At 64.2% G+C, this 115343-nt stretch carries 94 protein-coding genes and 2 pseudogenes (1 of these 96 cut by a window edge); 51 read left to right on the plus strand and 45 right to left on the minus strand.

What is annotated here, in order from left to right:
- Positions 1–250 precede the first annotated feature (250 nt).
- Together ACV1FX_RS08005 and ACV1FX_RS08010 are read left to right on the plus strand one after the other, a co-directional pair.
- A complete protein-coding gene (locus ACV1FX_RS08005; RefSeq protein WP_473117002.1) occupies positions 251–1339 on the plus strand; it encodes a methyl-accepting chemotaxis protein in 1089 nt (362 codons plus the stop codon).
- 190 nt (positions 1340–1529) lie between these two features.
- Positions 1530–1889: a hypothetical protein gene (locus ACV1FX_RS08010; protein ID WP_473117003.1), complete on the plus strand. Its 360-nt coding sequence runs from the start codon at positions 1530–1532 to the stop codon at positions 1887–1889.
- A gap of 87 nt (positions 1890–1976) precedes the next feature.
- Here the strand turns inward: ACV1FX_RS08010 and ACV1FX_RS08015 are convergent, their stop codons facing one another.
- Complete coding sequence (locus tag ACV1FX_RS08015) at positions 1977–2387, minus strand: ASCH domain-containing protein (RefSeq protein ID WP_473117004.1); 411 nt, start codon at positions 2385–2387, stop codon at positions 1977–1979.
- 254 nt (positions 2388–2641) lie between these two features.
- Here ACV1FX_RS08015 and nirK point away from each other — a divergent pair, with 254 nt between their 5' ends.
- The gene (gene nirK, locus ACV1FX_RS08020; protein ID WP_473117005.1) at positions 2642–4804 is read left to right on the plus strand and encodes a copper-containing nitrite reductase; all 2163 of its coding nucleotides are present in this window, start codon (positions 2642–2644) and stop codon (positions 4802–4804) included.
- Positions 4805–5097: 293 nt separating this feature from the next.
- Here the strand turns inward: nirK and ACV1FX_RS08025 are convergent, their stop codons facing one another.
- The 6 genes from ACV1FX_RS08025 to ACV1FX_RS08050 all read right to left on the minus strand — a co-directional run bounded on the left by ACV1FX_RS08025 (position 5098) and on the right by ACV1FX_RS08050 (position 10817).
- Positions 5098–5484: a hypothetical protein gene (locus tag ACV1FX_RS08025; protein WP_473117006.1), complete on the minus strand. Its 387-nt coding sequence runs from the start codon at positions 5482–5484 to the stop codon at positions 5098–5100.
- A gap of 195 nt (positions 5485–5679) precedes the next feature.
- The gene (locus tag ACV1FX_RS08030) at positions 5680–6399 is read right to left on the minus strand and encodes a haloacid dehalogenase type II (RefSeq protein WP_473117007.1); all 720 of its coding nucleotides are present in this window, start codon (positions 6397–6399) and stop codon (positions 5680–5682) included.
- A gap of 163 nt (positions 6400–6562) precedes the next feature.
- Positions 6563–7564, minus strand: a complete 1002-nt coding sequence (gene glpX / locus ACV1FX_RS08035) for a class II fructose-bisphosphatase (RefSeq protein ID WP_473117008.1) — start codon at positions 7562–7564, stop codon at positions 6563–6565.
- A gap of 165 nt (positions 7565–7729) precedes the next feature.
- On the minus strand, positions 7730–9046 hold the full coding sequence (locus tag ACV1FX_RS08040) for a homoserine dehydrogenase (RefSeq protein WP_473117009.1): 1317 nt from the start codon (positions 9044–9046) through the stop codon (positions 7730–7732).
- Positions 9047–9073: 27 nt separating this feature from the next.
- Positions 9074–10294, minus strand: a complete 1221-nt coding sequence (locus tag ACV1FX_RS08045; RefSeq protein ID WP_473117010.1) for an LL-diaminopimelate aminotransferase — start codon at positions 10292–10294, stop codon at positions 9074–9076.
- Positions 10295–10532: 238 nt separating this feature from the next.
- Positions 10533–10817 carry a hypothetical protein gene (locus ACV1FX_RS08050; protein WP_473117011.1) on the minus strand — a complete coding sequence of 95 codons (285 nt, stop codon included), beginning with the start codon at positions 10815–10817 and terminating at the stop codon, positions 10533–10535.
- Positions 10818–11067: 250 nt separating this feature from the next.
- Between ACV1FX_RS08050 and ACV1FX_RS08055 the strand changes: the two genes are divergently transcribed.
- Both ACV1FX_RS08055 and ACV1FX_RS08060 read left to right on the plus strand, forming a co-directional pair.
- Positions 11068–12906: a PHA/PHB synthase family protein gene (locus tag ACV1FX_RS08055; RefSeq protein ID WP_473117012.1), complete on the plus strand. Its 1839-nt coding sequence runs from the start codon at positions 11068–11070 to the stop codon at positions 12904–12906.
- A 65-nt stretch (positions 12907–12971) separates the two neighbouring features.
- The gene (locus tag ACV1FX_RS08060; protein WP_473117013.1) at positions 12972–13370 is read left to right on the plus strand and encodes an MAPEG family protein; all 399 of its coding nucleotides are present in this window, start codon (positions 12972–12974) and stop codon (positions 13368–13370) included.
- 121 nt (positions 13371–13491) lie between these two features.
- Here the strand turns inward: ACV1FX_RS08060 and argC are convergent, their stop codons facing one another.
- The 3 genes from argC to ACV1FX_RS08075 form a co-directional block, all read right to left on the minus strand.
- Entirely contained in the window at positions 13492–14475 is a 984-nt protein-coding gene (gene argC / locus ACV1FX_RS08065) for an N-acetyl-gamma-glutamyl-phosphate reductase (RefSeq protein ID WP_473117014.1), read from the minus strand.
- Positions 14472–15152, minus strand: coding sequence for an FMN-binding negative transcriptional regulator (locus tag ACV1FX_RS08070; protein WP_473117015.1), 681 nt, complete (start codon positions 15150–15152; stop codon positions 14472–14474). Before ACV1FX_RS08070 ends, argC begins: the two co-directional genes overlap by 4 nt.
- A 228-nt stretch (positions 15153–15380) precedes the next feature.
- Positions 15381–15911 carry a DedA family protein gene (locus tag ACV1FX_RS08075; protein WP_473117016.1) on the minus strand — a complete coding sequence of 177 codons (531 nt, stop codon included), beginning with the start codon at positions 15909–15911 and terminating at the stop codon, positions 15381–15383.
- A 273-nt stretch (positions 15912–16184) separates the two neighbouring features.
- On the opposite strand from ACV1FX_RS08075, the gene parE reads away from it, so the two are divergent.
- The 5 genes from parE to ACV1FX_RS08100 all read left to right on the plus strand — a co-directional run bounded on the left by parE (position 16185) and on the right by ACV1FX_RS08100 (position 21484).
- The gene (gene parE / locus ACV1FX_RS08080) at positions 16185–18230 is read left to right on the plus strand and encodes a DNA topoisomerase IV subunit B (protein ID WP_473117017.1); all 2046 of its coding nucleotides are present in this window, start codon (positions 16185–16187) and stop codon (positions 18228–18230) included.
- A gap of 203 nt (positions 18231–18433) precedes the next feature.
- The gene (locus tag ACV1FX_RS08085; protein ID WP_473117018.1) at positions 18434–19210 is read left to right on the plus strand and encodes an outer membrane protein; all 777 of its coding nucleotides are present in this window, start codon (positions 18434–18436) and stop codon (positions 19208–19210) included.
- Positions 19211–19455: 245 nt separating this feature from the next.
- Complete coding sequence (locus ACV1FX_RS08090) at positions 19456–20253, plus strand: outer membrane protein (RefSeq protein WP_473117019.1); 798 nt, start codon at positions 19456–19458, stop codon at positions 20251–20253.
- A gap of 243 nt (positions 20254–20496) precedes the next feature.
- A complete protein-coding gene (locus tag ACV1FX_RS08095; RefSeq protein WP_449380816.1) occupies positions 20497–20682 on the plus strand; it encodes a hypothetical protein in 186 nt (61 codons plus the stop codon).
- A 31-nt stretch (positions 20683–20713) separates the two neighbouring features.
- On the plus strand, positions 20714–21484 hold the full coding sequence (locus tag ACV1FX_RS08100) for an SDR family NAD(P)-dependent oxidoreductase (protein ID WP_473117020.1): 771 nt from the start codon (positions 20714–20716) through the stop codon (positions 21482–21484).
- 71 nt (positions 21485–21555) lie between these two features.
- On the opposite strand, the gene ACV1FX_RS08105 is transcribed toward ACV1FX_RS08100, so the two are convergent.
- From ACV1FX_RS08105 to ACV1FX_RS08120, 4 genes are all read right to left on the minus strand, one after another.
- Positions 21556–22455 carry an outer membrane protein gene (locus ACV1FX_RS08105; protein ID WP_473117021.1) on the minus strand — a complete coding sequence of 300 codons (900 nt, stop codon included), beginning with the start codon at positions 22453–22455 and terminating at the stop codon, positions 21556–21558.
- Between the two features lie 272 nt (positions 22456–22727).
- Positions 22728–23498 (minus strand): outer membrane protein, encoded by a 771-nt coding sequence (locus ACV1FX_RS08110; RefSeq protein ID WP_473117022.1) that lies wholly within the window; start codon positions 23496–23498, stop codon positions 22728–22730.
- 195 nt (positions 23499–23693) lie between these two features.
- Positions 23694–24953, minus strand: a complete 1260-nt coding sequence (locus ACV1FX_RS08115) for an FAD-dependent oxidoreductase (protein WP_473117023.1) — start codon at positions 24951–24953, stop codon at positions 23694–23696.
- Positions 24954–24991: 38 nt separating this feature from the next.
- Complete coding sequence (locus ACV1FX_RS08120) at positions 24992–25903, minus strand: LysR family transcriptional regulator (protein WP_473117024.1); 912 nt, start codon at positions 25901–25903, stop codon at positions 24992–24994.
- A gap of 102 nt (positions 25904–26005) precedes the next feature.
- Here ACV1FX_RS08120 and ACV1FX_RS08125 point away from each other — a divergent pair, with 102 nt between their 5' ends.
- The 3 genes from ACV1FX_RS08125 (at position 26006) to ACV1FX_RS08135 (ending at position 29855) form a co-directional block, all read left to right on the plus strand.
- Positions 26006–27346, plus strand: a complete 1341-nt coding sequence (locus ACV1FX_RS08125) for an MFS transporter (RefSeq protein WP_473117025.1) — start codon at positions 26006–26008, stop codon at positions 27344–27346.
- A 9-nt stretch (positions 27347–27355) separates the two neighbouring features.
- Positions 27356–28897 (plus strand): M81 family metallopeptidase, encoded by a 1542-nt coding sequence (locus tag ACV1FX_RS08130; protein WP_473117026.1) that lies wholly within the window; start codon positions 27356–27358, stop codon positions 28895–28897.
- Between the two features lie 70 nt (positions 28898–28967).
- Positions 28968–29855 carry a carbon-nitrogen hydrolase family protein gene (locus ACV1FX_RS08135; protein WP_473117027.1) on the plus strand — a complete coding sequence of 296 codons (888 nt, stop codon included), beginning with the start codon at positions 28968–28970 and terminating at the stop codon, positions 29853–29855.
- 43 nt (positions 29856–29898) lie between these two features.
- Here ACV1FX_RS08135 and ACV1FX_RS08140 read toward each other — a convergent pair whose 3' ends face one another.
- A complete protein-coding gene (locus ACV1FX_RS08140) occupies positions 29899–31422 on the minus strand; it encodes a caspase family protein (protein ID WP_473117028.1) in 1524 nt (507 codons plus the stop codon).
- Between the two features lie 193 nt (positions 31423–31615).
- On the opposite strand from ACV1FX_RS08140, the gene ACV1FX_RS08145 reads away from it, so the two are divergent.
- The 3 genes from ACV1FX_RS08145 (at position 31616) to ACV1FX_RS08155 (ending at position 35700) form a co-directional block, all read left to right on the plus strand.
- Positions 31616–32578, plus strand: a complete 963-nt coding sequence (locus ACV1FX_RS08145) for a helix-turn-helix domain-containing protein (protein WP_473117029.1) — start codon at positions 31616–31618, stop codon at positions 32576–32578.
- Positions 32579–32894: 316 nt separating this feature from the next.
- Complete coding sequence (locus tag ACV1FX_RS08150; protein ID WP_473117030.1) at positions 32895–34403, plus strand: DEAD/DEAH box helicase; 1509 nt, start codon at positions 32895–32897, stop codon at positions 34401–34403.
- 229 nt (positions 34404–34632) lie between these two features.
- Positions 34633–35700 (plus strand): GGDEF domain-containing protein, encoded by a 1068-nt coding sequence (locus ACV1FX_RS08155; protein ID WP_473117031.1) that lies wholly within the window; start codon positions 34633–34635, stop codon positions 35698–35700.
- Between the two features lie 61 nt (positions 35701–35761).
- On the opposite strand, the gene ACV1FX_RS08160 is transcribed toward ACV1FX_RS08155, so the two are convergent.
- From ACV1FX_RS08160 to ACV1FX_RS08200, 9 genes are all read right to left on the minus strand, one after another.
- Positions 35762–36217, minus strand: coding sequence for a TfoX/Sxy family protein (locus tag ACV1FX_RS08160; RefSeq protein WP_473117032.1), 456 nt, complete (start codon positions 36215–36217; stop codon positions 35762–35764).
- A gap of 181 nt (positions 36218–36398) precedes the next feature.
- Positions 36399–36797 carry a HesB/IscA family protein gene (locus tag ACV1FX_RS08165; RefSeq protein ID WP_473117033.1) on the minus strand — a complete coding sequence of 133 codons (399 nt, stop codon included), beginning with the start codon at positions 36795–36797 and terminating at the stop codon, positions 36399–36401.
- A gap of 49 nt (positions 36798–36846) precedes the next feature.
- Positions 36847–37218: an SUF system Fe-S cluster assembly protein gene (locus ACV1FX_RS08170; RefSeq protein WP_473117034.1), complete on the minus strand. Its 372-nt coding sequence runs from the start codon at positions 37216–37218 to the stop codon at positions 36847–36849.
- On the minus strand, positions 37215–38462 hold the full coding sequence (locus ACV1FX_RS08175) for a cysteine desulfurase (RefSeq protein ID WP_473117035.1): 1248 nt from the start codon (positions 38460–38462) through the stop codon (positions 37215–37217). The genes ACV1FX_RS08170 and ACV1FX_RS08175 overlap by 4 nt, the downstream gene beginning before the upstream one ends.
- Positions 38459–39766 (minus strand): Fe-S cluster assembly protein SufD, encoded by a 1308-nt coding sequence (gene sufD / locus ACV1FX_RS08180; protein ID WP_473117036.1) that lies wholly within the window; start codon positions 39764–39766, stop codon positions 38459–38461. Before sufD ends, ACV1FX_RS08175 begins: the two co-directional genes overlap by 4 nt.
- 11 nt (positions 39767–39777) lie before the next feature.
- On the minus strand, positions 39778–40530 hold the full coding sequence (gene sufC, locus ACV1FX_RS08185; protein ID WP_473117037.1) for a Fe-S cluster assembly ATPase SufC: 753 nt from the start codon (positions 40528–40530) through the stop codon (positions 39778–39780).
- Positions 40531–40591: 61 nt separating this feature from the next.
- Entirely contained in the window at positions 40592–42088 is a 1497-nt protein-coding gene (gene sufB, locus ACV1FX_RS08190) for a Fe-S cluster assembly protein SufB (protein WP_473117038.1), read from the minus strand.
- Positions 42089–42201: 113 nt separating this feature from the next.
- The gene (locus tag ACV1FX_RS08195) at positions 42202–43341 is read right to left on the minus strand and encodes a cysteine desulfurase family protein (protein WP_473117039.1); all 1140 of its coding nucleotides are present in this window, start codon (positions 43339–43341) and stop codon (positions 42202–42204) included.
- A gap of 51 nt (positions 43342–43392) precedes the next feature.
- Positions 43393–44586, minus strand: coding sequence for an acyltransferase family protein (locus ACV1FX_RS08200; RefSeq protein ID WP_473117040.1), 1194 nt, complete (start codon positions 44584–44586; stop codon positions 43393–43395).
- A 44-nt stretch (positions 44587–44630) separates the two neighbouring features.
- Between ACV1FX_RS08200 and ACV1FX_RS08205 the strand changes: the two genes are divergently transcribed.
- The 3 genes from ACV1FX_RS08205 to ACV1FX_RS08215 all read left to right on the plus strand — a co-directional run bounded on the left by ACV1FX_RS08205 (position 44631) and on the right by ACV1FX_RS08215 (position 47165).
- The gene (locus ACV1FX_RS08205; RefSeq protein WP_473117041.1) at positions 44631–45578 is read left to right on the plus strand and encodes a LytTR family DNA-binding domain-containing protein; all 948 of its coding nucleotides are present in this window, start codon (positions 44631–44633) and stop codon (positions 45576–45578) included.
- Between the two features lie 363 nt (positions 45579–45941).
- Complete coding sequence (locus tag ACV1FX_RS08210) at positions 45942–46589, plus strand: alpha/beta hydrolase (protein ID WP_027524593.1); 648 nt, start codon at positions 45942–45944, stop codon at positions 46587–46589.
- Positions 46590–46652: 63 nt separating this feature from the next.
- Positions 46653–47165, plus strand: a complete 513-nt coding sequence (locus ACV1FX_RS08215) for a DUF1697 domain-containing protein (protein ID WP_473117042.1) — start codon at positions 46653–46655, stop codon at positions 47163–47165.
- Between the two features lie 14 nt (positions 47166–47179).
- On the opposite strand, the gene ACV1FX_RS08220 is transcribed toward ACV1FX_RS08215, so the two are convergent.
- Both ACV1FX_RS08220 and ACV1FX_RS08225 read right to left on the minus strand, forming a co-directional pair.
- Positions 47180–47857 (minus strand): glutathione S-transferase family protein, encoded by a 678-nt coding sequence (locus ACV1FX_RS08220; RefSeq protein ID WP_473117043.1) that lies wholly within the window; start codon positions 47855–47857, stop codon positions 47180–47182.
- A 93-nt stretch (positions 47858–47950) separates the two neighbouring features.
- The gene (locus ACV1FX_RS08225) at positions 47951–49054 is read right to left on the minus strand and encodes an anhydro-N-acetylmuramic acid kinase (protein WP_473117044.1); all 1104 of its coding nucleotides are present in this window, start codon (positions 49052–49054) and stop codon (positions 47951–47953) included.
- 159 nt (positions 49055–49213) lie between these two features.
- Between ACV1FX_RS08225 and tyrS the strand changes: the two genes are divergently transcribed.
- From tyrS to ACV1FX_RS08240, 3 genes and pseudogenes are all read left to right on the plus strand, one after another.
- Positions 49214–50467: a tyrosine--tRNA ligase gene (gene tyrS / locus ACV1FX_RS08230; RefSeq protein ID WP_473117045.1), complete on the plus strand. Its 1254-nt coding sequence runs from the start codon at positions 49214–49216 to the stop codon at positions 50465–50467.
- A 57-nt stretch (positions 50468–50524) separates the two neighbouring features.
- Positions 50525–51783 (plus strand): annotated as a pseudogene (locus ACV1FX_RS08235) (MFS transporter).
- 224 nt (positions 51784–52007) lie between these two features.
- On the plus strand, positions 52008–52439 hold the full coding sequence (locus ACV1FX_RS08240) for a DoxX family protein (RefSeq protein WP_473117046.1): 432 nt from the start codon (positions 52008–52010) through the stop codon (positions 52437–52439).
- 228 nt (positions 52440–52667) lie between these two features.
- Here ACV1FX_RS08240 and ACV1FX_RS08245 read toward each other — a convergent pair whose 3' ends face one another.
- The gene (locus ACV1FX_RS08245; RefSeq protein WP_473117216.1) at positions 52668–56507 is read right to left on the minus strand and encodes a YhdP family protein; all 3840 of its coding nucleotides are present in this window, start codon (positions 56505–56507) and stop codon (positions 52668–52670) included.
- A 195-nt stretch (positions 56508–56702) separates the two neighbouring features.
- On the opposite strand from ACV1FX_RS08245, the gene ACV1FX_RS08250 reads away from it, so the two are divergent.
- Both ACV1FX_RS08250 and ACV1FX_RS08255 read left to right on the plus strand, forming a co-directional pair.
- The gene (locus ACV1FX_RS08250) at positions 56703–57386 is read left to right on the plus strand and encodes a peroxiredoxin (RefSeq protein WP_473117217.1); all 684 of its coding nucleotides are present in this window, start codon (positions 56703–56705) and stop codon (positions 57384–57386) included.
- Between the two features lie 111 nt (positions 57387–57497).
- The gene (locus ACV1FX_RS08255) at positions 57498–58853 is read left to right on the plus strand and encodes a M23 family metallopeptidase (protein WP_473117047.1); all 1356 of its coding nucleotides are present in this window, start codon (positions 57498–57500) and stop codon (positions 58851–58853) included.
- 55 nt (positions 58854–58908) lie between these two features.
- On the opposite strand, the gene ACV1FX_RS08260 is transcribed toward ACV1FX_RS08255, so the two are convergent.
- Positions 58909–60102: a DUF5666 domain-containing protein gene (locus ACV1FX_RS08260; RefSeq protein ID WP_473117048.1), complete on the minus strand. Its 1194-nt coding sequence runs from the start codon at positions 60100–60102 to the stop codon at positions 58909–58911.
- Entirely contained in the window at positions 60099–60983 is an 885-nt protein-coding gene (locus tag ACV1FX_RS08265) for a DUF6502 family protein (RefSeq protein WP_473117049.1), read from the minus strand. Before ACV1FX_RS08265 ends, ACV1FX_RS08260 begins: the two co-directional genes overlap by 4 nt.
- Before the next feature lie 129 nt (positions 60984–61112).
- Here ACV1FX_RS08265 and ACV1FX_RS08270 point away from each other — a divergent pair, with 129 nt between their 5' ends.
- Genes ACV1FX_RS08270 through ACV1FX_RS08290 form a run of 5 tightly spaced genes read left to right on the plus strand, consistent with a single transcriptional unit; the run spans position 61113 to position 66659 of the window.
- On the plus strand, positions 61113–61271 hold the full coding sequence (locus ACV1FX_RS08270) for a hypothetical protein (protein ID WP_473117050.1): 159 nt from the start codon (positions 61113–61115) through the stop codon (positions 61269–61271).
- 19 nt (positions 61272–61290) lie between these two features.
- Positions 61291–63216 carry a glycosyltransferase gene (locus tag ACV1FX_RS08275; protein ID WP_473117051.1) on the plus strand — a complete coding sequence of 642 codons (1926 nt, stop codon included), beginning with the start codon at positions 61291–61293 and terminating at the stop codon, positions 63214–63216.
- A gap of 4 nt (positions 63217–63220) precedes the next feature.
- Positions 63221–63961: an ABC transporter ATP-binding protein gene (locus tag ACV1FX_RS08280; RefSeq protein WP_473117052.1), complete on the plus strand. Its 741-nt coding sequence runs from the start codon at positions 63221–63223 to the stop codon at positions 63959–63961.
- Entirely contained in the window at positions 63958–65340 is a 1383-nt protein-coding gene (locus ACV1FX_RS08285) for a glycosyltransferase family 4 protein (protein ID WP_473117053.1), read from the plus strand. Before ACV1FX_RS08280 ends, ACV1FX_RS08285 begins: the two co-directional genes overlap by 4 nt.
- An 8-nt stretch (positions 65341–65348) precedes the next feature.
- Positions 65349–66659: an O-antigen ligase family protein gene (locus ACV1FX_RS08290; protein WP_473117054.1), complete on the plus strand. Its 1311-nt coding sequence runs from the start codon at positions 65349–65351 to the stop codon at positions 66657–66659.
- Between the two features lie 39 nt (positions 66660–66698).
- Here the strand turns inward: ACV1FX_RS08290 and ACV1FX_RS08295 are convergent.
- The 4 genes and pseudogenes from ACV1FX_RS08295 to ACV1FX_RS08310 form a co-directional block, all read right to left on the minus strand.
- Positions 66699–67589 (minus strand): annotated as a pseudogene (locus tag ACV1FX_RS08295) (NAD(P)-dependent oxidoreductase); the annotation flags it as partial.
- A protein-coding gene (prfB, locus tag ACV1FX_RS08300; protein WP_473117055.1) for a peptide chain release factor 2 occupies positions 67574–68705 on the minus strand; the annotation gives its coding sequence in 2 pieces (ribosomal slippage) (positions 67574–68635 and positions 68637–68705; 1131 coding nt in all). The pseudogene ACV1FX_RS08295 and the gene prfB, both read right to left, overlap by 16 nt.
- Before the next feature lie 111 nt (positions 68706–68816).
- Positions 68817–71315, minus strand: a complete 2499-nt coding sequence (locus ACV1FX_RS08305; protein ID WP_473117056.1) for a penicillin-binding protein 1A — start codon at positions 71313–71315, stop codon at positions 68817–68819.
- A gap of 279 nt (positions 71316–71594) precedes the next feature.
- Positions 71595–72905 (minus strand): N-acetylmuramoyl-L-alanine amidase, encoded by a 1311-nt coding sequence (locus ACV1FX_RS08310; protein ID WP_473117057.1) that lies wholly within the window; start codon positions 72903–72905, stop codon positions 71595–71597.
- Positions 72906–73626: 721 nt separating this feature from the next.
- Between ACV1FX_RS08310 and ACV1FX_RS08315 the strand changes: the two genes are divergently transcribed.
- Positions 73627–76674, plus strand: a complete 3048-nt coding sequence (locus ACV1FX_RS08315; RefSeq protein WP_473117058.1) for an Rne/Rng family ribonuclease — start codon at positions 73627–73629, stop codon at positions 76672–76674.
- Positions 76675–76740: 66 nt separating this feature from the next.
- Here the strand turns inward: ACV1FX_RS08315 and ACV1FX_RS08320 are convergent, their stop codons facing one another.
- The gene (locus ACV1FX_RS08320) at positions 76741–77421 is read right to left on the minus strand and encodes a helix-turn-helix domain-containing protein (protein WP_473117059.1); all 681 of its coding nucleotides are present in this window, start codon (positions 77419–77421) and stop codon (positions 76741–76743) included.
- A gap of 208 nt (positions 77422–77629) precedes the next feature.
- On the opposite strand from ACV1FX_RS08320, the gene ACV1FX_RS08325 reads away from it, so the two are divergent.
- Genes ACV1FX_RS08325 through ACV1FX_RS08335 form a run of 3 tightly spaced genes read left to right on the plus strand, consistent with a single transcriptional unit; the run spans position 77630 to position 81659 of the window.
- A complete protein-coding gene (locus tag ACV1FX_RS08325; RefSeq protein WP_473117060.1) occupies positions 77630–79126 on the plus strand; it encodes an amidase in 1497 nt (498 codons plus the stop codon).
- Positions 79127–79180: 54 nt separating this feature from the next.
- Positions 79181–80413, plus strand: a complete 1233-nt coding sequence (locus tag ACV1FX_RS08330; RefSeq protein WP_473117061.1) for an MFS transporter — start codon at positions 79181–79183, stop codon at positions 80411–80413.
- A 13-nt stretch (positions 80414–80426) separates the two neighbouring features.
- Positions 80427–81659, plus strand: a complete 1233-nt coding sequence (locus ACV1FX_RS08335) for an NAD(P)/FAD-dependent oxidoreductase (RefSeq protein WP_473117218.1) — start codon at positions 80427–80429, stop codon at positions 81657–81659.
- A 124-nt stretch (positions 81660–81783) separates the two neighbouring features.
- On the opposite strand, the gene ACV1FX_RS08340 is transcribed toward ACV1FX_RS08335, so the two are convergent.
- The 4 genes from ACV1FX_RS08340 to ACV1FX_RS08355 all read right to left on the minus strand — a co-directional run bounded on the left by ACV1FX_RS08340 (position 81784) and on the right by ACV1FX_RS08355 (position 87356).
- Positions 81784–83868: a tetratricopeptide repeat protein gene (locus tag ACV1FX_RS08340; RefSeq protein ID WP_473117062.1), complete on the minus strand. Its 2085-nt coding sequence runs from the start codon at positions 83866–83868 to the stop codon at positions 81784–81786.
- 206 nt (positions 83869–84074) lie between these two features.
- The gene (locus ACV1FX_RS08345) at positions 84075–85412 is read right to left on the minus strand and encodes a dicarboxylate/amino acid:cation symporter (protein WP_473117063.1); all 1338 of its coding nucleotides are present in this window, start codon (positions 85410–85412) and stop codon (positions 84075–84077) included.
- A gap of 96 nt (positions 85413–85508) precedes the next feature.
- The gene (locus ACV1FX_RS08350; RefSeq protein ID WP_473117219.1) at positions 85509–86066 is read right to left on the minus strand and encodes a biotin transporter BioY; all 558 of its coding nucleotides are present in this window, start codon (positions 86064–86066) and stop codon (positions 85509–85511) included.
- 102 nt (positions 86067–86168) lie between these two features.
- On the minus strand, positions 86169–87356 hold the full coding sequence (locus tag ACV1FX_RS08355; RefSeq protein ID WP_473117064.1) for a pyridoxal phosphate-dependent aminotransferase: 1188 nt from the start codon (positions 87354–87356) through the stop codon (positions 86169–86171).
- A gap of 163 nt (positions 87357–87519) precedes the next feature.
- Here ACV1FX_RS08355 and ACV1FX_RS08360 point away from each other — a divergent pair, with 163 nt between their 5' ends.
- From ACV1FX_RS08360 to aat, 10 genes are all read left to right on the plus strand, one after another.
- On the plus strand, positions 87520–88923 hold the full coding sequence (locus ACV1FX_RS08360) for a M48 family metalloprotease (protein ID WP_473117065.1): 1404 nt from the start codon (positions 87520–87522) through the stop codon (positions 88921–88923).
- A gap of 97 nt (positions 88924–89020) precedes the next feature.
- Positions 89021–89788, plus strand: a complete 768-nt coding sequence (locus ACV1FX_RS08365; RefSeq protein WP_473117066.1) for a DsbA family protein — start codon at positions 89021–89023, stop codon at positions 89786–89788.
- A 196-nt stretch (positions 89789–89984) separates the two neighbouring features.
- On the plus strand, positions 89985–90800 hold the full coding sequence (locus ACV1FX_RS08370) for a DUF1236 domain-containing protein (RefSeq protein WP_473117067.1): 816 nt from the start codon (positions 89985–89987) through the stop codon (positions 90798–90800).
- A gap of 230 nt (positions 90801–91030) precedes the next feature.
- Positions 91031–91498: a type II 3-dehydroquinate dehydratase gene (gene aroQ, locus ACV1FX_RS08375; protein WP_473117068.1), complete on the plus strand. Its 468-nt coding sequence runs from the start codon at positions 91031–91033 to the stop codon at positions 91496–91498.
- A gap of 36 nt (positions 91499–91534) precedes the next feature.
- A complete protein-coding gene (gene accB, locus ACV1FX_RS08380) occupies positions 91535–92020 on the plus strand; it encodes an acetyl-CoA carboxylase biotin carboxyl carrier protein (RefSeq protein ID WP_473117069.1) in 486 nt (161 codons plus the stop codon).
- Positions 92021–92082: 62 nt separating this feature from the next.
- A complete protein-coding gene (gene accC, locus ACV1FX_RS08385) occupies positions 92083–93432 on the plus strand; it encodes an acetyl-CoA carboxylase biotin carboxylase subunit (RefSeq protein WP_473117070.1) in 1350 nt (449 codons plus the stop codon).
- 80 nt (positions 93433–93512) lie between these two features.
- Complete coding sequence (locus ACV1FX_RS08390) at positions 93513–95066, plus strand: sensor histidine kinase (RefSeq protein WP_473117220.1); 1554 nt, start codon at positions 93513–93515, stop codon at positions 95064–95066.
- Positions 95063–95503: a response regulator gene (locus tag ACV1FX_RS08395; RefSeq protein ID WP_473117071.1), complete on the plus strand. Its 441-nt coding sequence runs from the start codon at positions 95063–95065 to the stop codon at positions 95501–95503. Before ACV1FX_RS08390 ends, ACV1FX_RS08395 begins: the two co-directional genes overlap by 4 nt.
- A complete protein-coding gene (locus ACV1FX_RS08400) occupies positions 95500–96603 on the plus strand; it encodes a sensor histidine kinase (protein WP_473117072.1) in 1104 nt (367 codons plus the stop codon). The genes ACV1FX_RS08395 and ACV1FX_RS08400 overlap by 4 nt, the downstream gene beginning before the upstream one ends.
- Before the next feature lie 62 nt (positions 96604–96665).
- Complete coding sequence (gene aat, locus ACV1FX_RS08405) at positions 96666–97343, plus strand: leucyl/phenylalanyl-tRNA--protein transferase (protein ID WP_473117073.1); 678 nt, start codon at positions 96666–96668, stop codon at positions 97341–97343.
- A gap of 106 nt (positions 97344–97449) precedes the next feature.
- On the opposite strand, the gene ACV1FX_RS08410 is transcribed toward aat, so the two are convergent.
- A complete protein-coding gene (locus ACV1FX_RS08410) occupies positions 97450–98517 on the minus strand; it encodes a DUF2155 domain-containing protein (RefSeq protein ID WP_473117074.1) in 1068 nt (355 codons plus the stop codon).
- A gap of 282 nt (positions 98518–98799) precedes the next feature.
- Between ACV1FX_RS08410 and ACV1FX_RS08415 the strand changes: the two genes are divergently transcribed.
- On the plus strand, positions 98800–99807 hold the full coding sequence (locus tag ACV1FX_RS08415; protein WP_473117075.1) for a Na+-dependent transporter: 1008 nt from the start codon (positions 98800–98802) through the stop codon (positions 99805–99807).
- Here the strand turns inward: ACV1FX_RS08415 and ACV1FX_RS08420 are convergent.
- Positions 99804–100742, minus strand: a complete 939-nt coding sequence (locus ACV1FX_RS08420; RefSeq protein ID WP_473117076.1) for a GlxA family transcriptional regulator — start codon at positions 100740–100742, stop codon at positions 99804–99806. The two genes, ACV1FX_RS08415 and ACV1FX_RS08420, sit on opposite strands and share 4 nt — an antisense overlap.
- Positions 100743–100833: 91 nt before the next feature.
- Here ACV1FX_RS08420 and ACV1FX_RS08425 point away from each other — a divergent pair, with 91 nt between their 5' ends.
- A complete protein-coding gene (locus tag ACV1FX_RS08425) occupies positions 100834–101520 on the plus strand; it encodes a DJ-1/PfpI family protein (protein WP_473117077.1) in 687 nt (228 codons plus the stop codon).
- A gap of 333 nt (positions 101521–101853) precedes the next feature.
- Here the strand turns inward: ACV1FX_RS08425 and ACV1FX_RS08430 are convergent, their stop codons facing one another.
- On the minus strand, positions 101854–102261 hold the full coding sequence (locus tag ACV1FX_RS08430; RefSeq protein WP_027524548.1) for an NADH:ubiquinone oxidoreductase subunit NDUFA12: 408 nt from the start codon (positions 102259–102261) through the stop codon (positions 101854–101856).
- Positions 102262–102497: 236 nt separating this feature from the next.
- Here ACV1FX_RS08430 and ACV1FX_RS08435 point away from each other — a divergent pair, with 236 nt between their 5' ends.
- The 3 genes from ACV1FX_RS08435 to ACV1FX_RS08445 all read left to right on the plus strand — a co-directional run bounded on the left by ACV1FX_RS08435 (position 102498) and on the right by ACV1FX_RS08445 (position 105973).
- On the plus strand, positions 102498–103085 hold the full coding sequence (locus ACV1FX_RS08435) for a BA14K family protein (RefSeq protein ID WP_473117078.1): 588 nt from the start codon (positions 102498–102500) through the stop codon (positions 103083–103085).
- Positions 103086–103313: 228 nt separating this feature from the next.
- Complete coding sequence (locus ACV1FX_RS08440) at positions 103314–103724, plus strand: response regulator (protein ID WP_473117079.1); 411 nt, start codon at positions 103314–103316, stop codon at positions 103722–103724.
- On the plus strand, positions 103721–105973 hold the full coding sequence (locus ACV1FX_RS08445) for a CHASE3 domain-containing protein (protein ID WP_473117080.1): 2253 nt from the start codon (positions 103721–103723) through the stop codon (positions 105971–105973). The genes ACV1FX_RS08440 and ACV1FX_RS08445 overlap by 4 nt, the downstream gene beginning before the upstream one ends.
- A gap of 13 nt (positions 105974–105986) precedes the next feature.
- On the opposite strand, the gene ACV1FX_RS08450 is transcribed toward ACV1FX_RS08445, so the two are convergent.
- Positions 105987–106883, minus strand: coding sequence for a DMT family transporter (locus ACV1FX_RS08450; RefSeq protein ID WP_473117081.1), 897 nt, complete (start codon positions 106881–106883; stop codon positions 105987–105989).
- A 750-nt stretch (positions 106884–107633) separates the two neighbouring features.
- On the opposite strand from ACV1FX_RS08450, the gene ACV1FX_RS08455 reads away from it, so the two are divergent.
- From ACV1FX_RS08455 to ACV1FX_RS08465, 3 genes are all read left to right on the plus strand, one after another.
- Positions 107634–111398: a vitamin B12-dependent ribonucleotide reductase gene (locus ACV1FX_RS08455; RefSeq protein WP_473117082.1), complete on the plus strand. Its 3765-nt coding sequence runs from the start codon at positions 107634–107636 to the stop codon at positions 111396–111398.
- 91 nt (positions 111399–111489) lie between these two features.
- Positions 111490–111690, plus strand: a complete 201-nt coding sequence (locus tag ACV1FX_RS08460; protein ID WP_473117083.1) for a hypothetical protein — start codon at positions 111490–111492, stop codon at positions 111688–111690.
- A 43-nt stretch (positions 111691–111733) separates the two neighbouring features.
- Positions 111734–112099, plus strand: a complete 366-nt coding sequence (locus ACV1FX_RS08465) for a helix-turn-helix domain-containing protein (RefSeq protein ID WP_473117084.1) — start codon at positions 111734–111736, stop codon at positions 112097–112099.
- A 409-nt stretch (positions 112100–112508) separates the two neighbouring features.
- On the opposite strand, the gene ACV1FX_RS08470 is transcribed toward ACV1FX_RS08465, so the two are convergent.
- The 3 genes from ACV1FX_RS08470 to ACV1FX_RS08480 all read right to left on the minus strand — a co-directional run.
- Positions 112509–113372, minus strand: coding sequence for an alpha/beta fold hydrolase (locus ACV1FX_RS08470; RefSeq protein WP_473117085.1), 864 nt, complete (start codon positions 113370–113372; stop codon positions 112509–112511).
- A gap of 278 nt (positions 113373–113650) precedes the next feature.
- The gene (locus ACV1FX_RS08475; protein WP_473117086.1) at positions 113651–113920 is read right to left on the minus strand and encodes a DUF2312 domain-containing protein; all 270 of its coding nucleotides are present in this window, start codon (positions 113918–113920) and stop codon (positions 113651–113653) included.
- 1095 nt (positions 113921–115015) lie between these two features.
- Positions 115016–115343: the end of an acyl-CoA desaturase gene (locus ACV1FX_RS08480; RefSeq protein WP_473117087.1), read on the minus strand. Its footprint extends 704 nt past the window's final position; only the last 328 of its 1032 coding nucleotides appear in the window; its start codon lies off the right edge, out of view — the gene reads right to left on this strand; its stop codon occupies positions 115016–115018.

Raw genomic sequence — 115343 nt, forward strand, 5'->3', positions numbered from 1 at the left:
GGTTCAGATCAGGCTGGTGGCCTCGGGCGGCCTGGATTCCGCCGGGAATCTTGCGGCATTTGCAATGTCCGGACCGAACAAAGCAGTGGATTGCCGACTCCGCAGGCGATCTGACTATCATTTGAGCAGCCCCATAGGCAGCAAATTAAGTGGGCGTTAGGCGGAATCTTCGAAAAAGACCTGTATTCGATCTGTAATTTTTAGTTTCGGGTCATTGCAGGTCAGACTTCATTGCAAGGGAATCCCCTCGATGTCTGCTGCGCTGGCCCTGAAGACCAAGCCACTTCCGACCGGAACCAATCCCGAAGCCGCTGACGACAATTCCGACATCTCCGCGCTGATCAACCGGCTGACGGCTGAGGTCAACCAGATCGCGGTCGACAAGACCAAGTCGATCCAGCAGATCACCAACCAGATGAAGATGCTGGCGCTGAACGCGCTGATCGAGAGCTCGCGCGCCGGCGCGCAGGGCGCGGGCTTTGCCGTGGTGGCGCAGGAGGTGCGCGGCGTCGGCCAGCAGGTCGAGACGATTGCGCGCGAGCTCGAGACGCAACTCACGAAACGCACCGGCGATCTCGTCTCCTCGATCGACCGCATGAGCCAGCGCTCGCGCGGCGAGCGCATGGTCGACCTGTCGCTCAATGCCATCGAACTGATCGACCGCAACCTCTATGAACGTACCTGCGACGTGCGCTGGTGGGCGACCGACTCCGCGGTGGTCGACTGCGCGGCCTCCCCGAGCGCCGCGGCGGTTTCTCACGTCTCGCAGCGTCTCGGCGTCATCCTCGGCGCCTATACAGTCTATCTCGACCTCTGGCTCTGCGACCTCGACGGCAATATCATCGCCAACGGCCGTGCTGACCGCTTTCGCGTCGTCGGCCAGAATGTCGCCAACACAAAATGGTTTCGCGAGGCGCGTACCTTGCGCTCCGGCGATGACTACGTCGCCGGCGATGTCGAGAACCAGTCCCTGCTCGGCAACGCGCAGGTTGCGACCTATTGCGCCAGCGTGCGCGCAGGCAGCGAAGCCAACGGCGCTCCAATCGGCGTGCTCGCCATCCATTTCGACTGGGAGCAGCAAGCCCGCGCCATCGTCCAGGGCGTGCGCGTCGGCGACAGCGACAAGGCGCGCGTGCTGCTCGTCGATTCACATCTGCGCGTCATCGCAGCCTCCGACGGACAGGGCATCCTGTCAGAGCGCATCACGCTCTCGATGAATGGCCAGCGCTCCGGCTTCTATCACGACCGCACCGGCGCCCTCGTCGCCTTCCATGCCACGCCCGGTTACGAGACCTACCGCGGCCTGGGCTGGTACGGGGTGATCATCTGCGGGGCGTGAGACTCCAAACGCAAAACAACCCCATGCAAAGTAGCCGGGGTGCCGGCGTCATTCGCGCATTTCGGAAAAACGATTGACACGTCAGGCAAATCAGGGGCAATAGTCATCGCGAGATTTGCGGCAGGCTGCGAAGAGGCTTCGCACTTCGGTTTGAAGGGCCTCCCCGCAACCCGCTAGCTATGGTCTGCTGATGTCGCGCCTTGTGTGTCTGTCGATTGCTGTCGTTCTGTCGCTGCTGCCCGTCGTCGCGCCGGCTGCGCCAAGCCACAAGCGGCCGGCGCCAGTGTGGCATGGCTACGGCTTCCTGCCCGGCTACCATCAGCCGCCGAGCAACAGCCTTCCGCCTTATGCCCAGAAAACTGCGGTGCGGCGCATGGTGCGCAATAGCCGACGCCCCTGGTACATCGACCCGGTCCCCAGCTATTACGGGTTTGACGGCAACTGGCACTATTTCGGCCGGCCCGGCTTTTATGACGGCCGCTACAACAACGGCAGCTTTGGCCCGTGCTGGACGCGGACGCCGATCGGACCGATCTGGAATTGCGGCTGATCGGCCGGTCGATCCGAATACTTGCTCGATCTGACGGTTGCGCACCGTTTAAGTCGTATTCGTAGGTCGGAAGGCCGAACGGCGAAACTATCGCTCCTGAAGATCGCCGAAAACCTCGACCAGGCGGAAGCGCTCGCACATCAGCATCATGTCTTCGCTGAATCGGCCGAGCCGGCCGAAATAGGCCCTATGGGCGCCGCGCCAATAGGCGAGGCTCCGATCGCCTTCCCCTTCATCGTAGGCAAACGCGGCATCGACTTCATGGAAGCGCCGGTACCTGACTTCGATAGTTTCGATGACACAGCGCGGTTCTCCGCGTCCGTCAAGCACAATCCAGCGCTCACCGGGCGTCGAGGTATTCGGCTCGTCTTCCGTGCTGCACGTTGCGGTCTTGATGCCTTTGACGACGAGTTCAAGCAATGCATCGGCGAGCGCGGGGCCATCGCCGAACGCGAACGTCCGCAGGTGCCGATATCGTTCGGGGACTGTCTTGCTCATGGTCCTTGAAGTCCCAGCAGAACCGACGTTTTTCGGGGAGCCTAGCTCAAACAACAGCCTAAAGCGCGATGACGCTTGATCCTAATCTCATCACGCTCTTGAGCTGAACGGTAGCTCGATGTGCAGTTTGTGCCATTCCAAATCGCTGATCTTCCGCGCACGCAGCGCAGAAGCCGCTATGGTTCATGCAAGCCACCTATTGACGAGCCGGCCTACCCGACACACATGGCCGGCCAAAAACGTGGGGAAACGCGATGTGGGAAACGATCAGGGAAGTGCTGCGCCAATGGTCGATTCTGGTCGTCGGCCTGGTCCTTCTCCTCGGCGGCTTCGCCCTCGGCACCGCCATGTATCCGCCCAGCGGGACCGCATCGAGCACACAGACGGCGGCTTCCGAAAAGCCGGCGCCCGAAGCTCAGCGCCAGATGGCGGACAACACTGCGCCGAAACAGCAGCCGGCTCCGAAGGATGTCGCCAAGTCGCAGCAAGCCCAATCCGCGCCGCCGCCCGCCACGGCCGAACCGCCCAAATCGTCGCCTTCTTCAGAGAAGACAGCATCTCCACAAGCGGCGGCCCCAAAGCAGCCGCCGCCCGCTCATGATCACATGACGCAGGATCATGTGGCGCAGGCAGCGCCCAGCTCTCCACCGGCGACCAGCGGTCAATCTGCCGAACCGTCCAAGCCGCCGACGCCTGTCCCGGCCGCAGCGGTCTCGGGCGGCGGCGATGCGACTGCGGGACGTCTCGTCTTCCGCAAGTGCCAGGCATGCCATTCGCTTGATGCGGGCAAGAACATGCTCGGCCCATCGCTCGCCGGCATCATCGGCCGCAAGGCCGGTAGCGAGCCAAATTACAACTACTCGCCTGCGATGAAGAGCGCCGATATCGTCTGGAACGAGCAGACCCTGGAAAAGTACCTCGACGATCCCGCGAAGACCGTGCCGGGCAACAAGATGCCCTTCCCCGGACTGAAGACGGATCATGATCGCGCGGACATCATCGCATTCCTCGCCGGCGCCTCGGGCGGCACGCAAACAGCGCAAGGCGGTCCCACAACCCAGCAGGCACCTTCGGCCTCACCGTCTGCCGCTCCTCCCGGCACGCCGCAGGGCACGACGGGCGCCGATATCGGTTACATCGCGGATGCGAAGTTCACACTGCGGTCGGGCATTGCCGAAGGACGGATGGTTTACATCGGCGTCGGCGGCGCCATCGAAGGCAAGGTGAACCCCGTGCTGACCGCGGCCGAGGGCCAGGTCGTGCAGCTCACGCTGATCAACGGCGAAGGCGCCGAGCACGACATCGTCTTCCCTGACCAGGATGCGAAATCGCCGCGGGTGACCGGCAAAGGCGCCAGCACGACCATCGCTTTCCGGGCCGCGAAGGCGGGCGACTTCGCCTACTACTGCGGCGTACCCGGCCACCGGCTTGCCGGCATGGAAGGGCAGTTCATCGTGACGGCCCGTCCCGCGCCGCAAACCGTCGTCGAGGCGGACATCTCGCGCGAACCTGGTGACGTGCCGCTGCCGATCGGCAAGCGCGGCCCGCAGACGGTCCGCGTCGATCTCTTCAGCGTCGAAGTCGAGGGCCGGCTCGCCGAAGGGACGACGTTCGGCTACTGGACGTTCAACGGCAAGGTGCCCGGGCCGTTCATCAGGGTCCGTGTCGGCGACACCATCGACATTCATCTCAAGAACTCGGCCGACAGCGCCATGATCCATTCCGTCGACTTCCATGCCGCGACGGGGCCCGGCGGCGGTGCGGCCGCTCTCCAGGTCGATCCGGGCGCCGAGAAATCAATGACATGGAAGGCGCTGGTGCCCGGACTCTTCGTCTATCACTGCGCGACGCCGATGGTCGCCGAGCATATCGCCAACGGCATGTACGGCTTGATCCTGGTCGAGCCGGAAGGCGGTCTGCCGCCGGTTGATCACGAGTTCTACGTCATGCAGGGCGAAATCTATTCGGATATCGCATTCGGTCAGCACGGCAGCGCGGAGTTCAGCGTCGACAAGCTGCTTGCGGAACGTCCCGAATATTTCGTCTTCAACGGCTCCGTCGGTGCGCTCTCGAAGCTGCATCCGCTGCATGCCAAGGTGGGAGATACGGTTCGTATCTTCTTCGGTGTCGGCGGACCGAACTACATCTCGTCCTTCCACGTGATCGGCGAGATCTTTGACAAGGTCTACACGTGGGGCGGCGTCATCACCTCGCCCGCCGAAGGGATACAGACGGTCGCCGTGCCTGCCGGCGGCGCCGTGATTACCGAATTCAAGGTGGACGTTCCCGGCAACTACACGCTCGTCGACCACGCGCTCGCACGCGCGGAGCGCGGCCTGGTGGGCATTCTCGCCGTCGAAGGTGCAAAGAACCCCGAAATCTTCAACGGCGAAGTGATGCCCGGCATGGGACACTGACGGAAGGCCGACCAATCCGAGAAGATGGCCGACAGGGCCACCGATCGGCTGACCAGCAGATACGTTACCGCCGGAGCAAGTAAGGTCGCGTCAATCGACCGCCTTCGACTTAGGAACCATCACCTGCCGCCATTCTTGATGCCCGATGACCAGCGATCCGCTTCTCAATCGCGCCGAGAAGGCTATCCGGGATACAAAGCACACCGCCGCCGTGCACCGGCAGCGGTTGAGGGAAGTAGCCATCACCCACGCCAGCATTGCCTGGACGATACGGTTGATTCAGGAAGAACGAGCTATTCCTCGCTCTCTTGGGCCGGAAATGGCTCATAGACCGTACGACGCTCCGGAAAATCCAGAGGCGAGTAAAGTCTCTGCCTCATTGGCAAGAAGGTAGCTCGAAAGAGCATCTTGCCGATCCGACGGCAGATCTGGTCTTGCCAATTCTGATTTGCAGCCACGAGGCGATGGGCTTCAGCGATTGCGGCATTGGCGCGCTGAAGCAGCTCGTTCGGCCCTTCCGCGTCATCCGACTTGCCCGCTTCCAAGCCACCGGACTCGGCCCCGCGCGCCTTGTGAAGCAGGGCATCGCATTCGTGACAGGAGGCCAATTTGTCCGCGAGTTCCTGGTTAGGGTCAGCCTCGTCTTTCCGGCTGTATCCATCGTCCGGAAGGGGGCACATTCGGTTCTCCTTCCGAGGTGGCGGGCGGCAGCGTGATCGGTCTCTCGCGCACCGACGCAAAGGCGAAGCCTCCGCCGATGATATCGAATAACCTAGCGCACGGCGTTTGGTTCCATCGTGAAAGCGGGGCAGCTCATTGCATCGCAACGTGCATTTGCCTGCGGCGGCAACGGTCCGTGACCGTGACCGGTGCGCCTAGCACCCCAATCGATCGGCGATGCCGCCAAAATCCTTGGCGACGATGTCCCACTGGCCGGTGGCCTCGAAGTCGACCTTTTGATGCGGACCGTATTCGGTCGGGCGCGCGACGAACGCGGTCTTGAGCCCATTCTTCTGCGCGGCCGCCAGATCACCGTTGTGCGCGGCGACCATCATCACCTCTTCCGGCTTGAGGCCAAGGAGCCGCGCGGCGCCGCGATAGGTCTCGGGGTCTGGCTTGTAGTGCTCGAACAGCTCGGCCGACATCACGAGATCCCACGGCAGGCCCGCGAACTTCGCCATGTTGGTGAGCAGCGCGACGTTGCCGTTCGAGAGCGGCGAAATCACGAATTTGGTCTTGAGTCGAGATAGGCCAGCGACTGAGTCCGGCCAGGGATGCAGGCGATGCCAGCCCTTGGTGAGGTAATCGAGATCGGCTTCGGTGAGATCCTTGATCGCAAACTTCTCGACCAGCTTTTCCAGAGAGCGGCGATGCAAATCGTCGAGGATGACATAGCCACGCTCGGGATGCTTGCGCACGTCGTCCATCGAGGCGACGTACATGCCGCGCCAGCCGTCGACCAGCGCGGTCCAGTCGGCGGTAATGCCGCGGCCCTTCCCCCACCACATGAAGTCGGTGATCAGGCTGGTGCGCCAGTCGACGACCGTGCCGAACACGTCGAAGACCAGGGCTTTGACGGCGGAGAGATCGGACATGCGCGCTGCCTCTGATTTGTTCTTGTTGTGATTCCGGGGGCGCGACGCAGTCGCGCTCCCGGAATCCAGAACTTGTGGCGCGAGATTCCGGGGTCTCGCGGAGCCCGTCATCGAGCCGGCCGGAGGCCGGACCCGGTGGCGAGCCCCGGAACGACAGAGAGCATCAGCCCAGGTAGAACTTCTCGAGCTGCCGGTGCTCGGCCTTGATGTAGCGCACGGTGCCGGTGACCGAGCGCATCACGACGGTCTCGGTCTCGATCACGCCGTCCTTGCGGAATTTGACGCCCGAGAGCAGCGAGCCGGTGGTGACGCCGGTGGCGGCGAACAGGCAGTCGCCGCGCGCCATGTCCTCGATGCCGTAGATCATCTTGGGATCGTTGACGCCCATCTTGGCGGCGCGCTCGCGCTTCTCGTCGGAGTCGAGGATCAGCCGGCACTGCATCTGGCCGCCGATGCAACGGAGCGCCACGGCAGCGAGCACACCTTCCGGCGCGCCACCGGTGCCGAGATACATGTCGACGCCGGTGTTGTCGGGATCGGCGCAGTGGATCACACCGGCGACGTCGCCGTCGGTGATGAGGCGCACCGCCGCGCCGGTCGAGCGCACGCTCTGGATGATGTCGGCGTGGCGCGGTCGGTCGAGCACGAGAACGGTGATGCCTTCGGGCTTGACGCCCTTGGCCTTGGCGAGACGCCGGACGTTATCCGCCGGCGAGGCATCGAGCTCGACCACGCCCTTGTCGTAGCCGGGCCCGATCGCGAGCTTCTGCATGTAGACGTCGGGGGCGTGCAGCAGCGTGCCGCCGTCGGCCATCGCCATGGTGGCGATCGAACCCGGCATGTTCTTGGCGCACAGCGTGGTGCCTTCGAGCGGGTCCACCGCGATGTCGACCAGGGGACCGGCCTTGAGGCCGACCTGCTCGCCGATATAGAGCATCGGCGCCTCGTCGCGCTCGCCCTCGCCGATCACGATGGTGCCCTGGATCGGCAGCTTGTTGAGCTCGCGCCGCATGGCGTCGACGGCGGCCTGGTCGGCAGCCTTCTCCTGCCCATGGCCGCGTAGCCGCGCCGACGACACCGCAGCCCGTTCCGTCACCCGCACGATCTCCAGCGTGAGAATGCGCTCGAGCAGCATCTGCGGGGGGACTGAAATATGGGTCGACATTGGCTCACTCCTTCAAAACCTAGTCCAAGCGGACATCCGTCCGCATCAATTCGTAACGCGTCGGTTCGGTTCGAACCGGTTCTTTAGTTTGAGCATGATCTCCCGCAAACGCGTTCAGCGTTTGTCGCGAGGGAGAAACCGCTGCACATTTTCCCGGATCATGCTCTAGTTCTTCTCTATCCTGATCACCTGCGGCCGTCCGCTGATCACCCTGTCGTGCTGTACGGCCGCAAGCGCACGGCGCACGGCGTCCTCGTGGGTCGCATAGGTGATCAGGATGACGGGCACGGGCACGGCCTTACCGCCGGTCTGCGCAGGGCCGCCGTTGGGATGGCGCTGCACGATGGATTCGATCGAAATCTTCTGCTCGGCGAGCCGCGTCGCGATCGCCGCCGCAGTGCCCGGGAAATCGCGCGCCAAGAGGCGGATGTAGTAGCCGCCCTCGTGCCGCTCCATCGGCGCCTTGCTGGTGTCGCGCAGTTGTGCGACCGGCCGGCCGAACGGATTGGCGCGAATGCCGCGCGCGACATCGGCGATATCGGCGACGACGGCAGAGGCCGTCGCAGCACCGCCGGCGCCGGGTCCGACCAGCGTGATCGGCGGAATGCCTTCGCCATCGATCGTGACCGCATTGGTGACACCCATCACCTGCGCAATCGAGGACGACTTTGGAACCATGGTCGGATGCACGCGCTGCTCGATGCCCTTGGCGGTGCGTACCGCGACGCCGAGCAGCTTGACGCGGTAACCGAGATCGGCGGCCGCGCGAAGATCTTCCGGAGCGATCGAGGAGATGCCTTCGACATACACGGCCTTTTGAGCAACTTTCGTGCCGAAGGCGAGGCTCGCCAGGATCGCGAGCTTCTGCGCGGTGTCGTGCCCGTCGACGTCGAAGGACGGATTGGCCTCGGCATAGCCGAGCCGCTGCGCATCCTTGAGGCATTCGGCGAACGACAGGCCTTCCTGCTCCATCCGCGTCAGGATGTAGTTGCAGGTGCCGTTGAGGATGCCGTAGACGCGGTTGATGCCGGTTCCGGCAAGCCCCTCACGTAACGTTTTGATGACGGGGATCGCAGCGCCAACGGCTGCCTCGAAATTCAGCGCGCCGCCGTGCTTTTCGGCGGCCTTCGCCAGCTTGATGCCGTGCTTGGCAAGCAGCGCTTTGTTGGCGGTGACGACGGACTTGCCGGCGCTCAGCGCTGCCTCGACCGCGGCACGGGCCGGATCGCCCGATCCGCCCATCAATTCGACGAAGCAGTCGATGCCGGGATGCGTGGCGAGGCTGAGCGGGTCCTTGACCCATTCGACGCCGCGCAGGTCAATGCCGCGCTTCTTCGCCTTGGAGCGCGCGGTGACGGCGACGACACGAATGCCCCGGCCGCTGCGGCCCGCGAGCACGCGAGCCTGGGTTTCAATCAAGCGGACAACTTCGGCGCCCACAGTGCCGAGCCCCGCAATACCCACTTTCAGGGGTGCGACCATAATGCTTCGAAAACCTGCCGGAAGGAACTAACGCCGATTGGCGAGCGGAACGACGTTGTGCAACGTTTCGATGCCGCTTTCAAGGAAGCGGCGCACGCCGCGCGCGGCCTGCCTGATCCGTTGCTCGTTTTCCACCATCGCGATGCGGACATATCCTTCGCCATGCTCGCCGAAGCCGACGCCGGGCGACACCACCACGCCGGATTTCTCGACCATCAGGGTCGCGAACTCCATGCTGCCGACGCTGCGGAAGGCTTCCGGCAGCGGCGCCCATGCGAACATCGATGCGTCCGGCGGCGGGATCTCCCAGCCGGCGCGGCCGAACGACTCCACCAGCGCATCGCGGCGCTTGCGATAGGTGTCGCGCATCTCCTTGATGCAATCGTCGGGCCCGTTCAGCGCCGCGGTCGCCGCAACCTGGACCGGCGTGAACGCACCATAATCGAGATAGGACTTCACGCGGGCGAGCGCCGCGATTACGCGCTCGTTGCCGACCGCAAAGCCCATGCGCCAGCCGGCCATCGAATAGGTCTTCGACATCGAGGTGAACTCGACGGTGACGTCCATCGCGCCAGGCACCTGGAGCACGGAGGGCGGCGGGTTGTTCTCGTCGAAATAGACCTCGGCATAAGCAAGATCCGACAGGATCAGGATCTCGTGCTTCTTCGCGAAGGCAACGAGGTCCTTGTAGAAATCGAGGCTCGCGACATAAGCGGTCGGGTTCGAGGGATAGCAGACCACGAGCGCGAGGGGCTTCGGAATCGAATGCACGATCGCTCGCTCGACCGCTTCGAAGAACTGCGGCGTCGGCTCCGATGGCACCGAGCGGATGACGCCGCCCGCCATCAAGAAGCCGAAGGCGTGAATCGGATAGCTCGGATTGGGACAGAGGATGACGTCGCCCGGCGCCGTGATCGCCTGTGCGACGTTGGCGAAGCCCTCCTTCGAGCCGAGCGTCGCGACGATCTGGGTGTCCGGATTGAGTTTCACGCCGAAGCGGCGGGCGTAATAGGCCGCCTGAGCCTTGCGCAGGCCGGGAATGCCGCGCGAGGCGGAGTAGCGGTCGGTGCGCGGCTTGCCGAGGGTCTCCTTGAGCTTCTCCAGCACATGCGGCGGGGCCGGCAGATCGGGATTGCCCATGCCGAGGTCGATGATATCGGCGCCGGCGTTCCGCGCGGCCGCCTTGGCCCGGTTGACCTGTTCGAACACGTAAGGCGGCAGACGGCGGATACGATAAAATTCTTCCATGGGTTCCAGGCTCCGAGCAACCGGCCAGGGCAGAATCGGGCGGCCTCGACGTGACAATCGAGAGAATGCCGGACCCCGCCTGAAAATCGCTCCAAATCAAATGCTTAGAGCAAGCTCCTTAAGGCGGGGACTGAACTCCCTCACCCTGACTTTCGGCTGAATGAGGTCTTTTAGCACGGCAACGCGGGCGCGCCAGCGATTACGTTGGCACCTTGGCGCAGAGCTATGTGGCTCAGAATTACTTCCCGCTTGCATCCTTGGCTGCCGCCGCGGCCTGGCGGTCGCGCGCGGCGGCCAGCTCGGCTTCGATCTTGGCGCGCTGATCCGGCGGGATCACCGCCTCGTCGCGAGCCGGCGGCAGATCATGCACGGGCAGGTAGCCGCCCGCCTCCTTCGGATGCGGCTGCGTGTCAGCGGGCGTCAGATCGGCGATCTGGCTGGAGCAGCCACCGAGCATCGACGCAATGATGAGCAGCGCACACGGCGCAAGCCGTCTCGTTTGTCGGTCCCACAACGCCAACACTTGGGAATCCCCTACTCGTCCCAACAGCACGGCCGATGGAGCTTACCCCAACCGCCGGCCTCAGCTCAAACCATTGCTGCCCTCAATGGCGTGAGCCGACCACATCCAAGGCCCCTGACGACGTGGTGAACCCTGATTGTGACAGAACCAAGAACTATATCGCAGTGCAGCACATGTTCGCGCGCGATTAACCCTAGATGGTGTGAGCTTCGCGGTGACGAACGCGCAATGAACCGTTACTGTTCTCGTCATGAGTACCGTCACGACAGAGACACCCAAGTCCGGGACAAGCAAGTCTGGGACAAACACGTCCGAGACAAAGTTCAATGCGGAAGCCTTCGCGATGAACGTCGCGCGGGCGATGGAAAGCGGCGGCAAGGCGCTCGCCGCCTACCTCAAGCCGCGCGAAAGCGGCGAGGTGCAGGACCGTCCGCCGCCCGAGCTGAGCGAGATGGTCAAGACCTTCACTGCCGTCGCCGAATACTGGTTGTCGGACAATGCGCGCTCATCGGAGCTGCAGACGCGGCTCGCCAAGGACTATCTCGACCTCTGGGGTTCGGCAGCGCGCCGCATGGCCGGCGAGGATGCGCCGCCCGCGATCGCGCCCTCGCCGCGCGACAAGCGCTTCGCCGATCCGGAATGGAAGTCGAACCAGTTTTTCGATTTCATGATGCAGCTCTATCTGCTCACGACCAAGCGCGCGCACGAGCTGGTCAACGACGCGCAAGGGCTCGATCCGCACACCCGCCGCAAGGCGGAGTTTTACGTGCAGCAGGTCACCAACGCGCTGTCGCCGTCGAATTTCGTGCTGACCAATCCGGAAGTGCTGCGCCAGACGGTCGCAAGCTCCGGCGGCAATCTGGCGACAGGCCTGCAGATGCTGGCCGAGGACATCGCGGCCGGCAAGGGCATGCTGAAGATTCGCCAGTCCAATCCGGACAATCTCGAGCTCGGCGTCAACATGGCGACGACGCCCGGCAAGGTGATCTACCAGAACGAGATGATGCAGCTCATCCAGTATGAGCCGACCACCGAGAAGGTGCTGCGCACGCCGCTCCTGATCGTGCCGCCCTGGATCAACAAGTTCTACATTCTCGATCTCAAGCCGGAAAAATCCTACATCAAATGGTGTGTCGATCAGGGCATCACGGTGTTCGTGATCTCCTGGGTCAATCCGGACAAGCGGCTCGGCGACAAGAGCTGGGAAGACTACATGAAGGAAGGCCCGCTCACGGCGATGGACGTGATCGAGCGGGCGACCGGCGAGATGAAGGTGCACACCGCCGGCTACTGCGTCGGCGGCACGATGCTGGCGACCACGCTGGCCTGGCTTGCCGAGAAGCGCCGCCAGCGCGTCGCTTCGGCGACCTTCTTCGCCGCGCAGGTCGACTTCACCCATGCCGGCGATTTGCTCGTATTCGTCGACGAGAACCAGATCTCGGCGCTCGAGCACGACATGAAGGCCGCCGGCGTGCTCGAAGGCTCCAAGATGGCGATGGCCTTCAACATGCTGCGCTCCAACGACCTGATCTGGTCTTACGTCGTCAGCAACTATCTGAAGGGCCAGCAGCCGAGCGCGTTCGACCTCTTGCACTGGAATTCAGACGCAACCCGCATGACCGCGGCGAACCATTCCTACTATCTGCGCAACTGCTACCTGGAGAACCGGCTGTCGACGGGTACCATGGTGCTCGACAACACGCTGCTCGACCTCTCCAAGGTCAAGGTGCCGGTCTACAATCTCGCCACCCGCGAGGACCACATCGCGCCAGCCGAATCGGTGCTCTACGGCTCGCAGTTCTTCGGCGGTCCGGTGAAGTATGTGCTGTCGGGTTCGGGCCACATCGCGGGTGTCGTCAACCCGCCGGCCTTGAACAAGTACCAGTACTGGACCAACGACAACATCAGGGACGTCAACGTCGCGCAGTGGATGAAGGGTGCAGAGGAGCACAAGGGCTCGTGGTGGCCCGACTGGCGCGAATGGCTGGGTGGGCTCGATCCCGAGGAGGTCCCGGCGCGCACCGTGGGCAGCGCGGCGATGCCGCCGATCGAGGACGCACCGGGCAGCTACGTCCGCGTTCGCGCATAGCGGAATCTCTCGCGCTTTTGTATAAGCTCCCTTTTCGACACAGCGAATGAAGTGGGGATCGGATTATGACGCGCGAATTGTTCTGGCTGACCTTGACGGTGATCCTGACCGGCATCCTCTGGATCCCCTACATCCTCAACCGCTGCCAGGTCCGCGGTCTCTCGGGCGCGATGGCCAACCCGTCCCGCAACGACAAGCCGCATGCGGAATGGGCGAACCGGTTGATGTTTGCGCATGACAATGCGGTCGAGAACCTCGTGATCTTCGCGCCGCTTGTGCTGATCCTCAACGCGATCGACTATTCCAGCAAATGGACAGTGCTGGCCTGCGCCGTCTACTTCTGGGCCCGCGTCGCGCATCTGATTGTCTACACGCTGGGACTTCCGGTGTTCCGCACCCTCGCCTTCACCGTCGGCTTCCTCGCCCAGGCCGTGCTGGCGCTCGCGATCTTCAAGGTGTTTTGAGCGCGAAGCTCGCGCTTCTTCATGTCGTCATTCCGGGGCGGTGCGCAGCACCGAACCCGGAATCTCAAGATTCCGGGTTCGCCCTTCGGGCGCCCCGGAATGACGGAACGAGAGGCCTCAGCTACTCCTCCGGCAATCCCAGCATCAGCCGCAGGTTCTGCACGGCGGCGCCGGAGGCGCCCTTGCCGAGATTGTCGAGGCGCGCGACCAGCACCGCCTGGTGATATTTGTCGCTGGCGAAGACGTAGAGCTCGAGCATGTTAGTCTCGTTCAGCGCCTCCGGCTCGAGCCGGCCGCCCTTGGTCGCCTCGTTCTGGAGCGGCATCACTGAGACGTATTTCGAGCCGGCGTAGCGCTTTGCGAGCGCGGCCTGCAGGTCCGCGCCGCCGGGCTTGCCAGGCAGCGTGTCGAGCTGAAGCGGCACCGAGACCAGCATGCCCTGCCGGTAGTTGCCGACCGAAGGAATGAAGATCGGTCGCCGCGTCAGGTTCGAATAGAGCTGCATCTCCGGCAGATGCTTGTGCTCGAAGCCGAGGCCGTAGAGCTCGAAGGACGGCGCGCTGCCGTCTTCAAAGCTCGCGATCATCGACTTGCCGCCGCCGGAATAACCGCTCACCGCATTGACGGTGACGGGATAATCCTGCGGCAAGAGGCCGGCATCGACGGTTGGCCGCAGCAGCGCGATCGCGCCGGTCGGATAGCAGCCGGGATTGGAGACCTTCTTCGCGGCCTTGATCTTGCCGGCCTGATCGGGCGTCAGCTCGGGAAAGCCGTAGGCCCAGTCCGGCGCGACGCGGTACGCGGTCGAGGCGTCCAGCACTTTCGGCGCCGAGGCGCCCATGCTGTCGACGAGTGCGACCGTCTCCTTGGCGGCATCATCGGGCAGGCACAGGATGACGAGATCGACCTCCTCCATCAGCGCCTTCTTGGCCGCGGGATCCTTGCGCTTGTCGTCGGCAATCGTCTTCACCGCGACATCACCCTGCAGCTTGAGCCGCTCGTTGATGCCAAGACCGGTCGTGCCCGAGCCGCCGTCGACGAAGACGACCGGCTTCTTGGCGGCAGCGCCGACGTTCCGGGCTTGTTTGGTTTCAGCGAGGCTCATGTCGCGCTCCTTTCGAGCTTGTTCGTGTCATCTGCAAAGGCCTGATCCGCGAAGATTTGCGGCCGGGCCTGTCGCATCAATTGTGAAATCGCTTTCGCGTCGGCATCGCCTTCGCCGAGCGCATTTGAGATCGCGGCAAAGTCGGCCTCGGACTTGTGCTGGTTCAGCTTGAAGCTGCCTTCGACCTCTTCAACCGTCATCACCAGACCCACGATTGCCTTCTTCATCGCCTCCAGCCGTCCTGCCGTCATCTTGGCCGACGTCCAGGGCTTTTTCGGCAGCAGCCAGTCCTCGAACTTGGCACTGAGCGTGTCGATCTGCACGCTGAGTTCATCGTCCGACAACACCCGTACCGGCCCCGTCAGATGCACTGACTGGTAAAGCCAGGTCGGCACCTGGTCCGGCGAGACGTACCAATCCGGCGATACATAGGCATCCGGACCGTTGACCGCGAGCAGCCACGACGCGGACCCATCCGCGAGCTTTACCAGCGGATTGTGACGGGCAACATGAAAGGCGGCGTGCGGCGTGCCGTCCGCGGCGTAGCTCAGATAGAACGGCAGTTGCGACGCGGTCGGCCTCGAGCCGTCCCACGCGCAGAAGGTGCCGAAGCCGCGCTCGTCCGCAAGCTTGAGGCTCGCGGCGCGGTCCTGCTTGAAAAAGGGCGGTGTGTACATCGTGGTCTCCTGCTGGGGCTCCTTGTGGGGGCCGCCGGATCAGATCGCGCTGACAGGAGAGAGAATGCCGCGGACCGGATCCAGCGGCAAAGACGATGATCTCAAACGCGATCGACCGCCCAAACCGCGAGAGTGCGGCGGCGGCGACGGGCGAACAGGATGGTCGCGGCGTTGATCATGGCGCGCGGCTATAAGACCAAGTGGTTCCGACGTCAAGGTTTGACACGGTCATACCAGCCGCAAGATCCACTCCATGATCCGTGCCATCACGTCGCCGAACAACAGCAGCGCCGCTGCCCAGATCAGTGCCGAGACGAAATTGGCGACCTGAAAGCTCCAATACGGCATCTCGAAGATGCCGGCGGCGAGCGGCACGGAGGCGCGCAAGGGGCCGAAGAAGCGGCCGATGAAGATGCTCGGCACACCCCAGCTCCGCACGAAGGCCTCCCCCCGTGGCAGGATGTCCGGATAGCGCGACAACGGCCACATCTGCGCGACCTGTTCCTTGTAGCGGAAGCCGAACCAGTAGGAGACCCAGTCGCCGAGGGCTGCCCCGATCGCGCCCGCAATCCAGACCGGATAGAAACTGATGCCGCTCACCCCGATCAGGGCGCCGATCGCAACCAGCGCGCCCCAGGCCGGGATCAGAAGCGAGATGAAGGCAAGCGATTCACCGAATGCCAGAAGGAACACGATCGGTGCTGCCCAGACCTGGTGAACACGCACGAAGTCGGCCAGTGCGTGTGCAAACTGCTCCATCCAAAAATGCCTTCCCCGCCCCGCCGTGCGTCCTGGATCGTGAAAAGGACTGGTAAGCCAAGGTCTTGCGTGACATCAAGTCACAAAGACCGGCTCGGCGCGGGCCACGATGTCAAATTGCCGGGAACAAGGGGCCGTGACGGCGTAAAATCGCCGGGATTGGGCCGCAACGACATCGGCGACCGGTCGGGCGGTCACTTTTTCAGGCCAGCCGTGGCATAGTCGGCCTAACCGATTCGCCGCCTTCGCGGCCTTCAAAACGCATCAAGATACATGTCCAAGCAATTGAAAACCAAAGCAAAAGACGACCTTTTTGGCTCCGATGCGCCCAAGTCTCGCGCACCGGCCAAGGCGGCTTCGCGTGCGAGCGGCGGCGAGGCCGAGTACACCGCAGCCGACATCGAGGTCCTCGAAGGCCTGGAACCGGTCCGGCGCCGGCCGGGCATGTATATCGGCGGCACCGACGAGAAGGCGCTGCACCACCTCTTCGCCGAAGTCATCGACAACTCGATGGACGAGGCACTTGCCGGACACGCCACCTTCATCGAAGTCGACCTGAGTGCGGAAGGTTTCCTCACGGTCACCGACAACGGCCGCGGCATCCCCGTCGATCCACATCCGAAGTTTCCGAAGAAGTCGGCGCTCGAAGTCATCATGTGCACGCTGCATTCGGGCGGCAAGTTCGACTCCAAGGTCTATGAGACCTCTGGCGGTCTGCATGGCGTCGGCATCTCCGTCGTCAACGCCCTCTCCTCGCGCCTCGAGGTCGAGGTCGCGCGCAGCCAAAAGCTCTATCGCATGACGTTCGAGCGCGGGCATCCGAAGGGCAAGCTCGAGGATCTCGGCAAGATCAACAATCGCCGCGGCACGCGCGTGCGCTTCAAGCCGGACACCGACATCTTCGGCGCCAAGGCGGCGTTCAAGCCGCAGCGCCTGTTCAAGATGACGCGCTCGAAGGCGTATCTGTTCGGCGGCGTCGAGATCCGCTGGAATTGCGCGCCCGAGCTGCTGAAGGGCGTCGAGGACGTGCCGGCGGAAGCGACGTTCCATTTCCCCGGCGGGTTGAAGGATTATCTCGCCGCCGCGATTCATGCCGACACGCTGGTGCATCCCGACATCTTCTCCGGCAAGTCCGGCCGCAACGGCGCGCACGGCGCCTGCGAATGGGCCGTGGCGTGGACCGCGGACGCCGATGGCTTCCTGTCCTCCTACACCAACACCGTGCCGACGCCCGATGGCGGCACGCACGAATCCGGCTTGCGCAGCGCGCTGCTGCGCGGCCTGAAGGACCACGCCGAGCGCGTCGGCCAGGGCAAGCGCGCAGCCTCCGTCACCTCGGAAGACGTGATGGTGGGCGCCGCCGTGATGCTCTCGGTGTTCGTGCGTGAGCCGGAATTCCAGGGCCAGACCAAGGATCGTCTCGCCACGGCCGAAGCGCAGCGCATCGTCGAGCAGGCGATGAAGGACCCGTTCGACCACTGGCTCTCCGGCAATCCGAACCAGGCCAACAGGCTGCTCGACTTCGTGATCGATCGCGCCGAGGAGCGCCTGCGCCGCCGACAGGAAAAGGAAACCGCGCGCAAGACCGCAGGCAAGAAGCTCCGCCTGCCCGGCAAGCTCGCAGACTGCACCGACGCAGGCACCGAAGGCTCCGAACTCTTTATCGTCGAAGGTGACTCGGCCGGTGGCAGCGCCAAGCAGGCGCGCGATCGCAAGACCCAGGCCGTGCTGCCGTTGCGCGGCAAGATCCTCAATGTCGCCTCCGCCGGCAAGGACAAGCTGACGGCAAATGCACAGCTTGCCGACCTCGTGCAGGCGATCGGCTCCGGTACGCTTGCCCAATATCGCGAAGAGGATCTGCGCTATCAGCGCATCATCATCATGACCGACGCCGACGTCGACGGCGCCCACATCGCTTCGCTGCTGATCACCTTCTTCTACCGCCAGATGCCGCGACTGATCGACGAGGGCCACCTCTTCCTCGCAGTGCCGCCGCTCTACAAGCTGACCCACGGCTCCAAATCGGTCTACGCCCGCGACGACGCGCACAAGGAAGTGCTGCTCAAGAGCGAGTTCAATGCCAACGCCAAGGTCGAGGTGAACCGCTTCAAAGGCCTCGGCGAGATGATGCCAGCGCAGCTCAAGGAAACCACCATGGACCCGGCACGGCGGACGCTCCTCAAGGTCGTCCTGCTTGCCGACGACCGCGACACCACGGCCGACTCGGTGGAGCGCCTGATGGGCACCAAGGCCGAGGCGCGGTTTGCCTTCATTTCGGACAAGGCCGAATTCGCCAGCGAGGACCTGCTGGACGTGTGAGTCCAATTCTTGCTCAAGCCATTGATGTCCAAATGAGAATTCTTTACGGCCAAACTCGAACTGTGTCCTCCAAACAACTGCGGAGCGTTTTCCGGCGATTGTGTCTGGCCGGCAACAGCTTTTCGGTGGGAACCGGTTATATTCCGGGCATCGGTTGAACGGAATTCAATGCGCTCGCGCCTGTTGGAACTGGGGATTTGGATATGAAAAAGATTGTACTCGCTCTGACGGCGGTCGCAGCGATGACGGGTGCGGCTTCTGCGGCTGATCTGGCTGCTCGGCCCTACACCAAGGCCCCGGTGGTTTCGGCTCCTGTCGCCAACTGGACTGGCTGCTATCTCGGTGCCGGCGGCGGCGGTGCGATGACCAACAACGACCACAATGACGTCGATCCGCTGACCGGTCTTTCCGCAGGCCCGAATCTGACGACGGGTGCCCGTGGCTGGTTCGGCACGGTTCAGGTCGGTTGCGACTACCAGTTCCAGAACTGGGTCGTCGGTGGCTTCGCTGACTACGACTTCATGGACGTTCGGGGCGACATCTCGACCTTCGGTGTGACTGGCCCGATGTTCTTAGGTACTCAGAAGCAGGACTCCCAGTGGGCGGTCGGAGCCCGCGTCGGCTATCTGGTTCTGCCTCAGTTGCTCACCTACGTCTCGGGCGGTTATACGCAGGGCCATTGGAAGTCGACCGACCTGGCCGGTACAGGCTTCTTGGCCGGAACTACCACGACACTCTCGGGCTTCACCAAGAGCGGTTGGTTCATCGGTACTGGCGACGAATATGCTCTGACTAACTTCCTGCCGGGCCTGTTCTGGAAGACGGAGTATCGCTATTCAGAGTTCGATCGCGCAAATCAGCCGGTCAGCTTTGGTGGGGTCGTGGTTGGATCGATGACCGAGAAGCTTCGCGAGCACAGCGTGCGCAGCGAGCTGGTCTACCGCTTCAACTGGGGTGGCCCAGTCGTCGCGAAGTACTGATCTGAAATTCGACATCGACTTCAAAAGCCCCGGCATCGTCCGGGGCTTTTTCGTTGCGATAGATCCGTACTGGTGGCACGCGCGTCCTGACGCTCAGGTCTTGACCCGTCGTTTCAGGCTGTGAAGTCACATTGCGGTTGTGTCGGAACGGCAACAGCATTTTCCAGGGAATCGTCTATAAGCAACCCATCGGTTGAATCGTTTCCGGCGCACCCGCGTCGTGTAGCCAAGGGTTGGAATTCAAAATGAAAAAGTTCGCACTTGCTTTCACGGCGATCGCAGCGATGACGAGCGCGGCCTCTGCCGCTGACCTGGCCGCACGCCCCTATACCAAGGCTCCGGTCGCGGTTGCTCCGGTTGTCAACTGGACGGGCTGCTACGTCGGCGCCGGCGGCGGCGGTGCGATGACCAACAACGACCACAACGACTTCATTACCGCAACTGGTGTTGCCATTAGTCCCAATCTGACAACCGGCGCGCGCGGCTGGTTTGGTACGGTTCAGGGCGGCTGCGACTACCAGTTCGCCGGCACCAATTGGCTTGTCGGTGCCTTCGCTGATTACGACTTCATGGACGTGCATGGCGACATCTCGACCTTCGGTGTCACTGGACCGATCTCGGTCGGATCGCAAAAGCTGGATCAACAGTGGGCGGTCGGCGCTCGTGTCGGCTATCTGGTGCTCCCCCAGTTGCTGACTTACGTCTCGGGCGGCTACACTCAGGCCCACTGGACGGGGACGAGCATGGTCACCTCCAATGCTGCGATCGGGGCTCCTCCGACCACTCTGCCCGGCGCAACCAAGGGTGGCTGGTTCATCGGCACCGGCGACGAATATGCGCTGACAGGATTCCTCCCGGGTCTGTTCTGGAAGACCGAGTACCGTTATTCGGAATTTGACCGCGCGAACGTCGGGATCAACTTCACTGCCACCGGTTTGCCGACCGGCCTTTCGGAGACCCAGAAGTTCCGCGAGCACAGCGTACGCAGCGAGCTCGTCTATCGCTTCAACTGGGGCGGTGCTCCGCTGGTCGCCAAGTACTGAGCCGATCTCGATACGAGATCTCAAAAGCCCCGGCATCGCCCGGGGCTTTTTTCTTGCCGCACTCTCAGCAGGACGTAACGGCCGCACACTCTCCAGCCGCGCCATGTCGGCCCATTCGGAAGCGTGGTGGTCCGCGCGCCATTGTCACCCCGCCGAAGCTACGGCTAGTCTGGCGCTGAAGTTTTCGCGACCGCCGGCGTCGATGCCGCGCCGCGACAGAAGCACACCGGTGGGGAGGGACGCATGCGCAGATTTCTGCTGACCGCGGGCCTGTTTGCGACCGCCCTGGGCCTGATCTGGATCGGACAGGGCACGGGCACGTTTCCCTGGCCGCGATCGAGCTTCATGGTCAACCAGCTGCAATGGGCCGGCTATGGCGCGGCCATGGCCGGGTTCGGGCTGGTCCTGATCTGGGAAAGCAGCCAGTAGAAGAAACCAAACAAGAAAAGGACATCACAGCATGACATCCAGCCGGTTCGATCTCCGCGGCAAGGTCGCGATCGTCACGGGAGGCAATGGCGGAATCGGGCTCGGCATGGCCCGCGGGCTTGCCGACGCCGGCGCCGACATCGCCGTGGCGGGACGGAACGAAGCAAAGTCGAAAGCGGCCGTCGAGGATCTCCGCCAGCGCGGCGTCAAAGCCATTGCGGTCGCGACCGATGTCACCGACAAGACGGCTGTCGAGGCGATGATTACGCGTGTCGCAAAGGAGCTCGGCCGTATCGACATCCTCGTCAACAATGCCGGCATGAGCATCCGCAAGCCGCCGCACGAGCTCGAGCTCGACGAATGGAACACGGTGATCGACACCAACCTCACCAGCGCCTTCATGTGTTCGAAGCTGGCCTACCCGGCGCTGAAGGCGTCCGGCAACGGCAAGGTGATCAATATCGGGTCGATGATGTCGATCTTCGGCGCGAGCTTCGCGACGGCCTACGCGGCCAGCAAGGGCGGCATCGTGCAGTTCACGCGCGCCTGCGCCAATGCCTGGGCGCCTGATAACATCCAGGTCAATGCCATCCTGCCGGGCTGGATCGACACCGATCTCACGCGCGATGCGCGCCAAGAGGTGTCGGGACTGCACGAGCGCGTCCTCGCGCGCACGCCTGCAGGACGCTGGGGCGCGATCGACGACTTTGCCGGCATCGCGGTGTTCCTGGCCTCACCGGCATCCGCCTTCGTCACGGGCACCGCTATCCCCGTCGACGGCGGTTTTTCCGTGATGGCCTGAGATCGCGACAGCCGTGAAAAAAGCCCCGGCCAGGGCCGGGGCTTTGCATCATAGGATCGGTCAAGCCGGTATCAGTATCTGGCGACCACCGGGCCACCAAAGTGATAGTTGATCTTGACCCGTGCCACGTGCTCGCGGTCGTCAAATCGTGCCGTGCTCGTGTTGAAGAAAAATCCGCCAGCCGGCGCCAGCGTGAGCGTCGTCCTGCCAAGATCGACATAGAGATATTCGGCACCGATCGACCAGTTCCTCGCGAACAACCATTCGGCACCTGCGCCAACAGTCCAACCGACCCGCGTCGTGTCATCGCTGACCGTGCGACACGTTCCCGACGGGGCAACCGGACAAGCGACGCCCGGGGCAAGGACTTCCGTCATCGAGTGCTTCACAGCGCCGACGGCGAGACCGCCGGTTGCGTAGAGCAACCAGCTGCCGCCGGCATAGCCGATACGGCCACGGACCGTGCCGAGGGCGCCCTGCTCAGAGCGGAAATAGGCGGTGTCGGTTGCGACACTGCCCATGGGCGCACCGGCCGCTGGATTGGACCCGAACCGAACGAAGCTGTGCTGGATGAGTTGTTGCCAGGCCCCGTCACCCTCGATGCCGACGACCCAAGTTCCCATCTGCCAGTTGTAGCCAATCTGCGCACCGCCAATGAAACTGCTCGGACGCGAGCAGTTGGTCGAGAGGTCGAAGGGATTGGCGCCCACGAGGACGGGGGCCGCTACGCCTGCGGGTGAACCGCAGAACGTGAAGATGTTGCCGGGCGTCGTGAACGGCATGTCATAGCCGAGCCGGTTGTCCGACCACGCCCCACCGAGATTGCCGCCGAGATAGAAACCGGTCCATGTCCAGACTTCCGGAATCGGAACGGGTGTTGCCTTGACGGCCATGTCTGCCGCCGATGCAGTCCCGACAATTCCTGCAGAAAAGAGCGACGCTGCGAGCGCCCAGCCCAAGCGATATTTCATTTATTCCCCCTGCAAAAAACACTTGATGAAAAAGCGAATTTAATTCCGGGAGAAAGGATAGCTTTCTTGGCACGATCAAACGAGTTGGAACCCGCGGCGGCGCTTCACATCGTTTCGCTTTTTCATCAAACGTTGCACACCAGCAACGTTCTGCACAATTCAGCGGTAAAATAGGCTGCGATAGGTCAATAGTTCGCACCTAACTGGTGCGCCAAAAGCAAAAAGCCCCGGCCGATTGCCGGGGCTTTTCGCCGTGCCGTCGCGATTGAGTCTCAGTAGCGCGCGATGACCGGCGCGTCGAACTTGTAGCTCGCGCGCACCACCGCCCACTGAATGTCACGCGGCTTGGCATCGAAGGTGTAATTTCCCGAGGTGCCGCCGAGCTGGTAGGTCTGGCTGACGAAGGCGGCGTAGTTGTATTCGAGGCCGACGATCCAGTTGCGCGTGATGCCGTATTCCCAGCCGGCACCGACGGTCCAGCCGCTGGCCCAGTGGGTCTGGCCGCCCGAGCCGGTGAACGGCCCGACAGTGTCGGTGACCGAGAGACGATTGTTCACGCCGGCGTAGCCACCCTTGATGTAGAAGAGGTTGTTCTGCACGGCGTAACCGGCGCGGCCGACGATCGTTGCGAGAACATTCGCGCGCCAAGTGAAGACGTCGTCGCCCGCACCGAACGCCGTATTCACGACGGTGCCCTTGTTGTCGAGCCCGGAGATCGTGCCTTCGGCGCCGAACACCCAGTTGCTCGCCTGCCAGTTATAACCGATCTGGGCGCCACCCATGATGCCCGAGCCGCGCTGACGATAGCCCTCGCCCGGAACCAGATCGCCGAACGGCGCGCCGGTCCCGTTGTTGATGAATTGCTCGTTGGTCCAGGCGCCGCCGATGTGGCCGCCGACATAGAATCCCGTCCAGTTGTAGAGCGGCTCGATATAGGCCGGCGCCTTCGTGTAGGGCCGCGCGGCGAGGTCGGCGGCGGAAACGTTACCGGCTGCGGCGAGCGCGCTGGTGCAGGTGACGGCGGCAATCAACTTGGAACGCATGGTACAACCCCTTGTCCTCAGATGGGCGCAAGCTCACAGACAGTTCTTACTAAAACTGGAATCAACAGAGTTAAGCGGCAGGATCGGCTTTCGGCCGCCTCGAATCCGATTGCGCTGTTGCCCGTGCGCAACGCGCGTGGACTGGCTTAACGCGATGTTATCCCTACCAGGCCGTTGGACATCGAAGCGGCGCGATCACGATGCGCGCGCGACCGGCGAATGCACATGCTCCGGCCGCACGCCGAGCGCGACAAAGCGCGCGGGAATTTTCTGAAGCCACGGCAGCGCCGTGACCAGGCGAACGATGAGCGGAACCTTCACGGGCTGATTGCCCGGCCTGAGCGCGCCACTGATGATGTTGTTCTGTACGACGACCTGCATCGCCTGCGTCATCTTCACCGGAAACGCCCGCCGTCGCTGCACGGCGTCGAGCTCGGCTTGGGAAGGGCAGCCGTTCCGAAGCTTGTCGGCGAGCAGATTGGCCGTCGCAACCGCATCCTGGACCGCGAGATTGACGCCGACGCCGCCGACCGGCGACATCGCATGGGCGGCATCGCCGATGCAGAGCAGGCCCGGTCGGGTCCAGCGGCTCAGGCGATTGATCGCAACCGTGAGAAGCTTGACGTCGTCCCAGCTCTTCACGTCGGAGATGCCGGATGAAAGGATCGGCGCCATGCGGACAACGTCGTCGAGCAGCGCCGGAAGCCCCCTCGCCTTCACCGCGTCATACTGCCCCTTGGCGATGACATAGGCACATTGCCAGTACTCGCCGCGATCGAAGGTGATCATCATCTTGCCGGGCTCGACGCGAGCGAACACGTTCTCGGTCTCGTCCTGCCTGCGGCTCGCGCGAAACCACAGCACGTCCATCGGCGCGCCGATCTCCTCAACGCTAAGGCCCGCGCGCTGGCGCACGATCGAATGCCGGCCGTCGCAAGCGATGGTCAGATCCGCCTCGATGTCGATCGGGCCCTCCGGCGTCGTCGCGCGCACGCCCGCGATCGTCTCACCGCGCCGGATCAGGTCGGTTGCCTCCGTGCTCATCATCACGTTGAGCGAGGGAAAGCGCTGACCGCTCTCACGCAGGAAATTCAGGAAGTCCCATTGCGGCATGAAGGCGATGAACGGGTATTTCGTGTCGAGCCGGCGGAGATCGGCGATGCGCACCGGCGTGCCGCCGAACATGCCGTCAAGCGTCTGCAGGCGCTGATGCGGCAGCTTCAGGAAGCCATCGATCAGGCCGAGCTCGTCCATCACCTGGAGCGTCGAGGGATGCACGGTGTCGCCACGAAAATCGCGGAAGAAATCCGCGTGCTTCTCCAGCACCACGACATCGATGCCGGCACGCGCCAAGAGATAGCCGAGCATCATCCCGGCCGGCCCACCCCCGACGATGCAGCAGCGAACTGTCAGGGAACGAGATGCGGCGGGCTGTTCCGGCGCGCTAGCGTTCATGATCCGGTCCTCGAAGGTGGTTCAATCCGCAACAATGATTATAGCGCGTACTCGGCACCAAGCCGCCGAGTCACGAGATCGAGAAATTCACTCGCCAGCGGCGAGATGTTCAGGGATCGGTGGCGAATGACGCCGACAGTCCGCTTGATCTCGGGAGCGGAGATGGGGACTGCCCGGATATTGGAGCCAGGATCTGTCGGGAGGGCCATTGCCGGCAAGATAGCGCAGCCGACGCCCGCTTCCAGGAGTTCGAGGATGCAGGAGACGTGTTCGACTTCGTAGAACCACCGCAACTTCAGGGCCGCGTTTCCGAGCAAGACCTCGAGCAGAAGCCTGTTGCCGCTGTCGCGTCCCCCAATCATGAGCCGAACCTTTGGCATCGCCTGTAGCTCTTGCAGCGCGATCTCCCGGCGAGCGACCAGCGCGTCGTCCTTATGCACGGCCAGGACAAAACGGTCTGCCAGCAATGGTACGAATGTCAGATCAGGGTCGGGCCCCGGGTCCACGCCAACCCCGAATTCGGCCAACCCTGACAAGACCTGGCGAACGACAAAGTCCTGGTTACCGTCGAAGACCTGCACGCCGACGTTCGGATGGCGATCGGTGAACGTCTTCAACAGGACCGGAAAGGCCTGGCAGACCACGGTCGGAATGCTGGCCACCCGAATCTTGCCGTAACGCCTTTCGGCGACCTCCCGGATCGAATCGAGCATCCCGTTCAGATTGTTGATTTGCTGGCGCGCCATCGGAAGGAAGTGGCGTCCAGCTCCGGTGAGGACCACCGATCTGGTGGTGCGGCTGAACAGTTCGACACCCAGCGTCTGCTCCAGTTTCTGGATCCGGCGCGACAGGCCGGGCTGGGTCAGATGAAGCTTCTCGGCTGCGCGTTGGAAATTCAGCAGCTCCGCCGCGATCACGAAGGCTTCGAGTTCAGCGTTCTCGACTTTCATGCGGAAGTCTCATCAGTCGCAAGCGAACCCGCATTGGACCTCGATGTCAGCGGTTTCTACGATCCCAGGGTTTAGCCAGACCGAAGGAAACAGGTAGCATCGATGCCCATCCAGCAGCAACTCGTGTCGCCCGTTACGATCGCCACCACTGCATTACCCCAGGTGGCCGAGGCGGACGCGACGTACCGGAAGATCGTGCTTCGCATCGTGCCGCTCATCCTCGTCTGCTACTTCTTCGGCTACCTGGATCGGGTGAACGTCGGCTTCGCCAAGCTTGGCATGGTCAACGATTTGCATCTGAGCGAGGCCGCCTATGGCCTCGGTGCAGGCCTGTTCTTCATCGGCTACCTGCTGCTGCAGGTGCCCGCCGGCTACCTGGTCCAGCTCTATGGTCCGCGGAAGTGCATCGCAGCGTCAATGATCTCATGGGGACTCGTCTCCATGGCCACCTTGCTGACGCGGGACGAAGCCAGCTTTTACGTGCTTCGGTTCTTGCTCGGGATCACGGAGGCAGCCTTTTTCCCCGCCGTGATCGCCTTCTTCAGTGTCTGGTTTCCCTCATTCAGGCTCAGCAAGGTGATGTCCCTGCTGTTCCTCGCCCTGCCCCTCGGCGTGATCCTCGGCGGTCCGTTGTCCGGATGGATCATGGACGTTACCCACGGCGGCTATGGCCTGAAGGGCTGGCAATGGATGTTCCTGCTCGAAGGACTCCCGGCGATCCTGCTTGGGCTGATCTCGATCAGGGCGATCGTCGAGCGGCCGGACGATGCTGCATGGTTGACGCCGGACGAGAAGGCCCTGGTGCAGCGAGAGCTCGCTCAAGAATCGAGGGACAAGCAAACGAGCTTGTGGCCGGCGTTGCGTGAGCCCACGCTGTGGATCTTGTTCGCGACGTCATTTCTCTACAACCTCGGCAATTACGGCCTCGTTTTCTGGATGCCGAGCATGATCAAGTCGATCGGCGGGCTGACGAACTTCCAGATCGGCGTCGTGACCGCACTGCCCTACCTGATCGCCGCCTGCGCCATGCTGCTCAATTCGATCCACTCGGTGAAGACCGGCGAGAGGCTCTGGCATACCGCAACGCCCCTGATCGTCGGCGGCGCCGCCCTGCTAGCGGGCGTGACCATGCGAGATACGCCGATGCTCTCCTTCGTCTGCCTGACCATCGGCATCTCCGGCATCCAGTGCACACTGGCCATGTTCTGGAGCTTGCCTTCACGCGTGCTTGCTGGAACGGCAGCGGCCAGCGGGGCCGGACTGGTCAATATCGGCGCGGCGAGTGCGGGCTTTGCAGGTCCAACCGTCCTGGGCGTCCTGAACCAACTGACGGGCAGCACGACGGCCGGCGTCTCGCTGCTGGCAATCGCGCTGTTCGCCGCGGCCGCGTTGATCTTTGCGATTCCGCGCCACCTGATGGCTCGGCACGTCGCCTCGGCCTAGGAAAGCGTCATGGTCCATGAGCCTTCAATCCCTTCCGGGCCCGGGCACGGCATCCTCAAGCCATTTCGGATCGCTATCGCCGGCTTTCATATTGAGTCCGTGAGTTTTCTGCCAGCCGTCTCGACCTGGGACGATTTCGAGCAGGTGGCCCTGCGCGGGGATCGCATCGTCGACGAGCTCCAAGGCACAAACACCGTGATGGGCGGCTTCATCGATATCTGCGAACAGGCTAGCGTGGCGTTGGCTCCGCTCGTCCACACCGCCCTCGGCGCGGTGGGGCCGGCCACCGATGAAGCCGTCAGACGCTATGCGGACGAGATGGCATCAGGCGTCCGCGCCTTGTCGGACCTCGATGGCGTGCTTCTCTTCCTCCACGGGGCGTGCTGGACGGCTTCCTATCCGGACCCCGAGCGCTTCATCATCGACACTGTGCGCGCTGCCCTGGGGCAAGACAAGCCCTTGATCGTCGCGCTGGACTATCATGGCAACATCGATGCAGACACGCTGCAAAACGCGACCGCGGCGTTCGCCTATCGAAAATCGCCGCATACGGATACGGGAGACACGGGACGGCGTGCCGCCATCTGCATGCTCCGCACGCTGCGTGGAGAGATTTCGCCAACATGGGCGATCGCCAAGCCGGGCGTGCTTGTCCCCTCGATCTTCAGCGCGACTGCGCTGCGCCCCTTGGCGGATCTCATCGAGGAAGGCCGGCGCATCGAGCGTGACGGCGAGCGCTACACCGATATTTCCCTGATGGCCGGCTTTTCCTATGCAGACGCACACAATGCAGGCTTTTCGGTGCTGTGCGTCACCGACGGCGACCGCGTGCGCGCCCAGACGATCGCAGACCACCTTTCGGAACGGATCTGGAGCGAGCGGCATGCACTCTCCAGACCTTTCGAGGTCTACACCGCCGAGGCAGCGGTTTCCCGGGCGTGCACAGGCCTGACGATGCGCAGGACGCAGCGGCGCCCCTACGTCCTGGTCGAGCACGCAGACCGCATGAACGACTCCACGTACCTGCTCGCGGAGCTGCTGAGGCGCGGTGTCGCGCGGGCTGCCGTACCGTTTCTCTGGGATGCGGCCGCAGCTCAGAAAGCGTTCGAAGCCGGCGTAGGTGCTTTGGTAAAGCTGAAGCTCGGCGGCCACAGCTCCGAAAAGGCGGGGCCGACGCTGGACATCACCGCGCGCGTGAAGTGGGCAGGCCCGAAATCGTACCGCGTGACGGGCTCCTACATGCATGGCATGCCTGTAGACCTCGGAATGACGGCGTTGCTTGACGTCGATGGCGTGTCGGTGAGTGTCGTCAGCGCTTTTGCATTCGCAGTCGATGGCGACGCATTCGGCGTGTTTGGCCTGCGTCCGGAAGATTTTGACATCATCGTGCTTCGTTCAAAGACCCATTTCCGTGCCTTCTACGAGGGATTGGCGGAGGAAATCATGATCGTGGATACGCCGGACCACGGCGTCGCCGACCTGCGGCTCCTGCCCTACGAGCGGCTGGATACGCATCGCGTATTTCCACTGGCTCCTGAAAGCGCCCATTGATGTCGACTGAACACGGGCAGTGGGCGCAACGCGCGGATCGCTGGGCCCGCGACAGGAGAACGGACTAGCGATGATCAGCAAGATAAACGTGAGCTTGATCCAATTTGACGTCCAAGTGCTGGAGCCGGCGTTGAATCTCGAGCGAATGCAGGCGGCGATACGATCGGAGGCAAAGGCGGGCGCGCAGTTGATCGTATTCCCGGAGTTGTCGAACACGGGATATGTGGAGCCGCTGACGCCCGGCGCAACTTTCAGCCCGGAATCCGGCGGAGCCGAACAATATGCCTTCCGATTATTCCAGGCCGCCGAACCCGCGAACGGGCCCTTCATCACGTCGCTGTGCGATCTCGCCCGTGAGCACGGCCTCCATGTTGTCGTCGGGCTGGCTCTCCGTCACCCCGTGCAGCAGGGCGTGATGCACAATGCGTCAGTCCTGATTGGCCCTCACGGCGTGCTCGGCACCTACCACAAGATTCATCGCTGGCATCTGGAAAAGCTATACTTCGTCGCCGGCGAGAGCATCTCGGTGCAGCAGACGATGTTGGGGCCGATTGGCATGCAGATTTGCTATGACATCCGGTTTCCGGAGTTGACGCGGGCGCTCATGGTGCAAGGCGCCCAGATCGTCACGAATATCTGGGCGTCGTTCCGCCCGAAAGACAAGCCCCTGGAAGACGAGCAGATCTTCACGCACCGCGCCTACACGCGCGCAACCGAGAATGGCGTCTTCTTCCTGAGCTGCAACCGCGCCGGCAGGCAGGGCAATTGCGCCTTCATGGGCCGAAGCATCATCGTTGCGCCCGACGGCAAGATTCTTGCGCAATCCACCACGGAGGACGAGGACGTCGTACGCGCGGAAATCGACCTTGCTGACGTTGCCCGCTACCGAAGCTATGTCGGGCTCGCGACAGACAGGCGCGCGGATATTTACTCGCGATACTTGACGGCACCCATCTGAAAACCCCACCGCTTGGCTCGGCATGATGGCTCAAGCGAGCAGTTCAATTGTTGCTGCGGTTCGCGGTGCGAAAGCTCTTGATCTCCGAGACGCTGCCGTCGCGATAGGTCAGCTCCACCGACACGACCTGTGTCGACGGTGCGAGCTTCATGTAGAGCGGCATGCCGGCGGAGATCGCGGTAGGGTCGCGCATATCGCAAGGCGGCATCTTCAACACCTGGTTGGGGACCGCGGTGTCGATGCCGATGCGGACCTCGCGGATGGCGCAGCGGTAGGACACAAGGTGCGTGTAATAGACGAGCAGCCCGTTGAATTCACGGAACGACAGCCAGCTCGTCGCGGTCATGTCGAGGATCTTGCGTTGGTCGCGAAGCAGCCCGGCCTCGGGGTCGAACTTGATCGGGAACGGGCCCTGCATGTCGCCGGAGGCATCGACGTAGCGAACCTCGATGGTGCCGGCCGGCGCATCCGGGGGCAGTTCGATCGACGGGTTCGGAATCCGCTTGCGGGTGCGCGGATCGAGCGAGTCGATGAAACCGGTCTCGCGGAAATCGCCCTGGCCTGCCATCCGCCAGGAAATGCCGAGCGTGGGATCGGCGAAGGAGAACACCACCGACCAGCCGCCATTGTGGCGCGAGAAGCTCGCGATCGGCGCATTGGTGGATTCCTCTTTCGGCACGCGCGGCACCGAGACCGGCGGCAGCGCCGCGACCTTCTGCGGCGGCGGCTCGGCGGGGCGCGCCGCGGCATCGGCCGCAGCCTTGGCCGCGCCGCTCAGGAAGACGTCATCGACCATCTGGTCGAAATAGACCGGCACCTGCTTGTGCTTGACGGTGTCGGCCATCTCGCTGACCAGCCGCCGCGTACGCTGAGCCACCTGCACGAGGTTCTCGCCGGGCTGCAGCAGCTCTTTCGCAAACGTGCGCGTGAACACTGAATTGGGATTGGCATCATCGTTCGACAGTCGATCGAGCGCGGTCTGGCGCGGGCCGGCGGAGAACACCGAGAACACGCCTTCGGGCAATTGCGTCATCGGCGCGAGCCCGCCCCCGCCGGCGACTGCGCGCGTGCCGGCGCGCTCGAACGGATTGTTGCGGCAGGCGTCGAACACCAGGATCGAGGTACGCGCCTTCTTGTTCTGGAGGCGCTCGACAACGCGGTCCGCCAGGATGGATGCATCGCGCACCAGCTCTTCCTGACCTTCGGTCGCCGCCGGCACATCGGTTGGCAGCAGATAATTCTGGCCCGCGATCTCGAAACCGTGGCCGGCATAGAAGAAGAACGCGGTGTCGCCGGGTTCGATCGCCCTGTCGAAGGCGAGCAGCGTCTCGGTGAACTGCTGGCGGTTCTGGTTCTCGGCCACCATCACGGAGAAGCCAAGCTGCTTCAGCGTATCGCCCATGGTGCGGGCGTCGTTCACCGCCTTCAAGAGCTTCGGAACATTCTTGTAGTCATTGTTGCCGACGACGAGCGCGACGCGCTTTTCGGCATGCGCAGCGCCCGCGAAGCCGCTCAGGCTCATCGCAAGGCCAAGCGCTGCTAAAATTCTGAAAAGCCGATGCGCCATCGAAAATCCCCTTTACGGAAGGCTCGATCCGGCTCTTTCGACCGGCCATTGCCCCTGCCGTGCTGATTTCATAGTCGGCCAAATGGTGGCAAGGGTTCAATAAACGGAACCGTCTGGCGCGACGTCTGAGCTATGGCAGATTCCGTCGGAATCTGCTTCTTCTTTGCCAATTCAGTTCAGACCGGGGTCTACCGTGTATCGCTGGTGTACCGACGAAGTCGAACCGCAGGACCGCTTCGACTATTGGCGGGAGGTGCGCGCCAAGGGGCTGTTTGGCGTCACCGCGGAACTCGCGCGGGAGCAGCGCACCGACTTCTTCGGCGAGTTCTCGTTGCGGCAAGTCGGCGGGGCCGGACTCGTCGAACTCAAGGCTTCGCCCTATCAGGTCGAGCGTAGCGAGGCCGACATTGCGGACGCGGCCAGCGACAGCATCTGCGTTTACCAGCAGCTCGGCAGCGGCGGCTGGTTCGGCGGCATGCGCAGCAGCGATTTTGCGATCGAAAGTGGCAGGTTTGCCACCAGCCATACCGACCTGCCCTATCGCACCCTGCCGCTCGGCACTGCCGGCTTTCACCTGAGGATCCTGAAGATCCCGGTGGCTGGCATCCCCGCGCAGGACAGGCGCGTTCGCGACCTCACGCCGAAGCCGTTCGGCGACCCTGCGCTGGCCCCGCTGCTCGATGCCGCCTTTGCCGAGCTCGGTGAACTCGCCGATGAGGAAAAAGCGTCGCACACCAAGCCGCTGGTGGAGGCGCTGGCCACCCTCGCCCTGATCGAGCGCGGCATCGTCAGGCCCGGGGGCCGCCGGGGACAATATGCGCTGCGGGTCGGACGCCTGTCGCTGGCGCGCCGCCTGATCGACCGCCACCTGAACGATCCCCGATTGGACCCGGCGATGGTGGCCGACTGGCTCGGCGTGTCACTGCGCCACCTCCACATGCTCTTTGAAATGGCGGAGAAGAGCTTCTCCCAGACCGTGACCGAGCAACGCCTGGCGCAGAGCCGCCGCCTCCTGCGGGAGGCACCGGAGCGGCTGATTGCCGACGTCGCGGCAGCCTGCGGGTTCGAAAGCCTGGCGACCTACTACCGGGTCTTCAACGCCGCCTACGGGCTCGCACCGGGCGATTTCCGCAATCAGGCGGCCGAGAAGCGTTAGCCGCTCACCTTGGCCTCCCCGGTCGCCGGCCGGTGACCGGGCGAAAAGCCCAACTTCGCCCGCAATTTGAGCAAAAACGCTAGGCTTTTTAGAGCCTTCCCGCGTCTGCTCCATTGACTTTGGCCGATTCCGCCCTATGTTCCGGGCAACGCGGCTCGGTATCGAAACGCGATTCCCGAGTTTGGCGCGTTGTTCGCGCAAAGCCTTGCTCGCGTAAGTCAGCACCCCCAGCTTCTTTGAGAGCGCGCCGTTTCGGGGTGGAGCGCGACAGCCTTATTACCCTCGATTCCGAACGGCGGTTTCGACTAGAGGCTCAATGTCCTTTTCAAATCTCGGACTATCCGAAAAAGTCCTCGCCGCAGTGGCGGCCACAGGTTACACCAACCCCACCCCCATTCAGGAACAGGCGATCCCCCACGTCCTCGCACGCAAGGACGTGCTTGGCATCGCCCAGACCGGCACTGGCAAGACCGCGGCCTTCGTGCTGCCGATGCTCACCATTCTCGAAAAAGGCAGGGCCCGGGCGCGCATGCCGCGCACCCTGATCCTCGAGCCGACCCGTGAGCTCGCCGCCCAGGTCAAGGAAAACTTCGACCGCTACGGCGCGGGACAGAAGCTCAACGTCGCCCTCCTGATCGGCGGCGTCTCCTTCGGTGACCAGGACGCCAAGCTGATGCGCGGCGTCGACGTGCTGATCGCGACGCCCGGCCGCCTGCTCGACCACACCGAGCGCGGCGGTCTCCTGCTCACCGGCGTCGAGCTGCTCGTCATCGACGAAGCCGACCGCATGCTGGACATGGGCTTCATTCCCGACATCGAGCGCATCTGCAAGCTCGTCCCCTTCACGCGACAGACCTTGTTCTTCACCGCGACCATGCCGCCGGAGATCCGGCGCATCACCGAGGCCTTCCTGCACAATCCGCAGAAGGTGGAGGTCTCCAAGCCCGCCACCACGGCCGTCACCGTCACACAGTCCCAGGTTCCCGCCGGCCGCGAGGCGCATGAGAAGCGCGAACTGCTTCGCCGTCTGCTGCGCGAGGCCAAGGACCTCAAGAACGCGATCATCTTCTGCAATCGCAAGCGCGAGGTCGCGATCGTTCACAAATCGCTCCAGAAGCACGGCTTCAGCGTCGGCGCATTGCACGGCGACATGGATCAACCGGCCCGCATGGCGGCGCTGGATCAGTTCCGCAAAGGCGAACTGCCGCTGCTGGTGGCCTCCGACGTTGCCGCCCGCGGCCTCGATATCCCCGAGGTCAGCCACGTCTTCAATTTCGACGTCCCTCATCATCCCGACGACTACGTTCACCGCATCGGTCGTACTGGGCGCGCCGGCCGTACCGGCACCGCGATCTCGATCGTGACGCCGCTCGACCAGAAGTCGATGGCCGCGATCGAAAAGCTGATCGGCCAGAACATTCCGCGCGCCGAAGGCGAGTTCGAACTCCACAGCGAGTCCGCCGAGCCAACTGAGCGATCGCGCGAGCAGCGTGGCCGGGAACGGTCGCGCGGCGGTCGCGGCAAGTCGCGTCGCGGCCAAGAGCCGCGCGGTGACGCGCGGCACGCCTCGGATGCAAGGCCGGCAGCGGAAGCGAGGCCTCCACGAGAGCCAAAACCTTCACGCGAGCCAAAGCCTGCACGCGAAGCAAGGCACGCCAGCGAGCCGCGCCACGGCTCGCGCCAGCAAGCCAATACGTCGCATGTGCCCTCGATCGGCCGGCCCGAGCCGCGGCGTCCGCAGCGCGAGGTCGACAGCGAGCCCGGCGATCATTCGCATCTGCCAGCATTCCTGCTGCGACCGGTCCGTTCCCCCGCGGGCGCCTGAAGCGCGCCGCGCTTTAGGCTCTTTGTCTGAGCATGATATCCGCGCAAACGCGTTTCGCGTTTGTCGCGACGGAAAACCGCTTCACACTTTGCGCCAACCTGGCCCTTCGGATCCGGATCATGCTCCAAAAACGGCCGTTTACCGGCCGTTCAGACTCGTCCTTTAGCCTCAGACCATAATTTAAATATTGCTCCGGTCGGAGGCGCACCGACTGCTGTGGGGATGTTCTGTGGTCAAGGTGCTCGAGGAACACGAACGCACGATGGCGTTCGCCGAGGTAGCGCTCGGCCAGATTCGATCGCTCAAGCAGACCGCAATTCCCCGCAACTACGAGATCTGGTACGTTTACGCCACCGGCTACAACGCCGCGCTGAACAAGATCATCAACGAGACGCTGGCGCGTAACGGCAAGCTGACCGAAGCCGACCTCGAGCAGATCTACGAGACCTATCTCTCCCACATCAAGACCACCGACCGCATCGACAAGGTCGGTGCGCGCGTCATCGGCGAGATCGACGACGTGATGAAGGTGTTGACCGAGGCGCTCGGCATGTCCGCCTCCTACGATGCCCGCCTGTCAGGCGCGGTCGAGAAACTGTCGACCGCCCAGAACGGCGACCAGATCAAGGCGATCGTGGACACGCTGGTCCGCTCGACCAGAGAAATGCGCGAGACCAACAAGGCGCTGGAAGACCGGCTGACCTTGTCGAAGAACGAGATCAGCAATCTCCAGCAGAGCCTCGAAGCGATCCGCGCCGAAAGCCTCACCGATCCCCTCACCGGCCTTGGCAACCGCAAATATTTCGATCGCATGATCGGCATGGCCGTGCAGAACGCACTCGCAAGCGGCGAGCCACTGTCGCTGCTGTTGTTCGACATCGACCATTTCAAGTCGTTCAACGATTCCTACGGCCACCTCACCGGCGACCAGGTGCTGCGTCTCGTAGGTCTGTCACTGAAGCAGACCATCAAGGGTCAGGACATCACCGCGCGCTATGGTGGCGAGGAGTTCGCCGTCGTGCTGCCCAACACTTCGCTGCGCCAGGCGCTCACGGTCGCCGACCACATCCGCCGCGCCGTGATGGCGAAGGAATTGAAGAAGAAATCGACCGGCGAGATCCTCGGCCGCGTCACGATCTCGGTCGGCGTCTCCATGCTGAAGCCGGGCGACGACACGGACTCCCTGATCGAGCGCGCTGACGCCTGCCTCTACGCCGCCAAGCGCAACGGCCGCAACCGCGTGATCTGCGAGACCGATCCGGAGCACCGCGCGGAGACGCGCGGCCAGGTGGCTTGACGCAATCGTAGGGGAGCAAAGGCGCACAGCGCCGCGCCCTCTCTATCTCTTCTCGAAATCACTATCTTGAGCGGGGGGCACGCTTCGCCTTGCCCACCATACGAACCGCTTTCTTGGTTGTTTGCGTCTTGACAGTGGGTTTCTTCGCGCCCCGCTTCGTCGCGTTCTTCACCACCTTTTTCGCCCTCGGCCGCTTCTTCACCTTGGCGCGCTGCGCGGCGGCGAGTGCTGCCCTCGCCCACTCTGCAAGTTCCTCGGAATCATCGAACAGGCGTGCGGGCAACTGCCAGTAGGAGTTCACCATCACGGTCTTGGCGCGGGTCTGGTACTGGAACGGCGCTGAGCCTTCGGCCTCGAAGCTCGGGATCGTCTGCTCATCGGCGCGGAGGAACAGGCCGGCGCGCAAGGCCAGCGCGAAATTGGTGCCGTCGGCGGAGATGCCGTAGCCGGAGAACATCCTGCGGATGGTAACGGGGCCGAAATCGGCGAACAGATCGATCAGGAATTCGCGGTCCATGGCCCAACTTCCTCCCCATCGTCGTCCTGGCGAACGCCAGGACCCATTACCACGGAAGGTAGTTTAGCGATGACTGCTCGCCTTACCAGTCGTTGGTGCTGACGCCCACCGTGGCGAGATCACGGGGTATAGGTCCTGGCGCTCGCCAGGACGATCCGGTGGGATTTGCGAGAGAGGGGTTTTACCCCTCGACCTTCGCCGGGCGCAGCTCGACCGACTCGCCGCAGCCGCAGGTGGAGATCTGGTTGGGGTTGTTGAAGACGAACTGGGCCTGCATCTTGTCGGCCTTGTAGTCCATCTCGGTGCCCAGCAGGAACAGCACGGCCTTGGGATCCACCAGGATCTTGACGCCCTTGTCCTCGACGACTTCGTCGGTCGGTCGGATCTCATGGGCGTATTCGACGGTGTAGGACTGCCCGGCGCAGCCGCCGTTCTTCACGCCGACGCGCAGACCGACGATCTCGGAGTCCGCGCGCTGCGTCAGCTCGGTGATGCGCTGCGCGGCGGCATCCGTCAGCCGCATCACCTGCGGACGCGGACGCCGCGGCTTCGGAGAGGATGCTGGTGTTGCCTGTGTCATGTCAGTGATGTGGTCCGTTGCGGAGCAAATTCAATGCCGAGGTTACGCGTCACCACATATTGAGCACGAGGCGTGCCTCGTCGCTCATGCGTTCCGGCGTCCAGGCCGGCTCCCAGACGACCTTGACGTCGACCACGCCGACGCCGGGGACGCTGGCGACCGCGTTCTCGACCATCGTCGGCAGCTCGCCGGCGGCCGGGCAATTCGGCGTCGTCAGCGTCATCAGGACGTCAACGGAGCGGTCGTCCTTGATCTCGACCTTGTAGATCAGGCCGAGCTCGTAGATATCGGCGGGAATCTCCGGATCGAACACGGTCTTGAGGCCAGCGATGATCTCGCGCGTGAGACGCTCGCTCTCTTCCGGCGGCAGCGCCGACTGCGTTTCCATCGGATTGGCTTTGATTTCGGCCGTGTCACTCATGCGAACAAATCCCGCGCCTTCAAAAGCGCCTGTGCCAGATGGTCGACTTCATCCCTTGTATTATACATGCCGAAGGAGGCCCGGCACGTCGCGGTCACGTTGAACCGCTCTAAAAGCGGCATCACGCAATGGGTGCCGGCACGCACGGCGATGCCCTGGCGGTCGATCACGGTGGCGACGTCATGGGCGTGCGCGCCCTTCAGCTCGAAGGAGATCACCGGGCCCTTGCCCCGCGCCGTGCCGATCAGCCGCAGCGAGTTGATCTCGCGCAGGCGGTCCTGGGCATAGGTGAGGAGATCGTGCTCGTGGGCGGCGATGCGCTCCTTGCCGATCGAGTTGACGTAGTCGATGGCTGCGCCGATCCCGACTGCCTCGACGATCGCGGGCGTGCCCGCCTCGAACTTGTGCGGGGGATCACCGTAGGTGACGAGGTCGCGAGAGACCTCGCGGATCATCTCGCCGCCCCCGTTGTAGGGACGCATCGCGACGAGGTGATCATACTTGGCCCAGAGCACGCCGATGCCGGTCGGCCCGTACACCTTGTGACCGGTGAAGACATAGAAGTCGCAGCCGATATCCTGGACGTCGACCGGCAGATGCACGGCGCCCTGGCTGCCGTCGACCAGCACGGGAATACCGCGCCCGTGCGCGATCTTCACGACGTCCTTCACCGGCACGATGGTGCCGAGCGCGTTCGACATCTGCGTGATAGCGACCAGCTTGGTCTTCGCCGTCAGCAGCTTCTCGAACTCGTCGATCAGGAAATTGCCCTCATCGTCGACCGGCGCCCACTTGATCACCGCGCCATGGCGTTCTCTCAGGAAATGCCAGGGCACGATGTTGGAGTGGTGCTCCATGATCGAGATGACGATCTCGTCGCCCTCTTTGATGTTGGGCTCGCCCCAGGACGACGCGACGAGGTTGATCGCCTCCGTTGCGTTGCGGGTGAAGATAATCTCTTCGGTGCGATTGGCGTTGATGAACTGCGCGACCTTGGCGCGGCCGCCCTCGTAGGCCTCCGTCGCGGCATTGGCGAGATAGTGCAGACCGCGATGCACGTTGGCGTATTCGCTTGTGTAAGCCTGCGTCATGCGGTCGAGCACGGATTGCGGCTTCTGCGCCGAGGCCGCGTTGTCGAGATAGACCAGCGGCTTGCCGTAGACCTGCATCGCGAGCGCCGGAAAATCCTGGCGCACCTTTGCTACGTCATAAGAACCGTTCAGGACTGCCGGATGCGTGCTCATGACCGCCGCTCCAGCCAGCGCTCGGCAATACCGATCACGTGCCCACGCAGATCGTCATCGGCGATCTGCTCGATCGCTTCGCCGACGAACGCCTGAATCAGCAACGCCTGGGCGTCCTTCTCGGGCAGCCCTCGCGCGCGCAGATAGAACAGGAGGCTGTCGTCGAGCGCGCCGGCGGTGGCGCCGTGGCCGCAGGAGACGTCGTCGGCAAAGATCTCGAGCTCCGGCTTGTTATCGGCCTCGGCCTCATCCGAGAGCAGCAGCGCCCGCGTCATCATCTTGCCGTCGGTCTTCTGCGCGTCGGGACGGACGATGATGCGGCCCTGGAACACCGAATGCGCGCGATCATCGATCACGGCGCGGAAGATCTCGCGGCTGGTGCAATGGGGCACGGCGTGGTCGACGACCAGGGTCGTATCGCCATGCTCGGTCTTCTTCAGGAGGTTCACGCCATTGACCGCGAGCTCGCTGCCCTCGCCTGCCAGCGTGATAAAGCCCTGGAGGCGGCTGACGGCCGCGCCGGTGGTCATGTTGAAGAAATTGAGCTTCGTGTTCGCTCCGACCGTGACGATCTCCGAGGTGATGTTCACGGCGTCAGGCGCATCGTCCATCAGGCGGATATGCGCGACATCGGCGTCATCGCCGATCGTCACGAGCACGGCGTCATTGACCTGATAGGCCGTAGCGCCGGCCGAGACAAAGCTCTCGACGATGGTGGCGCGGACGCCATTGCCGACCCGCAACTGCGAGCGAGTGAAAGCGGACGCAGACGCCGCGGTCGCGACGTGGATGATCTGGATCGGCGTGGAAAGCTGCACGCCGTCCGCGATCGACACCACGACGCCGTCGGTCGCCATCGCCGCATTCAGCGAGATCATCGCGTCCGTCGAGGCGGCCCCGAGCAGGTCGCCGCAATCCTTCTCCAGCGTTTCGCCCAGCGTCTTGACGCTGACCTCGGATGCAAGCGCCTTCAGGTCCGACAGGTCGGCCGCGAACACGCCATCGACCAGCACCAGCTTGCGGGCACCTGCAAAGCCATTCGCCTTCACGGCCTCGACCGCGCGCGAGAGCGCCGCTGCGTCAGGCGCGGCCGCAAGCGGCAGCACCTCGCCGACGAGTGCGCGCAAGTCGGTGTATTTCCATTCCTCGAGCCGGCGATGCGGAAGGCCGAGACGCTCATAGGTCTCGAAGGCCTGGCGGCGCACTGCTGCGACCGCCGGCGAGCCGGGCAGCCGGCCTTCGGCGCTGGTGAAGAGATCGCTCACCGCGCGGCCGCTCCCGGTCTTTGCCAAAGCAACGTTCATCGCAAAATCCCTTACGCCGCGTCCTCGAACTGGGCGTAGCCGGACTCCTCCAGCTCCAGCGCCAGTTGCTTGTCGCCGCTCTTCACGACGCGGCCCTTCGACATGACGTGCACGAAGTCAGGCACGATGTAGTTCAGGAGGCGCTGATAGTGGGTGATCACCACCATCGCGCGCCCCGGCGAGCGCAGCGCGTTGACGCCGTCGGCGGCGATGCGCAGCGCATCGATGTCGAGACCGGAATCCATCTCGTCGAGGATGCACAGGCTCGGCTCGAACAGCGCCATCTGCAGCACCTCGTTGCGCTTCTTCTCGCCGCCGGAGAAGCCGACGTTGACGCCGCGCTTGAGCATGTCCTGCGGGATGTTCAGCGACTTCGAGACCTCGCGGACTTTCTTGAGAAAGTCCGGCGTCGAGTATTCGTCCTCGCCGCGCGCCTTACGCTGCGCATTCAGGGCGGTGCGCAAGAAGTTCATGGTGGCGACGCCGGGAATCTCGACCGGATACTGGAACGCCAGGAACACGCCCTTCGCGGCGCGCTCTTCCGGATCCATCTCCAGGAGGTCCTCGCCCTTGAACAGGATCTGACCGTCGGTCACCTCATAGCCGGGCTTGCCGGCGATGACGTGGGAGAGCGTCGATTTGCCGGAGCCATTCGGTCCCATGATCGCGTGGATTTCGCCCTCGTTCACGGTCAGCGTCAGCCCGTGGAGGATTTCACGCTCCTCGACACGAACCTTCAGGTCTTTCACTTCAAGCAAAGCCATCTTGGTATCCAGTCTATTCAATTGATGTTGGAGCGCCGAAGCGCACCGCGAGGGGCGGCGATTAACCGACCGACCCTTCAAGCGAGATCGAGATCAGCTTCTGCGCTTCCACCGCGAACTCCATGGGAAGCTGCTGGAGCACATCCTTCACGAAGCCGTTGACGACGAGGCCGACGGCTTCCTCTTGGCTCAGCCCGCGCTGAATGCAGTAGAACAGCACGTCCTCGGAGATCTTCGAGGTCGTCGCCTCGTGCTCGAACGTCGCCGACGAGTTCTTCGCCTCGATATACGGCACGGTGTGTGCGCCGCATTTATCGCCGATGAGCAGCGAGTCGCAGGCGGTGAAGTTGCGCGCGCCGCTCGCTTTGCGATGCGCGGTGACGAGACCGCGATAGGTGTTCTGGGACTTGCCGGCCGCGATGCCCTTCGAGATGATCCGGCTCGAGGTGTTCTTGCCGAGGTGGATCATCTTGGTGCCCGAGTCGACCTGCTGGAAGCCGTTCGAGATCGCGATCGAGTAGAACTCACCGCTCGAATTGTCGCCGCGCAGGATGCAGCTCGGATACTTCCAGGTAATCGCGGAGCCCGTCTCGACCTGGGTCCACGAAATCTTGGAGTGGTTGCCGCGGCAATCGCCACGCTTGGTGACGAAATTGTAGATACCGCCCTTGCCTTCCGAATTGCCGGGGTACCAGTTCTGCACCGTCGAATACTTGATCTCGGCGTCATCGAGCGCGACGAGCTCGACCACGGCGGCGTGCAACTGGTTCTCGTCGCGCTGCGGCGCGGTGCAGCCTTCGAGGTAGGAGACGTAGGAGCCCTTGTCGGCGATGATCAGCGTACGCTCGAACTGGCCGGTATTACGCTCGTTGATGCGGAAATAGGTGGACAGCTCCATCGGGCAGCGCACGCCCGGCGGCACGTAAACGAACGAGCCGTCAGAGAACACCGCCGAGTTCAGCGTCGCGTAGAAATTGTCGGAGGTCGGCACCACGGAGCCGAGATACTTCTGCACCAGCTCGGGATGCTCGCGGATCGCCTCCGAGATCGGCATGAAGATCACGCCGGCCTTCTTCAGCTCCGCCTTGAAGGTGGTCGCAACCGACACCGAATCGAACACCGCATCGACCGCGATCTTCCGCCGGGCCGGGTCTTCCTCACCGGGCTTCGGCTCGACGCCTTCGAGCATGGCGACTTCCCGCAAGGGGATGCCGAGCTTCTCGTAGGTCTTCAGAATTTCGGGATCGATCTCGTCCAGTGAGGAGACCGTCTTCTTCGGCTTCGGCGCCGCGTAGTAATAGATGTCCTGGAAGTCGATCTTGGGATAGTCGACGCGCGCCCAGGTCGGCTCGGTCATGGTGAGCCAGCGCCGATAGGCCTCGAGCCGCCACTGGAGCATCCAGGCTGGCTCGTTCTTCTTCCCGGAAATGAACTTTACGATGTCTTCCGACAGGCCTTTCGGGGCCTTCTCGGAGTCGATCAGGGTCTCAAACCCATAACGATACTGGTCGACGTCGATGCGCTTCACGCGCTCGACCGTCTCTTGTACGGCTGGCATTCCATCCTCCGCTCGCGGTTTCAAGGACCGCGGTGGATCAAACTCGAACGACTATTACGATGTTTCTATGCGGAAAGCACGCGCTTAGAACCGTTCAAGCCGTGTTTCGTCGCTTACTCTCTAAGTAGGTTATTACCGAGCTTTCGCCAAGCCTCAAGAGCCCGATTGATGTCCGCCTCCTGCGTGGACCAGCCCAGACTGAGGCGCACCGCTCCCTGGGCCGTTTTCGGGTCGAATCCCATGGCCGAAAGCACGTGAGACGGCTGGACTTTTCCGGACGAACAGGCCGAGCCCGAGGATACAGCGATACCTTCGAGGTCGAAGCCAATGACGGCGGTCTCGGCCTTCAACCCCGGCGCGGTAAATAGAATGGTATTTGACAACCGCCCGGCATCCTCCGAGAAAATCAACGTGCCCGGCGCGGCTCGCAACCCATTCTCCAAGCGATTCCGGAGGTTTACGAGCCGCACCGCATCCTCCGCCAGAGCCTGAATGGCCGCAGTCACTGCCGCGCCAAAACCGGCGATGCCCGCGACGTTCTCGGTTCCCGCCCGGCGGCCGAGTTCCTGCCCGCCACCGCGCAGCACCGGTTCCAGCCCCGTCACGCCCTCGGCCACGACCATCGCGCCGACGCCCTTGGGACCGCCGATCTTGTGCGCAGAGAAGGTAGCAAGAGCAGCTCCTACCTGTTTGATATCAAACGGAATCTTGCCGAGCGCCTGGATCGCGTCGACATGCAGAAGCCCGCCTGCCTCGAGCACGATCCGTGCCGCCTCCGCGACCGGCTGAAGCGCCCCAGTCTCGTTGTTGGCGGCCATGATCGACACCAGCGCCGGCGGTCCGGAGCCAAGCAGCGTCCTGAGGTGGTCGAGATCAACGACACCCGACCGCGTCACCCGGATCTGACCAATCGCGCTGGGCGGAAACCTCCCGCCTGCCAGCACGGAGGCGTGCTCGACCGCCGACACCAGAAGCCGTTCCACCGGGCCGCCAGAGGGCCCTTTCAGACCCGGCGATAGCGCCAACGCATTGGCCTCGGTTCCCGCCGAGGTGAAGATGACGTTCCGCGGCAGCCCGCCAACCGCGCCCGCGAGCGCAGCGCGGGCCGCCTCGACCAGTCGCCGCGCCTCCCGTCCCTCGGCGTGGACTGACGACGGATTGCCGACCAGTTCGTAGGCCGCGAGCATCGCCGTCCGCGCTTCGGGGCGCAGCGGCGTGGTCGCATTCCAGTCGAGATAGACGCGGTTCGGCATGCCGCCCTCTTAGCACCTTTTGCCACCGCGCCAATCGAGACCTGCCCCGCATCAGGCCGGCTGCTGCTGCGCGATCCCGGCGGGACGGCGCGACACCGTCCGCAATCCGAACAATGGCCGCAGCCAGGCTATGCGTCGCACGATCTCATAGGTGACCATGCATGTGAGCGCGGTGCCGGCAATGACGATCGAGGCCTCGACCGCGGCCGGGAAGCCGCTGCCGCGCAGCGCATGCGCGATCATGATGATCGCGGTCTGATGCACGATGTAGTACGGGAAGATCGCGTCCGTGAGATAGCGACGGAGGGGGCCGTCGGCTGTGAAGTGCCGCCGTGCGAAACCGAGCACCGCAGCCATTGCGAGCCACTGATAGCAGCCATAGGCGATGCCGGCGCACTTCTTCAGCAGCGGCGACGGCGCAAGCAGACCCGCGAACAGAAGGATCAAGATGAGGAAGCAAGCGGCTGCGAGTGGCAGCGCCGCCCAGCGCTGGCGTTCGATCTGGGCCCAGACACCACCCTGCTTCGCCAGCAGGAAGCCGATCAGGAACGCCGTCGCATAGTCCGCGTGGTTGTACCAGTCGCCGAACAGCGCATGCGTGGAAGGAAAGGCCGGGAACAAAAACAGGCGCCAAGCCGCGAACAGCAGACAGGGCAGGATCAGAAGCCCGGGCCCTGCGAGCAGAGCGGCAAGCTTCGCGCTGAGCTGGTCGGCCAGGGCCGGCCACAGCCAGAGCGCCCCGGCCAGCGCGATCGTGTAGACCCACAGATAGACCACGAACCAGAGATGGTTCCAGGTCGGCAGGACGATGCAGGGGTTCGGGCAGAATTGCGCCCCGAAGGCGAGATAGTGATGGACATAGAAATCGACGAAGCCTGCGGGATAGCCGAGGCTTTCGACGATCTGGAGGTAGGACTGCGGCGGTACGATCACCAGCATGCCGAAGATCAGGGGGATCAGCAGCCGCGCCGATCGGGCGCCGACGAACGACCCGAGGCGGTACTTGCCGAGCATGAACCTCGTCGCAACCCCTGAAACCAGGAACAGCAGCGAGAGCCGCCAGGGATTGAGGACCAGCATCAACGGCTCGAGCCAGGTCAGCCTGTAGTCGCTCTTGATGTGAAATCCCCAGGACACGTAGAGCATGCCGACGTGGTAGAAGATCAGGAGCCCGAAGGCGCCAATCCGCACCCAGTCCAGATCGATGCGCCGTTCCGAGGTCGAGAGTTGCTGTGGTGTTGACATGGATCTCTGCTCCTTGACGGGACGCCAAGCACGGTTCTTTGGCCATGGCTGACACCGAAAATGCTCCACAAGCAGACCACGTCGAGCCGGTTTGGGATCAGAACCGCAACACGCGGGATGGGGTGCCGCACCCTGGGACGAGCGGTGGGCTATTCGGGCTCAGCGGCGCTGACTGGACGATGTTCGGTGCGATTACAGCCATCGCGCTCGCGACCGGAATCGTGAATGCGCTCTCTGGTGCGCAGGATGCCGCCTGGCGCGGCGACAGCTATGATGTCGGCAGGCGGCTGTTCTGGGAGATGTCGAGCATCGCCGTCGTCCTGTTGACCGTCCCGCTCCTGGTGATGGCCGTCCGCCGCATGCGCCGAAGTCCGTGGCTCATCGTCCGGGTCGCAATCGGAACGCTCGCCCTGCTCGGCTTTTCGACCCTCCACATCGCCGGCATGGTCTGGATCAGGAAGCTCGTGCTCTGGTTCGCGGGAAGCGCCTACGATTTCCATTTCTCAATTGCGACGATCTCATACGAGTTTCGCAAGGATGTCGTGGCCGCCCTCCTGATCGGGGGCACGATCTGGCTATTCGAGAGCCTGCGCGAGCAGAAGAGGGCGACACTCGTTGCCAAAGCTGCCGACTCGCGACAGCCGCCTGCCCCCGATCTGATCTGGCTGCGCGATGGCGCAAGCCGCATCCGCCTCGCGCCGCGCGACATTCTCTGGGTCGCTTCAGCCGGCAACTACATCGAATACAGCCTTGCGGACGGCCGTCAGCACCTGATCCGGGGCACGCTTGCGATGGCCGAAAACGAGCTTTCGCGCTTCGCCATCGTGCGCGTTCATCGGACGAAGCTCGCCAATCTCGATCGGGTGAGCGGCGTGGACCTCAAACCGTCAGGGGATTTCGAACTCACCTTCGACAACGGGCAAACCCTCCAGGGCAGCCGGCGCTACCGGCCAGCGGTAGCCTCGCTCGGAGGCCGCACGTCTCCCGCGTAAATCACAGATCGATAAATCAACGTGATTCCAATTGCTTAGCTGAGGCACCTGGCATCAACGCGGGTTTTTGTCATCGATTTGCGCGATCCTGACATCGACACCGCCGCGTGCAGCGGGACACTCAGGAGGCCGCAATCACGAGCTAAGCTCTTGAGCGCATTGCGAGATGTCGAAGAAGCTTGCTTTTTGACCCTTGCCTCGTGCTAGAACGCGCGCGTCAGTTCACCCGCGCGCCGCTCGCGCATCATCCGAGGGCGCCCTTCCACTCTCCTTCGCGCTTTCGTCGGCTTTGCAGCCGGTGAAGCCGCCACAATCGGTTGATTGCTGAGGATCGTCTCAAGGGAATCAATCAAGAGATCATCGATGCCTGAAGTTATTTTCGCCGGCCCCGCGGGCCGTCTCGAAGGCCGCTACCATCCGGCCAAGCAGAAGAACGCGCCGATCGCGATGATCCTGCATCCGCATCCGCAGTTTCACGGCACGATGAACCATCAGATCGTGTACCAGTGCTACTACGCCTTCGCACATCGCGGCTTCTCCGTGCTGCGCTTCAACTTCCGTGGCGTCGGCCGTAGCCAAGGCTCGTTCGATCACGGCACCGGCGAGCTGTCCGATGCCGCAGCCGCGCTCGACTGGGCGCAGACCATCAATCCCGAAGCCCGCGCCTGCTGGGTTGCCGGCTTCTCCTTCGGCGCCTGGATCGGCATGCAGCTTTTGATGCGCCGCCCCGAGGTCGAAGGCTTCATCTCGATCGCCCCACCCGCCAACCTCTATGACTTCTCCTTCCTTGCGCCCTGCCCGTCCTCGGGACTCATCGTTCACGGTGAAAAGGATGCGGTGGTGCCGCCCAAGGACGTCAACACGCTGGTCGAAAAGCTGAAGACGCAGAAGGGCATCGTGATCGACCAGCAGGTCATCCCCGGCGCCAACCACTTTTTCGACGGCAAGCTCGAGCCGTTGATGGAGACCATCACCGCCTATCTCGACATGCGGCTCGCCAACGTGCGCTAAAGGTTATTGTTTGAGCATGATCTCTCCGGAAAACCGCTCCACACTTTTCCGGATCATGCTCTAATGGGCTCGTTCGTCGCCTTGCTCCGTGCCGTCAATGTCGGCGGCACCGGCAAGCTGCCGATGAGCGAGCTCAAGGCGATGTGCGAGGAACTCGGCTTTGCCGCCGTGCGCACCTACATCGCCAGCGGCAATGTGGTGTTCACCAGCCGCAAGTCGGAAGCTGCAATCAAGTCTGCACTCGAGAAGCGCCTGCACGCTTACGCCGGCACGCCGGTCGGCGCGCTCGTGCGCAGCGCAGAAGAGATGGCAGAGGTCGCGGCCGACAATCCGTTCCCGAAAGCCGCACCCAACCGCACCGTCGCGATCTTCCTGGACAAGCCCCCACCGGCCGACGCGCTCGCCGGCATCCGCGGTCAGAAGGACGAGGAAGTCCGCATCGGCCGCCGCGAGATCTACGTCCACTATGGCGACGGCATGGGGACATCAAAGCTCGTCATCCCCGCCGCGAAGACCGGCACCGCGCGCAACATGAACACGATCGCGACGCTGGCGAAGATGGCCGCGGAGCTCTGAAGGCGCAGACGCGCTTAGGCGGCGAGCTTCAACAGATGCGCGTCATGGCGCACGAGGAACGCGCGCAGCAATTGCGGATAGTCTGCGCCGACCGCGGTGCGAACGCTCGGACGCTTGGCAAGTACCGCGCGCCACGCGCCGACCTTCGGCAACGCTTTGAAAATGCTGAGTTCAGCCAGCTCATCGAACACGTCGAAATAACGAAAGATCGGCGCGAACACGGCATCGACCAGGCAGAACGATGGGCCGGCGAAGAACGGGCCGGCGCCAAGCGCCGCCTCGACGCGGGCAAATTTGGCCGAGAGCGCCTGGCGCTTGCTCTCGAAGATGGCCGGATCAGTGGTCGTCTCGAGGCTCCAGAGATCGCCGAGGATCGCGGAGCAGAACTCCATCCAGGCGCGATGCTCGGCGCGCCTCAGCGCATCACCCGGATGCAGCCTGCTGCCTCCTTGCGTCTCCTCGATGTATTCGCAGATCACGTTGCTCTCGAACAGCGCAACCTCGCCCTGTTCGTCTGCGACCACCAGCACGGGCACCTTGCCAAGCGGCGAGATCTTCAAAAACCAGTCCGGCTTGTTGGCGAGATCGATGTCGATCCGCTGGAAAGGCACGCCCTTCTCCGAGAGCGCGATCACTGAGCGCTGCACATAGGGGCAAAGCTTGTGGCTGATCAATTTGAGGGGCGCGGCCATGCTGAGATCCGAGGTTCGATGCAGATGCATCAACATTGATGCGTTTGCATGAATATGTCAAGATCGATGCATCTGCATCAACCACCGGTGATCCTAGGGCCTTGCAATCACCCCGCCCGTCATCGGCATCGGCACGCCGGTGGTGGCCGGGTAGGACAGCGGCAGGCCCTTCAGGCCGCGCGCCGCCAGGAAGCCGAAGGCCTGCGCTTCGATCGCATCGGATGCCCAGCCGAGCGTATCGGCAGCCTCAACCGTCGCCGATCCCACTCGCTCCCGCAGCATGCGCAGCATGGTCAGGTTGCGGGCGCCGCCGCCGCAGATGATCCAGCTCCGCGGTCGTCGCGGCAGCAGCGGAATGACCCGCGCGATCGCGGCTGCCGTGAAGGCGGTGAGCGTCGCCGCGCCGTCGGCCGGCTGGACCTCGCCAAGCTTCAACGCGGCAAAATCGTTGCGGTCCAGTGATTTCGGCGGCGGAACTGCGAAGAACGGCAGCTCCAGTGCCCGCGCGATCCAGGTCTCATCGGCCTTGCCGAGCGCGGCGAACTTGCCCTCGGCGTCGAACGACTGGTTCATGGTGCGGTACATGAAGTCGTCGAGCAGCGCGTTCCCGGGACCGGTATCGCAGGCGATCAGCGTGTCGTTGCCGTCGATATAGGTGATGTTGGAGACGCCGCCGATATTGACGACGACGATCGGCCCTTCGCGCGCCAGCGATTGCGCCAGCGCCCGGTGGTAGACCGGGACGAAAGGCGCGCCCTGCCCGCCGGCCTCGACGTCAGCGGCGCGGAAATCATGCATCACGGGAATATGGATCGCCTTCGCCAGCGCCGCGGCATCGCCGATCTGGACTGTCAGCCGCCGCTCGGGCCGATGCAGCACGGTTTGGCCGTGGAAGCCGACAATGTCGATCTCCTCCGGCTTCATCCGGTTCTGCGCAGTGAAGGCAGCAACCGCCTCGGCGTGGGCCAGGGTCACCGCACGCTCGGCTTCGGCCAGAACGCCCGGCCGGGCATCGCGCTGCGGTAAATGGACAGCCTCGGTGAGCGCCCGGCGCAGCAGGCTGCGCTCGGCATTGCTGTAAGGCCGGTAGCCGGAGGGCCCGAACGCCTTGATCTGCTTTCCATCCGTTTCGATCAATGCAACGTCAACCCCGTCAAGCGAGGTGCCGCTCATGAGACCGAGTGCGGTCAACATCATCCCGTAAGCCCCGACGTCTTCCTACCCCGACGCCTGGCTTGTATCAAACAAGCACATCTTATAATGCCACAGCGCGCTGCGACGCGGCAGTCTGTTCCTTCCGGGTTCCGCAACTGGCCGCAATTACCGTAAAATAAGAATGATCAGAGCCGCCGACAGATGAGTGCATTTAAATCGGATTTCCTCAATATTTTGCAGGAACGGGGTTTTGTCCACCAGTGCTCCGATTTCGAGGGGCTGGACGCTCTCGCCGCCAAGGGCGAGGCGACCGCCTATGTCGGCTACGATTGCACCGCGCCGTCGCTGCATATCGGCAACTTCCTGACCATGATGATGCTGCACTGGCTCCAGCAGTCCGGCAACAAGCCGATCACGCTGATGGGCGGCGGCACCACCATGGTCGGCGATCCCTCCGGCAAGGACGAGACGCGCGCCATGCGCACGATCGCCGAAATCGAGGCCAACAAGGCCTCGATCCGCGGTGTGTTCGCCAAGGTGCTTCGCTACGGTGACGGCGCCAGCGACGCCGTCATGCTCGACAATGCGGAGTGGCTGACCAAGCTCAACTGGATCGAGATGCTGCGCGATGTCGGCAAGCATTTTTCGGTCAACCGCATGCTGACCATGGACTCCGTGCGGCTGCGCCTCGAGCGCGAGCAGGAGATGAGCTTCATCGAGTTCAACTACATGGTCTGCCAGGCCTACGACTTCGTGCAACTGTCGCAGCGCGCCGGCTGCCGCTTGCAGATGGGCGGCTCCGACCAGTGGGGCAACATCATCATGGGCGTCGACCTCGGCCGCCGCATGGGCTCGCCGCAGCTCTTCGCGCTGACGACGCCGCTGCTCACGACCGCTTCCGGCGCCAAGATGGGCAAGACCGCGCAAGGCGCAGTCTGGCTCAACGCCGACCAGTTCTCGCCCTATGATTTCTGGCAGTACTGGCGCAACACCGAGGACGCCGACGTCGGCAAGTTCCTGAAGCTGTTCACCACGCTGCCGATGAGCGAGATCAGGAAGCTCGAGGCGCTGCAGGGCTCGGAGATCAACGAGGCCAAGAAGGTGCTCGCCACGGAGGCAACCGCGCTGCTGCACGGCCGCGACGCGGCAAATGAGGCAGCCGAGACTGCGCGGCGGACGTTCGAGGAAGGCGCGCTGGCGCAGACGCTTCCAACGATCGAAATTCCGCGTGGCGAGCTTGATGCCGGACTCGGGGTGCTCCCCGCCTTCGTCAAGGCCAGCCTTGTCGCCTCCAACGGCGAAGCGCGGCGTCAGATCAAGGGCGGCGGCCTCAGGGTCAACGACGAGTCCGTCACCGACGAGAAGATGACGCTGACGCCGGCCCATCTCACGCCGGAGGGCGTAATCAAGCTCTCGCTCGGCAAGAAGAAGCACGTGCTCCTCAGGCCTGCATAGGCGTATGAGCTTTTCACTGCTTGCCAGGTCGCGCGGAAACGCGCTCCCTGACAGGCAATGGATCAGAACACGTCCAGGGAAGACGCCGAGGGACATGCCGCGGTCGAGGAGGGTGCGCATGTACGCACTGCCCTTGTCGTGCTCGCACTCTGCTTCACGCTGTCGGTGCTCGGCCGCGGGCTCGGCGACAGCTTTACGGTATTTCTGAAGCCGATCTCGGAAAGCTTCGGCTGGGATCGCGCGCAGATCGTCTCGGTCTATTCACTGACCTGGCTCGCAAGCGGCCTCACCGCGCCGTTCGTCGGACGGCTGTTCGACCATTCCGGACCGCGCAGCGTCTATGCGCTCGGGCTGCTCCTGCTTGGCGCCGCCTTCCTGATCGCGGCGCATGCAAACTATCTCTGGCAGCTCCAGCTCTCGACCGGCCTCTGTGTCGGCGTCGGCATCGCCTTCATCGGCATCGTGCCGAATTCGATCCTGCTCGGCCGCTGGTTCGGCCCGCGCCTGCCAACCGCGATGTCGGTGGTCTATTCGGCGATGGGCGGCGGCGTTCTCGTGCTGCTGCCGATTTCGCAGATCCTGATCGACCATGTCGGCTGGCGCGGCACCTACGAGATCTTCGGCTTCGCAGCGCTCGGCCTCTTGCTCCCCTTGCTGCTGCTGCCGTGGCGAATGTTCGCGTCGGGCTCGCCGCATGTCGTCAAGAAGACCGATCCCGATTTCGTCGATGAGGGCTGGACGCTGCTTCGCGCCATGCGCCATCACGCGTTCTGGGCGCTGTTCTCGACCTTCTTCTTCACCGCAGTCGGCATGTACTCCATCGCGGCCCAGATCGTCGCCTATCTGATCGATGCGGGCTTCCCGCCCTTGCAGGCCGCAACCGCCTGGGGATTTTCCGGCGTCGTGCTGGTGTTCGGCATGCTCGGCGTGTCCGCGCTCGACGGCCTGATCGGTCGCCGGCCATCGGTCCTGCTGAGCTACGGATCTCGATCCTCGGCATCATCCTGCTGTGGCTGTTGCAGTACAATCCGAACACCCTCCTGCTCACCGGCTTCGTCGTCTGCTTCGGCAGCATGATGGGTTCGCGGGGACCGCTGATCTCCGCTACCGCGATGAAGATCTTCCGCGGCAAGCGCGTCGGCACGATCTACGGCAGCATTTCGATCGGCAGCGGGCTCGGCTCGGCGTTCGGCTCCTGGAGCGGCGGCCTGATCCACGATGCGACGCAGAGCTACAATCCGCTGCTCGCCTTCGCACTTGCGAGCGTGGTGCTCGGGATGATTCCCTTCCTGGTTGTGCCCGCCTTGCGGCGCTAGGTGTACCGGAGGTAACCTGCACTCCCCGTCGTCACCGGAGAACTACGGACGGCGAATGAATGTGTTCCGGCAACAAAATGTGCGAATCCTCAGGCTCAAAGCGTCGCTTGCGGTGTTTTGTCTGTCATGACGAAAATGTCAGCGCAAATTGATGGTCCCTGTCTTGCAGGGTGGAACTGGATGCGATTCAAGTCGCATGGAATTTGGATGGAAGGGCGCAAATCATGAATTCACTGTCTCGCTTTCAACCGGCTCTGCTGAGCCTGTTTCGCTTCATCACCGGCCTGCTGCTGTTTCAGTACGGCATCGCCAAGATCTTCAAGTTTCCGGCGGTCCCCTATTTCGCCGACATCCCGCCGCTGATCTACGCGGCCGGCACGCTCGAGCTCGTGCTCGGTGCGGCCCTGATGATCGGCCTGTTCACGCGGATCTCGGCGTTCGTCTTGTCGGGTGAAATGGCCTTCGCCTATTTCCTCGGCCACATGTTCAAGAGCGGCTCGCCGGTGTTCCTGCCGCTGCTCAACGGCGGCACCGCGGCGATCCTGTTCTGCTTCGCCTGTCTCTACATCTCCGCGGCCGGTGGCGGCCCGATCAGCGTCGATGCGCTGGTGCGCAAGGAAGGCGATGAGCCGAGCGGCGCCTTCGCGCGGCGCTAAGATCATGAATACGAGGAAGCGCCGGCGAAGGCCGGCGCTCCTCATCGGCCGCCAAGCACGTTCCAGATGACGGCGAGTGCAGCGGCGAGCAGCATCGCCATGATGATGCGGTGAATAAAGCGGTTCATTGCGGGCTTACCCGCGCCGGCTCTGACGCCGGCAGCCTCAAGACCAATCTTCTCCCGATCTGAACGAACGCGGGCAGGCTTAGCGCCACGTTACGACGCGCTATCGCCGGGCCAGATTGCAGCCGCTCGAGAGCGGCCGCTGCGATCCCGCGTCCCCCGACTGCGTAGGCAGTTCGTCGATGGGCGAGTTCTGCTTTCCTGTGTTGAATTCAAAGATCTTGCGGAACAGGCCCGGCGCCATCGCCGAGATCGGATTGACACGCATCACGGGCGCAGCCGGCGTGCCGACGACTTCATAGGTCACGCCGATCAGTCCCTCCTTGTCGCCGCCACCGAGGAAGATGCCAAACAACGGTATCTGGCCAAAGATGTTGTTCACCCCGTATACCGGCACGAAGGTGCCACTCATGCACACCTGGTTGCCGGGATAGTCGATCGACCCCTCAATGGTGGCTCCGATCATCGGCCCCTTGACGACGCCGTCTCGGATCGTGAGCGCACCGTTCTGCCGCGTGAATTCCGCGCGCAACGCGGTGAAAGACACGCCGCTCTGCGTGCCGTTGGGGCCGCCTGCGGCAACGCGATCGAGCTGCTCCATGCCCTTGACCGTGAAGTCGCGCACGTTGATGAGACCTTCGCGCGCCGTCGGCTCCGACGTCGGCGGCTCCATCGCCACCACCATCTGGCCGCCGAACACCTTGTTGGTTGTGTCGGAGAAGCGCAGGAAAGCGCCGGCGTCGTTGGTCTGGAGGTAGATCACCTCGCGGCCGCCCTGCGCGCGCCCACCGCGCAAATCCGCCGTCACCGGCGTGTCCTTGCCGACCTTGCCGTTCAGCGTGAAGGCTTTGACGGCGCCGCTCCGCCGCGACATCTTGGCGTCGACGCTGCGCATCGCCTCGCCGTTGAAGCCGGCAACGGCGCCGAGCTTGACGTCGATGTCGAAGTCGACGTTCTTCAGCTTGCTCTTGTTGTCGTCCTTGCCGGAATTGCCTGATATCGCCGATTTCAGGAAGCCGCGGCCGTCGAACACGTCGCCGCGCATCGTGCCTCTCACCACGCCGTCGGCACCGCGCTCGACCTTCAGCGAGGCCTTGTCGCCGTCGGAGGGGGAATAGGTCGGGAAGTTCGCATTCATGAGGTCGCCATTCTGGTCGACCTCGAGCGATCCCTTGATCGACACGCCGCCGCCTTCCACGACGATGTCCTCGAGCCGCGTCGATTGCGCGGTCGGCACCACCTTGAAGCTAGCCTTGCCCGATTTGCCCGGCAGCTTCACCCAGCCCGGCAGGATGTTGTCGAGCTTGAGCGAGGTCAGGTCGGCTTCGATGCCGAGGCGCGTGGTCTGCTCGGGCCCGCTGGCGATCTTGCCGGAGACCTTGACCGGCAGCGAGCCGCTGACGGCGGGACCCAGATCGAAACCGAGACGGGCGCGGCTCGCATCGTCGAGCGTGGCCTGCAATTTGACGTCGGCATCGCCCTCGGCCGGCTTGCGGTAATCGACCGAGGCCGCCTGGCCGTTGATCTTGACGTCGCCCTTGACCTGGTAGCCCTGGTTGCTGGCGACGATCTTGAGATTGTTCGCCTCGAGCTTCTGGTTCATCACCAGCTTGTCGGCGGCAAATCCGTTGAGGTCGGCGGTGACAGCGTAGGTGGTATCGCCCTTGGTCAGCCCGCCCTTGACCGGCGCGCCAAGCGTGATGTTCGCCGAGAACGTGCCCTTGCTGGTGTTGGGATCGACGAAGGTCGCGGACAGATCGCTCAAGCGATCATTGGCAAGAATTTCGGCAGCCGCGGGCACTGGTCCGTCGACGCGGAATCTGCTGCGCGACGGCGATGGCTTTATCGCCATGTCCGGCACCTCGAAGGTGAAGTCCGAAAAGGTGATCTTGCGTCCCGCCGGCGTATCGGCAACGCCCTGCCCGATCGTCACCGTCGCGGTGCGTCCGGTGATGTGCGCTTTGAGGTCGGCGTCGTGCACCGAGGGCATCCCGTCAACCGGGTGAACCGCAACGCCGCTCGCCACGATGTTGACCGACAGACCGTCATCGGGGATCGGCGGGCCCTTGCGCGGGAGATTGCGCGTCGGCGAGTTGACGCCGATCTCGATGCGCTGGAGCGTGCCGCGCTCGATGCGCTCGATCACCCATTCGCGCAGCTCCGGAACAATGAGCGTCGGCCACATCCGCTTGAGCGCGGTCGCCGACATCGGCGTACCCGCAAAGCCGAGCATCAGCCGCGGCTCGCCGGAATAGTCGATCGCGCCGGTGCCGGCGACGCCGATCTCGCCATTGCTGATGTCGGCCTGCGCCAGCACGACGCGCTTGTGATCGGTATCGAAACGAAAGCCGATGGCGATGCGGTTGAAGACCAGCGGCGGGTCGTTGTCGATGCCACCAAGCAGGATCGATCCGCCGCTAAAACCGAGCTGCCAGTCGTTGGTGGTGCCATTGGGCGGCTCGAGATGTGCGAGCAGCGTGATCCGGTTGGCGCCGGAGATGATCTTGAACGGTGCCACCAGCACGCGGCGTCCGGCGTCCCATTCGAGATTGAGCTCGGCCGAGTCGATCGCCATCGGATAATCCGGCGTATCGGTGTCGATGATGTTGCCCGCGCCGATGACGACCTTGCCGCGGAAGAAGGTCGGCAGGCCGTCGCGACCGAGCTCGCCCTTGAGCTCGCCGGTCAGCGGCAGGTCGGCATTGTAGGTCAGGTCCTTGAGCCGCAACGCCAGCAGGATGTTGGACGTCGAGACCTTGTCGGCCCGGATATCGACCGAGCGCACGCCGTTCTCGGGAGGACCGATCGTTGCGCGGAGCGACCATGGCCGCGCGCCCTCTTCGCCGAAGCTCAGCGCAACACCGCCGCCGTGCGGCCGACGCAGGCTTAGGCTGATGTTCTCGAAGCTCCACTTGCTGCCGCGCTGCTGGTCATCGACAATCAGATTGCCGTTCTTCAGGCCGATCTCGTTGAGGTTCTGGCCGTCAAGTCCGGTCATGCTCAGGCTGTCGAGCCAGTCGAGGCCGGCAAGCAGTCCGCTCTGCGTACTGCCGCTGGCCGAAGAAGCGGCGGCGGCATCCGGACCGGACGGGGTCGCGGGAGCGGTCGTCGCAGCAGGCGGCGCCGATCCCGGACGCGGGAACGTCGGCGGCAGGCCCGCCTCCTTTTTCGACGCGACGCCGGTGGCGAGCGGTTTTGCGGTATCGCCGGCCGACACCGTGACGGTCCCGTCAGGCGCGATTCGGATCGCGAGCTCGGCATCGACGAGATTGAGGCTCTCGGCGCGCAGCCGACCCATCAGCAGCGCCATGCCCGACAGCCGCACTTCAGCCTTCGGCGCGCTGGCGACGATGGCGTGATCGCGATCGCGGACAATGATGTCGCGAATTCGCACGGCGATGCGGATCCGCCCCGCGCGCTCGATTTGGGTGCCGCCAACCTCGACGGTGTTGCCGTGGCCGATATTGTCCTCGATCGCAGCGGCGAGCCACGGCGTCGCCATGTCGAGATTGATGGGTCCCGCGCCGAGCCGCCACCACAACGTGGCGAAGCAACAGACGAAGATGATGAAAAGGGTGCCAGTGACGAGAGCGAGCCGCTTTACCCAGCGATCGGCCGCAAGCCAGCGCCCGAACATGCCGAAGCCATCACCCAGGCGATGGACGGAATTCGAACGCGACAACAGCCGACGCGCCCGGTGGCCCGCCGCCGCCTCCTGGTCCGGATCCCAATCGACATCATCCCATCCCGGAGAGTCCTGCACTCCGGCACGTCGATCGAGGTCCCGGTTGTGGAGGTCCCCGTTGCGATCATGGTTGTGATCTTGGGACGACGAATTCCTTGCCATTGCCTCTCGATACAGGCGCCCATCCCTGGATTGAGCGCCGCCGGGGCCGCAGCCGTCCGCGGGGACCAAACGTCCCTGCGCCGGCATTGCCGCCATTCCCTTGATGTTCCTGCTGTTCGTCATGTCGCCCCGAGCGCGCGTTCAACGAGCAGTGGGGTGGTGCCTGGAATTCCTTGTAACCATCCTCCGGCGTCGTCAGAGTTGCCCAGCCGAGGGCACGATTCCGGCACGCCGGACGAGATCTGCAATACCGCTTTGGTTGACCCGCCGAAAGCGTCGAAAGGAAGGCGTATGTCCAAGAAAACGCGAAAGAAATCGTCCAAGACGGCCTCCGGTAGCCCAACCCCTGGGAGAAAACGGACTCAAACGCGGACTCAGACGACAACGAAACCGGCGACGACGCGGCGGGCAGCAACACTCAAATCAACAAAGGCTTCAATCGTGGCAACATCGCACAAGGCCACGTCGAAACAGTTAAAATCTTCCGAATCGGCAGCCGCCGCTGCCAAGGGCGCCCTGTCCGAAGGCCGGAAGGCCCCCGCCTTCAGCCTGCCGCGCGACGGCGGCGGCTTGGCGAAGCTGGCCGACTATTCCGGCAAGAAGCTGGTCCTGTTCTTCTACCCACGCGCCGACACGCCGGGCTGCACCCGGGAGGCGATCGATTTCACCCGACTCAAGGATGCCTTCGCCGCGGCAGGTACCAGCCTGCTCGGCATTTCGGCCGATCCCCTGAAGGCCCAGGAGAAGTTCCGCGACAAGCACGGCCTTGCCGTCCCCCTGATCTCGGATGAGCAGCACGAGATGCTGGAAGCGTACGGCGCCTGGGGCGAAAAATCGATGTATGGCAGGACCTTCCTCGGGATTCTTCGCACCACGGTGCTGATCGGCGCCGACGGCAAGGTGGCGAAGATCTGGCGCAACGTTCGGGTCGACGGCCACGCCGAGGACGTGCTGGCAGCGGCTACATCTCTTTAACCAGCCTCGCGAATTCGGGCGTTCCCGTTTCCGGAAAATTAACCATGAGCGGCCCAGATTGCTGCGGCAATTGAGCCGTACGGAACCTCTCCGACCGGCGCGGGAGTGCCGATGTCGAAAAGTTCTGCCCAACACTCGCACTACTCCCAGCATCACCCTCACGATCATGGGCGGCCCTTCAACCGCCGTCCTGTCAGCGCGGCCACCGCACTTCCCCTGCCCGCCGCCGACGACGCCTATACCATCGTGCACCACGGCAAGCAGGTCCGCCTCGGGCCGGTGGTGTTCTGGATCGTGGTCGGGACCGTCGTGCTGCTCGGCCTGTGGTCGGCGGCAACCGCCACCTATTTTGCGTTCCGCGACGACGTGCTGACACGGCTGATCGCCCGCCAGGCCGAGATGCAATATGCCTATGAGGACCGCATCGCCGAGCTCAGGGCCAAGGTCGACCGCACCACGAGCCGGCAGCTCCTCGACCAGGAGCAGTTCGACCAGAAGCTCGACCAGATCATGAAGCGCCAGACCGCGCTCGAGTCCCGCGCAACCGCGCTCGGCGCCATGCCCGACGTGACCGGATCGATCCCGCGCGCGACGCCGCAACGCGGCGACACCACAACTCCTCAGGGCACGCCAAAACCCTCGCCGATCAGTGACACCGTGATTTTCGTGGCGCCACCGGATCGCGAGGCGCGGCTTGAGTCGCGCACGCCCGTGATGGCCAGCCCGCAACCGAGCCAGTTCGCCAAGGTTCAGGGTTTTGACAACGTCCTGGTGCGTTTGCAGACCTCGCTTGATCAGGTCGAGCGACGCCAGATCGCCGCACTCAGTGCCGTCGAAGACAACATGGAATCGCGCGCGCGCAGGATGCGCGGCGTTGTCAGCGATCTCGGCCTGAACCTCGCCGATCTCGAAGCCGCCGTGCCACGGACCGCGATGGGCGGGCCTTTTGTGCCCATCAAATTGACCGCGAATGCCGGTCCGTTCGAGAAGCAGCTCAATCGCATCAACATCACGCGTGCCGAGGTGGATCGGCTCAATCGCACGCTGGCGCTGGTCCCCTACCGCAAACCCGTCATCGGCGAGGTCGAGTTCACCTCCGGCTTCGGCGTGCGCAGCGATCCGTTCCTCGGCCGGCCGGCGATGCACACCGGCCTCGATTTCCGCGCCGCGACCGGCGATCCCGTCCGCGTCACCGCCAATGGCAAGGTGGTCTCAGCCGGATGGTCGGGTGGCTACGGCCGCATGGTCGAGGTCGATCACGGCAACGGGCTCTCGACCCGCTACGGCCATCTCTCCGAGATCAACGTGAAGGTCGGCGAGATCGTGAAGATCGGCCAGGTCGTCGGATTGGTCGGATCGACCGGCCGCTCCACTGGCCCGCATCTGCACTACGAAACCCGTATCGACGGCGAAGCGGTCGACCCGCAGAAATTCCTGCGAGCCGGCGTACGCCTCAGCGCGGGCTAGGTACGCAAACACATTGGCCCCGCAGCGACGAGTACATGCTCGTCGCTTTTTTTGTTTAACGCCTGCCGCCACCCATTCCGCCTCCGGGACCACCGAAGCCGCCACCGCCGGGCCCCATGGGACCGCCGGGTGAGCCAAGGCCGCCGGGACCGGACGGACCGCTCGGGCCCGCTGTGCCGGAGCCCGGCATCGGACCCGGGCCCGCGCCAGGCGCTGGTGCCCCGCCAGGCGCGCCCGGCTGACCGCTCGGCGACCCCGGCGTGCCACTTCCCGGATGCAGGATCGAGCCGCCCGGAGAATGGCCGCCAGGGCCCGACGGGCCGCCCGGCCCCTGCAGCGATGAGCCCGGGAACTGCGTGACGGCCTGCACCGATTCGACCTGCAAGCCGCGGGCGCGATCGAACACGCCGTTGAGCACCACCCGCGCCTCCCCGGCACTCGGCGCAAAGCGCGAGCCGTCATGGGCGATGAGGCCGGAGCCGAGCTGGAGGCTGGCGCCCGCGCGCTGCACATAGGCTTCGATCGACAATCTCGTCGCGCCGGCAAGATCCGAAAAGTTGTCAACTCTCGCATGCGCGACCTGAAGCATGCCCTGGCTCGCGCTGCCCTCGACCTGGACGCGCTGGCCGATCAGCGCGACGTCGGCACCGTTCAGCCGCAGGCCGCCGATATGCAGCCCGTCGGGACCGCGCTCGACCAGACCGGAAACCCGCGCAGTGGCGCTGCGACGCTGCTCGACGAGGCTTGCGACGATCGTGCCGTCGGTGCGCCGCAACCCGAACACGGCCACGCGGGTGCCGACGCGGCGCCAGCTCTCCTGGCCGCTCGACTCTACCTTCTGGCCGAGCACAGTGATCTCGTTGCCCTTCACCGCCTCGATCGGGCCGGCAACCTCGCTGGCGATGTTGATGCTGCGCGTTGCGAGCGTGCCATCCGCCTGCCGGACGGCGACCACGCGCGCGAGCTGTCCGATACGCAAGCTCTTCGTCGTCGCCACCTCGCCGTCGATCCGCACCGGGACGTCGCTCGCATAAGCGACGCGCTCGCCATTGACATAGATGCTGCCGAAACGCTGGATCACGCCGACGATGCCGGTACCGCCGATGCCTTGATCGTCGCCGCGGCTGATTCCGGTGCCGCCGATGCCCTGGTCGGTGCCGCGCCTGGTCTGCGCCCAGGCGCTGGCCGTTCCCGCGAGCCAGACCCCCGCGAGCAGCAGGCGGCGGGATATGCGCGGCGGCGTAGTCATGAGCGACCGCCCTCGCCGCCGCTGCGGTCGCTCTCCTCCTCGACGTCCTCGCAATAAATGTAGATGCCGAAGTTCCAGCGGGCGTCGCCGCCCTTGTCCTTGGCGAGCGCGCGATTCGCCTCGCGGTTGGCGGTCTTGAGCGCCTCCATCGCAAGCTCGCGTGAGCGCGCCTCAAGCCGTTTTGCAAGCTTTGGCGACAGGCCGTTGTAATGCACCGCGCGTTCAAGGAATCGCGGCGCAGGACCGGAGACGTTTTCGGCCGCCGCAGCGATATGGTCGTGCAGGTTACGGCCGAGATAGTGCCATTTGCTGTCGTCCTCACCGCGCGGCACGAAGGCGGCCTCGACCAGTTCGATCTCGTCATCGCCATTAATGGTGACGAGCCCGCGATCGAGCCATTCGTCGAGCACCGCGCGGGGACGAACGTCCTTGGTGACGGAGGCAACGAGCAGCTCGAATGAAGGAGCCTCGTCTTCGGCCGTACGCGGCAGCGGAAGCGGCTCACCCTTCGCATCGGTGAATTCGGGCCCGGCCAGCCAGCGCGCGATCACGGCGCTGGTCAGCGACACTGCTGCCGGTGCCTCATGTACCGGCGCGCCGGCGCCGCGCAGCCGCGCCACCTCCTTGCGATGGATGCCCGTGAGCAGGCTGACGCGGCTGTCGGTCTGTTCCTTGCCTTCAAGCGCGAAATCGTGCTCGGCGACGTTGACGAAGAGTTCGCGGAGCAATTGCGCCAGCGCCGGGAAGGTCATGCCGCTGCGGATGCACAGGCGCACCAATGGGCGCAGCAGCCGCGCCAGGGGCGCGTGCAGCTTTGCCGCGGCGTTCGGCTGTGGCGCAGCCGGCTTATCCGCCGCCTTGGACCCGGGCTTGGCATTCATGTCTGAATTGTAACGGCGCCCCGCGTGGGACACAATCCCACTTTTTTGCTTCGCTCCGTTGACGTGGTAAATTTTCCCACATATACGAAACGCAACTGAGGGCACGACTCGAAAGGGAAAGTTGACCCAATGCCTGACCGCCTGGTCTGCAATTCCAGCAAGATTTCCGCAGATCGCGACCGTCTCGGCCTCGGCGCCGTCGAGCCGATGCTGCCCGCGCTGCTGCGCGGCGTGATCTTCATTTCGACGCTCGCGGTGCCCTTCGTCACCGCCCTCCTGGCCGGTTGAGCGGAGCCCGACGAACAACATGACCCCTGTCAGCGAACCCACCCGCCCGTCGGTGCTTCACATCTTCAAGGTCTACTACCCCGACCTGTTCGGCGGCACCCTCACGGTGATCCGCGACATCTGCGCGAGCCTGAAAAACGCCTTCACCTCCGCCGCGCTGGTCTGCTCGAAATCCGCCGAGGAACGCCGCGACATCGTCGTCAATGACGTCTCTGTGGAACGCGTGCAGTCGTTCGGCGACGTGCTATCGCTGCCGGCCGCGCCCACTTTTCCCTGGCGCCTGTGGCGCAAGATCGGACAGCACGACCTGCTGGCGCTGCACGCCCCCTTCCCGCTTGCCGACCTCGTCCTGGCGTTCGGCTTCCGTCGCGAGCGGCCGCTGGTCGTGCACTGGCACGCCGACATCGTCACCCATGCCGGCCTGCGCTGGTTCGTCGAGCCGTTGATGCGCCGGACTCTGCGTCAGGCCGCCGCCATTATCGTCTCCGACCGCGTGCTGGTCGACACCACGCCACTGCTGCGGGAATTCGCCGACAAGTGCCACGTCGTGCCATTCGGCATCGACACCGCGAAGTATGACTGGCCGAGGCTCGAACCCGAGCACGTCAACGACCGCGGACGGCTCGTGCTCGCCTGCGGACGGCTCGTTCCCTACAAGGGATTCGACGTCCTGATCCGCGCAGCCGCCGACCACAATTTCGAGGTCTGGATCATCGGCGAAGGCGCCGAGCGCGCACGGCTCGAGCAACTGATCGACGAGCTCGGCCTCGGCGAACGCGTCCGCCTGCTCGGCTCGGTGCCCGATTGCGAGCGGGTCAAGCTGATGTGCATCGCCGACGTGTTCGTGATGCCCTCCGTGACCAACGCCGAGACCTTCGGGCTCGTCCAGCTCGAGGCGATGGCGGCAGGCCGGCCCGTCGTCAACACCGCGCTGGATACGGCCGTGCCGCATGTCGCGCGCGACGGCATCGAGGCGATCACCGTGCTGCCCGGCGACGCCACGGCGCTCGGCGAAGCCATCGATATGCTGGTCCGCGATCCCGAACGCCGCCGCCGCATGGGCCTTGCCGCGCGGACGCGCGCAGCAACGCGCTACTCCGCGGGCGCCTTCAGGCACGGCATGGAGACGGTTTACACGCAGGTCTTGGCGGAGGCCGCGAGCGCGAGCCGCTCCGCCGCTTCTTCCGCGACGCCGGGCTGGCTGGAGGTGATCCGGATCGCAGGCGCGCTGGCCTGGTCCGACATGCGGCATCGCTACGTGCGCTCGCTGCTCGGCCCGTTCTGGATGTCGCTCCAGATGGCGGTCGTGGTCGCGGTTCTGGGCTCGGTGATCGGCCAGATGTCCAATGCCGGGATGCTGGCGCGGCTGCCCATGCTCGCGCTGTCGATGACGGCCTGGACCTTCCTCAACAGCGTCGTGCTCGATGCCACCACGGCGCTGCAGGGCTCGGCGAGCCTGATCCGCGACCGTGCGCTTCCGCCGGTGATCTTCCTCCTGCAATGCACCTTCCGCCAGACGCTGTTCGCGCTCCACAATGCCTGCGTGCCGCTGATCCTGTGGCTCGTGCTGACTCCGCGCGATCTCTCCCACGCGCTCGCCGCGTTGCCGGGTCTTGTGCTCTTCATCGCCTGCACCTTCGCGCTGAGCCTGGTGCTCGGCGCCATGGCGACGCGGTATCGCGACCTCAAGCCGATCATCGAATCCTCGCTGATGCTCGGCTTCCTCTCCTCGCCCGTGATCTGGTCGTCGGAGATGATCAACCACCGCTCGACCATCATGCGGCTCAATCCGCTCACCCATCTGTTCGCGGTGTGGCGCGAGCCTCTCGTGGGTGGTCATGTCGACACTCTCAGCATCGTCTACGTGCTGGCGTGCCTCGTCGCACTGACGCTCGCAAGCTGGCTGACGCTCGTCCACCTGCGCAAAGCGGCCTTCTGGATCTGAACCAATGGTCTCGATCAGCCTGCGCAACGTCAGTCTCGATTACCCCCTCTACGGCGCCTACGACTATTCGCTCAAGCGCCGCCTGCTCGGCCACCTCATTCGCGAGGAAGGCGAGATGCGGATCATCCGCGCCGTCGACAACATCACGATCGAGGCAGAAGCCGGCGCGCGTATCGGACTTGCCGGACCGAACGGCTCGGGCAAATCGACGCTGCTCCGCCTCATTGCCGGGGTTTATCCGCCCAGCAGCGGCAGCGTCGCGATCAAGGGCAACATCGTGCCCCTGCTCGGCCTCAATGCCGGCGTCAACCTGGACTTCGTGGCGGAGGACAATATCGCGCTCCTGCTGCGGATCTCCGGGCGCAAGCCGACGCGCGCCATCATCGACGAGATCTGGGCCTTTACCGAGCTCGAGCCACGGATGCACCGGCTGCCGCTGCGGATGTTCTCCTCGGGCATGCTGATGCGCGTGCTGTTTGCGACCGCGACCGCATTCCCGGCCGACATCCTGCTGCTCGACGAGTGGCTCAGCGTCGTCGACGAGAATTTCTCGGCCAAGGCGCAAACCCGGCTGCTCAAGCTGGTCTCGCAGGCTGCGATTGTGATCATTGCCTCCCACGACCAGCCGCTGCTGCGCCGCACCTGCTCCACCATCATCAACCTGGACCATGGGCGCGTCGCCTCGACGGCGACCGTCGAGCCGCCCGCGGCCCACCCATTCGAGCTCCGCGAGAAACGCGCATGAAGAAAAAGATCCTGGTCGTCTCCGAGGCGCTCGGCGAGCCCAACCACAAACGCGGCATCTTCCATTTTACCCGCGAGTTGATCCGCTCGCTCGAAGCGGACGGCCACGAGCTGACCTTGCTCGTCGAGACTACGCGCCGCTATCGCAAGCTGCGTGCGCGCGAACGGCGCACCGGGCTGTTTCCGCGGCAATCGCGCAATATCGAGCTGCTCGCGCTCTACCGCTACCTCGACGAAATCAACATGAAGGAGCCGCTGACGCGCAGCAACGGCCTGCGCCGCATGATCGGCTGGATTCGCGACCGGATCGAGCGGTCCACCTCTCGCGAATACGCCGCCTGCTTCCTGCGCGCGATCGGCCTGCGCGCATTGCGCACGCGGATGATCGAGAACAAGACCGTGGCGCTCGAATACATCCCGCCCGATCTGCGCCATCTCGAGCTGTTCCGCGACTTCCAGCTCGAGGCCGGTTTCTACAGCTACCAGGACTCATCCGCGCTGTTCCTCCTGCCGCCACCGCGGATCGACGCCCGCGACTACGACATCATCCTGGTAGACACGCCGACCCGCGTGGCGATCAAGCGCAAGCCCGGCGCCAAGGTGATCTGCGTGGTCCACGATCTCTTGCCGCTCACCGACCTCAAGCTCAGCGACGTCGCAACGCGCCTGTTCCTGTCCCGCCTGCTGACGAGCCTGCGCCAGGCCGATGAGCTCGCCTTCGTTTCCAACTACAGCATGATGCGGTTCAGGGAATTGCTGCCGCAATTTGCCCATCTGCCTGCGAGGGTCGTCTACCCCCGCACGCAGTTCGACGCTCCGGACGTCCTGCAACTGCCAGCCCCGACGGGGCGTCCGGGGCGGCCGAGCTTCGTGGTCATCGTCTCCAACGAGCCGCGCAAGAACGTCGCCACCGTGATCCGCGCCTTCCGCAGCATGCCGCAGGCCGACCTCGTCGTGATCGGCCTTGCCGGGCTTGCCGCGAAGATGCGCAACCTGCCGCCCAACATCCGCTTCGCCGGCTATGTCGACGAGCATGAGAAAGCGACGCTGATCGCCGAGGCACACGGCCTGATCATGCCGAGCTTCGCCGAAGGATTCGGCGTTCCGATCATCGAGGCACTCGCGGCGAACACGCCCGTGCTCTGCTCCGACATCGCCGTCTTCCGGGAGGTAGCGGGCGATCTCGCCGACTATTTCGATCCGTTCTCGGCCGACTCGATCCGCGCTTCCGTCACGCGTGTCATCGCGCGGCAGGAGGAATGCCGCCGCGACATCAGGGACCACCGCCGTGAGCTTGCCGAGCGCTTCGGCTACCAGACCCAGGCCCGTGACTTCCTTGGCCAGTACCAGCCCGCCGAAAGCATGATGGCTGCGCAATAGGCCACGTCATGACCGTTGAAGCCACCGAGGCGAACGGCGTGCGTGCGCCCTCGCGCGGCACGGCAAAGCTGATGCACGGTGCCGACCTGCTCGCGGCGATGATCGCGGCATCGCTGCCGTGGTCGACCTCGCTGCCGTCGATCTTCGTCGGCCTGTGGCTGCTCGTTCTCACGCCGACCATCGATTGGCGGGGCTATGCGCGCTGCCTGAAGCAGCCGGCCTTCGCCTTGCCATTCGCATTTCTCGGTCTTGCGCTGCTCGGCACGCTCTGGTCCGACGCCGCCTGGGCCGACCGGCTGCACGCCATCAAGCCGGTCGCAAAGCTCATCATCGTTCCGCCACTGCTCTATCACGTGCAGCGCTCGCAGCGCGGCGCGTGGGTCTTCATGGCCTTCCTCGCCTCGTGCGCCGTGCTCGCGGTCTTCTCCTGGATCGTGCTGTTTCACCCCGAATGGAAGATCACGGAAACCGCATCCGCCGGTGTCCCCGTCAAGAACTACATCGATCAAAGCCAGGAATTCACCCTGTGCGCCTTTGCGCTCGCGTTGCCGGCGCTGGCGTTCTGGCGTGAACGGCGGCTGGCCGCGGCGTTTGGCTGCCTCGCGCTGATCCTGCTGTTCGTCACCAATATGCTGTTCGTCGCCTCTGCCCGCACCGCGCTCGTCTGCATGGCCGTGCTGCTGGCTTTATTTGCCTGGCGACATCTGGGCCGGCGCGCAGCGATGTTGCTGCTGGCGGCCGCCGTCGCGGCGAGCCTCCTCGCCTGGACGACATCGCCGTATCTGCGTCAGCGGATCACCGATGTCACCGTTGAATATCAGCATGGACATGAGGACATCAGCCACGCCTCCACCGCGCAGCGGCTGACTTATTGGCGCAAGGCGATCGCCTCCTTTGCCGAAGCGCCCCTGCTCGGCCACGGCACCGGCTCGATCAAGCGGCAGTTCGAGCGCGTCGCCGCGGGCCAGACCGGCCTTGAGGCTGAAGTGGTCAACAATCCCCACAATCAGACCCTCAACGCCGCCATGCAGTGGGGATTGCTCGGGGTCGTCCTGCTCTATGCGATGTGGCTCGTCCACCTCTCGCTGTTTACGGGAGACGGCCTTGCGGCCTGGATCGGGCTCGTCGTCGTCGTGCAGAACATGACGAGTTCGCTGCTCAATTCGCATCTGTTCGATTTTCACGCGGGCTGGATCTACGTGCTGGGCGTTGGTGTGGCCGGCGGCATGACGCTAAGGACCGCTTCTCGATTGACGAAAGGCGGCGCGAGACATCGTGCAGAACATCCTGTCTCTTTGACGACAGCGATCGACAGATAGCCCAACGAGTGCTCACATTACACTCGGAGCGCGTGCGGCCTATTTCGGCCGCGACACGAGCTCGATCATCTTGCCCTCGTCATCGTCGGGCATCACGGCTTTCGCCCGCGCATAAGCCTCCACAGCAGCGCGGCCGACCAATGGCTTGTCGGCGAGCAGGCTTTCGGCGAGCTTTACCGCGTAGTCCGCATCCTTGTGCCGCAGCGCCGATGTGAATGTCGCGCCGCTGAAATCGCGGGCGACCATGCGCTTGGAGTGGCGCAGCACCTGCGGGCTTGCGGCGACGCCGGCCTGGATCGACTCCAGCACGAGATTCATGTCGAGCCCGGCCTGCTCGGCGATCGCAAGACCCTCGGCGAGCCCTGCGATCTGGATCGCGCCCATGAGGTTGTTGATGAGCTTGTAGACCGTGCCCGATCCCACCGCGCCGAAATGGCGGATGGCGGAACCGATCGGCTCGAGGAACGGTCGGGCGCGTTCGAGATCGGCGCTGTCAGCGCCGACCAGCAAAGTCAGCTTTCCCGCTGCAGCCGCGTCCGGCAGACCGGTCACGGGGCAGTCGATGTAGATGAGCCCCCGCTCCTTCAATTCGTGCGCCATCCGGCGCGCATGATCATACGAGACCGTGGAGCACTCGATCGCGATCGTGCCGGCCTTTGCCGTCTTCGCGGCGCCGCTCCGACCAAGCCATATGCTGCGCGAAGCCTCATCGTCGGCGACCATGGTCACCACGGCGTCCGCATCGATCGCGGCGTCCTCGGGCGAGGTCGTCCAGCGCGCGCCGCGCGCGATCAGGTCTTCCGCCTTGGCCTTGCTGCGATTCCAGAGCGACACGGTGAAGCCGGCATCGAGATAGCGGCCGGCCATGCCGTGGCCCATCCGCCCAATCCCGATGAAGGCGACGCGCGGCATGATCAGTCGACGTCCTCGATCTCGCCGCTCGTGGTGCCGAAGGCGCGCTGCGCGAGCGTTGCGGCCATGAACTCGTCGAGATCGCCGCCGAGCACACCCGACGTGTCCGAGGTCTGCACGCCCGTGCGCAGATCCTTCACCATCTGGTAGGGCTGGAGCACGTAGGAGCGGATCTGGTGGCCCCAGCCGATATCGGTCTTGGCGGCCTGATCGGCCGCTGCCTTCTCCTCGCGCTTCTTCAGCTCGATCTCGTAAAGGCGTGCACGCAGCATGTCCCAGGCCTGCGCGCGGTTCTTGTGCTGCGAGCGGCCGGCTTGGCAGACCACTGCGACACCTGTCGGGATATGCGTCAGCCGGACCGCGGATTCGGTCTTGTTGACGTGCTGACCACCGGCACCGCCCGAACGCATGGTGTCCGTGCGGACGTCGGATTCCTTGATGTCGATCTTGATGCTGTCGTCGATGACCGGGAATACCTGCACGCTCGAGAACGAGGTGTGCCGCCGCGCATTGGAATCGAACGGCGAGATGCGCACCAGACGATGCACGCCGGCTTCGGTCTTCAGCCAGCCATAGGCGTTGTGGCCGGAGACCTGGATGGTCGCGGATTTGATGCCGGCCTCTTCGCCCTCGGACTCTTCGAGGTACTCGACCTTGAAACCGTGCGTCTCGGCCCAGCGCGTGTACATGCGCAGCAGCATCTGCGCCCAGTCCTGGCTTTCGGTACCGCCGGCACCGGCATGGACTTCGAGATAGGAATCGAAACGATCGGCCTCGCCCGACAGCAGCGCCTCGAGCTCGCGCCGCGCGACTTCCTTCTTGAGGGCTTTAAGCGCCGCTTCGGCCTCGGCGACCACGCCTTCATCGCCCTCGGCCTCGCCGAGCTCGATCATCCCGACGTCGTCTTCGAGCTCCTGCTCGACTTTGCCGATGCCGCTGAGCGAATCCTCAAGCGAGGTGCGCTCCTGCATCAGCTTCTGGGCCTTCTGCGGATCGTTCCAGAGATTGGGATCTTCTGCGAGCTTGTTCAGCTCAGCGAGGCGCGCCGTCGATTTCTCGACGTCAAAGATGCCTCCTCAGCAGCCCGACTGACTGCTTGATCTCTTCTACCAACCGTTCGATTTCGGCGCGCATGTCGTTCTCTGGTCTCGCGGAATTGTCCGCGTTCAATGAAATGGGGATGTAGCGGCGGCGGCTGCAAAGCGCAACCGCCGGAGCTTTGGATCGCCAGCTTTATCCTGAACCCTAATACAACCCGCCGGTGCCTGGCCGCATGAAGAAGCCGGAATCGGGCGGCGCCTGCTGCGGGCCGCGGCCGTCGGCATCAGCAACGCCGATAACGGAGTAGTTATCCGGCGGCGCCGTTCCAGGCTTGAAGGCTTCCAGGATCGTGCCGCCGGTCTCGCCGGGGCCAGCGCGCATGCCGGTCTTGGCGACGACGCGGATCAGCTTGATGCCGGCCGGAACCTTGAACGGGACAGCCGGCTTGTCGGCGAGCGCGAGCTTGAGGAAATCGCGCGCGATCGGCGCCGCCAAATGGCCGCCGGTCGCCGCATTGCCCCTGCCGAGCGGGCGCGGTTTGTCGTAGCCCATGTAGATGCCGACAGCGATGTCCGGCGAGTAGCCGACGAACCAGGCATCCTTGGCCTCGTTGGTCGTGCCGGTCTTGCCGGCAATCGGCTTGCCGACTTCCTTGACGACCGTTGCGGTACCGGCCTGGACGACGCCTTCCATCAGCTCGGTGATCTGATAGGCGGTCATGGCGTCGAGCACCTGCTCGCGGCGATCCACAAGCTGCGGCTCTGGCTGGTTCTTCCAGCCGCCCGGTGCATCGCAGCCGCGGCATTCGCGCTGGTCGTGCTTGAAGATGGTGTGGCCGTAGCGATCCTGAATGCGGTCGATCAGGGTCGGCTTCACGCGGCGCCCGCCATTGGCGATCATCGAATAGGCCGTGACCATGCGCATCGCCGTCGTCTCGCCGGCGCCGAGCGCGAACGAGAGATAGTTCGGCAACTCGTCATAGACGCCGAAGCGGCGCGCATACTCGCCGATCAGCGGCATGCCGATGTCCTGCGCAAGGCGCACCGTCACCGTGTTGAGCGACTGCCGCAACGCGTTACGCAGTGTCACCGGTCCCTGGTACTTGCCGTTGGAGAAGTTTTCCGGTCGCCAGACGCCGCCGCCCTGCCCCTGGTCGATCTCGATCGGCGCGTCGACCACGACGGTCGACGGCGTGTAGCCGTTGTCCAGCGCGGCCGAATAGACGATCGGCTTGAACGACGAACCGGGCTGCCGATAGGCCTGTGTGGCGCGGTTGAACTGGCTCTGGTCGAACGAGAAGCCGCCGACCATCGCGAGCACGCGGCCGGTCCAGGGATCCATCACCACCATCGCGCCCGAGACTTCGGGAATCTGGCGGAGGCGGTACTGGCCTTCAACCGGTTGCCCCTCCTTGGTGTAGAGCGGATCGGCGTAGACCACGTCGCCGGGCTGGAGCACCTGCGACACCGCGGTCGGCGCCTTGCCCTTCGCCGGTCCTGAGGCGGCCCTTGCCCACCGCACGCCGTCGAGCGTGATAATGCCCGTCTCGCGCTGCTTGCTGACGGCGCCGCCGAGCTCGCGCGCGGGCTGGAAGCCGAGACGCGCCGACTGGTCGCTGGTTTCGAGCACCACCGCCATGCGCCAGGGCGAGATGTCGGAGAGCGACTTGATCTCCGCAAGCTTGACGCCCCAGTCGCCGGAAATGTCGAGCTTGCTGATCGCACCGCGATAGCCCTGCTGCTCGTCATAGTTCACGAGGCCCGTGACCATGGTCTTGCGGGCCATGACCTGGATCTTCGGGTCGAGCGTCGTGCGCACCGAGAGGCCGCCCTCATAGAGCTTCTTCTCGCCATAGCGCTCGAAGATGTCGCGGCGGACCTCCTCGGCAAAATATTCGCCGGCAAAGGTGTGCGCACCGTTGGAACGGTTGGTGACGACCAGCGGCTCCTTGCGCGCCTTCTCGGCATCAGCCTGCTTGATCCAGCCGTTTTCCTGGAGGCGGTCGATCACGTAGTTGCGGCGCTCGATGGCGCGGTCACGGTTGCGCACCGGATGCAGCGTCGCGGGCATCTTGGGCAGCGCCGCCAGATAGGCCGCTTCGGCGACGGTGAGCTCGTTCACCGACTTGTCGAAATAGACGAGCGATGCCGCGGCAATGCCGTAGGCGCCGAGGCCGAGATAGATCTCGTTCAGATAGAGCTCCAGGATCTTGTCCTTGGAGTAGGTCTTCTCGATCCGCATCGCCAGCAAGGCTTCCTTGATCTTGCGGGCGAACGACACTTCGTTCGTCAGAAGGAAGTTCTTGGCGACCTGCTGGGTGATGGTGGAAGCGCCCTGCGGACGACGGTTAGAGCCGTAGTTCTGCAAGTAGAGCAGTCCGGCACGCGCCATGCCGGTGTAGTCGATGCCACCATGCTCGTAGAAATTCTTGTCTTCGGCCGCGAGGAAGGCGTTGATCACGAGCTTCGGCACCGCCTGGATCGGCAAATACAGCCGGCGCTCCTTGGCGTATTCGCCGAGCAGCGAGCCGTCGACCGCGTGCACGCGGGTCATCACCGGCGGTTCGTAATCCTGAAGCTGAGAGTAGTCGGGCAAGTCCTTGGAGAAATGCCAGATCAGGCCTGCCACGGCCCCGACGCCCACCAGGAACATCACGGTTCCCGCGGCGAACAGGAAGCCCATGAACCGTATCAGCAAGCGCATTATCTGTTTATCCGTTCAAACCTTGAACAACCATGGACCCATCCATGGAACGATTCTTGGCGCCGGCAATAGGCGCCTCCCCAAGTCGCGAAATTAACCAACGTACCAGATTACATCACTTAAGAGCTTCATCTAAGAGCTTCGTCGGGCCCGGCTCCAGGCTTGGGCCCCACACGCTTGCCGCGGGGGTCATCGATTCCGCAATCCCCTTGGCAGTTTTTATAGAGCGCCCGCTGTGGCCAAACTAGGGCTTTGCGGAGCCTGCCAAAACCCCCTTTTTCAATTGGCGGACCCGGCAGTTGCGAGTCTTTTGGCCAAAAAGGCGTCGATAGCCTGGGCCATCGACGTCACAGTCCGGGAACGCCAGCTCTCGGAGACCAGATGCTCAAGGTCTCCTTTATTGGAGACGTACCCCAGTTCGACCAGCACCGAAGGAACATCTGGTGCCTTCAGCACCCGGAAACCTGCTGACTTCAGGGGATGCTTGTGCATCCGTACCGTCGTCTTCATCTCGCCCATCAAGAGGTGGGCGAAACGGTTTGAAAAAGTGCGCGTTTCCCGCTGGGCGAGGTCGATCAGGATGTCCGCGACGTCGGCCGGTTCATCGGACAGATTGACCCCGCCGATGGCGTCGGCCTTGTTTTCGGCCTCCGCCAGCCGCGCGGCTTGCGCGTCGGAAGCCTTGTCCGACAGCGTGTAGATGGTGGCGCCCTGGGCGTCGCCCTCGGCACGCGGCAGTGCGTCGGCATGGATCGAGACGAACAGCGCCGCATTGATGGAACGGGCAACTTTGACGCGGTCGTTGAGCGGGATGAAGGTGTCGTCGTCCCGCGTCATGACCACGCGATACTTGCCGGTCTTCTCCAGCCGGTCGCGCAGCGCCAGCCCGAAGGCAAGCACCAGGTTCTTTTCGCTCTCGCCGCTCGACTGCGTACCGTTGTCGATGCCGCCATGGCCGGGATCGATCACCACCACGGGACGCGAATCCGTCGGTGCCGCCGGTTTTTGCTGGGTCGGCTCGGGCACAGGAGTTGCCGTCGGCGCTGGCGTTGGGGGCGCATCAGTTGCCGCCGGACGCAGAGCGGCCCGGCTTTCCGGCGCCACCGACTGCACGAAAGCCGCGCGATCGACCTCCTCGAGCTCCAGCACCAGCCGGGCCGGCTGGTCGTTGGCGGCCTCGAGCACGTAGGAATTGGCGATCCTGGCCGGGCCTGCGAGGTCGAGCACGATTCGCGAGCCGCCCGGCATCACGAGGCCATAACGGAACGCCTTGACCAGCCCGCGCCCGGCCGTCCCGGTGCCGGCAGGGAGCTGGAAATTGATCTGGGGAACATCGACCACCACCCGGTACGGGTCCGCAAGGGCAAAAGCCCGGAACGTAATGGTCTGGTCGAGATCGAGAATCAGGCGGGTCTGCCTGGAGTCGCCGGCCAGGCGCGCCGCCGAGACGACCGGGAAATTCGACCCCGAAACGGCAGCCTGCGGCTGGTTTTCCGCGGCCGCGACGGGCCTGGAATCAGAGCATGGCAATGCCGCGGCGCACAGCAGCGCACATCCCAGCAAAATCAGATGATTTGCGCGGCTCGCCACCGATTCCGTGCCTCCGAGCAGCCCTTCTAACGCAATAGAACCGCAGGGTTAATCAGTCACTAATGACGAAATGACCAAATCTCTCCAAGTGTGACCGGCGCGCGACGCCTGCCCCGACGCTCCCTTGCACCAACGTCGCATTCCTCGTATGTACGAACTGCTGACGGCCAATATTTTTCGGTTGTGTCGCTCTCAGCCTCCCGGTGCAGCGCCGGAACTCTCAAGGTTTGAGGATTCCTGCGTTTTCCCCCCTCCTTCACGGCCAGCGCGGCGCGCGGCAGCGAGGTTGGACGGGTCAAGGCTCCGGTGGCGCCGGTCCCAGGTTACCACCATTTCCAGGGACGGCTTTGACAGGCGGCGTAGCCCGTAACCCGGCTCCTTAATCCCAAGGACCGGCGGTGTTCCCAAGGGGCGAGCGCTTTCGCGCCACACCCTGGCCAGCAGCAACTGATTAAGGGGCGGCGCGCTCGCCGCCCAATGTTTCATACGGGCCGACGCTTGATGCGCCAGACTGTGCCGACCAAAACTGAGAGACAATTCGCGACATTGCGGAGCGAAACTTCCGCGCGCCGCGTTGTCCTCTCGGCTTCCGGTTCGGCGCGGCGCGAGCGAGGGCGTTTCGGCCTTCCCCTCACCCCCGAATCAGGTGGACCGTCGCGTCACCCGGCAGCGCTCATCGCGCCCACGGTGAATCGCGCCCGCCGCCGCCAAGAGTCAGAATATGCCCAACAAGATGTTGATCGATGCCACCCACCCGGAAGAGACCCGGGTCGTCGTGGTCCGCGGCAATCGCGTCGAAGAGTTTGATTTCGAGACCGCGCAACGCAAGCAACTGCGCGGCAATATCTACCTCGCCAAGGTCACACGGGTCGAACCGTCCCTCCAGGCCGCCTTCGTCGAATATGGCGGCAACCGCCACGGCTTCCTCGCCTTCAGCGAAATCCATCCCGACTACTACCAGATCCCGGTTGCCGATCGGCAGGCGCTGATCGAGGCCGAGGAGCAGGCTCATCGCGAGGCCGAGGAGGAGAACGAGAACCGTTCCCACAACCGCCGCCGCTCGCGCCACCGCAATGCCCGTCGCCGCAGCCATGGCGAGCGCGTCCAGAGCGATATCGTCGAGGGCCTCGATGCCGGCGCTGATCCCGTTGCCCAGCCATTCGAGGACGGGGTGTTGCCTGAGAACGCCGAGGGCGCTGTCCACGAGGGTGAGCATCTGCACGCCGAAGCGGAGCATCACGACGCGTTCGAGGCTCATGACCACGATCATGATGAGCATGAACAGGACGATCACGATCACGCACATGATCACCATCATCATGATGATGGCGAGCACGATCATGAGCACGACCATGCCGACGAGGCGCCTGCGCCTGTTGCGGCAGTCGGGGCCGAACCTGTTGTCCCGCCCGAAGTAGCCGAGCCGCAGGAGGCCGCCGCCGAAACGCCGGCACCCGAACACCATGCCGAGGCGCTGGCGGAAGCCGTGGCCGCCGCGATCGAACCCGCCGATGCCGTGTACGCGGTCGGTGAAAGCGCGGAGGCGCCGCATCCCGAAGCCTCTCCCGAAGACGACGCCGAGGATGGCGAGGACGGTGAAGAGGCCGAAGAGGAAGTCGTCGAGTCCGTCGGCGGCGACGACGTGCTGGAAGAAGTGCCGGAGCGCACCTTCCGTCCGCGCCGCCAGTACAAGATCCAGGAAGTCATCAAGCGCCGCCAGGTGATGCTGGTGCAGGTCGTCAAGGAAGAGCGCGGCAACAAGGGCGCCGCGCTGACGACCTATCTGTCGCTCGCCGGCCGCTATGCCGTCCTGATGCCGAACACCGCACGCGGTGGCGGCATCAGCCGCAAGATCACCAGCGCCCAGGACCGTTCCCGCCTGAAGGAAGTGGTGCAGGATCTCGACGTGCCCGAAGGCATGGGCATCATCCTGCGCACGGCGGGCGCCTCCCGCACCAAGCCCGAGATCAAGCGCGACTTCGAATATTTGATCCGGATGTGGGAGACGGTGCGCGACCTGACGCTGAAGTCACAGGCCCCGACCCTCGTCTATGAAGAAGGCTCGCTGATCAAGCGCTCGCTGCGCGACCTCTATAACAAGGAGATCGACGAGATCCAGGTTGCGGGCGAAGGCGGCTACCGCGAAGCGCGCGACTTCATGAAGATGCTGATGCCGGCCAATGTCAGCGCGGTAAGGCAGTATCGCGACGGCCAGCCGCTGTTCTCGCGCATGGGCGTCGAGAGCCAGTTGGATGCGATGTTCTCGCCGACCGTGCAGCTCCGCTCCGGCGGCTACATCGTGATCAACCAGACCGAGGCGCTGGTCTCGATCGACGTCAACTCGGGTCGCTCGACGCGCGAGCACCATATCGAGGACACCGCGCTCAAGACCAATCTGGAAGCGGCCGAAGAGGTCGCGCGCCAGCTTCGCCTGCGTGACCTCGCCGGCCTGATCGTCATTGATTTCATCGACATGGACGAGAAGCGCAACAACCGCGCGGTCGAGCGTAAGCTGTCCGATTGCCTCAGGCAGGACCGCGCGCGCATCCAGGTCGGCCGCATCTCGCATTTCGGCCTCTTGGAGATGTCGCGCCAGCGCATCCGCGCCAGCGTGCTCGAGAGCTCGACCGATCCCTGCCCGCACTGCGGCGGCACCGGTCACGTGCGCTCGGTTTCGTCCGTCGCGCTCCAGCTCCTGCGCGGGCTCGAAGAGATCCTGATGAAGGGCGCGACCCACAATCTGGTGGTCCGCACCCGTACCGACGTCGCGCTCTATGTGCTGAACCACAAGCGCGGCCATCTGCGCGACCTCGAGAACAGCTTCAAGGTCACGCTATCGATCATCGCCGACGCCTCCGTCAGCGGCCCGCAGGCCTATGTCATCGATCGCGGCGAACAGGTGCACACGCTGGAAGCCGCCAAGGCGCTGCTTGCGGCGCAGGCCGCAGCAAGCCCGCCGCCGGCGGTCGAGGACGCCTATGACGACGAGGATGGTTTCGATCTCGAGACCGAATCCGAGGTCGAGACGGACGAGACCGAGGGTCTCGGCGAAGAACAGGCTGCGGGCGATGCGGCCCCCGAGCAGGACGGCCAACGCCGCAGGCGCCGTCGGCGTCGTCGTGGCCGCGGCGGCCAGCGCGAGGGCGAGCTTCGCGAGGACAACGCGCCCACCGTTCCCGAGCCGACCATTGCTGCAGGCGAGTCCGACGAGGAGGCCGATGCGGAGCAGGAAGGCGAAGAGACCGAGGAGCAGCTCGACCAGGCCCGCGGTGAGCAGGGCGGCGGCGAGCGCCGTCGCCGGCGTGGACGTCGCGGCGGTCGCCGTCGGCGCGGCGGTGGCGAGGACGGTCTTGCCGGTTCGATTGGCGACGAGCTGAGCGCCAATCCGCTGCCGGAGGCGACGGAAGCGGTCGCCGATTTCGACGGCTTCACGCCCGAGGCGTCGCCATCGATCGCGCAGACCGAAGCCACCGATCAACCGTCGGCGCCGCAGCCCGAGGAACCCGCCGAGCTGCAGGCTCCCGTCGGGCCGGCTGCCACGGATGAAAACGCATCCGAGAGCGACAAGGCGGCGCGGCGTCGTTCGACCGTGCGTGAAAAGGTGAGCTTCTTCAGCAGCCAGCCCGAGCCCGCTGCCGAGGTCGCGCCGGCGGCCACCGAGGTTACGCCTCCGGCAGCCGAGCCCGCGCCAGAGGCCGCAGTCGAGACACCGGCGCCGCAGCCGCGTCGCGCCGGCTGGTGGTCCCGCCGCTTCGGCGGCGGCGAATAGGCCAGACGCTTAGGCAAACAAAAACGCCCGGCCAAGCCGGGCGTTTTTCGTTTGGATCAACCGTTGCTACAGCGGCGGCAGGTCGTCGAGCGGCGGCGTCTCGCGTGCGGCAATCTGGCGGAGCTGGTCGTAGAGGTCGGGCGCTTCGCTGGTGCAGAGACAGACGCCCTTGGCGGTGGTCGCTTCGCCGGCGTTGAGGTAGGCGTGGCCCATGGTGCTGTCGAGATAGATGCCGTCACCCTCGTCCAGGATCTCCGGCGCGTAGAACTCGGTGTGCACGGCGACGCGGCCGCTCGTCACCAGGAAATACTCCTCGCCGGCATGGCGCAGCAGCGGTCCGAACTCCTCCAGCGAGCGCGCGCGGACCTCGGCCAGAATCGGCACCATGCGTTTGCCGATCAGGTCGGTGCATTGATAAGTGTAGGTGTAGAACTTCGTTGTGATCACCTGCCCCTGCCCGGCCCGGCTGAGGCTGCGCCGGGCGGTTACCGGCCGGTCGCGCCCGGGTCGCACCGGGATCGCCGGGTTGAACAGCTCGGCGATTTCCATCTTCAGGCCCGAGGTGAGCTGCACCAGCTTGTCGTACGTCAGTGACATCAGGCCGTTCTCGACCTTGGACAGGGTCGAGAGCGCCATGCCTGTCCGCTCCGCCACCTGCTTGAGCGTCAGGCCACGCGCCTGGCGGGCGGCCTTGAGGCATTGGCCGAGCTGGGAATTGGCTCCTTCGGGCGTCGTGATCTCGCTCATGCAGCAAGCCTATCACGGCGACTGAAAAATTGTTGGCCGATCGGCCTAAACTTTATGGCTCGGTTTACGTCGGAAAGTTCCATCTGGTCACCCAAAGGGCAACTTTCTCAGCATTTGTGCACGAAACGCCTCGCCATGGCGAAAATTGGTGCGCAGACGCCTCTTTCCGATATGCTAAATCGTTTTCATAATTTGAAAGGGATTGGCATTGTCCGAGCTTTGCGATTCCAGCGCCATCGAGCTGCGCCGCCTGCTGGCCGCACGGGCGATCTCTCCCGTCGAGCTGCTTGAGGCCTGCCTGTCTCGCATCGCCGCCACCAATCCCGCCGTGAACGCCGTCGTGACGCTGGACGAACGCGGCGCACGCACCGCGGCCAAGGAAGCCGAGGCCGCGATCCTGCGCGGCGAAGATCACGGCGCCCTTCACGGCCTCCCCGTTCTCATCAAGGATACCCAGGACACCGCCGGGCTACGTACGACCTATGGCAGCCCGCTGCTCCGCGATCACGTTCCAGCCGGTGACCAGGCGTCCGTCGGGCGGCTGCGCGCGGCCGGCGCGATCATCTTCGGCAAGACGAATACGCCAGAATGGGCGGCCGGCGGCAACACCCGCAACCCCGTGTTCGGCGCGACCGGCAATCCCTTCGACCCCATGTGCTCGGCGGCGGGCTCTTCCGGCGGCTCGGCGGTGGCGCTCGCCTGCGGCATGGCTCCGCTCGCCTCTGGCTCCGACACCGGCGGCTCCTTACGCAATCCGGCGGGCTTTGCCGGTATCGTCGGCATGCGTCCCTCCTACGGCCTCGTGGCGAGCGAGAAGCGCGCCTTCGGCTGGTCGAACCTGTCTACGGACGGACCGATGGCCCGCAATGTCGCCGACACCGCGCTGATGCTGTCGGTGATGGCGAGCGACGATGCGCGCGATCCGCTCGCCTACACCCTGCCCGGGGAACCGTTGCGCGGACGCGCCGAACGCTGGACTGCCCCGCGCCTCGCAGAGCTCGGCAAGCTGCGCGTCGCCTTCACCGAAGACTTTGGCTTCGCCCCGACCGAGCAGGCGATCCGCCGCGTGTTCCGCCACCGCGTGAGCAAGCTGGCGCCGCTGTTTGCCGACTGCCGCGAGGCAACGCCGGATTGCTCGGGCGCAGACGATGCGTTCGCGGTGCTGCGCGCAAGCCTGTTCCTGGCGATGCATGGCAAGAACTACAAGGAGCGTCCGGAGATGCTTGGCCCCAATGTGCGGGCCAATGTCGAGGAAGCCCTGAGCTACACGCTGGAAGACTACGGGCGCGCGGCGACCACGCAGACTAAGATCTATCGCGCCTATCAAAGCTTCTTCGAGGCTTGCGACGTACTGATCAGCCCGACGATCACGCTGAGCCCGCGGCCCTGGTCGGAGCTCTATCCCGCCGAGATCGACGGCGCACCGACCAAATCCTACTTCCACTGGCTCGCGCTCGCCTATGCCGTGACGCTTCCAGGCCATCCCGCACTCAGCCTGCCGCTCGGCGTCGATGAAGCTGGCCTGCCCTTCGGCCTTCAGATCGTGGGCCCGCGCGGCGGCGACGCCATCGTGCTCTCCGTCGCCGCGAGCATCGAGGCCGCATTTGCCAGCGACCCGCAACTCTGCCGCCCGATCCCCGATCTGGCGCGGCTCGCCACGGCGCCGCCACTCTCGGCCGCGCCCGGCTTCCTCACCTGGGAATGACCCCACAGCAGAGTTAGCAGCGCCACCGGACCGCCGGCGAAACGGAGATTGAGCATGACTGAATTGTCGCAGCGGAAAACCGGGGTCGTCGCGTTCGTCCTGCTCTACATCGCCTACTGCATCTCCTACATCGACCGTGCGGCGATCTCGCTGGCGCTGGCGCAGATCGGCAAGGATTTCAATCTCCAGGCCGCCGATCTCGGCATCGTCATCAGCGCGTTCTTTCTCGGCTATGCCGCGATGCAGGTCCCGGGCGGATGGCTCTCCGACCGCTTCGGCTCGAAATATGTGGTGATCGTCACGATCGTGATGTGGTCGCTGTTCACGGCTTTCACGAGCCTTGCCTGGTCGCTGACCTCGCTGATCGCGATCCGCTTCATCTTCGGCATCGCCGAGGGCGGCTTTCCGCCGGCGAGCATCCGCGCCATCGCCGAATTGTTCAAGAAGGACAGCCGGCCGAAGATGTCGGCGCTGCTGCTGTCGTCGAACTATGCCGGCAGCATGATCGCGCCGCTGATCATGGCGCCGCTGATCCTCTGGCTCGGCTGGCGCCACGCCTTCAACACGATCGGCATCGCCGGTCTCGTGTTCGCGCTGCTCTATTTCCTCTTCGTCCCGCATCTGGGACGCCTGGGCGCCGCCCAGGCGAGCGCGTCGACGACGGCAAAGCCTGCCGACCGCACGCCGATGCGCGAGCTGATGACGAACCCGCTGATATGGCAGTTGATGGTGGTGTGGTTCGGTCTCAGTTGCGTCAACAAGGGCCTGGATTCCTGGATGCCGCTCTATTTGCTCCAGCAGCGCGGGCTCGACCTCAAGACCGTCGGCATCGTGGCGCCCATCCCGTTCGTGATGGCGACGATCGCGACTGCCATCGGCGGCTGGGTGATGACGACGTTCTTCGCCGAGCGCGAGAAATATCTCTTGATCGGCAGCTCCGCATTGACCGGCATATTCCTCTACGCCATGTACAAGTCGGAGACGATCACGGCACTTATCGTCTACCAATCACTGGTCTACTTCTTCAAATCCTTCGTGCTGGCGTCGGTGATCGCGCTTCCGACCAAGCTGCTTCGCGACGACCAGATCGGATCCGGGATCGGGATCGTCAATCTCGGTGGCCAGAGCGCAGGCTTCGTGGCGCCGGCCGCGATTGGCTTCATCGTGACCGGAACGGGATCGTTCGATGCGGCCTTCGGCTTCCTGGTGGCGATGACCGCGATGTCGGTTCTCGTCGCCGCGACCATCAACACGGCGCAGCCCAAGCTCGCGCCGCACCCCGCCTGAGGGCAACATGTCGATGCAAAGCGCAATCGTCCTGGGCGGTGGCATGATCGGCGTCAGCGCGGCGCTGCACCTACAGCGGCGCGGCTGGTCGGTGACACTCGTCGACCGCAGGGAGCCGGGCCGCGAGACCAGCTATGGCAATGCCGGAATGATCCAGGCGGAGGCTGTGCGGCCTTATCCAATGCCGCGCGACCTTGCGACGCTCCTGCAGATCGCGACCGGCCGCACCAACGACGTCCGCTATAGTTTTTCATCGCTGCACCGTCACGTCGAGCCCCTGCTCCGTTATTGGTGGCACTCGGCGCCGAAACGGCATCGCGAGGCGATCGAGGCATGGGCGCGCCTGATCGCCTATGCGACATCGGAGCACGACATCCTCATCCGCGAAGCTCACGCTGACAATCTCATCCGCCGCGCCGGCTATCGGTTGCTGCATCGCGATCCCGCCGCCCTCGAGCTCGCGATCAAGACCGCCGAAGAGAACCGGCGCGATTTCGGCGTGAACTTCCGCGTGCTTTCCGGCAGCGAGTTGGCGAAGGCCGAGCCGCTGCTGCGCGACGATCTTCCCGGGGCCATCCACTGGCTCGATACGTGGACCGTGTCCGATCCCGGCGCCCTGGTCGCCAGCTATGCAGACCTGTTCCAACGCCTCGGCGGCCATATCCATCTTGGCGATGCGCAAACGTTGCGTCAGACCTCCTCCGGCTGGTCGGTGAACACCGACGACGGACCGATCGACGCGGCCAATGTCGTCGTCACGCTCGGACCATGGTCGCCCGATCTGTTGCAAAAATTCGGCTACCGCATTCCGCTGGTGCGCAAGCGCGGCTACCACATGCACTATAGCGGCGGCTCTTCGCTCGATATTCCGCTGGTCGATGCGGCAAGGGGGTATGCCATGGGGCCGATGGCCAAGGGCATCCGCATCACCACCGGCGCCGAGCTGACCGGGCCGGATGCGCCAGCGACGCCCGTGCAGCTCGCCAGCGCGGAGACTTCCGCGCGCGAGCTGCTCGATCTCGGCGGCCGCGTCGAACCGGAGCCGTGGTACGGCACACGCCCCTGCACGCCCGACATGTTGCCGGTGCTTGGGCCGGCGCCGCGCCATCGCGGTCTCTGGATGAACTTCGGCCACGGCCACCAGGGCTTTACGCTGGGACCTGCGACCGGACGCCTGCTCGCGGAGATGATGAGCGGCGAGACGCCGTCGATCGATCCCGCGCCGTACCGGCCGGAGCGTTTCTAGAGCATGATTCGGAAAAGTGTGGAGCGGTTCTCCCTCGCGACAAACGCGGAACGCGTTTGCGCGGAGATCATGCTCAAACAACGACCTGAAGCGCGATGATGATTCATCCTAATCTCATTGCGCTTTAGCCCGCGCGTTTCGCGGCGAGGACCGCCAGCGCGGCCGAGATCCGCATCAGTGGATCGTCCCATTCGCGCGGCCTGCGCTGCCGGAACAGCCGCATGGTCGGATACCATGGGCTGTCCTCGCGGTCGCGCAGCCAGCGCCAGTCGAGCGCGTAAGGCAGCAGCATCCAGACCGGACGGCCGAGTGCGCCGGCAAGATGCGCAACCGAGGTGTCCACCGCAATGACGAGATCGAGCGCCGCGACCGCCGCAGCGGTGTCGACGAAATCACCGAGCGCAGGCGCGAGGTCGATAATGTCGTTGCCGAGCGCCGCCAGCACGGGTACGTCCGCCTCGCGCGGCTCCTTTTGCAGACTGTAGAGCTGCACGCCCGGCGTGATCAGTCGCGGCAGCACCGCCTCTGCCGGCAGTGAACGCTGGTTGTCGCCCTTGTGCCTGGGATTGCCGGCCCAGACCACGCCCACTTTCAACGCACTGACACTGTCGAGCGCGGCACGCCATCGCGAGCATCTTGCAGGATCCGGGTGCAGATAGGGCACATCAGCAGGAATCGTGTCGAGCGTCGTGCCGAACACGAGCGGCAGGCTCATCAGCGGGAGCTGCACATCGAACGGCGGCAGCGGCTCGCCGCGCGCGAATACGGTGACACCCTCCATCGTCCGCAGCAGCGAGGCCAGCGCCGGCTGCACCTGAAGGATGACGGAGCCGCCCATCCGCCGAACCATCGGCAGATAGCGTACGAATTGCAGAGTGTCGCCCAACCCGTACTCTGCGAACAGCAGCAGCCTTCTGCCGCCAAGCGGTTCGCCCTGCCATTCCGGCTCGCTGAAGGTCGGCTCGCCGTCGGAGAGAGTCTTGCACCGGCGCCGCCATTGATAGGCTTCAAAGCCGCGCGCGAAGTCGCCGTTCATCAGCAGGCGATGCGCGTGGTTATATTGAGCGAGCGGCTGCTCCGGATCGAGCGCGATGGCCTGTTGCGAGGCGGCGAGCGCCGCGTCGAGCTCGCCGGCATTGCGCAGCGCCACCGCAAGGTTCGCGTGCCCCTTGGCGTAGGCGGGGTCGGCGGCGACCGCACGCCGAAGTGCAGCGACCGCGGCGTCGACCAGATTCTGCTTCTCGAAGATGATGCCGAGATTCGCGAAGGCCGGCGCATGATCGGGCTTCAGTTCCAGCGCCTGCTCGCAAGCTGCGACGGCCTCATCGAGCAGTCCGAGCTCGCATAGGCAGGCGCCAAGATTGCTGATGATCACATGATCGGCCGGATCGCGCGCGATTGTCCGCTGGTAGGTCGCGGCCGCCTGGTGCAGGTGGCCGGCTTCATGCAGGACGAGACCCAGCAGCCGCAACGCCGGCAGGTTGTCGGGATCAAGCTGCGTCGCGTGCCGATAGTGCACGATCGCATCCTCGAGCCGACCCTGGCGATAAAGCGCGGCGCCGAGATTGCAGAGCACGCCGGGATCATCGGGACCAGTTTCGAGCGCGCGGCGATAGGCCGTCACGGCCTCGTCGAGCTTGTTCTGATCGGCAAGCACATTGCCGAGATTGAGCCAGACGCCGCGATGGGCTGGGTCCCTTGCGATGACCTCGCGACAGGCGTCCTCGGCCTCGGCAGGGCGCCCCCGCCCCGCCAGCACGACGGCCAGGTTGAAATGCGCACGCACCAGATGCGGATCGATCTCGATGGCGTGGCGATAGGCGGCTTCTGCCTCCTCGAAGCGCGACAGTTCGGCCAGTGCAACGCCGAGCTTGTTGTAGAGGCCTGCGTCGCGCGGCCGCCGCAGAAGCGCGCGCTGAAATGCGGCTACCGCCCCGTCCCGCTCACCTTTCACGGCAAGCGCATCGCCCAGCGTGACGAGGGCCGGCGCGTGGTCGGGATCGAGGCTGAAGACGCGGCTGAGGAGGCTCGCCCCGTCGCTCGCGCGATCGGTCACGAAAGCGACCACGGCCGACAGATGCAGGGCCGGCACATGGTCGGGATGCGCTTTCAGGAGTTCGCCGCACAAGAGGCCGGCCTGATCCGCCCGCCCCGCTTCGTAATGCTCCACCGCCTGCAACAAGATCCGATCGACCGCCGCCTCGCCCACGATGCCACCCGCCCTCGCCCGAAACCCCAATGGGCGTTAAACGGGCGAGCGCGAAAATTCCGTCAGTCGACGCGTTTGGCCGGCGTCTAGCACGAAGCCCCCGTGCTCGGCTGGACGCCGAAACAGCAAGGGCTGATCGAGAATCTCGACCAGCCCTGCCGTCTCTCAAAATGTAGCGGCGTGATGCCGTTGCGGTGACTTGCAGATCAGTCCGTCGTGAGCGCCGTTTCCATGTCGGTCGGGTCAATCTGCTGGCTCAGCCGCGTGTTGAGCTTGTCGCGATCGAGCTCGCCCTCCCACCAGGCCACGATCACGCAGGCGACGCCGTTGCCGCAGAGATTGGTCAGCGCGCGGCATTCGCTCATGAACTTGTCGATGCCGAGCACGATCGCCATGCCCGGCACGAGCCGGGGATCGACCACCGCCAGCGTCGCGGCAAGCGTGATGAACCCGGCACCGGTGATGCCGGAGGCGCCCTTCGAGGTCAGCATCGCCACGACCAGGATGGTGATCTGCTGGCTCAGGGTGAGATCGAAGCCGAGCGCCTGTGCGATGAACAGGGTCGCCAGCGTCATGTAGATGTTGGTGCCGTCGAGATTGAACGAGTAGCCCGTGGGCACCACGAGGCCGACCACGGATTTCGAGCAGCCAAGCCGCTCGAGCTTCTCCATCAAGGATGGCAGCGCGCTTTCCGAGGACGAGGTGCCGAGCACGATCAGCAGCTCGTCCTTGATGTAGGCGAGGAACCTGAAGATCGAGAACCCCGCAAAGCGCGCGATCGTGCCGAGCACGATGAATACGAACAGCGCCGCGGTAACGTAGAACGTCGCGATCAGCCCGATCAGGTTGAGGATCGCGCCGGTGCCGAACTTGCCGATGGTATAGGCCATCGCGCCGAATGCGCCGATCGGCGCCGCGCGCATCACGATGGAGATGACGCCGAACACGGCATGGGCGGCATCGTCGATGAAGCTGCGGATCGTATGGCCGCGTTCGCCGAGTCCCATGATGGCGAATCCGAACAGCACCGAGAACAGGAGCACCTGGAGGATCTCGCCTTGCGCGAAGGCGCCGACCACGGTGTCGGGAATGATGTGCAGGATGAAGTCGACACTCTTCTGTCCCTCAGCCTGCTTGGCGTAGTTGGCCACCGCTTGCGCGTTGGCCGCCGCGCTGCCGAAACCTGCGCCCGGCCTGACGAGATTGCCGACGATGAGACCGATCATGAGCGCAAAGGTCGAGACGATCTCGAAATAGACCAGCGCCTTGACGCCGATGCGGCCAACCTTCTTGGCGTCCTGGATGTGGGCGATGCCCGAGACCACGGTGCAGAAGATGATCGGGGCGATCACCATCTTGATCAGCTTGATGAAGCCGTCGCCCATCGCCTTGATCCAGTCGTTGGTAGCGACCGAAGGCCACAGCCAGCCGACGATGGCGCCCAGGAAGATGGCAATCAGCACCTGGACATAGAGAACCTTGTACCACGGCTTGGCGGCGGCCTTTGCGGCCGGCGCGTTTGCCACCATCGTCGTCGTCGTCATCTGGTCCCTCCCCTTTGCTATTGTCTCCTAGCCAAGATCAACTTGACGGCCCGTGTCAACGGAACCGCCCAGGTCCTGCCCAGTCCATTTGGTAGTCTAGCGGCTGCGGTCGACGCCCCGGCGCGCAGCCGGCATCAGCGTCGCCCCAAGAGCGTTCTTGATCAGCGAGGCTGCCATGAATGGCATGATACCGACCTGCCAGGCTTTTGCGACGCCAAGCCCGAGGCCGAAAGCGAGCCAGGCCCAGCCCATCGCCAAAATTGCGATATGGCCGATCGCCATGGCAGCGAACAGCCGAAGCATGCTGCGATCCCAGCCCCTCTCGGCAAGAAAGCCGGTGGCGAAGGCGGCTACGACGAAGCCGAACAGATATCCGGCGGTGGGCCCAACGAGTGGGGCGAGGCCGCCGACCGGCCCAGCGAACACCGGCAGACCCATTGCGCCTTCTGCGAGGTACGCAATCATGGTTGCGCTACCGAGGCGCCACCCATAAGCGGCACCGATCATCAGCACGACCAGCGTTTGCAGCGTCATCGGCACATAGGGCAGCGGCAGGCTGACCTTGGCTGATAGCGTCATCAAAACCGTTCCGAACGCAACCAGGACGACCGCGCGCAGCGCGGCCGCAGCCTCGCCGCTTTGGACCGGCCACACGATGGCGGCGAGAGGAAAATGCGGCGCGGCGGCAGGCGATCTGTCAGTCACGTTTACTCCGGAAGGCTTTTGGGAAAGGAAGGCTCTTGGAAAACTGGCGGGCTATTTAAGCCAGTGGGCGATCCGGTCAACTGCTTCCCGCATCTCCTCCGCCGATCTCGCATAGGAAAAGCGGATAAAGGAGCGGCCGTGCACGGGATCGAAATCGATGCCAGGCGTCGCTGCGACATGGGCCTGCTCCAGCATCTGCTTGGCAAACTCGAAACTGTCGGAGGTGAAATCCGACACGTCGGCATACAGATAGAATGCGCCATCGGCGGGGAGGAACTTGGTCAGGCCCGCCTTGGGCAGCCCCTCGATCAGGATGCGGCGGTTCTCCTGATAGCCGTGCTTGATCTCCTCCATCTCGGCAGCGCCGTCGAATGCCGCTTCAGCCGCGATCTGCGACAGCGACGGCACCGAGATCGACAGGTTCTGCTGGAGCCGCTCGACCGGCCGCACAAGGACGTCCGGCACGACCATCCAGCCGACGCGCCAGCCGGTCATGCAAAAATATTTCGAGAACGAGTTGATGATGAGCGCATGGTCCGACAGCGCCGCCGCAGTGACGGCAGGAAAAGCATAGTCGAGGCCGTGATAGATCTCGTCCGAGATGAAGCGGATGCCGGCGCCCTCGGCGGCTGCGATCAGGCCCGACAGTGCCTCCCTGGACATCATGGTCCCGGTGGGGTTGGCGGGGCTTGCGACCAGCACGCCCTTGAGCGGCGCCTTGCGATGGGCGGCCAGCAGCGCCTCGCCGGTCAGGGCGTGCCGGGTCTCGCTGGTGGTCTCGATCGGCACCGGCTCGCAGCCGAGCGCGGTCAGGATATGACGGTATGGCGGATAACCCGGCACGGTCACCGCGACGCGGTCGCCCGGCTCGAACAAGGCAAGGAAGGCCAGGATGAAGCCGCCGGAGGATCCGGTGGTGACGACGATCCGCCCGGGGTCCACCGCACAGCCATAGGCGTCGCGATAATGGCGCGCGATGCGCTCGCGCAACGAGGGGATGCCGAGCGCGGAGGTATAATCGATCCGCGCAGTGTCCAGCGCCCTGTGGGCGGCCGCGATCGCGGTCTTTGGCGCCGGTGCGGCGGGCTGTCCGACCTCCATATGAATGACATGGCCGCCGGCCGCCTCGATACGAGCGGCCGCCGCCATCACGTCCATGACCATGAAGGGGGGAACGTCACTGCGGTTGGATGGCGTCAGCCAGGGCTCCAGCCGGTTCCTCAATATCGCATCGCGCATCGATATCTGCTATTTCGCTTCGGGGCCGGTCCCCCGGGGACCGGGAACAGGGGCGCCCGCGCCCCAGACTGGCCGCATTGTGCGGCTCATTAGGGCATATCCCGTATCCGGTCCGACGCCAATCACCAAGACCAATCACAAAACTGCATTTCAAGACCGATCGATGTTGCTCCAGATCGCTTTGCGCAAGAAGGCCTCCGCTCTCATCGCCATCGTGGCTGCGACCGCCATGGTGCTGGCGCCGCTCCCGGCAATCAAGGCGCAGGAGACGCCCAGGGGGCCGCCGGTGCTGCGCGACACCGAGACCGAGCAACTGCTGCGCGAATACACCAGGCCCATCCTGCGTGCCGCAGGTCTGGAGAAGCAGAACATCCAGATGGTGATCCTCAACGACGCATCGTTCAATGCGTTCGTCGCTGATGGCCGCCGCATCTTCGTCAATTACGGCGCGATCATGCAGTCGGAAACGCCGAACCAACTGATCGGCGTGCTCGCGCACGAGACCGGGCACCTCGCCGGCGGGCATCTCGCCAAGCTGCGCGAGCAGCTCGCCAGCGCCCAGACCCAGATGATCATCGCCATGCTGCTCGGCGCCGGTGCCATGGTCGCGGGCGCCCGCAGCGGCAACCCGAACAACGGCCTCGCCAATGCCGGTGCGGCCGCCGTCGCCGGCCCCCAGGAGATGATCCGCCGCTCGTTGCTGTCCTATCAGCGCCAGCAGGAGGAGAATGCCGACCGCGCCGGCGTGAAGTTCCTGACCGCAACCCAGCAGTCGCCGAAGGGCATGTACGAGACCTTCAAGCGCTTCACCAGCGAGAGCCTGTTCGCCGCGCGGGGCGCCGATCCCTATTTGCAGTCGCATCCGATGCCGGCCGAGCGCGTCGAGGCCCTCGCCCAGTTCGCCCGCTCCAGCCCCTATTGGGACAAGAAGGACGATCCGGCGCTCCAGGCGCGCCATGACCTCGTTCGTGCCAAGGTCTCCGCCTTCATGGAGCGGCCCGAGACGGTCTATCGCCGCTATCCGCTGTCCAACGACAGCATGCCCGCACGCTATGCCCGTGCCATCAGCACCTACTTGCACGGCGACCTGCGCAGCGCGCTGGCCCAGATCGATGCGCTGATCCAGGCGCAGCCGAGCAACCCGTATTTCTACGAGGTGCGCGGCCAGGCGCTGCTCGAAAGCGGCAAGCCGGCGGAGGCGATCCCTGCCCTCCACAAGGCGGTGCAGCTCTCCAACAACGCTCCGCTCATCGAGATGTTACTTGGGCAGGCTCTGGTCGGAACTGATAATAAGTCCTACACGGACGAAGCAATCCGGATTCTCCGCGCCGCCGTGGCGCGGGAGCCCGAGGCGCCGCTCGGCTACACGCAGCTCGCCATGGCCTATGGCCGCAAGGGGGACTATGCGGAGGCCGATCTGGCGTCGGCGCAGGCAGCCTACCTGCGCGGCGACAACAAGACCGCACGCGAGCTTGCGACGCGCGCAAAAACCCGTTTCGCCATTGGCACGCCCGGCTGGGTCAAGGCCGATGACATCGTGGCGTCAAAACCGCCACGCAGCAATTAGACGACTGGAACGACACCGACACCATGACGTCACGGCACGGCCACGTTAGATCGGCCGGGATGTCTTCCGAAACCTGTTTCGACCAGAGGATCTGCCAATGCCTTCGCTGCGCCTGATCGTACCCGCCCTGTTTGCGCTCGCCATGTTCGGCGCCGCCGGGCCGGCCTCGGCCGACAGCTTCACCGACGCCCAGCGCTCCGACATCGAGGCGATCATCAAGAACTATCTCGTCAGCCATCCCGAGGTCCTCGAGGATGCGATGGCCGAGCTCAGCAAGCGCCAGACGGCCGCCGAGGCGCAGAAGCATGAAGCAAGCATCGCGCAGAATGCGGATGCGATCTTCAACTCGCCGCGCCAGGTCGTGCTCGGCAACAAGGACGGCGACGTCACCTTCGTCGAGTTCTTCGATTACAATTGCGGCTACTGCAAGCGCGCGATGGCCGACATGCTCGACCTCATGAAGAGCGATCCCAAGCTGAAGGTCGTGCTCAAGGAATTTCCGGTGCTGAGCCAGGGCTCGGTCGAGGCGGCGCAGGTTGCGGTCGCCGTCCGCATGCAGGATCCCAGCGGCAAGAAGTATCTCGACTTCCACCAGAAGCTGCTCGGCGGCCGCGGCCAGGCCGATAAGGCGCACGCGCTTGCCGCCGCGAAGGAAGCCGGACTCGACGTCGCCAGAATCGAGAAGGACATGGCCACGCCGGAAGTGCGCGCCACGATCGAGGAGAACTTCAAGCTCGCCGAAGCAATGGGCATGAACGGAACGCCGAGCTACGTGATCGGCAAGCAGATCGTGGTCGGCGCGATCGGCCTCGACGGCCTGAAGGAAAAGATCGGCGTCGCACGCTGCGGCAAGGCGGCCTGCTAGTTCCAGATTTCGATTATCCGAACACGCGAAAAGGTCGGCTTTTGCCGGCCTTTTTTGTTGTCAGCATCTTGGCGCGACCGTTCATCTCCCATTCAACAAACAAAAGCCGCGGAACCACTGAAGTTTCGGAACATCTCATTTCTCCTTTCGTTGTCGGCGCGGGCAATGACGCAGTCACCACGTGAGGAGAAACTCGATGATTAATCGCTTTATGATTTCGGTTGCCGCGCTCGCGCTTGTCGCCGGAACCGGCTTTGCCAATGCGCAAGGCATGAACCGCGAGCAAGGCTCCGGCGTATCGCAGCAAATGCAGCATTCGCAATCGGGCGGCGCGGCCGAGCATGGCGCCACGGGTAAGGAATCCATGGGCAGGGAGAAGGGCACGGTCGGACAGGCTGGCGGATCGATGAAGTCCGGTGCCGAAGAGAGGTCCTCCGGCGCCATGAAGGACGAGCGGTCCGGCGCCAGGGAATCCAAGGGTAAGGAAGAAAAGGGGACCGTGGGCCAGGCCGGCGGATCCATGAAGTCCGGCGCCGAGGAAAGGTCCTCGGGTGCGATGAAGGAAGAGAAGTCCGAAAAGTCCTCGGGCACGATGCACAAGAATCCGACGGCTGAAGAGAAGTCGGGTGCAACGAAGAGCCAACGTACCGACGAACGCGCCCAGGGCCAGCAGGACAGGTCGAAGAGCATGAGTTCGGAGACTCAGACCAAGTCCGGTGCCTCGACTCAGACCACCGGCCAGGCTGGCGCTGGCGCCAAGCTTTCGACCGAGCAGCGCACCCAGATCACGTCCGTGATCCACGAGGAGCACGTGGCTCCGGTCAGCAACGTGAACTTCTCGATTTCAGTCGGCACGCGCGTTCCGCGTGAAGGCATCGAGCTGCACGCGCTGCCGTCACGGGTCGCGACGATCTATCCGGAGTGGCGCAGCTACAGGTACATCCTGGTCCGCGACGAGATCGTGATCATCGATCCCGACACCTACGAGATCATCGCGGTTCTCAACGCCTGACGGCCGACAGATCGGCAATCCAAGGGCGGGCAGCAATGCCCGCCCTTTTTGCCATCTGCCGACAGCCATGCTTTGGGCTGGTTAACAAGCAATTTCCGTAGCTTCCACACAGCTTTTTGCAGGCTGGATGAGCTATCTGAAGCCCCACGGGAGGTCGTTGAAGGCTTCCCCTAAGCCCCTTTGTTACCTATAACCCCCGCCACCTCCGCCAAGCACCTGACGGGATTTGAATGGCTGAACCTGCGACCGACACGATCCTCGTCCTCAACGGGCCGAACCTCAACATGCTGGGGACGCGCGAACCGGAGAAATACGGGCACGCGAAGCTGGCCGACGTCGAGACGCTCTGCCGGGAGACCGCAGCGAAGTTCGGCCTCAAGGCCGACTGCCGGCAGTCCAACCGCGAGGGCGAATTGATCGACTTCATCCATGAGGCGCACGCCCGCAAGATGAAAGGCATCATCATCAACGCCGGCGGCTATTCGCACACCTCGATCGCGTTGCACGATGCGCTGCTCGCAGTGCAGATCCCGACAGTCGAAGTGCACGTCACCAACATCCACGCCCGCGAGAGTTTCCGTCACCATTCCTACACCGCCCGCGCCGCCTTCGCGTCGCTGTGCGGCTTCGGAATCGAGGGCTACCGCCTCGCGATCCAGGGCCTTGCCGTCAAGCTCGGCATCAAGCCCAAAGCCTGACGCCCCCTTTCAATCAGAAGGTTCGGAATCAAGATCATGGCGCGCCAGCCAGACGATAAAGCAGCAGCTAAATTTTCCAGCGAGGACTCCGCGCTCATCCGCGAGCTCGCGACCCTGCTCGATGAGACAAGCCTCACCGAGATCGAGATCGAGCGCGCGGGGCTTCGCCTGCGTGTTGCACGCAACGTCAGCGTCGCCGCGGCCGTGCCGACGTCGGTCATCGCAGCCCCGGTCGCGGCCGTTGCGACGGCGACCGCGGCCGCAGCACCGGCAGATCTCTCGAAACATCCGGGCGCGGTCACCTCGCCGATGGTCGGGACCGCCTATTGGGCACCGGAGCCGGGCGCAAAACCCTTCATCGAGGTCGGCTCCAAGGTCTCGGTCGGTCAGACGCTCCTCATCATCGAGGCGATGAAGACCATGAACCAGATTCCCTCGCCGCGCGCCGGAACCGTGACGCAGATCCTGATCGAGGACAGCCAGCCGGTCGAGTTCGGCGAGCCGCTGGTCATCATTGAGTAGCCAGCCGAGGGCGCCTCGTCGCCCTCGCCGGTAGTGCGCGCCATCCGTCCTTCAAGGGCTCCATGTTCGACAAGATCCTCATAGCCAATCGCGGCGAGATCGCCCTTCGCATCCTGCGGGCCTGCAAGGAGCTCGGGATCGCGACGGTCGCCGTACACTCCACCGCCGACGCGGACGCGATGCATGTCCGCCTCTCCGACGAGAGCGTCTGCATCGGGCCGCCGCAGTCGAAAGACAGCTATCTCAACGTTCCCGCGCTGCTCGCGGCCTGCGAGATCACCGGCGCCGATGCGGTGCATCCGGGCTATGGCTTCCTGTCGGAGAATGCGCGCTTTGCGGAAATCCTCTCCGAGCACAATCTGCATTTCATCGGCCCGAAGGCCGAGCACATCCGCCTGATGGGCGACAAGATCGAGGCCAAGAAGACCGCCAAGAGGCTCGGCATTCCCGTAGTGCCCGGGTCCGACGGCGCAGTCAGTCCCAACGACGACGCGATGGCGATCGCCAGGGAGATCGGCTTCCCCGTGCTGGTGAAGGCTGCCGCCGGCGGCGGCGGTCGCGGCATGAAGGTCGCGAACAGCGAGGCGGACCTTGCGCTGGCGCTGTCGACGGCCGCCAACGAGGCGAAATCCGCCTTCGGCGACGCGTCCGTTTACCTGGAAAAATACCTGAAGAAGCCGCGCCACATCGAAATCCAGATCCTCGGCGACGGCCGCGGCGGCGCGATCCACCTCGGCGAACGCGACTGCTCGCTGCAACGTCGTCACCAGAAGGTCTGGGAAGAAGGCCCCTCGCCGGTCCTCTCCGCGGCCGCGCGCGCCAAGATCGGCGAGACCTGCGCCAAGGCGATGCGCGAGATGAAATATCTCGGCGTCGGCACCATCGAGTTCCTCTACGAAGACGGTGAGTTCTACTTCATCGAGATGAACACCCGCATCCAGGTCGAACATCCCGTCACCGAGAGCATCACCGACATCGACCTCGTGCTGGAGCAGATCCGCATTGCCGCCGGCGGCGACCTGCCGGCGAAGCAGGATGAGATCCAGATCATCGGGCACGCGATCGAGTGCCGCATCAATGCGGAGAACCCACAGACCTTCCGTCCCTCACCGGGGCGGATCTCGCAGTACCACCCGCCCGGCGGCCTGGGCGTCCGGATCGATTCGGCCGTCTATCAGGGCTACACGATCCCGCCCTATTACGATTCCCTCGTCGGCAAGCTGATCGTGCACGGCAAGACCCGCACCGAGTGCCTGATGCGGCTGCGTCGCGCGCTGGACGAGATGGTGGTCGACGGCATCGAGACGACGCTGCCGCTGTTCCGAGCCCTGGTGCGTGAACCCGCCATTATCGACGGCGACTATCACATCCACTGGCTGGAACAGTACTTGGCCGGCCAGTCCGGCAACTAGCGATAAGCCTCCTTCCCTTGCTATGGAACCGAACGCCGCTTGCGGCGTTATTGGCGGGTTTTCTGCACGGGGGAGTGGAAATTCTTAAGGTCGGAACTGGAGCTGGCGTAACGCCCGACTTGAGGCGGCGGCGCGCACTTTGGCAGATCCTGCTGTTCGCGGCGGGACTCTTGGTGCTGGCGGTGATCAGTGCCGGCTCCGTCTACCTCGTCAACAAGGCGCGCGACGACAATGCCTCGGTCATTCACACCATCGAGGTTGAGAACCAGATCCACACCCTGCTCCTGGAAATTCGTCGCGCCGAGAGCAGCGCGAGTGGATTCCTCCTCACGCGCGGGCCGGAATTCTGGACCGACCACCAGGCCGCGGTAGCGGGAGTCCTGCCGCATCTCAACAGGCTCATGGAGTTGACCAAGGACAACCCCGCGCAGGTCGACAACATCGGCAAGCTGCGACCGGCGGTCGAAACCAGGCTCGACCAGTTCACGCGCGAGATGAATTACATCCAGCAGAGCGATTTCGCGCGCGCCTCCGCGCTCGTCCGCGAAGCGGCCGCCGGCGACACGACGAGCACAATCCGCGACGCCGCGGACGCCATGCTGCGCGAGGAGCAGCGTCTGTTCACGCTCCGCTCGGCCAATGCCAACAACAGCCAGACGCTGGCAGCATCGCTGACCGGCATCGGCTCCGGTCTCGTCGTCGTGCTCGCCCTGATCTCGATCTGGCTGGTGCGGCGCTCGGCAGCCCTCCGCGACGAGGCCGAGGCGCGCCTGCGCGACTCTAACCTCAATCTCGAGGCCACCGTCGACGAACGCACGGCGGACTTGCGCGAAGCCAACAACGAGATCCAGCGCTTTGCCTATATCGTGAGCCACGACCTGCGCTCGCCGCTGGTCAACATCATGGGCTTCACCAGCGAGCTCGAGGAATTGGGCAACGACATCTTCAGGCGCATCGGCGGCCTCACCCACGTCCCGGCCGACGGGCCGCCGCTGGCGATGAATGATGCCGCGGAAATCGCGCTGGAGGGGACCGACAAGCAGCTCTCGCAGGACTTTTCCGAGGCGCTCGGCTTCATCAAATCCTCGATCGGCAAGATGGATCGCCTGATCTCGGCGATCCTCAACCTCACCCGCGAAGGTCGGCGCGAGTTCGAGCCGGTCAGGATCGACATGGGCGAACTGATCGAGGCGGTCGTGGCGACCGTGGCGCATCAGGCCGCCGAAGCCCAGGCCGAAATCCGCGTCGGCGAGCTGCCCGATATCGTGAGCGACCGCCTGGCGCTGGAGCAGATCTTCTCCAACCTGATCGACAACGCCATCAAATATCTCAAGGCCGGCGTCCCCGGCCAGATCGTGCTGCGCGGCCGCACCAAGCTCGGCTATGCGATCTTCGAGATCTCCGACAATGGCCGCGGCATCGACCCGAAGGATCACCAGCGCATCTTCGATCTGTTTCGCCGCGCCGGCCTCCAGGACAAGCCGGGCCAGGGCATCGGCCTTGCCCATGTCCGCGCGCTGGTGCGCCGGCTCGGCGGCACGATGTCGGTCTCCTCCGAACTCAACGTCGGCAGCGCATTCACGATCACGCTGCCGATCAAGTGGAACGCCAGCAAGCGGAACGCAGAGCAATGACCCAGCCAGTCACCATCATCATGATCGAGGACGACGAAGGGCACGCCCGTCTTATCGAACGCAACATCCGCCGCTCCGGGGTGAACAACGAGATCGTGCCGTTTGCCAACGGCACTGAGGCCATCCGCTATCTGTTCGGCGCCGACGGCACCGGCATCGTCCAGAAGGGCAATGCGCTGCTGATCCTGCTCGATCTCAACCTGCCCGATACGAGCGGAATCGACATCCTGAAGCGGATCAAGGAGAACAAGTACCTGAAGGCCTCCCCCGTGGTGGTGCTGACCACCACCGACGACTCCCAGGAGATCAAGCGCTGCTACGAGCTCGGCTGTAACGTCTACATCACAAAACCGGTCAATTACGAGAATTTTGCCAACGCGATCCGGCAGCTCGGGCTATTCTTCTCCGTCATCCAGGTGCCCCCAGCCGCATCATGAGCCGGACAATGCCGACGCTGCTCTATATCGACGACGACGACGCGCTCGCGCGCCTCGTCGAGCGCGGGCTGACGCGCCGCGGCTACAACGTGATACTTGCCGCAAGCGGCGAGGAAGGCCTCGCGCGCATCCAGGAAGGGAACGTCGATGGCGGCATCGACGTCGTGGCGCTCGACCAGTACATGCCCGGCCTCGACGGCCTTGAGACACTCGAACAGATCATGGCGATCCCGGGCGCCCCGCCGGTCGTCTTCGTCACGGCATCGCAGGATTCCAGCATTGCCGTCACCGCGCTGAAGGCGGGTGCAGCCGACTACCTCGTCAAGGACGTCAAGGGCGACTTCATTCCGCTGCTGCATGTCGCGGCCGACGGCGCCCTGCGCCAGGCCGCGCTTCAAAAGGCGCGCGAGGAGGCGGAAGCCGAAATCCACGCCTCGCGCGACCGCTACGCGGCGCTGGCTGCCGAACGCGAAATGCTTCTGCGCGAGGTCAACCATCGCGTCGGCAATTCGCTCCAGATCATCGCTTCGCTGTTGCATCTGCAGGCAAGCTCGGCTGCGCAGGACGAGGTCAAGGCCGCCCTGACCAATGCGATGGGCCGCGTCGCCGCGGTCGCGCAGGTGCACCGCCGCCTCTACACCTCGCAGGATCTGAAGAGCGTCGTCCTGAACCAGTATCTGGACTCGCTGCTGGAGGATCTCCGCCGTTCCGCCGAGGGCAACCGGATGTCGCGCCTGACGCTGAGGGCCGAGCCGATCGAGATCGATCCGGACCGCGCGGTCGCGGTCGGCATCATCGTCAACGAGCTCGTCATGAACGCGGTGAAATACGCCTATCCGGACGGGGCCGGCCCCATTCACGTCGAGCTGACCTCTCAAGGCGAGGATCTCGTTCTGTCGATCGCCGATGATGGCGTCGGCGACAACGCCAAGGCCGATCCGCGCTCGACGGGGATGGGGCAGCGCATTGTCGCAGCGATGGCGTCCAAGCTTGACGCCTCCGTCGAACGCGATCCGGATCACACAGGGACGAAGATACTGCTGAAGTTCCGCCGCTTGCCCACGCCATCGAGCACGACGAACAGCGCCGCCGCGAGCTGACGCGCGAAGCCTCGGCATCGACCCCATCGCAACGCTGCCGTGATCCTGCTAATGTGCTCTGCATGACTGCGCGCGACTCCGCCTCGTCTGAAATCACCCCAGCCGTGCTGCTGCGTGCCTATGCCTGCGGCATCTTTCCGATGGCTGAAAGCGCGGACGATCCGACGTTGTTCTGGGTCGAGCCGGAGATGCGCGGCGTGATCCCGCTCGAGGGATTTCGCATCGCCTCGCGCCTTGCGCGCACCGTGCGCTCGGACGTGTTTCGCGTCACCGTCAACACCGCCTTCAAGGCGACGATCGCAGGTTGTGCTGCGCCGCAGGTCGGACGGGAGGACACCTGGATCAACAAGCGCATCCGCGATCTCTATGGCGGCCTGCACGAGCTCGGCCATTGCCACAGCGTCGAGGCCTGGCAGGGCGACGATCTCGTCGGTGGCCTCTATGGCGTGAGCCTGGGACGCGCTTTCTTCGGCGAAAGCATGTTTCACACCGCGCGCGATGCCTCGAAGGTCGCGCTGGTGCATCTGGTGGCGCGGCTCATCCATGGCGGCTTCGAGCTGCTCGACACGCAATACGTCACCGAGCATCTGCGCAGCTTCGGTGCGGTCGAGATTTCCAGGCGTCGTTACACCGCCCTGCTCGACAAGGCGCTGGCGGGCGAGTCCGCCGATTTCCTGAAGTTGCCCGGCGAAGCGATCTCAGGCACGCGCGCGCTCGAGATCATCGCCTCGCGAAGCTAAAGCGGGATGATTTTTTGGTTCAATCGGGAGTGAGCCAAGGACTCAGCTCTCCCCGCTGGGGAGAGGTGGACCTCGGGCGATCGGCTGAACTCGATCTCATCAGTCCTCAGTTCCGGCCGAAGCCCGGGAACGGGAAGAGGCTCGGCTGCTGTTGCGGCGGCGGAGGCGGAGGTGGCGCCTGCTGCTGTTGCGGCTGCGGCGGAGGCTGCGGCGGGCGCGGCTGCTGCACGGCCTGCTTGGGAGCTGCCTTCTTCTGCGCTGGCGGCGGTGGCGTGGCCGGCTTGGTCGCCGGATCCGGCGCAGCGGTCGCGATCGTCTGCTGCGGCTCTTTGCAGTCGGTCAGCCAGATGTCGTAGATCGGGTGCTCGACGCCGTGCAGGCCGGGGCTTGCCGCGAACATCCAGCCCGAAAAAATCCGCTTCACCTCGCCTTGCAGCGTGATCTCGTCGACCTCGACGAAGGCGTCGGTATTGGCGGCTTCCGTCGCCGGCCGCGTGTAGCAGGCGTCGGTTTTGACGCGCAACGCGCCGAACTGCACGGTCTCGCCGATATCCTCGTCGAAATTGATGATGCGGCCGGTGATCTTGTCGAGGCCGGAGAAGGTCGCCTTCTTGTTCACGATCTTCTGCGCCGGCGGCTCGGTCACGACCTCATCGCCCGGCTGAAGGCTGGCCGGCGTCTGCGGCACGCCGTTCTGCGGTGTCCCCTTGGGCTGTCGCTGCCCGGGCGGCAAGCCCGGCAGCGTCGGATTGGCGCCCTGCTGCGGCGGGGGGCTTTGAGGATTGGGAGGCGCGACCGCAATCGAGGGCTGCTGGTTCTGCGGCAGCACGGTGCTTCCTGGCGGCGGCGCCAAAGGCTGCGTCTCCACCGGCCCCGGCAGCGCATTTCCCTGGCGGGGGGCAGGACGGTTCGGCGTCGGCAGCACGCGGCCTTGCGGTGGCAGCTCCGGCACCTCCTCATCGTCGTCGGGCATCTGCTGCTGCGGCTGGTTGCCGCGCGGAATGCTGCCGGGCGGCCGCAGCGGCGGCGGATCAGAGAAGATGGTGCCGATCTGCGCCTGCGCCGGAGGCGAGACGATCATCGCTGTGGCGGCAAACAGCGCCGCAAGGCCGGTCAGGATCAGGTTTCGAGACATCTCGCGCGGCTTCAACAGCGAATCGGGTTTATCGAGCATTGTACAGGGGCTTACGGCCGCTCGCAGACCATCCGGTTAACACGCCGAATACGGCGGGGAAAGGGCGGTTTCCCCCTCCTCGCCCGCCGGTCGCTGGCCGGCCAGAGCCCATAGGACGGGGTCGTTGCGGCGGCGCCCCTCTTTGATCGCCCCTGACAGACGGCGTCCCCGACCGGCTTACAGCTCTCGCGATCCACGGTAATCCCATGCTACTTTGAACAGGCCAACTCCGCCGTTTGCCTCAACCTGTTCGCGCGAGGTGACACTCCCCTGGAAGTCAAAATGCCCCTTGGCCTGCAACGCACCCTGGCCGCTCCCGTGCGATGGCTGACATGGCTCGGCGACCAGGGCACGCGCGCGGTCGCGGCGCTGGTGCTGTTCGGCATCGCGATCCCACCGCTCGGCGCTCTGCTGCGGCCTTTCGTGACCGAGGCGATCTTCTTCCTGCTCGTGATCTCCTTCATGCGCGTCGACCTCGCCGCGCTGCGCGCGCATCTGCGCCGGCCGGGGCTGATCGTCGCGGCAACCGTCTGGACGACCATCGGCGTACCCCTGATCTTTGGCCTTGCTGCGCATCTGTCCGGTTTCGATGTCCGCTCGCCCGAGCTGTTCCTGGCGCTGATGCTGCAGGGTATCGCTTCGCCGATGATGGCCTCCCCCGCGATCGCAGCGCTGATGGGTCTCGATGCCACGCTGGTGCTGGTGACGCTGGTGACCTCCACCGCCCTGGTGCCGTTCACGGCGTCACTGTTTGCCGCACTCTTCCTCGGCGGAACGCTCAGCATCTCACCGCTCGCGCTTGGCGCAAAACTGCTCGCGATCCTCGCGGGATCACTCATGGCCGCGACCGTGGTCCGCTGGTGGTTCGGGGCGGACGCGATCCAGCGTCACCGCCGGCCGATCGACGGCATCAACATCATCATCCTGCTCGTCTTCGTCGCGGCCGTGATGGGCAATGTGATCGCCGACTTCCTCGCCGATCCCCTGCTGTCGATCGCCGTTGCGCTGCTTGCCTTCGCCATCTTCTTTGCGCTCTTGATCGTCACGACGCTGCTGTTCCGCCGCGTCGGCTATGAACAGGCCCTCGCCCTCGGCCTGATGGTGTCGCAACGCAATATCGGGCTGATGCTGGCGGCAACCGCCGGAACCCTGCCCGGCATGACCTGGCTTTATTTCGCGCTCACCCAGTTTCCCTACTACGTCGCGCCGCAGATGCTGACGCCGATCGCGCGACGTTTGACGGCGCAGTCTCGTGCCTCGGTTACTGCGAGCGCCGGCAGCACAACCTAACCCGCCCGCGCCGCGCGCCGCAGCGATTGCGGCGGCTGGCCGAAGGCGCGGATGAAGGCGCGGCGCATCCGTTCGGGGTCACGGAATCCTGTCGATTGCGCGACGAGCTCGATCGCTTCGCTGGATGACTGCACGCGTTCGCGCGCCACCTCGACGCGCAAGCGCTCGATCGCCTTTGACGGCGTCGCGCCGGTCTCGGCAGCGAACGCGCGCGCAAAGTGCCGTGCGCTCATATTGGCGCGCTCGGCAAGATCCTCGACGGTCAGGGGCGTATCGAGGTTCTCGCGCGCCCAGGCGAGCAGCGGTCCGAAACGCCCGTTCGGCGCCTTCAATTCCAGAAGCGAAGAGAACTGCGACTGCCCACCGCTGCGGCGATGGTAGAGCACGAGCTGGCGCGCGGTGTCCTGTGCGACGGCCTCGCCGTGATCCTCGGTCACCATCGCAAGCGCAAGGTCGATGCCGGCGGAGATGCCGGCCGAGGTCCAGACGTCGCCGTCGCGCGTGAAGATCTGGTCTGGCTCGAGCTTCACCTTGGGATAGCGCGCGACGAAATCGCGGGTGCGGCCCCAATGCGTGGTCGCGCGCTTGCCGTCGAGCAGCCCCGCCTCCGCCAGCACATAGGCGCCGGAGCAGACGCTGGCGACGCGTACGCCGCGCTTCGCCAACCGCTGCACGAAGGCCAGCGTTGCCGGGCAGCGCGCCGCGCCTGCCACGCCCTCGCCGCCCGCGATGATCAGTGTCGTGATCGCATGCGCCGATTTGAAATCGCGCGCCATGATCTCGACGCCGGACGAACTGCGCACAGGCCCGGCATTCAACGCAAGCACGCGGATAACCGGCACCGTCTTCGAATAGCGCGCGGCGATCTCAAATACCGAGATCGGGCCCGCCGCATCGAGCAACTGAAAGTCGGGAAAGATCAGGACCCCGATCATGGAGAATGTCCGAAAAAGAGGGAATTACGCCATTTCTGACAGAAGAGCATCATGGCAACGTGCCCGTCAAGTTGATTGTCCGGAGGCTCTCGTGTCGTCACCGCTCAGAATCGGATGTCTGGTTTTTCCGCGTGTCACCCAGCTCGACCTCACCGGCCCCGTGCAGGTGTTCTCCTCAGTGCCGGGCGCCGAGGTGCACCTCATCTGGAAGCGGATCGAGCCCGTTCCGAGCGATTCCGTGCTGACGCTGACGCCGACCACGACGTTTGCGGACTGCCCGCAGCTCGACGTGATCTGCGTGCCCGGCGGATTCGGCACCGATGCACTCGTCAACGATGAGGAGGTGCTGGACTTTCTGCGCAGGCAGGCCGAGGGCGCCAAATATGTCACCTCGGTCTGCACGGGATCGCTGGTGCTCGGCGCAGCCGGCCTGTTGAAGGGCTACCGCGCCGCCACCCATTGGAGCGCGATGGAGGTGCTGTCGCTGTTCGGCGCGACGCCGACGCGGACACGCGTATGCATCGACCGCAACCGCGTCACCGGCGGCGGGGTCACCGCAGGGATCGATTTCGCGCTCACGCTGGTCTCGATGCTGGTCGACCGCACCATGGCCGAAGCGATTCAGCTCCGTCTCGAATACAATCCAGCACCGCCGTTCAATGCCGGCTCGCCGGAAACCGCGCCCGCCGAAGTGCTCGCGCTGATGAAGGAACGCATCGCACCCTCGCAGGCGCGTCGCATGGAAGCAGCCAAGCGGGCGGCGGCCAGGGTGATGTGATCCAGCACAACAGAAAAAGGCCGCCAGGTTACCCGGGCGGCCTTTCCTGTCTTACGACAGCTGCACATTCAAACGGGCGATTTCGGAGCTTCCAGACCGGGGGCCTATATCCCGATCGAGTCCTGTTCGGCAGCCGCTGCATTTCGGGGCAGTCGCGAACTGTTGCCCGAACCGTACGCGATGGTCTCCCATCTCCGTAAGATGGGTTCATTGAGCCGCATCGCTCGCGCAAGCGCAACGGCCGCGCATGCGACGTCCCCGCTGTTCCCGTTGTTCACAGCGGTGATAGCTGGATGCGAGTGCATCCAGCGCCAATGATCTGCAATATGCGGTCTAGCCGGGGGTCCAGGGCTGGTAGTCGCCGGTCGCCTTGGGGCGCTTGCCGCTCGCAAGGGTCGAGCCGGACGGCCGGTAGGCCTTGGGCGTGCCGGTCAGGTTCGGCTGATGCGGCTTTTCCCACTCGCGCGGCTTGTAGTTGAGCTCGGTCGGCGGCACGTCGACGACGTGATGCAGCCAGCCATGCCAGGCCGGCGGCACGCGGCTCGCTTCGGCATAGCCGTTATAGATCACCCAGCGCCGCTCGAAACCGAGGGTCGGATCGATCACGCCGCCGCGCGTGCGGTAATAGCGGTTGCCCTGCTCGTCCTCGCCGACCAGCTCACCGAACCGCCAGGTCCAGAGCTGCGTGCCAAAGGTCTGGCCGTTCCACCAGGTGAAGAGCTTGAGGAAGAATTGTTTCATGCGGCAAGGGCCCTGCTTCGTAGGGTCCTGATGCCATCCGGAAGCCGACTTGTCCAGTTGCCGCACCGCGGATGGCACATCCGGAATGCGCTGATCTGCCGCAAGGCGAACGTGATCCCGTTCATGCCGGGTACAGGCGCGGACTGGAATCCTCGATAGCGCAAGTCACCCTTGCGCTCTGCCATGGAACGACTTGCCCTCTTGCGCGGTTTTAAGTCCCGGAAAAGGAGCCGAATATGAACAATCTCAGAGTTTTGACCGCCACAGCGGCGCTGGCACTGGTCCTTCCGCTGGCGACACCGACCGCAAGCTTTGCCCAATCGCGCGCTCAGGCCGTCGGTGGTGGCGGTGGCGGACACGTCTCCGTCGGAGGCGGCGGTGGCGGAGCCCGCATGGGCGGCGGCAATTTTGGCGGCGGCGCCGCGATCCGCGGTGGCGGAGGCAATTTCGCGGCCTCAGGCGCGGTTCGGCCCGGCGTCTCTGCGCCAGCCTTCAGTGGAGGCGGCCGTGTCGCAGCCGGTACGCCGTCCGGCAACTGGCGCGGCGGCGGCTGGCACCATCGCGGTGGCGGCTTCTGGCCCGGCGTGGCGGCCGGCGCTGCGATCGGGACCTTAGGGTCGTACGCCTATTATGGCGGCGGCCCGTACTACAATGATCCCTACTATTACGGCGACGATTACTATTACGACACCAGCCCAAGCGTTGCCGTCGTGCCCGATACCGGCGGCGATTCGGCAGCCTATTGCGCCCAGCGCTACCGGTCCTATGACCCCGCGTCAGGCACCTACCTTGGCTATGACGGCCTGCGACATCCCTGCCCCTAGAGCCGGTTAGTCGTATTGCTCCAATTTGATCGAAAAGGCGCCGCTCTCCCGCGGCGCCTTTTTGACGTCTCGTTTCGAGCCGCAAGGACTTTCACACGAACGCCATACATCACGCGTTTTATGCACCCAACCGTGCATATCTGTCCCGAACCAATCCAAAATTGACCCGCTCCACGATTCGCTTATATCAGCAAAGACTATGGGGACTTCGATTGGTTAGGCAGAGTCATGCCGCGTATACTCGTGGTTGATGACGATCCGATGGTCGGCGCGACCATCGAGGTCCTCCTCCAACGCCAGGGCTTCGACGTCACGTTGACTGACGGCGGCGAGACGGGCTTGGCTGCACTCGAGGCGCAGACCTTCGATGCGATGCTGGTCGACATCTTCATGCCGCACATGCGCGGCTTCGAATCGATCCGCATCTTCCATGAGCGTGCGCCGACGATCCCGCTGATCGCGATGTCCGGCTACGCCTTCGCCTCGTCTGCATCGCCCTCGCCCGATTTCCTCCGCATGGCGCTCGAGCTCGGCGCGACGCGCTGCCTGCGCAAGCCGTTCACGCCCGAGACGCTGCTGACCGCAATCAAGGAATGCCTCGACGAGGCGGCGCCGGTGAAGGACAACAAATCCCCTTGATTGCTTCGCAGCGCGTAATTCTCGGTGCCGGACTTGCCATCCTCCTGATCATCACCGCGGCCTCAATCGGACTCGACGTCAAGTCGCGGTTCGACACGTCGTGGGCCAACCACACCGTCGGGGCACTCAAGAAGATCTCGGAGCTGCGCCTGCTCGTCCGTCGCGCCGAAAGTGCGGCGCGCGGCTATGAGCTCTATCGCAGCCCGGCCTTCAACGACGAGTTCCAGGCGACGCGCGGAGCCATCACGCCCGCCCTCGCCGATCTCAGGCGCGCGCTCCGCGACAATCCCGATCAGGTCACGCTGCTTGAAGGCACCGAAACGCTCATTCTGCGCCGGCTCGACGTCGCTGCCGAAGCGATGCGGCTGCGCGCCGCGAATGACGGCGACGGCATCGCCGCGCTCCAGGGCAAGGCGGAAGGCCGCGGCCTGATGGAGGCGGTGACCGCAAATCTCGACCGGCTGACCGCGGAGGAAGAGCGTCGGCTTGCCGCCCGCGCGGTGGAGTCGCGACGCACCGGCGTCGTCCTCCTCGGCGTCGACGTCGCCGGCGCGATGCTGATCCTGCTCCTGGTCGCGCTGCTGCTGCGCGAGACCCGGCGCACCAGCGTTGCCCTGCAGAGCACGCTGCATGAGACCAGGGTTGCCAACGAGGCGCTGGAGGCGGCGGTCGCCGAGCGCACCGAGCACCTCGTCACCGCCCATGACGAGCTTCGCCTGTCCGTCAACGTGCTGCAAAGTACGTTCCACAGCATGGCGGAAGCGGTGCTCGTGATCGACATGGACAGAAACGTCCTTCTGTCGAATCCCGCCGCGGAACGCATCCTGCTGCATCGCGCCGGCATGAACCTGACGAACCTGCGCGCGATGTCCGACGTGTTTCACGGCGACGGCGTGACGCCGCTCATCCCCGAGGAGCTGCCGTCGACGCGCGTACTGCGCGGCGACGAGTTCGAAGAGATGGAGATGATCGTCCGCCCGCACAGCGACAATCCCGTCCGCCATCTCCTCATCAGCGGGCGGCCGATGCGCAATGCGCAAGGCGTGATCTCCGGCGCGGTGCTGGTCTATCACGATGCGACCATCTCGCGGGAGACCGAGCGGCAGCTGCACCAGTCGCAGAAGCTGGACGCCATCGGCAAATTGACCGGCGGCGTCGCGCACGACTTCAACAACATGCTGACGGTGATCTCGGGCAATACCGAGACGCTGGTCGGCAGCCTCAAGCAGCAACCCGAGCTGCAGCGCATGGCGCGGCTGATCGACGATGCCGCCGCGCGCTGCGCCGAGCTGATCCAGCATTTGCTCGCCTTTGCCCGCAAGCAGCCGCTGGAGCCGCGCGACGTCGACCTCAACGCGGCGATATCGGACACCGCAAAGCTCCTGCGTCCCACCCTGGGCGAGCAGATCCAGATCGAAACCGCGCTCGAACAGGGCCCGATGACCTCGCACATCGATCCGTCGCGGCTGACCAACGCCGTGCTCAACATGGCGATCAACGCCCGCGACGCCATGCCCGATGGCGGCAAGCTGCTGCTCGAGACACGGCGGGTAACGCTGGACGAGGCCTACGCGCAGGCCAATCCGGACGTCACGCCCGGCGCCTATGTGATGCTCGCGGTCAGCGACACCGGCAGCGGCATGCCGCCGGATGTGCAGGAAAAGGCATTCGAGCCGTTCTTCACCACCAAGGAGATCGGCAAAGGCTCGGGGCTCGGGCTGTCCATGGTGTACGGCTTCGTCAAGCAGTCCGGCGGACACATCAAGATCTACAGCGAGGCGGGTCACGGCACGACGATCAAGCTTTATCTGCCGCCCGGCGAAGGCGCGAGCGAGACTGCGCCCGGCGCGGCCCCGGCGGCGACCGGCGGCGTCGAGACCATTTTGGTCGTGGAGGACGACAACCTCGTGCGCAACTTCGTCACCACGCAGCTGCAGAGCCTCGGCTACAAGACCATCGCCGCCGCCGACAGCCGCACGGCGCTCGCGCTCGTCGACCGCGGCGAGCCGTTCGACCTCCTGTTCACCGACGTCGTCATCCCCGGCGGCATGAGCGGACGCGTGCTTGCACAGGAGGTCGAAAAGCGCCGGCCCGGCGTCAAGGTGCTCTACACCTCCGGCTATACCGACAACGCCATCGTCCATCAGGGCAGGCTCGACGAAGGCGTGCTGTTGCTGACAAAGCCCTACCGCCGCAACCAGCTCGCCGAGATGATCCGCCTGGCGCTCGGCAAGGAGCCGGTGGGTTGACCTTTGCGCCGCCTCACCGCGTCGCCAGCACGACGCCGGCGAGAGTGAAGGCCAGCGCGGCGATCTGCCCCGGCCCCAGCGGCTCGTGCAGCGCGAGCGCCGACGTCACGACGCCGATGACCGGCACGGCCATGGTGCCGATCGCGGCGACCGAGGCCGGCAGACGCGACAGCGCTGCGAACCAGCTCACATAGGCGATGCAGAACTGGCCGACGACCGAATAGACCAGCAAGCCCCAGCCGACCGGCGTCACCTGCGACAGATGCGTCGTCTCAAGCGCCAGGCCCACGATCGCAACCGGCAGGCAGCCGAGGCCGATCTGCCAGGCGGCTGCCGCGGTCGGCGGCAGATGGATCGGATACTTCTTGGAGGCCACCGTGCCGACGGCAAAGCCGATCGAGCCGCCGAGCGCCATGATGATGCCGGGCAGTTTCGCAGCGCTCGCGGAAACGCCGTTGCCGCCCATGATCGAGGCGAGCCCGGCGAAGGCCATCAGCAGCGCGATGGTGCGCAGGAGCGTCGGCCGCTCCCCCAGCACCGGCCAGGCGAAGAGCGAGGCCCACACCGGCATGGTATAGGCGATCAGCGCCGCCTCGCTCGCCGGCAGCCACAATAGCGCCAGCCCCATCAGCACCATCCAGCCGGTGACGTTGAGGAGGCTCGCGACCAGAAGCCGCGGCCAGATTGCCGGATCGACCTTCAGGCTGTTGCGGCGGATCACGGCGAGGGCTGCGAGGAGCAGCGCCCCGAGCACACCGGTGACGCCGCGAAGCGTCAGTGGCGGCAGTTCGGAGAGCAGGAACTTGGTCACCGGCCAGTTGAGGCCCCAGCCCACCGAGGTGATGGCAAGGAACATCAGGCCAGCCGGGGCGATGCGCGTCCGCATCCCCCGTCTTGTCGAATCATGCATGTGGCAGCCCGGCGAAAACGGGCCCACCTTTGCGCCAATTGGCGCATCCCGCCACCACCCAGGCGAGCATGGCTGCCCGCACGTTCCGTAGCGCTACGTGAGTCCTGCTGACGCAATGCCTTGGGGCAAAAATATACCCGCCCTGTGAACAGCGGGATGAAGCCTGTCACCCATCACCAAACGCAAATTTTTTCGGTTGGGAATCTCTCAGGACTCACTGATACTTGCCTCTACAATAGGCGCGGTTCCGACCCCTGTTATCCCCGTCTTTCCACCATATTTAGTATTTGATTCAGGAACTCGCACTAGTTCTTGACGTGCGCAACGGAGAGTCCTAGCTTTCGGTCCGTTCGGCGCGAGTGTGTTTGCGTCCCGCCGGTCACTCCCCAAAGGGTCCTCGCAAATGACCACTCCGCCAGCCGAAGGAGGCAGCGGGTAAAGGGCTTGTCTGCCCTTGATTTGCCGACTCTTGCGGGGCGCTCGAACGGGCCGAGACAGGCTCGGAGCAAGCGTAGTGTGGTGGCGTTGAACGCATGTCGCGCGCATCCCCTTGGGGGCGGGTGCGGGTGGACATGCCGGCGGATGATCGGTGCTTTGGCACTGGTCGCTCCCGTCGGGAGAAACTGGGCCGGATCCACCGGCTGAACTGCGAAGCCTTAAAGCCGAAACGGCCGGGAGGATTCGCGAGAGAATAACGACCTGGCACGCCCGAACCGAGGCGGGGCCGGCTAGAAAAGGACGGGGCAAACTATGAAAATTGAGCGGCGCCACACCACTGCAGGACAATCCCCTTACGCGGGGATCGAATTCCGCCAGACCACATCGGAGATCCGCAATCCCGACGGCTCGGTCGTGTTCAAGCTTGATAACGTCGAAGTGCCGACCGAGTGGTCGCAGGTCGCCTCCGACGTGCTGGCCCAGAAGTATTTCCGGAAAGCGGGCGTCGCCGCGCGCCTGAAGAAGGTCGAGGAGGAATCCGTCCCCTCCTTCCTGTGGCGCTCCGTGCCCGATACCGATGCGCTTAGCCTCCTGCCTGAGAAGGAGCGCTACGTCAGCGAGCTCAGCGCCAAGCAGGTGTTCGACCGCCTCGCCGGCTGCTGGACCTATTGGGGCTGGAAGGGCAAGTATTTCTCCTCCGACGAGGACGCCCAGGCCTTCTATGACGAGCTCCGCTACATGCTCGCCATGCAGATGGTCGCGCCGAACTCGCCGCAATGGTTCAACACCGGCCTGCACTGGGCCTATGGCATCGACGGCCCCGGCCAGGGCCACTATTACGTCGATCCCTTCACCGGCAAGCTGACCAAGTCGAAGTCCGCCTACGAGCACCCGCAGCCGCACGCCTGCTTCATCCAGGGCGTCGGCGACGACCTCGTCAACGAGGGCGGCATCATGGACCTCTGGGTGCGCGAGGCGCGCCTGTTCAAATATGGCTCCGGCACCGGCTCCAACTTCTCGCGCCTGCGCGGCGAAGGCGAAAAGCTCTCCGGCGGCGGCCGCTCGTCGGGCCTGATGAGCTTCCTCAAGATTGGTGACCGCGCGGCGGGCGCGATCAAGTCCGGCGGCACCACGCGTCGCGCGGCCAAGATGGTCGTGGTCGACGTCGATCACCCCGACATCGAGACCTATATCGACTGGAAGGTGAAGGAGGAGCAGAAGGTTGCCGCCCTCGTCACGGGCTCCAAGATCAACCAGAAGCACCTCAAGGCGGTGCTGAAGGCCTGCGTCAACTGCGAAGGCTCGGGCGACGATTGCTTCGACCCCGAGAAGAACCCTGCCCTCCGCCGCGAGATCAAGCTCGCGCGCAAGAGCCTCGTGCCCGACAACTACATCAAGCGGGTGATCCAGTTCGCCAAGCAGGGCTACAAGGACATCCAGTTCGAAACCTACGACACCGACTGGGATTCGGAAGCCTACCTCACGGTATCGGGCCAGAACTCCAACAACTCGGTCTCGCTGAAGGACGACTTCCTGCGCGCGGTCGAGACCGATGGCGACTGGAGCCTCATCGGCCGCACCAACAAGAAGGTGACGAAGACGCTGCGTGCCCGCGACCTCTGGGAGAAGATCGGCTACGCCGCCTGGGCGTCGGCCGACCCGGGCCTGCACTTCAACACCACCATGAACGACTGGCACACCTGCAAGGCGTCCGGCGACATCCGCGCGTCCAATCCGTGCTCGGAATACATGTTCCTGGACGACACGGCGTGCAACCTCGCCTCCGCCAATCTGCTGACGTTCTACAACACGACGACGAAGCGTTTCGACGTCGAGGGTTACGAGCATCTCTGCCAGCTCTGGACTCTCGTGCTCGAAATCTCCGTGATGATGGCGCAGTTCCCCTCCCGCGCGATCGCCGAGCTCTCCTACGAGTTCCGCACGCTCGGCCTCGGCTACGCCAATATCGGCGGCCTGCTCATGACCATGGGCCTGCCGTATGACTCGAAGGAAGGCCGCGCGCTCTGCGGCGCGCTGACCGCCGTGATGACCGGCATCACCTACAAGACCTCGGCCGAGATCGCGGCCGAGCTTGGCACCTTCCCCGGCTACAAGAAGAACGCCGCGCACATGCTGCGCGTCATCCGCAACCACCGCCGCGCCGCGCACGGCCAGAGCTCCGGCTATGAGGCGCTCTCGGTCAACCCGGTGCCGCTCGACCACGCCTCCTGCCCGCAGGCCGACCTGATCGCGCATGCGCAGGCAGCCTGGGATGCGGCGCTGGAGCTCGGCGAGCAGCACGGCTATCGCAACGCCCAGACCACGGTGATCGCGCCGACCGGCACGATCGGCCTCGTCATGGATTGCGACACCACCGGCATCGAGCCCGACTTCGCCCTGGTGAAGTTCAAGAAGCTGGCTGGCGGCGGCTATTTCAAGATCATCAACCGCGCGGTCCCCGCGGCGCTGCGCGCGCTCGGCTATCGCGAGAGCGAGATCGCGGAGATCGAAGCCTATGCCGTCGGCCACGGCTCGCTCTCCAACGCCCCCGGCATCAACGCCTCGACGCTGAAGACCAAGGGCTTTACGGACGAAGCGATCGCCAAGGTCGAGAAAGCCCTGCCGACCGCCTTCGACATCAAGTTCGCCTTCAACAAGTGGACCTTTGGCGAAGACTTCATCCGCGACCAGCTCGGCATCGGCGCCGAAGCCATCGCGGCCCCCGGCTTCGACCTGCTCCAGGCCGTCGGCTTCACCAAGCGCGAGATCGAGGCGGCCAACGTCCACATCTGCGGCGCGATGACGGTGGAAGGTGCTCCGCACCTCAAGGCCGAGCACTATCCGGTGTTCGACTGCGCCAACCCCTGCGGCAAGATCGGCAAGCGCTATCTGTCGGTCGAGAGCCACATCCGCATGATGGCCGCGAGCCAGCCCTTCATCTCGGGCGCGATCTCCAAGACCATCAACATGCCGAACGACGCCACGGTGGAAGACTGCAAGTCCGCCTACATGCTGTCGTGGAAGCTGGCGCTGAAGGCCAACGCGCTCTATCGCGACGGCTCGAAGCTGTCCCAGCCGCTCAACTCGCAGCTCATCAGCGATGATGAGGACGAGGATGATGCGGTCGAGCAGATCTACGAGAAGCCGATGGCGGCGCGCGCCGCCCAGGTCTCCGAGAAGATCGTCGAGAAGCTCGTCGAGCGCATCATCGTGATGCGCGAGCGCGAGAAGATGCCGGATCGCCGCAAGGGCTACACCCAGAAGGCGGTCGTCGGCGGCCACAAGGTCTACTTGCGCACCGGCGAGTATGACGACGGTCGTCTCGGCGAGATCTTCATCGACATGCACAAGGAAGGCGCGGCGCTCCGCTCCTTCATCAACAACTTCGCCATCGCCGTCTCGCTCGGTCTGCAATACGGCGTGCCGCTCGATGAATATGTCGACGCCTTCACCTTCACCCGCTTCGAGCCGGCGGGCCCCGTGCAGGGCAACGACAGCATCAAGTACGCGACCTCGATCCTCGACTACGTCTTCCGCGAGCTGGCGGTGAGCTATCTCAGCCGCTTCGACCTCGCCCATGTCGATCCCAGCGAGACGGGTTTTGACGCGCTCGGCAAGGGCGTCGAGGAAGGCAAGGAGCCGGACGACGAGAGCGGCCACCACGCGACCAAGCTGGTCTCGCGCGGCCTCACCCGCTCCCGCACCGACAACCTGGTCGTGATGCGCGGCGGCTCGGCCGCGGTCTCCTCCGGCAACGACAGCGCCCCCGCCGGCGGCCACCGCGTCACCGCGCTGCACGGCGCATCCGCCCGCGCCGGCGACACGATCGAAGGCGCCGTCGCCCTGAAGCAGGAAGCCAGCCACGACCTCTCGCCGACCGAGAAGCTCGAGCAACTCCAATGGAGCAAGGCCGGCACCGCGCAAACGGTGGTGCCCACCAAAGCCGAACGCCGCGCGGAAGCGAAAGCCAAGGGCTACGAGGGCGAGATGTGCTCAGAGTGCGGCAACTTCACGCTGGTGCGGAATGGGACCTGCATGAAGTGCGATACGTGCGGAAGCACGACGGGGTGTTCGTGATCTATGACTGAAAGGATGCGTGTCCGGTCAATCTTCCCGGGCACGCATCTCGCGTACGCGTATTCTGTTGAACAACGGATGGAGCTACGAAATGACCAAGCAGCCGGGCCTCGACGGGCGTCACCGTGACGCCGATGGACAAATTCGCCAAAAGAACGGCAACACCCGCGTCGATACTCTGCGAGAAACCTACGGCGACGGCTTCGCGAAAGAATTTCGCGGAGACATGAAGCTAGAAACGCTCCTCGAGAAGACGGGTTTCTCGACCCTGACTGAATACCTAAAGAAGTAGATCGATACTTGCACGGTTAGCTCCTCTCTTATCGGAGTATGCCATGACCAGCGTTCTTAGTAGGTTTGGACATCGCTGCCGTGAGTTGCGTCTCGCAAGGGGCGCAACAATGGGGGATCAGGCAGCGCGCCTCGGATACTCGGTTGGCAGAATTTCATCAATCGAATGCGGAGCGCTGACTCCTCCAGATGACTACCTTAACGGCTTCAGAGATTGGATGAAGCTGGACGAAGACGAGTTTCAGGATCTGAAGAGGACAATTCGTTCGAATGTTGTCGAACTGAATCGTGTGAAAGGCTTGGGGGAGAAGGGTCGCTCCATGCGGCTATTCAGAAAGATAAGTCAAATGACGCCGGACCAAATCCGGGCATTCAAACAACCGCCTGATAACGGGGTTAAGAATGAATGACGACTTCAAGGTAAGTGCAGGATTACGGTGACAGTGCACTCAACTCACCTATCCTTTTCGCTCTCGAGCGAAGCGTCATCTGCAAGCCGCAGTAGCCCGTAGGATGGGTGACTTGTCCGCCGTGGCTCGATGAGCGAGGGCGGAAGCGATACCCATCAGCTCTCACGAAGATGATGGGCTTCGCAAGTGCTCGGCCCATCCTTCGCGCCGCTGTTTGGATTCGCTCGAATGGAATCAGGCTGCCATCAGGCTGCCTTGGCGGCCTGTTCCGGCGCCGCCGTCTCCATCGCTCTCATGTAGAGATCAAGCAGGGTTTCTCGCTCGTCACGGATTATAGTGACAGTGCACTCAACGGGCCTACCAACTTAGATTGAATGCGTCACCGTAATTCCGAGGCGGCACGGGCCTCTCATTTCGCCTGAGCTAATTCTCGAATCATGTCCGCGACGAAATCAGGCCGCTCTTCGGGGGCCCAATGACCGCAATGATCGATGACGCCGCCGGTTGCGCCCGGCGCTACGGCGCGCACTGACATCAGGGTGAGTTCGCCCAGACTGGCTTCGCCTCCGAAGGCGCGCACAGGGATCGTCAGCGGATTTTTTGCAGCGGCACAGACCTGCTCAGCGGTGGCGAAGAAGTTCTGGTAAACAGCGAGCCCAGCGCGAAGAGAACCAGCCTGGGTCATCGCCGCGACATACTCGTCAAGATCGGCGGCGTCGATTGCCGAGGGATCATAGGCGAAGTGTTCCAAGAACCATCGAAGATACGGTCGCTCCTTGCCCTGGATCAGCAGTTCGGGAATATCGGGTATGGACTGAAATCCCATGTGCCAAAGAAAATTGCCCCCTGGCACAGGCGACATCGCCCGTTCGATCACGCCAACACCGGGCAAGGCCATCTCGACGATACCCAAAGCTGAGACTTGGTCGGGTGACGACGCGGCGTAGATGTAACCGAACACCGCTCCCCAATCGTGGCCGATCACCGTGACGTCCTTGAGATTCAAGTGCGCGGTCAGTGCGGCAAGGTCGATCGCGATCGTCTTCGCGTCGTATCCAGCGGCAGGCTTGGACGTGTAGCCGAAGCCCCGTATGTCGGGCGCAACAACGGTGAAGGTCGGGGCCAGGAGCTCGATGACGTGACGCCACGCATACCATGTTTGCGGCCAGCCATGGAGCAGCATCACCGCGGGACCGTTACCGGCTGTTACGTAATGCTGCTTGATGCCGTTGAGCTGAACGCTGTGATGCTCAATCGCGCGTGCGTGACTCATGATGTTTCCCTCCGGCTTGTCCCGTTGATGTGCTTTCCCGGCTTGCGAGGCTCAGTTCGAAAGTATCATTCAGCGTCTGCTCGTAGGATGGGTAGAGCGGAAGCGATTCCCATCGCAGGTCACCGCGTGGAAATCGATGTATGACTTGTCCGCCGTAGCTCGGCGAGCGAGGGCGGAAGCGATACCCGTCAGCCCTCACGAAGATGATGGGCTTTGCAAGTGCTCAGCCCATCCTTCGCGCCACTGTTTGGATTCGCTCGAATTGAATCAGGCTGCCATCAAGCTGCCTTGGCGGCCTGTTCCGGCGCCGCCGTCTCCATCGCTCTCATGTAGAGATCAAGCAGGGTTTCTCGCTCGTCACGCTCGTCCTCGTCCTGCTTCCGCAGCTTGATGATCTCCTTGAGGATCTTCACATCGAAACCCTCGGCCTTGGCTTCCGAAAACACTTCCTTCTTCTGCTCGTTCAACTCCTGCAGTTCGGTATCCAGATTCTCGATTCGCTCGACGAACGCACGAATTTTTCCGCCGGGAATGGTGACGTCAGACATGGTGCCTCCCTGTTGAATGAGGCCGTGAAAATGACTGCAAAGAAATGACCAATGTATTAACCGACGGGCTTCGCACCAGCACGCTGGAACCCGCGCAACCCTGAAAACCGATCAACACGAACTAACCGCAAACGTTACAGTCGAGCATAACGTTGAGAGTGCATTCAACTACCGTTGCCGTGATATCTCCACACAGCGCGTAGAGCAGGTCAACGAAGCCACATCCATCATCATTTGCTCGATGAAGATGATCAACATCGCGGAAGCTGAACCCATCCTACGAACCGGCCTCCCTCACCTCGATCATCGCCTCGATATCCATCCAGTCCGTGGGAATGGTGGAGCGAAGCGATACCCATCGATTGCGCGCAGTAACGAAGATGAGTTTCGCAAAAAGCTCAACCCATCCAACGTGCTACCCCCCGTCACCCACCATCGCTCGCCGATGCATTGCGCGCGGCTCTCCTTGCGGCTCTGCGGGCAAGCCAGCGCGCTCGAACCCGCTTCAAGGCGCGAAGCGTCCTGGGGGCAACGACTTGAAGAACCAGAGATGCGCCTCCGGCCACCAAGCCCTTGACCAGGTCAGGAGCCAAATTCGATGCAAGATACTCCCACATGAGCCCTGCGTCCTTTTTCGCAGGGCCACCGCCGGGCAGGCATGGGCAGATAAACAAATGAAAAGCCCCGTCCGTCACCGGCGGGGCCCAGAAAAATCCCTGTGCGCCTTGTTTTGCGCGCACCCGAACCTCTTTGGTTCACCCGCTCAAGGTGGACTCAATGCGAAAGCTGCAAAGCATGGCCGTGAGCTTCTGAACGCACATGACGAGGCTCCTGAGATTGCCGCATGCCCCTCTCACAGAGTGTGCTGGAGGCAGCGCCAACATTGGCGCCACACAACCAGACAGACCAACTTCCGTCTGTGTGCTATTTCACACTCGTAGCCACATTTTCGAGCAAGCCGGCTGGATGGAAGGAGCTGCTTGTCCGTCTTAGCTCGAAGAGCGGAGGCGGAAGCGACACCCATCAGGCTCGGTCGGGTGGTGGTTTTCGCAAGGGCTCAACCCATCCGACGTGCTTCCGCGAAGATCGGGCGGTTTACCGTACGCCCGACGACCCAAGGTCTTCGCCGGCGCCGTCGAACGCGGTCTCGACGGCGGCAGCCCCCGCGCCTGACGCACGGCGAACGAAAATGTCGTGCACGAGCCCGAGCTTCCCGAGCGCCAGGATGATCAGGCCATTGATGTCGATCTCGTACCAGGCGTGCGAGATGTAGGCGTCGCGCGGAAACCGGTGATGGTTGTTGTGCAGCCCTTCACCGAAGGTGAGGATCGTCGTCACCAACTCGTTGGTCGTGCCGTCATTGGTCTCGAAGCGGCGGTAGCCGTAGCGGCCGTCGCTGTGGCAGACCGAGTTGACCAGCGAG

The sequence above is a fragment of the Bradyrhizobium ingae genome, assembly GCF_055791185.1.

What these genes read in the sequence shown, in the direction of transcription:
- nirK (WP_473117005.1), top strand. Translation starts at nt 2,642, where the DNA reads ATGTGGGAAACGATCAGGGAAGTGCTGCGCCAATGGTCGATTCTGGTC.
- ACV1FX_RS08120 (WP_473117024.1), bottom strand. Translation starts at nt 25,903, where the DNA reads ATGAAAGTCGAGAACGCTGAACTCGAAGCCTTCGTGATCGCGGCGGAG.
- ACV1FX_RS08260 (WP_473117048.1), bottom strand. Translation starts at nt 60,102, where the DNA reads ATGACTACGCCGCCGCGCATATCCCGCCGCCTGCTGCTCGCGGGGGTC.
- ACV1FX_RS08415 (WP_473117075.1), top strand. Translation starts at nt 98,800, where the DNA reads ATGCCCCTTGGCCTGCAACGCACCCTGGCCGCTCCCGTGCGATGGCTG.
- parE (WP_473117017.1), top strand. Translation starts at nt 16,185, where the DNA reads ATGTCCAAGCAATTGAAAACCAAAGCAAAAGACGACCTTTTTGGCTCC.
- ACV1FX_RS08215 (WP_473117042.1), top strand. Translation starts at nt 46,653, where the DNA reads ATGGGCTCGTTCGTCGCCTTGCTCCGTGCCGTCAATGTCGGCGGCACC.
- ACV1FX_RS08095 (WP_449380816.1), top strand. Translation starts at nt 20,497, where the DNA reads ATGCGCAGATTTCTGCTGACCGCGGGCCTGTTTGCGACCGCCCTGGGC.
- ACV1FX_RS08330 (WP_473117061.1), top strand. Translation starts at nt 79,181, where the DNA reads ATGACTGAATTGTCGCAGCGGAAAACCGGGGTCGTCGCGTTCGTCCTG.
- ACV1FX_RS08275 (WP_473117051.1), top strand. Translation starts at nt 61,291, where the DNA reads ATGACCCCTGTCAGCGAACCCACCCGCCCGTCGGTGCTTCACATCTTC.
- argC (WP_473117014.1), bottom strand. Translation starts at nt 14,475, where the DNA reads ATGAGCCTCGCTGAAACCAAACAAGCCCGGAACGTCGGCGCTGCCGCC.
- ACV1FX_RS08410 (WP_473117074.1), bottom strand. Translation starts at nt 98,517, where the DNA reads ATGCTCGATAAACCCGATTCGCTGTTGAAGCCGCGCGAGATGTCTCGA.
- ACV1FX_RS08125 (WP_473117025.1), top strand. Translation starts at nt 26,006, where the DNA reads ATGCCCATCCAGCAGCAACTCGTGTCGCCCGTTACGATCGCCACCACT.
- ACV1FX_RS08160 (WP_473117032.1), bottom strand. Translation starts at nt 36,217, where the DNA reads ATGGACCGCGAATTCCTGATCGATCTGTTCGCCGATTTCGGCCCCGTT.
- ACV1FX_RS08460 (WP_473117083.1), top strand. Translation starts at nt 111,490, where the DNA reads ATGACCAAGCAGCCGGGCCTCGACGGGCGTCACCGTGACGCCGATGGA.
- ACV1FX_RS08435 (WP_473117078.1), top strand. Translation starts at nt 102,498, where the DNA reads ATGAACAATCTCAGAGTTTTGACCGCCACAGCGGCGCTGGCACTGGTC.
- ACV1FX_RS08140 (WP_473117028.1), bottom strand. Translation starts at nt 31,422, where the DNA reads ATGGCGCATCGGCTTTTCAGAATTTTAGCAGCGCTTGGCCTTGCGATG.
- ACV1FX_RS08130 (WP_473117026.1), top strand. Translation starts at nt 27,356, where the DNA reads ATGGTCCATGAGCCTTCAATCCCTTCCGGGCCCGGGCACGGCATCCTC.
- ACV1FX_RS08475 (WP_473117086.1), bottom strand. Translation starts at nt 113,920, where the DNA reads ATGTCTGACGTCACCATTCCCGGCGGAAAAATTCGTGCGTTCGTCGAG.
- ACV1FX_RS08030 (WP_473117007.1), bottom strand. Translation starts at nt 6,399, where the DNA reads ATGTCCGATCTCTCCGCCGTCAAAGCCCTGGTCTTCGACGTGTTCGGC.
- ACV1FX_RS08205 (WP_473117041.1), top strand. Translation starts at nt 44,631, where the DNA reads ATGGCTGACACCGAAAATGCTCCACAAGCAGACCACGTCGAGCCGGTT.
- ACV1FX_RS08305 (WP_473117056.1), bottom strand. Translation starts at nt 71,315, where the DNA reads ATGCGCTTGCTGATACGGTTCATGGGCTTCCTGTTCGCCGCGGGAACC.
- sufB (WP_473117038.1), bottom strand. Translation starts at nt 42,088, where the DNA reads ATGCCAGCCGTACAAGAGACGGTCGAGCGCGTGAAGCGCATCGACGTC.
- ACV1FX_RS08135 (WP_473117027.1), top strand. Translation starts at nt 28,968, where the DNA reads ATGATCAGCAAGATAAACGTGAGCTTGATCCAATTTGACGTCCAAGTG.
- ACV1FX_RS08290 (WP_473117054.1), top strand. Translation starts at nt 65,349, where the DNA reads ATGACCGTTGAAGCCACCGAGGCGAACGGCGTGCGTGCGCCCTCGCGC.
- ACV1FX_RS08200 (WP_473117040.1), bottom strand. Translation starts at nt 44,586, where the DNA reads ATGTCAACACCACAGCAACTCTCGACCTCGGAACGGCGCATCGATCTG.
- ACV1FX_RS08170 (WP_473117034.1), bottom strand. Translation starts at nt 37,218, where the DNA reads ATGAGTGACACGGCCGAAATCAAAGCCAATCCGATGGAAACGCAGTCG.
- ACV1FX_RS08355 (WP_473117064.1), bottom strand. Translation starts at nt 87,356, where the DNA reads ATGCGCGATGCGATATTGAGGAACCGGCTGGAGCCCTGGCTGACGCCA.
- tyrS (WP_473117045.1), top strand. Translation starts at nt 49,214, where the DNA reads ATGAGTGCATTTAAATCGGATTTCCTCAATATTTTGCAGGAACGGGGT.
- ACV1FX_RS08395 (WP_473117071.1), top strand. Translation starts at nt 95,063, where the DNA reads ATGACCCAGCCAGTCACCATCATCATGATCGAGGACGACGAAGGGCAC.
- aroQ (WP_473117068.1), top strand. Translation starts at nt 91,031, where the DNA reads ATGGCTGAACCTGCGACCGACACGATCCTCGTCCTCAACGGGCCGAAC.
- ACV1FX_RS08025 (WP_473117006.1), bottom strand. Translation starts at nt 5,484, where the DNA reads ATGTGCCCCCTTCCGGACGATGGATACAGCCGGAAAGACGAGGCTGAC.
- ACV1FX_RS08420 (WP_473117076.1), bottom strand. Translation starts at nt 100,742, where the DNA reads ATGATCGGGGTCCTGATCTTTCCCGACTTTCAGTTGCTCGATGCGGCG.
- ACV1FX_RS08085 (WP_473117018.1), top strand. Translation starts at nt 18,434, where the DNA reads ATGAAAAAGATTGTACTCGCTCTGACGGCGGTCGCAGCGATGACGGGT.
- ACV1FX_RS08335 (WP_473117218.1), top strand. Translation starts at nt 80,427, where the DNA reads ATGCAAAGCGCAATCGTCCTGGGCGGTGGCATGATCGGCGTCAGCGCG.
- accB (WP_473117069.1), top strand. Translation starts at nt 91,535, where the DNA reads ATGGCGCGCCAGCCAGACGATAAAGCAGCAGCTAAATTTTCCAGCGAG.
- ACV1FX_RS08455 (WP_473117082.1), top strand. Translation starts at nt 107,634, where the DNA reads ATGAAAATTGAGCGGCGCCACACCACTGCAGGACAATCCCCTTACGCG.
- ACV1FX_RS08245 (WP_473117216.1), bottom strand. Translation starts at nt 56,507, where the DNA reads ATGGCGGCAATGCCGGCGCAGGGACGTTTGGTCCCCGCGGACGGCTGC.
- ACV1FX_RS08250 (WP_473117217.1), top strand. Translation starts at nt 56,703, where the DNA reads ATGTCCAAGAAAACGCGAAAGAAATCGTCCAAGACGGCCTCCGGTAGC.
- ACV1FX_RS08010 (WP_473117003.1), top strand. Translation starts at nt 1,530, where the DNA reads ATGTCGCGCCTTGTGTGTCTGTCGATTGCTGTCGTTCTGTCGCTGCTG.
- ACV1FX_RS08255 (WP_473117047.1), top strand. Translation starts at nt 57,498, where the DNA reads ATGTCGAAAAGTTCTGCCCAACACTCGCACTACTCCCAGCATCACCCT.
- ACV1FX_RS08360 (WP_473117065.1), top strand. Translation starts at nt 87,520, where the DNA reads ATGTTGCTCCAGATCGCTTTGCGCAAGAAGGCCTCCGCTCTCATCGCC.
- sufC (WP_473117037.1), bottom strand. Translation starts at nt 40,530, where the DNA reads ATGGCTTTGCTTGAAGTGAAAGACCTGAAGGTTCGTGTCGAGGAGCGT.
- ACV1FX_RS08470 (WP_473117085.1), bottom strand. Translation starts at nt 113,372, where the DNA reads ATGAGTCACGCACGCGCGATTGAGCATCACAGCGTTCAGCTCAACGGC.
- ACV1FX_RS08175 (WP_473117035.1), bottom strand. Translation starts at nt 38,462, where the DNA reads ATGAGCACGCATCCGGCAGTCCTGAACGGTTCTTATGACGTAGCAAAG.
- ACV1FX_RS08210 (WP_027524593.1), top strand. Translation starts at nt 45,942, where the DNA reads ATGCCTGAAGTTATTTTCGCCGGCCCCGCGGGCCGTCTCGAAGGCCGC.
- ACV1FX_RS08055 (WP_473117012.1), top strand. Translation starts at nt 11,068, where the DNA reads ATGAGTACCGTCACGACAGAGACACCCAAGTCCGGGACAAGCAAGTCT.
- ACV1FX_RS08285 (WP_473117053.1), top strand. Translation starts at nt 63,958, where the DNA reads ATGAAGAAAAAGATCCTGGTCGTCTCCGAGGCGCTCGGCGAGCCCAAC.
- glpX (WP_473117008.1), bottom strand. Translation starts at nt 7,564, where the DNA reads ATGTCGACCCATATTTCAGTCCCCCCGCAGATGCTGCTCGAGCGCATT.
- ACV1FX_RS08105 (WP_473117021.1), bottom strand. Translation starts at nt 22,455, where the DNA reads ATGAAATATCGCTTGGGCTGGGCGCTCGCAGCGTCGCTCTTTTCTGCA.
- ACV1FX_RS08270 (WP_473117050.1), top strand. Translation starts at nt 61,113, where the DNA reads ATGCCTGACCGCCTGGTCTGCAATTCCAGCAAGATTTCCGCAGATCGC.
- ACV1FX_RS08220 (WP_473117043.1), bottom strand. Translation starts at nt 47,857, where the DNA reads ATGGCCGCGCCCCTCAAATTGATCAGCCACAAGCTTTGCCCCTATGTG.
- ACV1FX_RS08400 (WP_473117072.1), top strand. Translation starts at nt 95,500, where the DNA reads ATGAGCCGGACAATGCCGACGCTGCTCTATATCGACGACGACGACGCG.
- ACV1FX_RS08110 (WP_473117022.1), bottom strand. Translation starts at nt 23,498, where the DNA reads ATGCGTTCCAAGTTGATTGCCGCCGTCACCTGCACCAGCGCGCTCGCC.
- ACV1FX_RS08265 (WP_473117049.1), bottom strand. Translation starts at nt 60,983, where the DNA reads ATGAATGCCAAGCCCGGGTCCAAGGCGGCGGATAAGCCGGCTGCGCCA.
- ACV1FX_RS08320 (WP_473117059.1), bottom strand. Translation starts at nt 77,421, where the DNA reads ATGAGCGAGATCACGACGCCCGAAGGAGCCAATTCCCAGCTCGGCCAA.
- ACV1FX_RS08240 (WP_473117046.1), top strand. Translation starts at nt 52,008, where the DNA reads ATGAATTCACTGTCTCGCTTTCAACCGGCTCTGCTGAGCCTGTTTCGC.
- aat (WP_473117073.1), top strand. Translation starts at nt 96,666, where the DNA reads ATGACTGCGCGCGACTCCGCCTCGTCTGAAATCACCCCAGCCGTGCTG.
- ACV1FX_RS08090 (WP_473117019.1), top strand. Translation starts at nt 19,456, where the DNA reads ATGAAAAAGTTCGCACTTGCTTTCACGGCGATCGCAGCGATGACGAGC.
- ACV1FX_RS08365 (WP_473117066.1), top strand. Translation starts at nt 89,021, where the DNA reads ATGCCTTCGCTGCGCCTGATCGTACCCGCCCTGTTTGCGCTCGCCATG.
- ACV1FX_RS08100 (WP_473117020.1), top strand. Translation starts at nt 20,714, where the DNA reads ATGACATCCAGCCGGTTCGATCTCCGCGGCAAGGTCGCGATCGTCACG.
- ACV1FX_RS08345 (WP_473117063.1), bottom strand. Translation starts at nt 85,412, where the DNA reads ATGACGACGACGACGATGGTGGCAAACGCGCCGGCCGCAAAGGCCGCC.
- ACV1FX_RS08040 (WP_473117009.1), bottom strand. Translation starts at nt 9,046, where the DNA reads ATGGTCGCACCCCTGAAAGTGGGTATTGCGGGGCTCGGCACTGTGGGC.
- ACV1FX_RS08045 (WP_473117010.1), bottom strand. Translation starts at nt 10,294, where the DNA reads ATGGAAGAATTTTATCGTATCCGCCGTCTGCCGCCTTACGTGTTCGAA.
- ACV1FX_RS08450 (WP_473117081.1), bottom strand. Translation starts at nt 106,883, where the DNA reads ATGCATGATTCGACAAGACGGGGGATGCGGACGCGCATCGCCCCGGCT.
- ACV1FX_RS08430 (WP_027524548.1), bottom strand. Translation starts at nt 102,261, where the DNA reads ATGAAACAATTCTTCCTCAAGCTCTTCACCTGGTGGAACGGCCAGACC.
- sufD (WP_473117036.1), bottom strand. Translation starts at nt 39,766, where the DNA reads ATGAACGTTGCTTTGGCAAAGACCGGGAGCGGCCGCGCGGTGAGCGAT.
- ACV1FX_RS08465 (WP_473117084.1), top strand. Translation starts at nt 111,734, where the DNA reads ATGACCAGCGTTCTTAGTAGGTTTGGACATCGCTGCCGTGAGTTGCGT.
- ACV1FX_RS08440 (WP_473117079.1), top strand. Translation starts at nt 103,314, where the DNA reads ATGCCGCGTATACTCGTGGTTGATGACGATCCGATGGTCGGCGCGACC.
- ACV1FX_RS08005 (WP_473117002.1), top strand. Translation starts at nt 251, where the DNA reads ATGTCTGCTGCGCTGGCCCTGAAGACCAAGCCACTTCCGACCGGAACC.
- ACV1FX_RS08165 (WP_473117033.1), bottom strand. Translation starts at nt 36,797, where the DNA reads ATGACACAGGCAACACCAGCATCCTCTCCGAAGCCGCGGCGTCCGCGT.
- ACV1FX_RS08225 (WP_473117044.1), bottom strand. Translation starts at nt 49,054, where the DNA reads ATGATGTTGACCGCACTCGGTCTCATGAGCGGCACCTCGCTTGACGGG.
- ACV1FX_RS08370 (WP_473117067.1), top strand. Translation starts at nt 89,985, where the DNA reads ATGATTAATCGCTTTATGATTTCGGTTGCCGCGCTCGCGCTTGTCGCC.
- ACV1FX_RS08070 (WP_473117015.1), bottom strand. Translation starts at nt 15,152, where the DNA reads ATGTACACACCGCCCTTTTTCAAGCAGGACCGCGCCGCGAGCCTCAAG.
- ACV1FX_RS08075 (WP_473117016.1), bottom strand. Translation starts at nt 15,911, where the DNA reads ATGGAGCAGTTTGCACACGCACTGGCCGACTTCGTGCGTGTTCACCAG.
- ACV1FX_RS08060 (WP_473117013.1), top strand. Translation starts at nt 12,972, where the DNA reads ATGACGCGCGAATTGTTCTGGCTGACCTTGACGGTGATCCTGACCGGC.
- ACV1FX_RS08015 (WP_473117004.1), bottom strand. Translation starts at nt 2,387, where the DNA reads ATGAGCAAGACAGTCCCCGAACGATATCGGCACCTGCGGACGTTCGCG.
- ACV1FX_RS08280 (WP_473117052.1), top strand. Translation starts at nt 63,221, where the DNA reads ATGGTCTCGATCAGCCTGCGCAACGTCAGTCTCGATTACCCCCTCTAC.
- ACV1FX_RS08150 (WP_473117030.1), top strand. Translation starts at nt 32,895, where the DNA reads ATGTCCTTTTCAAATCTCGGACTATCCGAAAAAGTCCTCGCCGCAGTG.
- ACV1FX_RS08315 (WP_473117058.1), top strand. Translation starts at nt 73,627, where the DNA reads ATGCCCAACAAGATGTTGATCGATGCCACCCACCCGGAAGAGACCCGG.
- ACV1FX_RS08115 (WP_473117023.1), bottom strand. Translation starts at nt 24,953, where the DNA reads ATGAACGCTAGCGCGCCGGAACAGCCCGCCGCATCTCGTTCCCTGACA.
- accC (WP_473117070.1), top strand. Translation starts at nt 92,083, where the DNA reads ATGTTCGACAAGATCCTCATAGCCAATCGCGGCGAGATCGCCCTTCGC.
- ACV1FX_RS08195 (WP_473117039.1), bottom strand. Translation starts at nt 43,341, where the DNA reads ATGCCGAACCGCGTCTATCTCGACTGGAATGCGACCACGCCGCTGCGC.